The 112,925-nt window shown below is 66.9% G+C and carries 105 protein-coding genes and 1 tRNA gene (1 of these 106 running past the window's edge); 63 read left to right on the top strand and 43 right to left on the bottom strand.

All coding sequences use genetic code 11. The annotated features are described in order from the left end of the window. Positions 1–788 carry the 3' portion of a lactonase family protein gene (locus tag HWX87_RS28800; protein ID WP_176050430.1) on the top strand. 457 nt of this gene lie to the left of the window's left edge, so only the last 788 of its 1,245 coding nucleotides appear in the window; the start codon falls outside the window, past its left edge; the stop codon is at positions 786–788. Between the two features lie 112 nt (positions 789–900). On the opposite strand, the gene HWX87_RS28795 is transcribed toward HWX87_RS28800, so the two are convergent. Both HWX87_RS28795 and HWX87_RS28790 read right to left on the bottom strand, forming a co-directional pair. Then, positions 901–5,307: a DNA translocase FtsK gene (locus HWX87_RS28795; protein ID WP_279612981.1), complete on the bottom strand. Its 4,407-nt coding sequence runs from the start codon at positions 5,305–5,307 to the stop codon at positions 901–903. A gap of 177 nt (positions 5,308–5,484) precedes the next feature. Beyond that, entirely contained in the window at positions 5,485–6,030 is a 546-nt protein-coding gene (locus tag HWX87_RS28790; protein WP_176050429.1) for an META domain-containing protein, read from the bottom strand. A gap of 213 nt (positions 6,031–6,243) precedes the next feature. On the opposite strand from HWX87_RS28790, the gene purT reads away from it, so the two are divergent. The 4 genes from purT (at position 6,244) to HWX87_RS28770 (ending at position 10,090) form a co-directional block, all read left to right on the top strand. Next, entirely contained in the window at positions 6,244–7,458 is a 1,215-nt protein-coding gene (gene purT, locus HWX87_RS28785; protein ID WP_176050428.1) for a formate-dependent phosphoribosylglycinamide formyltransferase, read from the top strand. A gap of 18 nt (positions 7,459–7,476) precedes the next feature. Beyond that, a complete protein-coding gene (locus HWX87_RS28780; protein ID WP_027786814.1) occupies positions 7,477–7,662 on the top strand; it encodes a DUF6726 family protein in 186 nt (61 codons plus the stop codon). A gap of 85 nt (positions 7,663–7,747) precedes the next feature. Beyond that, positions 7,748–8,128 carry an MliC family protein gene (locus HWX87_RS28775; RefSeq protein ID WP_176050427.1) on the top strand — a complete coding sequence of 127 codons (381 nt, stop codon included), beginning with the start codon at positions 7,748–7,750 and terminating at the stop codon, positions 8,126–8,128. 378 nt (positions 8,129–8,506) lie between these two features. Next, on the top strand, positions 8,507–10,090 hold the full coding sequence (locus HWX87_RS28770; protein ID WP_176050426.1) for a DEAD/DEAH box helicase: 1,584 nt from the start codon (positions 8,507–8,509) through the stop codon (positions 10,088–10,090). 177 nt (positions 10,091–10,267) lie between these two features. On the opposite strand, the gene gluQRS is transcribed toward HWX87_RS28770, so the two are convergent. Then, positions 10,268–11,161, bottom strand: coding sequence for a tRNA glutamyl-Q(34) synthetase GluQRS (gene gluQRS / locus HWX87_RS28765; RefSeq protein ID WP_176050425.1), 894 nt, complete (start codon positions 11,159–11,161; stop codon positions 10,268–10,270). Between the two features lie 19 nt (positions 11,162–11,180). Continuing rightward, positions 11,181–12,035, bottom strand: a complete 855-nt coding sequence (locus HWX87_RS28760) for a sulfurtransferase (RefSeq protein WP_176050424.1) — start codon at positions 12,033–12,035, stop codon at positions 11,181–11,183. A 216-nt stretch (positions 12,036–12,251) separates the two neighbouring features. Here HWX87_RS28760 and dnaE point away from each other — a divergent pair, with 216 nt between their 5' ends. The 3 genes from dnaE to HWX87_RS28745 all read left to right on the top strand — a co-directional run bounded on the left by dnaE (position 12,252) and on the right by HWX87_RS28745 (position 18,513). After that, positions 12,252–15,785: a DNA polymerase III subunit alpha gene (gene dnaE, locus HWX87_RS28755; protein WP_176050423.1), complete on the top strand. Its 3,534-nt coding sequence runs from the start codon at positions 12,252–12,254 to the stop codon at positions 15,783–15,785. Positions 15,786–16,084: 299 nt separating this feature from the next. Further along, on the top strand, positions 16,085–17,170 hold the full coding sequence (locus HWX87_RS28750) for a glycosyltransferase family 9 protein (protein WP_176050483.1): 1,086 nt from the start codon (positions 16,085–16,087) through the stop codon (positions 17,168–17,170). A gap of 164 nt (positions 17,171–17,334) precedes the next feature. Continuing rightward, on the top strand, positions 17,335–18,513 hold the full coding sequence (locus HWX87_RS28745) for a glycosyltransferase family 9 protein (RefSeq protein ID WP_176050422.1): 1,179 nt from the start codon (positions 17,335–17,337) through the stop codon (positions 18,511–18,513). A gap of 137 nt (positions 18,514–18,650) precedes the next feature. On the opposite strand, the gene HWX87_RS28740 is transcribed toward HWX87_RS28745, so the two are convergent. The 3 genes from HWX87_RS28740 to HWX87_RS28730 all read right to left on the bottom strand — a co-directional run bounded on the left by HWX87_RS28740 (position 18,651) and on the right by HWX87_RS28730 (position 21,795). Then, entirely contained in the window at positions 18,651–19,931 is a 1,281-nt protein-coding gene (locus HWX87_RS28740; protein WP_176050421.1) for an O-antigen ligase family protein, read from the bottom strand. A gap of 136 nt (positions 19,932–20,067) precedes the next feature. Next, positions 20,068–20,910 (bottom strand): glycosyltransferase, encoded by an 843-nt coding sequence (locus HWX87_RS28735; protein ID WP_176050420.1) that lies wholly within the window; start codon positions 20,908–20,910, stop codon positions 20,068–20,070. Positions 20,911–21,042: 132 nt separating this feature from the next. Beyond that, positions 21,043–21,795 carry a glycosyltransferase family 2 protein gene (locus tag HWX87_RS28730; RefSeq protein WP_176050419.1) on the bottom strand — a complete coding sequence of 251 codons (753 nt, stop codon included), beginning with the start codon at positions 21,793–21,795 and terminating at the stop codon, positions 21,043–21,045. 225 nt (positions 21,796–22,020) lie between these two features. Here HWX87_RS28730 and msbA point away from each other — a divergent pair, with 225 nt between their 5' ends. Together msbA and HWX87_RS28720 are read left to right on the top strand one after the other, a co-directional pair. Further along, positions 22,021–23,772 (top strand): lipid A export permease/ATP-binding protein MsbA, encoded by a 1,752-nt coding sequence (gene msbA, locus HWX87_RS28725; protein WP_244137783.1) that lies wholly within the window; start codon positions 22,021–22,023, stop codon positions 23,770–23,772. Between the two features lie 94 nt (positions 23,773–23,866). After that, a complete protein-coding gene (locus HWX87_RS28720; protein ID WP_176050417.1) occupies positions 23,867–24,247 on the top strand; it encodes an RcnB family protein in 381 nt (126 codons plus the stop codon). 64 nt (positions 24,248–24,311) lie between these two features. On the opposite strand, the gene HWX87_RS28715 is transcribed toward HWX87_RS28720, so the two are convergent. From HWX87_RS28715 to upp, 14 genes are all read right to left on the bottom strand, one after another. Then, complete coding sequence (locus tag HWX87_RS28715) at positions 24,312–24,878, bottom strand: FUSC family protein (RefSeq protein ID WP_176050416.1); 567 nt, start codon at positions 24,876–24,878, stop codon at positions 24,312–24,314. 41 nt (positions 24,879–24,919) lie between these two features. Beyond that, positions 24,920–26,182, bottom strand: a complete 1,263-nt coding sequence (locus HWX87_RS28710) for an MFS transporter (RefSeq protein WP_176050415.1) — start codon at positions 26,180–26,182, stop codon at positions 24,920–24,922. Next, positions 26,179–27,141, bottom strand: coding sequence for a PRC-barrel domain-containing protein (locus HWX87_RS28705; protein WP_176050414.1), 963 nt, complete (start codon positions 27,139–27,141; stop codon positions 26,179–26,181). Before HWX87_RS28705 ends, HWX87_RS28710 begins: the two co-directional genes overlap by 4 nt. Positions 27,142–27,401: 260 nt before the next feature. Further along, positions 27,402–28,556, bottom strand: coding sequence for a collagen-like triple helix repeat-containing protein (locus HWX87_RS28700; RefSeq protein ID WP_176050413.1), 1,155 nt, complete (start codon positions 28,554–28,556; stop codon positions 27,402–27,404). Positions 28,557–29,033: 477 nt separating this feature from the next. Further along, a complete protein-coding gene (locus HWX87_RS28695; RefSeq protein WP_176050412.1) occupies positions 29,034–29,369 on the bottom strand; it encodes a 50S ribosome-binding protein YggL in 336 nt (111 codons plus the stop codon). A 127-nt stretch (positions 29,370–29,496) separates the two neighbouring features. Beyond that, a complete protein-coding gene (gene rng, locus HWX87_RS28690; RefSeq protein ID WP_176050411.1) occupies positions 29,497–30,966 on the bottom strand; it encodes a ribonuclease G in 1,470 nt (489 codons plus the stop codon). Between the two features lie 8 nt (positions 30,967–30,974). Next, on the bottom strand, positions 30,975–31,607 hold the full coding sequence (locus HWX87_RS28685) for a Maf family protein (protein ID WP_176050410.1): 633 nt from the start codon (positions 31,605–31,607) through the stop codon (positions 30,975–30,977). Positions 31,608–31,658: 51 nt separating this feature from the next. After that, positions 31,659–32,129, bottom strand: coding sequence for a 23S rRNA (pseudouridine(1915)-N(3))-methyltransferase RlmH (gene rlmH, locus HWX87_RS28680; RefSeq protein ID WP_006484265.1), 471 nt, complete (start codon positions 32,127–32,129; stop codon positions 31,659–31,661). A gap of 18 nt (positions 32,130–32,147) precedes the next feature. Next, positions 32,148–32,597 (bottom strand): ribosome silencing factor, encoded by a 450-nt coding sequence (gene rsfS / locus HWX87_RS28675; RefSeq protein ID WP_176050409.1) that lies wholly within the window; start codon positions 32,595–32,597, stop codon positions 32,148–32,150. A 4-nt stretch (positions 32,598–32,601) separates the two neighbouring features. Next, positions 32,602–33,327 (bottom strand): nicotinate-nucleotide adenylyltransferase, encoded by a 726-nt coding sequence (locus HWX87_RS28670; protein ID WP_244137782.1) that lies wholly within the window; start codon positions 33,325–33,327, stop codon positions 32,602–32,604. Between the two features lie 14 nt (positions 33,328–33,341). After that, entirely contained in the window at positions 33,342–34,265 is a 924-nt protein-coding gene (gene hemF / locus HWX87_RS28665; RefSeq protein ID WP_176050408.1) for an oxygen-dependent coproporphyrinogen oxidase, read from the bottom strand. A 302-nt stretch (positions 34,266–34,567) separates the two neighbouring features. Continuing rightward, positions 34,568–35,848, bottom strand: coding sequence for a phosphoribosylamine--glycine ligase (gene purD, locus HWX87_RS28660; protein ID WP_176050407.1), 1,281 nt, complete (start codon positions 35,846–35,848; stop codon positions 34,568–34,570). Between the two features lie 104 nt (positions 35,849–35,952). Further along, complete coding sequence (locus tag HWX87_RS28655) at positions 35,953–36,681, bottom strand: YebC/PmpR family DNA-binding transcriptional regulator (protein WP_176050406.1); 729 nt, start codon at positions 36,679–36,681, stop codon at positions 35,953–35,955. Positions 36,682–36,898: 217 nt separating this feature from the next. Continuing rightward, positions 36,899–37,549: a uracil phosphoribosyltransferase gene (gene upp, locus HWX87_RS28650; protein WP_006478229.1), complete on the bottom strand. Its 651-nt coding sequence runs from the start codon at positions 37,547–37,549 to the stop codon at positions 36,899–36,901. 207 nt (positions 37,550–37,756) lie between these two features. Here upp and HWX87_RS28645 point away from each other — a divergent pair, with 207 nt between their 5' ends. From HWX87_RS28645 to HWX87_RS28570, 16 genes are all read left to right on the top strand, one after another. Then, positions 37,757–38,536 carry an SDR family oxidoreductase gene (locus HWX87_RS28645; RefSeq protein WP_176050405.1) on the top strand — a complete coding sequence of 260 codons (780 nt, stop codon included), beginning with the start codon at positions 37,757–37,759 and terminating at the stop codon, positions 38,534–38,536. 55 nt (positions 38,537–38,591) lie between these two features. Beyond that, entirely contained in the window at positions 38,592–38,984 is a 393-nt protein-coding gene (locus tag HWX87_RS28640; RefSeq protein WP_059233571.1) for a methylglyoxal synthase, read from the top strand. 177 nt (positions 38,985–39,161) lie between these two features. Further along, a complete protein-coding gene (locus tag HWX87_RS28635) occupies positions 39,162–40,136 on the top strand; it encodes a quinone oxidoreductase (protein WP_176050404.1) in 975 nt (324 codons plus the stop codon). A 300-nt stretch (positions 40,137–40,436) separates the two neighbouring features. After that, positions 40,437–40,529, top strand: coding sequence for a K(+)-transporting ATPase subunit F (gene kdpF, locus HWX87_RS28630; RefSeq protein ID WP_006752209.1), 93 nt, complete (start codon positions 40,437–40,439; stop codon positions 40,527–40,529). Continuing rightward, complete coding sequence (gene kdpA, locus HWX87_RS28625) at positions 40,526–42,331, top strand: potassium-transporting ATPase subunit KdpA (RefSeq protein WP_176050403.1); 1,806 nt, start codon at positions 40,526–40,528, stop codon at positions 42,329–42,331. The genes kdpF and kdpA overlap by 4 nt, the downstream gene beginning before the upstream one ends. A 54-nt stretch (positions 42,332–42,385) precedes the next feature. Next, positions 42,386–44,470, top strand: coding sequence for a potassium-transporting ATPase subunit KdpB (kdpB, locus tag HWX87_RS28620; protein WP_176050402.1), 2,085 nt, complete (start codon positions 42,386–42,388; stop codon positions 44,468–44,470). A gap of 25 nt (positions 44,471–44,495) precedes the next feature. Next, positions 44,496–45,077 (top strand): potassium-transporting ATPase subunit KdpC, encoded by a 582-nt coding sequence (gene kdpC / locus HWX87_RS28615; protein ID WP_176050401.1) that lies wholly within the window; start codon positions 44,496–44,498, stop codon positions 45,075–45,077. A 147-nt stretch (positions 45,078–45,224) separates the two neighbouring features. Further along, positions 45,225–48,080, top strand: a complete 2,856-nt coding sequence (locus HWX87_RS28610) for a DUF4118 domain-containing protein (RefSeq protein WP_176050400.1) — start codon at positions 45,225–45,227, stop codon at positions 48,078–48,080. Then, positions 48,073–48,771, top strand: coding sequence for a two-component system response regulator KdpE (kdpE, locus tag HWX87_RS28605; RefSeq protein ID WP_176050399.1), 699 nt, complete (start codon positions 48,073–48,075; stop codon positions 48,769–48,771). Before HWX87_RS28610 ends, kdpE begins: the two co-directional genes overlap by 8 nt. Positions 48,772–48,929: 158 nt before the next feature. After that, positions 48,930–49,211, top strand: coding sequence for a DUF333 domain-containing protein (locus HWX87_RS28600; RefSeq protein ID WP_175846384.1), 282 nt, complete (start codon positions 48,930–48,932; stop codon positions 49,209–49,211). A 161-nt stretch (positions 49,212–49,372) separates the two neighbouring features. Beyond that, the gene (sugE, locus tag HWX87_RS28595) at positions 49,373–49,693 is read left to right on the top strand and encodes a quaternary ammonium compound efflux SMR transporter SugE (RefSeq protein WP_176050398.1); all 321 of its coding nucleotides are present in this window, start codon (positions 49,373–49,375) and stop codon (positions 49,691–49,693) included. A gap of 240 nt (positions 49,694–49,933) precedes the next feature. Next, entirely contained in the window at positions 49,934–50,551 is a 618-nt protein-coding gene (locus HWX87_RS28590) for a DUF4126 domain-containing protein (RefSeq protein WP_034190778.1), read from the top strand. Further along, complete coding sequence (locus HWX87_RS28585) at positions 50,548–53,163, top strand: FtsX-like permease family protein (protein WP_176050397.1); 2,616 nt, start codon at positions 50,548–50,550, stop codon at positions 53,161–53,163. Before HWX87_RS28590 ends, HWX87_RS28585 begins: the two co-directional genes overlap by 4 nt. Positions 53,164–53,206: 43 nt before the next feature. Continuing rightward, positions 53,207–53,617, top strand: a complete 411-nt coding sequence (locus HWX87_RS28580) for a group II truncated hemoglobin (protein WP_174993815.1) — start codon at positions 53,207–53,209, stop codon at positions 53,615–53,617. 104 nt (positions 53,618–53,721) lie between these two features. Beyond that, on the top strand, positions 53,722–54,453 hold the full coding sequence (locus HWX87_RS28575) for an alanyl-tRNA editing protein (RefSeq protein WP_176050396.1): 732 nt from the start codon (positions 53,722–53,724) through the stop codon (positions 54,451–54,453). After that, entirely contained in the window at positions 54,450–55,067 is a 618-nt protein-coding gene (locus HWX87_RS28570; protein ID WP_176050395.1) for a DUF924 family protein, read from the top strand. The genes HWX87_RS28575 and HWX87_RS28570 overlap by 4 nt, the downstream gene beginning before the upstream one ends. A 151-nt stretch (positions 55,068–55,218) precedes the next feature. Here the strand turns inward: HWX87_RS28570 and HWX87_RS28565 are convergent, their stop codons facing one another. The 11 genes from HWX87_RS28565 to HWX87_RS28515 all read right to left on the bottom strand — a co-directional run bounded on the left by HWX87_RS28565 (position 55,219) and on the right by HWX87_RS28515 (position 64,710). Further along, positions 55,219–57,105: a glycosyl transferase gene (locus HWX87_RS28565; RefSeq protein WP_176050394.1), complete on the bottom strand. Its 1,887-nt coding sequence runs from the start codon at positions 57,103–57,105 to the stop codon at positions 55,219–55,221. A gap of 229 nt (positions 57,106–57,334) precedes the next feature. Then, positions 57,335–58,096 carry an SDR family oxidoreductase gene (locus HWX87_RS28560; RefSeq protein ID WP_176050393.1) on the bottom strand — a complete coding sequence of 254 codons (762 nt, stop codon included), beginning with the start codon at positions 58,094–58,096 and terminating at the stop codon, positions 57,335–57,337. A gap of 22 nt (positions 58,097–58,118) precedes the next feature. After that, complete coding sequence (locus HWX87_RS28555) at positions 58,119–58,700, bottom strand: TIGR00730 family Rossman fold protein (RefSeq protein ID WP_176050392.1); 582 nt, start codon at positions 58,698–58,700, stop codon at positions 58,119–58,121. Continuing rightward, positions 58,697–59,455: a TetR/AcrR family transcriptional regulator gene (locus HWX87_RS28550; RefSeq protein WP_176050391.1), complete on the bottom strand. Its 759-nt coding sequence runs from the start codon at positions 59,453–59,455 to the stop codon at positions 58,697–58,699. The genes HWX87_RS28555 and HWX87_RS28550 overlap by 4 nt, the downstream gene beginning before the upstream one ends. 206 nt (positions 59,456–59,661) lie before the next feature. Beyond that, positions 59,662–60,198 carry a diacylglycerol kinase gene (locus HWX87_RS28545; protein WP_085042043.1) on the bottom strand — a complete coding sequence of 179 codons (537 nt, stop codon included), beginning with the start codon at positions 60,196–60,198 and terminating at the stop codon, positions 59,662–59,664. After that, on the bottom strand, positions 60,195–61,229 hold the full coding sequence (locus HWX87_RS28540) for a glycosyltransferase family 1 protein (protein WP_176050390.1): 1,035 nt from the start codon (positions 61,227–61,229) through the stop codon (positions 60,195–60,197). Before HWX87_RS28540 ends, HWX87_RS28545 begins: the two co-directional genes overlap by 4 nt. 30 nt (positions 61,230–61,259) lie before the next feature. Beyond that, positions 61,260–62,198 (bottom strand): UDP-2,3-diacylglucosamine diphosphatase, encoded by a 939-nt coding sequence (locus HWX87_RS28535; protein WP_176050389.1) that lies wholly within the window; start codon positions 62,196–62,198, stop codon positions 61,260–61,262. Positions 62,199–62,423: 225 nt separating this feature from the next. Continuing rightward, positions 62,424–62,930, bottom strand: coding sequence for an RDD family protein (locus HWX87_RS28530; protein WP_176050388.1), 507 nt, complete (start codon positions 62,928–62,930; stop codon positions 62,424–62,426). 6 nt (positions 62,931–62,936) lie between these two features. Beyond that, positions 62,937–63,698 (bottom strand): DUF3106 domain-containing protein, encoded by a 762-nt coding sequence (locus tag HWX87_RS28525; RefSeq protein WP_176050387.1) that lies wholly within the window; start codon positions 63,696–63,698, stop codon positions 62,937–62,939. Between the two features lie 26 nt (positions 63,699–63,724). Further along, positions 63,725–64,150, bottom strand: coding sequence for a DUF3619 family protein (locus HWX87_RS28520; protein WP_176050386.1), 426 nt, complete (start codon positions 64,148–64,150; stop codon positions 63,725–63,727). Continuing rightward, positions 64,147–64,710 carry an RNA polymerase sigma factor gene (locus tag HWX87_RS28515; protein WP_128844254.1) on the bottom strand — a complete coding sequence of 188 codons (564 nt, stop codon included), beginning with the start codon at positions 64,708–64,710 and terminating at the stop codon, positions 64,147–64,149. Before HWX87_RS28515 ends, HWX87_RS28520 begins: the two co-directional genes overlap by 4 nt. 355 nt (positions 64,711–65,065) lie before the next feature. On the opposite strand from HWX87_RS28515, the gene HWX87_RS28510 reads away from it, so the two are divergent. The 6 genes from HWX87_RS28510 (at position 65,066) to HWX87_RS28485 (ending at position 72,063) form a co-directional block, all read left to right on the top strand. Continuing rightward, a complete protein-coding gene (locus HWX87_RS28510; protein WP_175885963.1) occupies positions 65,066–66,829 on the top strand; it encodes an acetolactate synthase 3 catalytic subunit in 1,764 nt (587 codons plus the stop codon). A 111-nt stretch (positions 66,830–66,940) separates the two neighbouring features. After that, the gene (gene ilvN / locus HWX87_RS28505; protein ID WP_006398781.1) at positions 66,941–67,432 is read left to right on the top strand and encodes an acetolactate synthase small subunit; all 492 of its coding nucleotides are present in this window, start codon (positions 66,941–66,943) and stop codon (positions 67,430–67,432) included. 94 nt (positions 67,433–67,526) lie between these two features. Next, positions 67,527–68,543, top strand: a complete 1,017-nt coding sequence (gene ilvC, locus HWX87_RS28500; protein ID WP_034190794.1) for a ketol-acid reductoisomerase — start codon at positions 67,527–67,529, stop codon at positions 68,541–68,543. A gap of 127 nt (positions 68,544–68,670) precedes the next feature. Continuing rightward, the gene (locus tag HWX87_RS28495) at positions 68,671–69,315 is read left to right on the top strand and encodes a phosphatidylserine decarboxylase (RefSeq protein ID WP_031401923.1); all 645 of its coding nucleotides are present in this window, start codon (positions 68,671–68,673) and stop codon (positions 69,313–69,315) included. Positions 69,316–69,330: 15 nt separating this feature from the next. Beyond that, entirely contained in the window at positions 69,331–70,203 is an 873-nt protein-coding gene (pssA, locus tag HWX87_RS28490; RefSeq protein WP_176050385.1) for a CDP-diacylglycerol--serine O-phosphatidyltransferase, read from the top strand. 315 nt (positions 70,204–70,518) lie between these two features. Continuing rightward, positions 70,519–72,063 (top strand): 2-isopropylmalate synthase, encoded by a 1,545-nt coding sequence (locus tag HWX87_RS28485; RefSeq protein WP_176050384.1) that lies wholly within the window; start codon positions 70,519–70,521, stop codon positions 72,061–72,063. A gap of 72 nt (positions 72,064–72,135) precedes the next feature. Here HWX87_RS28485 and HWX87_RS28480 read toward each other — a convergent pair whose 3' ends face one another. From HWX87_RS28480 to HWX87_RS28470, 3 genes are all read right to left on the bottom strand, one after another. Continuing rightward, a complete protein-coding gene (locus tag HWX87_RS28480; protein ID WP_176050383.1) occupies positions 72,136–73,686 on the bottom strand; it encodes a SulP family inorganic anion transporter in 1,551 nt (516 codons plus the stop codon). A 39-nt stretch (positions 73,687–73,725) separates the two neighbouring features. Then, complete coding sequence (locus HWX87_RS28475; RefSeq protein ID WP_176050382.1) at positions 73,726–74,367, bottom strand: carbonic anhydrase; 642 nt, start codon at positions 74,365–74,367, stop codon at positions 73,726–73,728. Positions 74,368–74,749: 382 nt separating this feature from the next. Beyond that, complete coding sequence (locus tag HWX87_RS28470) at positions 74,750–75,262, bottom strand: hypothetical protein (RefSeq protein ID WP_176050381.1); 513 nt, start codon at positions 75,260–75,262, stop codon at positions 74,750–74,752. 169 nt (positions 75,263–75,431) lie between these two features. On the opposite strand from HWX87_RS28470, the gene HWX87_RS28465 reads away from it, so the two are divergent. From HWX87_RS28465 to HWX87_RS28330, 28 genes are all read left to right on the top strand, one after another. Then, positions 75,432–76,691 (top strand): branched-chain amino acid ABC transporter substrate-binding protein, encoded by a 1,260-nt coding sequence (locus HWX87_RS28465; RefSeq protein ID WP_176050380.1) that lies wholly within the window; start codon positions 75,432–75,434, stop codon positions 76,689–76,691. Positions 76,692–76,798: 107 nt separating this feature from the next. Further along, entirely contained in the window at positions 76,799–77,068 is a 270-nt protein-coding gene (rpsO, locus tag HWX87_RS28460; protein WP_176050379.1) for a 30S ribosomal protein S15, read from the top strand. A gap of 289 nt (positions 77,069–77,357) precedes the next feature. Continuing rightward, complete coding sequence (gene pnp / locus HWX87_RS28455; RefSeq protein WP_176050378.1) at positions 77,358–79,505, top strand: polyribonucleotide nucleotidyltransferase; 2,148 nt, start codon at positions 77,358–77,360, stop codon at positions 79,503–79,505. Between the two features lie 148 nt (positions 79,506–79,653). Next, on the top strand, positions 79,654–80,673 hold the full coding sequence (locus HWX87_RS28450; RefSeq protein ID WP_176050377.1) for an NAD(P)H-quinone oxidoreductase: 1,020 nt from the start codon (positions 79,654–79,656) through the stop codon (positions 80,671–80,673). 130 nt (positions 80,674–80,803) lie between these two features. Next, positions 80,804–81,559, top strand: coding sequence for a triose-phosphate isomerase (tpiA, locus tag HWX87_RS28445; RefSeq protein ID WP_176050376.1), 756 nt, complete (start codon positions 80,804–80,806; stop codon positions 81,557–81,559). Positions 81,560–81,631: 72 nt separating this feature from the next. Then, entirely contained in the window at positions 81,632–82,012 is a 381-nt protein-coding gene (secG, locus tag HWX87_RS28440) for a preprotein translocase subunit SecG (protein WP_042977371.1), read from the top strand. Between the two features lie 110 nt (positions 82,013–82,122). Beyond that, positions 82,123–82,207, top strand: a tRNA-Leu gene (locus tag HWX87_RS28435). Positions 82,208–82,360: 153 nt separating this feature from the next. Beyond that, positions 82,361–82,720 carry an NADH-quinone oxidoreductase subunit A gene (locus HWX87_RS28430; RefSeq protein WP_006398798.1) on the top strand — a complete coding sequence of 120 codons (360 nt, stop codon included), beginning with the start codon at positions 82,361–82,363 and terminating at the stop codon, positions 82,718–82,720. Positions 82,721–82,782: 62 nt separating this feature from the next. After that, positions 82,783–83,262, top strand: a complete 480-nt coding sequence (locus HWX87_RS28425; protein WP_006398799.1) for an NADH-quinone oxidoreductase subunit B — start codon at positions 82,783–82,785, stop codon at positions 83,260–83,262. Between the two features lie 21 nt (positions 83,263–83,283). Then, a complete protein-coding gene (locus HWX87_RS28420; RefSeq protein ID WP_176050375.1) occupies positions 83,284–83,886 on the top strand; it encodes an NADH-quinone oxidoreductase subunit C in 603 nt (200 codons plus the stop codon). A 9-nt stretch (positions 83,887–83,895) separates the two neighbouring features. Then, positions 83,896–85,149: an NADH-quinone oxidoreductase subunit D gene (locus HWX87_RS28415; RefSeq protein WP_006478265.1), complete on the top strand. Its 1,254-nt coding sequence runs from the start codon at positions 83,896–83,898 to the stop codon at positions 85,147–85,149. Between the two features lie 172 nt (positions 85,150–85,321). Further along, entirely contained in the window at positions 85,322–85,807 is a 486-nt protein-coding gene (nuoE, locus tag HWX87_RS28410; RefSeq protein ID WP_006756903.1) for an NADH-quinone oxidoreductase subunit NuoE, read from the top strand. Next, positions 85,804–87,114 carry an NADH-quinone oxidoreductase subunit NuoF gene (gene nuoF / locus HWX87_RS28405; protein ID WP_176050374.1) on the top strand — a complete coding sequence of 437 codons (1,311 nt, stop codon included), beginning with the start codon at positions 85,804–85,806 and terminating at the stop codon, positions 87,112–87,114. Before nuoE ends, nuoF begins: the two co-directional genes overlap by 4 nt. An 82-nt stretch (positions 87,115–87,196) precedes the next feature. After that, positions 87,197–89,527: an NADH-quinone oxidoreductase subunit NuoG gene (gene nuoG / locus HWX87_RS28400; RefSeq protein ID WP_176050373.1), complete on the top strand. Its 2,331-nt coding sequence runs from the start codon at positions 87,197–87,199 to the stop codon at positions 89,525–89,527. Then, a complete protein-coding gene (nuoH, locus tag HWX87_RS28395) occupies positions 89,528–90,595 on the top strand; it encodes an NADH-quinone oxidoreductase subunit NuoH (protein WP_034190807.1) in 1,068 nt (355 codons plus the stop codon). A 10-nt stretch (positions 90,596–90,605) separates the two neighbouring features. Continuing rightward, on the top strand, positions 90,606–91,094 hold the full coding sequence (gene nuoI / locus HWX87_RS28390) for an NADH-quinone oxidoreductase subunit NuoI (RefSeq protein ID WP_176050372.1): 489 nt from the start codon (positions 90,606–90,608) through the stop codon (positions 91,092–91,094). A gap of 112 nt (positions 91,095–91,206) precedes the next feature. Next, on the top strand, positions 91,207–91,857 hold the full coding sequence (locus HWX87_RS28385) for an NADH-quinone oxidoreductase subunit J (protein ID WP_059233606.1): 651 nt from the start codon (positions 91,207–91,209) through the stop codon (positions 91,855–91,857). An 18-nt stretch (positions 91,858–91,875) separates the two neighbouring features. Beyond that, on the top strand, positions 91,876–92,181 hold the full coding sequence (gene nuoK, locus HWX87_RS28380; RefSeq protein ID WP_006478272.1) for an NADH-quinone oxidoreductase subunit NuoK: 306 nt from the start codon (positions 91,876–91,878) through the stop codon (positions 92,179–92,181). 17 nt (positions 92,182–92,198) lie between these two features. After that, complete coding sequence (gene nuoL / locus HWX87_RS28375) at positions 92,199–94,253, top strand: NADH-quinone oxidoreductase subunit L (protein WP_175999397.1); 2,055 nt, start codon at positions 92,199–92,201, stop codon at positions 94,251–94,253. A 16-nt stretch (positions 94,254–94,269) separates the two neighbouring features. After that, positions 94,270–95,760 (top strand): NADH-quinone oxidoreductase subunit M, encoded by a 1,491-nt coding sequence (locus HWX87_RS28370; protein ID WP_069747468.1) that lies wholly within the window; start codon positions 94,270–94,272, stop codon positions 95,758–95,760. Between the two features lie 36 nt (positions 95,761–95,796). Then, positions 95,797–97,251, top strand: a complete 1,455-nt coding sequence (nuoN, locus tag HWX87_RS28365) for an NADH-quinone oxidoreductase subunit NuoN (RefSeq protein WP_176050481.1) — start codon at positions 95,797–95,799, stop codon at positions 97,249–97,251. Further along, on the top strand, positions 97,251–97,547 hold the full coding sequence (locus HWX87_RS28360) for a DUF2818 family protein (protein ID WP_047898602.1): 297 nt from the start codon (positions 97,251–97,253) through the stop codon (positions 97,545–97,547). Before nuoN ends, HWX87_RS28360 begins: the two co-directional genes overlap by 1 nt. 41 nt (positions 97,548–97,588) lie before the next feature. Continuing rightward, on the top strand, positions 97,589–98,179 hold the full coding sequence (locus HWX87_RS28355; protein ID WP_124453087.1) for an NUDIX hydrolase: 591 nt from the start codon (positions 97,589–97,591) through the stop codon (positions 98,177–98,179). Between the two features lie 136 nt (positions 98,180–98,315). Beyond that, on the top strand, positions 98,316–98,738 hold the full coding sequence (locus HWX87_RS28350; protein ID WP_043188814.1) for a DUF1178 family protein: 423 nt from the start codon (positions 98,316–98,318) through the stop codon (positions 98,736–98,738). 105 nt (positions 98,739–98,843) lie between these two features. Continuing rightward, positions 98,844–100,040 carry an acyl-CoA dehydrogenase family protein gene (locus HWX87_RS28345; protein WP_176050371.1) on the top strand — a complete coding sequence of 399 codons (1,197 nt, stop codon included), beginning with the start codon at positions 98,844–98,846 and terminating at the stop codon, positions 100,038–100,040. Between the two features lie 19 nt (positions 100,041–100,059). After that, entirely contained in the window at positions 100,060–101,193 is a 1,134-nt protein-coding gene (locus tag HWX87_RS28340) for an acyl-CoA dehydrogenase family protein (protein WP_176050370.1), read from the top strand. 38 nt (positions 101,194–101,231) lie between these two features. After that, positions 101,232–101,693 (top strand): MaoC family dehydratase, encoded by a 462-nt coding sequence (locus HWX87_RS28335; RefSeq protein WP_176050369.1) that lies wholly within the window; start codon positions 101,232–101,234, stop codon positions 101,691–101,693. After that, positions 101,690–102,166 (top strand): MaoC family dehydratase, encoded by a 477-nt coding sequence (locus HWX87_RS28330; RefSeq protein WP_176050368.1) that lies wholly within the window; start codon positions 101,690–101,692, stop codon positions 102,164–102,166. The genes HWX87_RS28335 and HWX87_RS28330 overlap by 4 nt, the downstream gene beginning before the upstream one ends. Positions 102,167–102,218: 52 nt before the next feature. On the opposite strand, the gene HWX87_RS28325 is transcribed toward HWX87_RS28330, so the two are convergent. Together HWX87_RS28325 and HWX87_RS28320 are read right to left on the bottom strand one after the other, a co-directional pair. Continuing rightward, positions 102,219–102,911 (bottom strand): glutathione binding-like protein, encoded by a 693-nt coding sequence (locus tag HWX87_RS28325; RefSeq protein ID WP_176050367.1) that lies wholly within the window; start codon positions 102,909–102,911, stop codon positions 102,219–102,221. Positions 102,912–103,151: 240 nt separating this feature from the next. Then, positions 103,152–103,943, bottom strand: coding sequence for an enoyl-CoA hydratase (locus HWX87_RS28320; protein WP_176050366.1), 792 nt, complete (start codon positions 103,941–103,943; stop codon positions 103,152–103,154). A 202-nt stretch (positions 103,944–104,145) separates the two neighbouring features. Between HWX87_RS28320 and HWX87_RS28315 the strand changes: the two genes are divergently transcribed. After that, entirely contained in the window at positions 104,146–104,802 is a 657-nt protein-coding gene (locus HWX87_RS28315; RefSeq protein WP_176050365.1) for a glutathione S-transferase, read from the top strand. A gap of 42 nt (positions 104,803–104,844) precedes the next feature. On the opposite strand, the gene HWX87_RS28310 is transcribed toward HWX87_RS28315, so the two are convergent. Next, positions 104,845–106,017 (bottom strand): pyridoxal phosphate-dependent aminotransferase, encoded by a 1,173-nt coding sequence (locus tag HWX87_RS28310; protein WP_176050364.1) that lies wholly within the window; start codon positions 106,015–106,017, stop codon positions 104,845–104,847. Between the two features lie 33 nt (positions 106,018–106,050). Beyond that, a complete protein-coding gene (locus HWX87_RS28305; protein WP_176050363.1) occupies positions 106,051–106,548 on the bottom strand; it encodes a putative toxin-antitoxin system toxin component, PIN family in 498 nt (165 codons plus the stop codon). 57 nt (positions 106,549–106,605) lie between these two features. Here HWX87_RS28305 and yaaA point away from each other — a divergent pair, with 57 nt between their 5' ends. Next, entirely contained in the window at positions 106,606–107,388 is a 783-nt protein-coding gene (gene yaaA / locus HWX87_RS28300) for a peroxide stress protein YaaA (RefSeq protein ID WP_176050362.1), read from the top strand. 88 nt (positions 107,389–107,476) lie between these two features. Continuing rightward, on the top strand, positions 107,477–108,631 hold the full coding sequence (locus HWX87_RS28295; protein ID WP_176050361.1) for a carboxypeptidase family protein: 1,155 nt from the start codon (positions 107,477–107,479) through the stop codon (positions 108,629–108,631). Positions 108,632–108,713: 82 nt separating this feature from the next. Here the strand turns inward: HWX87_RS28295 and HWX87_RS28290 are convergent, their stop codons facing one another. The 4 genes from HWX87_RS28290 to HWX87_RS28275 form a co-directional block, all read right to left on the bottom strand. After that, positions 108,714–109,361: a hypothetical protein gene (locus tag HWX87_RS28290; RefSeq protein ID WP_176050480.1), complete on the bottom strand. Its 648-nt coding sequence runs from the start codon at positions 109,359–109,361 to the stop codon at positions 108,714–108,716. Between the two features lie 140 nt (positions 109,362–109,501). Further along, on the bottom strand, positions 109,502–110,176 hold the full coding sequence (locus HWX87_RS28285; RefSeq protein WP_176050360.1) for an energy-coupling factor ABC transporter permease: 675 nt from the start codon (positions 110,174–110,176) through the stop codon (positions 109,502–109,504). A gap of 75 nt (positions 110,177–110,251) precedes the next feature. Beyond that, entirely contained in the window at positions 110,252–111,088 is an 837-nt protein-coding gene (locus HWX87_RS28280) for a response regulator transcription factor (protein WP_176050359.1), read from the bottom strand. A 210-nt stretch (positions 111,089–111,298) separates the two neighbouring features. Then, entirely contained in the window at positions 111,299–112,516 is a 1,218-nt protein-coding gene (locus HWX87_RS28275) for a DUF2863 family protein (protein WP_176050358.1), read from the bottom strand. Between the last annotated feature and the right edge of the window lie 409 nt (positions 112,517–112,925).

The following is a 112,925-nucleotide window of genomic DNA, read 5'->3' as shown; positions in this document are numbered from 1 at the left end:
CGGACGGCAAGACCCTCGTGACGGCCAACTACTCGGTCGCGAAGGATCCGGGCGGCAGCTTCGCGGTGTTTCCGCTGCGCGACGACGGCGCGGTCGGCCCGTCCGTGCTGACCGTGCACCACGAAGGCACGGGGCCCGTGAAGGGCCGCCAGGATGGCGCGCACGTGCACTCGACGGTGTTTTCGCCGGACGGCCGCTACCTGTTCGTGCAGGATCTCGGCGCGGACAAGATCTACGGCTACCGCTACACGGTGGACGGCAGCCGCGGGCTGATCAGCCCGACCGACACGCGCTACACGCCGGTGAAGGCCGGCTCGGGCCCGCGTCACATGGTGTTCGGCGCCGACGGCCGGTTCGCGTACGTGACGAGCGAGCTCAACGCGTCGGTCGAGGTGTTCGGCTATCACGACGGCAAGCTGACGCCGGTCGAGACGGTGTCGATGACGGCGCCGGGCTTCAAGGGCAAGGTCGGCGGCGGCGCGATCCATTTGTCGCCGGACGGCCGCTTCCTGTACGTGAGCAACCGCGGCGACGCGAACGATCTCGTGATCTACGCGGTCGACAAGGCCGACGGCCGGCTGAAGCAGGTCGGCCGCCAGTCGAGCCTCGGCAAGACGCCGCGCGAGTTCCTGATCGATCCGACCGGCAAGTGGCTGATCGTCGGCAACCAGGACAGCGACTCGTTCTACGTGTTCAGCCGCGATGTCGAAACGGGGCAGCTCGGCGCGAATCCGCAGAAGGTCGTGGTCGGCAAGCCGGTCGATTTCAAGCTGGTGCCGGTGCAGTAAATGCGCAAGCCGTAAATGAAAAGGGCGCTGCCGATGCAGCGCCCTTTTTTTCGGAGCGGCCGGTTTCCCGGTGCGCCCGTATCGATCGACGGCGGCCGTCCGGCCGCCGCGTTCAGTCGGCCGCGGCCGGCACGAGCACCTCGCGGCTGCCGTTGATGCCCATCGCCGACACGAGCCCGGCTGCTTCCATCTGCTCGACGAGGCGTGCCGCGCGGTTGTAGCCGATGCGCAGCTGCCGCTGCACCGACGAGATCGACGCGCGCCGCGTGCGCACGACGAACGCGACGGCTTCGTCGTACAGCGGATCGGCTTCCGCGTCCGGCGCTTCGCCGAACAGGTCCTGCGTCGCGCCGTCGGCGGCCGGGCCGTCGAGGATGCCTTCCTCGTACTGCGGCTCGCCGAACTGCTTCAGGTACTCGACGATCCGGTGCACTTCCTCGTCGGCGACGAACGCGCCGTGCACGCGCTGCGGATAACCGGTGCCCGGCGGCAGGAACAGCATGTCGCCCATCCCGAGCAGCGACTCGGCGCCCATCTGGTCGAGGATCGTGCGCGAGTCGATCTTCGACGACACCTGGAACGCGACACGCGTCGGGATGTTCGCCTTGATCAGGCCCGTGATCACGTCGACGGACGGACGCTGCGTCGCGAGGATCAGGTGGATGCCGGCCGCGCGCGCCTTCTGCGCGAGGCGCGCGATCAGCTCTTCGATCTTCTTGCCGGCGACCATCATCAGGTCGGCCAGCTCGTCGATCACGACGACGATCAGCGGCAGCTTCGACAGCGGCTCGGGATCCTCGGGCGTCAGCGAGAACGGGTTGCCGATCTTCTTTTCCTTCGCTTCAGCATCGCGGATCTTCTGGTTGAAGCCCGCGAGATTGCGCACGCCGACGGCCGACATCAGCCGGTAGCGCTTCTCCATTTCGCCGACGCACCAGTTCAGCGCGTTCGCCGCGAGCTTCATGTCGGTGACGACCGGCGCGAGCAGGTGCGGGATGCCTTCGTAGACCGACAGCTCCAGCATCTTCGGGTCGATCATGATGAGCCGCACGTCTTCCGGCGTCGCCTTGTACAGCAGCGACAGGATCATTGCGTTGATCGCGACCGACTTGCCCGAGCCCGTCGTGCCGGCGACGAGCATGTGCGGCGCCTTCGCGAGATCGGTGACGATCGGGTGGCCCGTGATGTCCTTGCCCATCGCGATGGTCAGCTGCGACTGCGAATGCTCATACTCGCGTGAGGCGAGGATTTCCGACAGGCGGATCATCTGGCGCTTCGCGTTCGGCAGTTCGAGGCCCATGCAGGTCTTGCCGGGAATCGTCTCGACGACGCGGACCGACGTGAGGCCGAGGCCGCGCGACAGGTCCTTCATCAGCCCGACGATCTGGCTGCCGCGCACGCCGAGCGCGGGCTCGATCTCGAAGCGCGTGATCACGGGGCCGGCCGATGCGCCGACGACCGTGACCGGCACCTTGAATTCCTGCAGGCGCTGCTCGATCACCTGGGCCGTCTGCGCGAGGTGTTCCTCGGTGATGGTTTCGACGTCGCCGGACGCGGGCTCGAGCAGGTCGAGCGTCGGCAGTTCGACGCTGAACGACGCGGGCGCGTGGAATTCGAACGCGTTCGGGCGCGGCTGGCGCACCGGGGTGTCGGGGGCTGTGGTGTCGGCTGCGGCCGGCTCGGCCGTCACGGCGGCGGTTGCGGCGGGCAGCGGGGCTGCCGGGAGCGTCGGCGGGGTAGCGATCGTCGCCGGCATCGACAGGTTCGTGCCAGGGACGCTGGCTGCCGGTTGCGGTGCCGCGGACACGTCGCTCGACACGGACCAGCTTGCCGACGATGCGGCAGGGGCGGGCGGTGCCGTAAACGTCGTGAAGTCGGCTGCGGCCGGTGTGGAAACGATCGACGGAGCCTGCGTCGCGGCCGTCGCGCCGATGGATGCCGGCGATCCGGTCGCAGCGGAAGCGGCGGGCGGCACGGGCTGGCTGGTTACCGGCTGCGGTGCGATCGCGCCGAATGCCGGGCCGGTCGACGAAGTTGCCGTGTTGGCCTGGTGCGTCGGTGCCGGCGCGGAAGGTTGCGCCGCAAGCGGGGCGGACGTGAAATTTACGGATGCCGGTGCTGCGGGCGCTTGCGCGGTCAACGCCGACGCGCTGGTCGTCGACGGTATCGCGGCGGGTGCCGCGGTTGTCTCAGGCGTCGCTGCGCGGGCGAGCGAACCGTCAGTCATGCCCGTGACACCGATTGGCGCTGCCGGCGTGACGGAGGCACCTGTCGATGCCGATGCGGCCGGTTGCGACGGCGAAGCCGATACCGTGCCGGTTACGCCGGCCGGTGACGTTGCGGCGGTGACGGGCGCAACACTCGAAGCGAAAGCAGGTGCCGGTGCAGTCGCGCCGAGGGCCGTGCCGACGACCGGCGACACGGCAGCGGCCGAGGCCGCCGGCGCTGCGGCAAACGGTTGAATCGCCGGCGATTTCGGCAATTCCGCAGAAGCGGCCACCGGTGTCGTTGCAGGTTGCGCCGCCGGCGTCCAATGCGTGACGGGCGTGCTGCCTTCAGCGATGTCCGACAGCGGTGCCCAACGCTCCGCCGCGGCCGGCTTGGCGGCCTCCGGTGCGGGGCTCGATGCGGGCAGTGCCGACGTCGCCGCAACCGGCGTTGCCTCGAAAACGGCGTGCGCCGACGTTCCGGCGATCGACGAAGAGGGGAGGGCAGCGAACGGTGCGATGCCACCGGCGGGCTTTACGTCGGCGTGCGCGCCATCGATGCTCGGCGGCACGTAGGCCGATGCAGGGCGATCGATTGCCGGGGCGCCGGTATCGACGAGTGCTGCCGGATTGCGTGCGGGAACCTCGTCAACTGCTGCTTCGCCTGCCTGTTGCGCGAAGGCGGCGTGGGCCGGCTCCGATACCGTTGCGTCTGCCGGCGATTCCGCGATCGGGTTTCCGGCCGATACGTCGAACGCGGAAACCGGCGGGCTGCCAAGGTCTTCCCACGGCGCGAGATCGACGGGGGCGTCGAACGACGGCGCGGGCGCGATCCCGTGTGCGGATGCGGCGGGCGCATCGCCGACGTGGCGGATATCGTCGTCGGCTTGATGCGAAAACGCGGCTTCGTCGATGCCGGTGCCGGCGTTCGACTGTGCGTGCGGTGCGGCGTCGTCGAACGCCGGGGTGGCCCAGTCGGCAACTGTCGCGTGGATGCCGGGCTCCGCCGGCATGAACGCATCCAGCACGATCGGCGCGCTGTCGTCGAATGCGGGCGCGGCAACCTGTTCGACCGGAACACCGGCGTCATGGGCCGCGATGCCGTGAGCCGTGGAGACGAACGCGTTCGACACGGCCGCGGCTGCCGGCGCGGCGACGCTGCCTGCTGTCGCGGCCATCCCGGCCACGGCTGCGGCAGCCGTCATTGCCTGCGTCGCATCGGCCGACTCCGCACCACCCAGCGTTGCCCATTGGGCGGTGCTGGCCTCGATCGAGCGCAGCGTGTCGTGAACGCTCGGCGCCGGCGTGATCGGTGCGGCGGGCTTTTCCGTCCACGCATAGAGCGGCGCACGCGCCGGCGTTGGCGGCGCCGGACGGCGTCGTGCCGCGTCTGGCGACACGCCGGCGGCGGTCGTTGCCGTGACCGGGCGTACCGGCGGGCGCTGCGGCTGCGCGGCGGCCGGGCGCGGCGTGACCGTCGCACGCGGCGGCGTCTGCTTCAGCGCAGCGGTGGCCGGACGCGCAGCAGTCGGCCGCGGCCGGACGGGTTCGAAGCCGACAGGAAGCGGGGCTGGATCGGGGCGCGGCATTTGCGAGTTTGCCGCCGCGCGCGCGAGGCTCGCGGTGCTGCCGGTCGTGGGCGGCGGCATCGCGCTGGTCGGGATCGGCGCGGGGGGCGCCACCGGCGTGCGCTGCGGCGTGGTCGGCTTCAGCCAGCCCGACGGCGCGACGGGTTCCGCATGCGGACGCGGCGGCGTCTTGCTGCGCGGCTTCGGCCGCGCCTGCGGGTCGGGTTTCCACAGCGTCGGACGCGAATACCGGCCGTTCTGGCGCGGCGCCATCGAGTTGACGGTATGCGCGGTGGTCGGCTGCACGATGTCGTCGTCACGATGCAGCGCGCTGCGCGGCAGGTCGGCGATTCCGCGGGCGTCGTCGTCGCCGCCGTCGCGCGACAGCTTGACGCCGAACGACGTGTCGACCCACGCGGCGAACTGCCGCCAGCCGATGCCGGTCAGCCAGGGCAACCCGGCGAAGAACAGGACGACCATCGCGACCGGCGTGCCGATCGGACCGAGTACGTGTGCGAAGCCTGCCGAGAACGCATGACCGAGCGCGTTCGTGTCGGGGCCCGACAGCGGGCTCGTCAGCGTGCAGCTTGCAACGAATACCGCGGCGAAGCCGAGCCACAGGCGGATCGAGCCGCGGCCGGCGAGCCCGCCGCCGCCGGGCAGCATCGCCTGCACGAGACGCCAGAAGAGAAGGAGGAACCAGACGGCGGAGATGCCGAACCAGCCGAAGACAACCGTGTGCATGCTTTGAAACAGGAGTGGGGAGGGGCGCGCGAGGCGCGACCCGCCGAGTTTAACCGGCCGGCGAACAAGATTCTCGGGCGGCGTGAATTCGTTTCACGCCGTGCGGCATGTGCGTTCGGCACACGCGCGCGACACGCGGCGCGAAGGCGGTCGGCCGGCCTTCGCGTGCATGATGCATCAGGGGCTCCGGTGCGTGAAAGTGAGCGTTGCGCCGGCGTTGGTCACGATCTGCAATTGCTGCGGCTCGCGCATCTGCACGCCGGTCTTGTCGACGTGCGCGAGCGCGTCGAGGTACGCGTGCTCGAGCTGGCCGCCGAGCGAATTCGGGCAGGCCATCCGCGTGCCGGCAAGCGGCCCGAAGCTCAGCAGGCCGTTCTTGATGGCGTAGGTGCCCATGTAGCGATTGCAGCCCGAGAACCCGCTGGCGCGCCGGATGCCCGATTCGGTCGACAGCGCGAGCTTGATCGGCTCGCCGTTGTCGCCGTGCGGGATCGCGCGCTGCGTGCCGTCGGCATTCGTCCAGCTGGTGAGTTCCCAGCTCGTGTCGTCGAGCAGCTGGACGGCGGCCGGGTTGTACGGATCGGGTGCGGCGGCGGCGGAATCGGGATGGGTCGGCATCGCACAGGCGGCGAGAAGCGTGGCAAGCGTCAACGCGCAGAGCGGCGCGCGCAACGGGCGAAGCAGGCCGGTGCGTGCGCGTGCGGCGGCGGACAGGTGGGACATGAGCCTCGTTCCTCATCGGATTCTGATCAAGGCGTAAGAGTAACGCACCCGCGCCGCGGCAGGCGAGCCGACACTTCGCGCATGAAAACGTTCGCAGCCCGTCTACGTGCCGTGCGCGGTCGGGTGCCGGCGCGTCCAAACGCCCCAAACCGGCATCATCGAGCGTGTTAACATCTGAGCCGTTTTCGTCCTCCACCAGAAGCGGGAAATCACATGCAGATCGGTCAGCGGCTCGGTACGCCGCTCTCACCCTCGGCCACGCGCGTCATGCTGCTCGGCGCCGGCGAGCTCGGCAAGGAAGTCATCATCGCGTTGCAGCGTCTCGGTGTCGAAGTCATCGCGGTCGACCGCTATCCGGATGCGCCGGGCCATCAGGTCGCGCATCGCGCGCACGTGATCGACATGACGGATGCCGCCGCGCTGCGTGCGATCGTCGAAGCCGAGCGTCCGCACCTGATCGTGCCGGAGATCGAGGCGATCGCCACCGACGCGCTCGCGGCGATCGAGGCGGCCGGTCTTGCCGAGGTGATCCCGACCGCGCGTGCGACCCAGCTCACGATGAACCGCGAAGGGATCCGCCGGCTCGCGGCCGAGGAACTCGGCCTGCCGACGTCGCCGTATGCGTTCGCGGATTCGTTCGAGGCTTTCAGCGCGGCGGTCGCGAAGATCGGCATGCCGTGCGTCGTGAAGCCGGTGATGTCTTCGTCGGGCAAGGGACAGTCGGTGGTGAAGACCGACGCCGACGTGAAGGCCGCGTGGGACTACGCGATGGCGGGCGGGCGGGTGAACCATGGCCGCGTGATCGTCGAGGGCTTCATCGATTTCGACTACGAGATCACGCAGCTGACCGTGCGCGCGATCGATCCGGCGACGCTCGCCACGCGCACCTACTTCTGCGAGCCGGTCGGCCACGTGCAGGTCGCGGGCGACTACGTCGAATCGTGGCAGCCGCAGCCGATGAGCGCCGCGGCGCTCGAGAAGTCGCGCGAGATCGCGCACAAGGTCACCGAGGCGCTCGGCGGGCGCGGGCTGTTCGGCGTCGAGCTGTTCGTGCGTGGCGATGACGTGTGGTTCTCGGAAGTGAGCCCGCGGCCCCACGATACGGGCCTCGTCACGCTCGCGTCGCAGCGCCAGTCGGAGTTCGAGCTGCACGCGCGCGCGATTCTCGGGCTGCCGGTTGATCCGGCGCTCGGGACGCCGGCCGCGTCGGCCGTGATCTACGGCGGGCTCGACGAGCGCGGGATCGCGTTCGAAGGCGTGCGCGACGCGCTTGCCGTGCCGGGCGCCGACCTGCGCCTGTTCGGCAAGCCGGAAAGTTTTGCGAAGCGGCGCATGGGCGTCGCGCTGGCGACCGGCGCGACCGTCGACGAAGCCCGTGAACGCGCGAAGCGCGCCGCCGCGGCCGTCCGGCCCGTATCGGCCCGCTGACGGAACGAGGAGAGGACGATGACGCCGAGGTGGCTGCGTATCGGAAAGCTGGGCGCCGCGCTGGCGCTTGTCGCGAGTCTCGCGGGTTGCGGCGTCGCGGCCGCGCCGTGCCGGGTCGCATCGGCCGGGCTCAAGATCGTGCCGCTCGTCGGCCATCTCGCGGCGGCGCCGACCGACGCGTGCGCCGACGTCATCGATCCCTGATCCCGACGACCGGCTCGATTGCCTGCCAACAATAATTGCGCGCCCCGCGAGGGCGCGTTTCCACCCGTCTCGTGAGAGGACCTGCATGATTCGCCAAACCCTCGCCGCACTTGCGCTTGCCGGCACTGCCGTTTCCGTCGCGCACGCCGCGCAACTGACCGTCGAAGAGATCGACGCCGATTCGCGCCAGCAAGCCGTCTACCAGTGCGCGAACCAGAAGCAGCCCGTGCGCGTGTCGTACTGGCTCGCGGGCAACGGCCAGAGCTTCGCGCTCGTGCCGGTCAACGGGAAGCAGATGCTGTTCGTCGACACCGTATCGGGGTCGGGCGCACGCTACCAGGCCGGCCGCTATACATGGTGGACGAAGGGCAAGGAAGCGACGCTGCGCGACGAGATCGCCGACCAGAAGGCGCCGCCGCTGCTGGGAGACTGCGTGCAGGTCGAGAAGAAAAAGAAGAAGGGCTGAGCGCCGGACGCGATCGCGGCTCGTACGCGCGCGGATTGACCGGTTGCCGGGCCTGACCGCCCGGCAGGCGGCGGATGTCCGGATACGATAATCCGCGATCGGACCCCTGATATTGCTTGCCGGGCGATGGATAGCCCGATCGGGCCGTCCATCGCCCGCACGGGCCCGTACCGGCCCGCCGCGCGAACCGCCGGTGCGGCCGTTCGCTGCGTTGTCACGGACAGATGGCCGCGCAGTGCTACAATACGGCCCTTTCCGCCGGCATTCGCGCCGAACGGAGTCCGCACGGCCTGGCGTCCAGCGTTCGAATTGAACCGGTCCCAAGCGCCAGAGCGGCGCCGCGCGGCGCGCCGCGGCTCCGTCTATTTCCGAATTGTGATGAGCGCAGGCCCGGCTGGCCTGACGCACGATGTCCCCGCCGCGCCTTTTGAGCGAAACGCCACCATGTCCGATTCTGTCGCCAAGCCCGTCGACGCAACCTTCGACCAATTCGGCCTTGCCGCCGATATCCTGAAAGCCATTGTGGAGCAGGGCTATACGACGCCGACGCCGATTCAGGCGCAGGCCATTCCGGTCGTGCTCGCCGGCCGCGACGTCATGGGCGCCGCGCAAACGGGTACCGGCAAGACCGCGAGCTTCTCGCTGCCGATCATCCAGCGCCTGCTGCCGCAGGCCAACACGAGCGCGTCACCGGCGCGCCACCCCGTGCGTGCGCTGATCCTCACGCCGACCCGCGAACTCGCCGACCAGGTCGCCGCGAACGTGCACGCGTATGCGAAGCACACGCCGCTGCGCAGTGCGGTCGTGTTCGGCGGCGTCGACATGAACCCGCAGTCGGCGGAGCTGCGCCGCGGCGTCGAGATCCTGATCGCGACGCCGGGCCGCCTGCTCGACCACGTGCAGCAGAAGACCGCGAACCTCGGCCAGGTGCAGATCCTCGTGCTCGACGAAGCCGACCGGATGCTCGACATGGGCTTCCTGCCCGATCTGCAGCGCATCCTGAACCTGCTGCCGAAGGACCGTCAGACGCTGCTGTTTTCGGCCACGTTCTCGGGCGAAATCAAGAAGCTCGCATCGACCTATCTGCGCAATCCGCAGACGATCGAGGTCGCGCGCAGCAACTCGACGAACGCGAACGTCACGCAGATCGTCTACGACGTCGCCGAAGGCGACAAGCAGGCGGCCGTCGTGCAGCTGCTGCGCGACCGCGGCCTGAAGCAGGTGATCGTGTTCTGCAACAGCAAGATCGGCGCGAGCCGCCTGGCGCGCAATCTCGAGCGCGACGGTGTCGTCGCGTCGGCGATTCACGGCGACAAGACGCAGATCGAGCGGATGCAGGCCCTCGACGCGTTCAAGCGCGGCGAGATCGAGGCGCTGGTCGCGACCGACGTGGCCGCGCGCGGCCTCGACATCGCCGAGCTGCCGGCCGTGATCAACTTCGACCTGCCGTTCAGCGCGGAAGATTACGTGCACCGGATCGGCCGTACCGGCCGCGCAGGGGCGACGGGCGACGCGCTGTCGCTGTGCAGCCCGAACGAGCGCAAGCAGCTTGCCGATATCGAGAAGCTGATCAAGCGTCCGCTCGAAATGCAGACGCTCACGCTCGACAAGCCGGCACGCCAGCGTCACGACGACCGTGGCGGCGAGCGCGGTGGTGACCGTGGCGGCGATCGCCACAGCGAACGCGGCGGTGAACGAGGCGGTGAACGAGGCGGCCGTCGCGAACGCGACGAGCATCGCGGTGCGTCGGGACACCGGTCGGCCGGTGCCGAGCGTGGTGGTCGTCCCCGTCGCCACGAAGCGCCGGTCGACGATTTCTTCCTGAAGCCGTACGAGCCGTCGGCGCCGGCGAAGCAGGCGGACGACGCACAGCACGCGCAGCAGCCCGAAAAGAAAGGGCCGAAGCGTCAGGTTGCGGCGCTGCTCGGCGGGTTCGGGATGCCGCGCAAGCCGTCGGCGTAAGGCTGGCGGAAAGGCGGGGCGGCGTGCGAGCGCTGCCGGACAAGCGGGTACATGCGATGAGCATGTGCCCGTTTTTCATTTGGGGTTGGGGACGGGGCGTGATGCGGTGAGCGATGCAACCGGCGCGAGCTCGGCCGCGATTGCCGTAATTGCCGCGAAACCGGCTTGCTGCGCGCGTCAGCCGGCTTGCGGGCCGAAGCGGCGCGCCCACGCCGCCGTCGCGGCCGCGTAGAACGCATCCGGCGTCGCGCCGGGCAGCGCGCCGTTGGGCGCGAGGCCCAGATGCGCGGCGGCGGCCCGCAGCGCCGGCAGCGGATCATCGCGCTCGAGCGCGGTCGCACCCGTCTGCTTGCTGAGTTTCTCGCCGTTTGCATCGACGACGACCGGCACGTGCAGATACCGTGGCGTCGGCACGCCGAGGCAGTGTTGCAGATGGATCTGGCGGGCGGTCGAATCGAGCAGGTCTGCGCCGCGCACGACATGCGTGATGCGTGCATCGGCGTCGTCGACGACGACCGCGAGCTGATAGGCCCATTGGCCGTCCGCGCGCTTCAGCACGAAATCGCCGACTTCGGTCGCGAGGTTCTGCGATTGCGTGTGCTGCCAGCGGTCGTCGAACCTGATGATCGCGTCGCTGCCGTCGGGCACGCGCAGCCGCCACGCGCGTGCGGGCTTGCCGTGCAGGCCGGTGCGGCACGTGCCCGGATACGCGAGCGTCGTGTGGCGCTCATGCGCGGCGCGCAGCGAATCGGCGATTTCCTTGCGCGTGCAGCCGCACGGATAGACGCGCCCCGCCGCGACGAGCCGCTCGAGCGCGGCCGTGTAGGCCGCATCGCGCGTGCTTTGCCACACGGGCGGTTCATCGGGCGTCATGCCGAAATGCGCGAGCGTCGCGAGGATGTCGTCTGCCGCGCCGGGTACCGTGCGCGGGCCGTCGAGATCCTCGATGCGCACGAGCCACGTGCCGCCGTGCGCACGCGCGTCGAGCCAGCTCGCGAGTGCGCCGACCAGCGAGCCGAAGTGCAGCGGGCCGGTCGGCGACGGCGCGAAGCGGCCGCGATAGCCGTTCATCGGGACGCGGGGCGCGCGCTTACGCGGCGCTGGCTGCCTGCGCGCAGGCGGGGCACGACTTGCCGGGCACGTAGCTCGGCGATTGTTGCGCGTCCGGCGTGACGACCGCGCGGCACGCGAAGCACGTGACGTTCTCGGTGGGCTGGAGTTGCGGGTTCAGCGCGGTGCGGTAGTCGAACACGAAGCAGTCGCCGTGGTAGTGCGCGCCGCCGACTTCCTCGAAGTACTTCAGGATCCCGCCTTCCAGCTGGTACACGTTCTCGATGCCGATTTCCTTCATGTGGATCGCGGCCTTCTCGCAGCGGATGCCGCCCGTGCAGAACGACACGACCGTCTTGCCTTCGAGGTCGGCGCGGTTCGCGTCGATCACTTCCGGGAATTCGCTGAACTTGTCGATCCGGTAGTCGAGCGCGGCGTCGAACGTGCCGACGTCGACTTCGAACGCGTTGCGCGTGTCGAGCATCACGACCGGGCGGCCCGTGTCGTCGTGGCCGCGGTCGAGCCACGTCTTCAGCGTGCGGGCGTCGACGAACGGCGCGCGGCCGAGTTCCGGCTTGATCGCGGGCTTCTTCATCGTGATGATCTCGCGCTTCAGGCGCACGAGCATGCGGCGGAACGGCTGCGAATCGGACAGGCTTTCCTTGAACTGCAGCGTCGCGAACTTGCCTTCGAACAGCGGATCGTGGCGGAGGTACGCGATGAACGCGTCGGCGGCTTCGCGCGTGCCGGCGATGAACAGGTTGATGCCTTCCGGTGCGAGCAGGATCGTGCCGCGCAGGTCGAGTTCGTTGCAGCGGGCGGTGACGAGCGGGCGCCATTGCTCGTTCGCGTCGAGCGACACGAAGTGGTAGGCGGCGAGGTTGACGATGGTCATGATGGTCCGACGGGAAAACGGCCGCACGGCGGCCCGCAAAAAAGGGTGCGAAGCCGGGGCGTTGATTCGAAAAACCGTATTATCCCGCAAACCGCGCGCGCATCGGCATCCGGCCGTCTGGCCAGCCGCGCGACGCGTCGCCGCGTGCATCGGCCGAACGGCCAGCGCGGGCATTTTTTGGGCAGCCTGCGCGGCGAGGCGGCTACAATAGCGCCCATGTCAGATCCCCGCTTCGTCCATCTTCGCGTTCACTCCGAATTCTCGATTGCCGACGGCATCGTGCGCATTGACGACATCGTCAAGGCGGCGGCCGCAGACGGTCAGGGCGCGCTCGCGCTCACCGATCTCGGCAACGCATTCGGCCTCGTCCGTTTCTACCAGGAAGCCCGCGGCAAGGGCATCAAGCCGATCGCCGGCTGCGACGTCTGGATCGCCAATCCCGACGATCGCGACAAGCCGTCGCGGCTGCTGCTGCTCGTCAAGGACAAGGTCGGCTACCTGAATCTCTGCGAGCTGCTGTCGAAGGCATGGCTCACGAACCAGTACCGCGGCCGCGCGGAGCTCGACGCGGGCTGGCTCGACGGCGAGCTCTCGCAGGGGCTGCTCGCGCTGTCGGGCGCGCAGCAGGGCGATATCGGGCTCGCGCTGGCCGCGGGCAACGAGGAAGCCGCGCGCCGTCATGCCGAGCGCTGGGCGAAGGTGTTTCCGGGCGGCTTCTACATCGAGCTGCAGCGTTACGGCCAGCCGGGCGCCGAGGCGTACATCCAGCAGGCCGCGACGCTCGCCGCGGCGCTGAAGCTGCCGGTCGTCGCGACGCACCCGACGCAGTTCATGACCGACGACGATTTCACCGCGCACGAGGCGCGCGTGTGTATCTCGGAAGGCGACATCCTCGCGAATCCGCGGCGCCAGAGGCGTTTCACGACCGACCAGTATTTCCGCACGCAGGACGACATGGCCGCGCTGTTCGCCGACCTGCCGTCGGCGATCGCGAACACGGTCGAGATCGCGAAGCGCTGCAACCTGAAGCTCGAGCTCGGCAAGCCGAAACTGCCGCTGTTCCCGACGCCGGACGGCATGTCGCTCGACGACTACCTGGTCCAGCTGTCGAAGGAAGGGCTCGAGACCCGTCTCGTGCAGCTGTATCCGGCCGAAGCCGAACGCGACGCGCAGCGCGACACGTACTACAAACGCCTCGAATTCGAGTGCGGGACCATCACGAAGATGGGCTTCCCCGGCTACTTCCTGATCGTCGCGGACTTCATCAACTGGGCGAAGAACAACGGCGTGCCGGTCGGCCCGGGCCGCGGCTCGGGCGCCGGTTCGCTGGTCGCGTACGCACTCGGCATTACCGATCTCGATCCGCTGCGCTACAACCTGCTGTTCGAGCGCTTCCTGAACCCGGAACGCGTGTCGATGCCCGACTTCGACATCGACTTCTGCCAGCACGGCCGCGATCGCGTGATCCAGTACGTGAAGGAAAAATACGGCGCGGACGCCGTGTCGCAGATCGCCACCTTCGGCACGATGGCCGCGAAGGCGGCCGTGCGCGACATCGGCCGCGTGCTCGACGTCGGTTACATGTTCACCGATGGCATCGCGAAGCTGATCCCGTTCAAGCCGGGCAAGCACGTGACGATCGCCGACGCGATGAAGGAAGAGCCGCAGCTTCAGGAGCGTTACGACCACGAGGACGAAGTGCACCAGCTGCTCGATCTCGCGCAGCGCGTCGAGGGCCTCACGCGTAACGTCGGGATGCACGCGGGCGGCGTGCTGATTGCGCCCGGCAAGCTGACCGATTTTTGCCCGCTGTACACGCAGGGCGACGAAGGCGGTGTCGTCAGCCAGTACGACAAGGACGACGTCGAAGCCGTCGGCCTCGTGAAGTTCGACTTTCTGGGTCTGACGACGCTGACGATCCTCGACTGGGCCGAGCGCTACATTCGCCGCCTCGATCCGTCGAAGGCCGACTGGTCGCTCGCGCAGGTGCCGCTCGACGATCCGGCGTCGTTCCAGATCCTGAAGAAGGCCAACACGGTCGCGGTGTTCCAGCTGGAAAGCCGCGGGATGCAGGGCATGCTGAAGGATGCGCAGCCCGACCGCTTCGAGGACATCATCGCGCTCGTGTCGTTGTACCGTCCGGGCCCGATGGACCTGATCCCGAGCTTCTGCGCACGGAAGCATGGCCGTGAGAAGGTCGACTATCCGGATCCGCGCGTCGAACCCGTCCTGAAAGAGACCTACGGCATCATGGTCTATCAGGAGCAGGTGATGCAGATGGCGCAGATCATCGGCGGCTACTCGCTCGGCGGCGCCGACTTGCTGCGTCGCGCGATGGGCAAGAAGAAGCCCGAGGAGATGGCCAAGCACCGCGAGATCTTCGCCGAGGGCGCGGCGACGAACGGCCTCACGCGCGAGAAGTCCGACGAGATCTTCGACCTGATGGAGAAGTTCGCGGGCTACGGCTTCAACAAGTCGCACGCGGCCGCGTACGCACTGCTCGCGTATCACACCGCGTGGCTGAAGGCGCACCATCCGGCCGAATTCATGGCGGCCAACATGACGCTCGCGATGGACGACACCGACAAGGTGAAGATCCTGTACGACGATTGTGTCGTGAACAACCTCGCCGTGCTGCCGCCCGACATCAACCAGTCGCACTACCGCTTCGAGCCGGTCGCCGAAGCCGACGGCAAGCGCTCGCGCACGATCCGCTACGGCCTCGGCGCGGTGAAGGGCAGCGGCCAGAACGCGATCGAGGAAATCCTGCGCGCCCGCGAGGAAAAGGCGTTCACCGACCTGTTCGACTTCTGCGAACGGATCGACCGCCGCGTCGTCAACCGTCGCACGGTCGAGGCGCTGATCCGCGCCGGCGCGTTCGACTCGCTGAACGCGAACCGTGCGCAGCTGATCGCGTCGGTGCCGCTCGCGATGGAAGCGGCCGACCAGGCCGAGGCAAACGCGATGCAGGCCGGCCTGTTCGACATGGGCGCCGAGTCGCCGCACGCGCATGCGCTCGTCGACGAACCCGCATGGGACGACAAGCGCCGCCTGCAGGAAGAAAAGGGCGCGCTCGGTTTCTACCTGTCCGGCCACCTGTTCGACGCCTATCGCGACGAAGTGCGCCGCTTCGTGCGGCAGAAGGTCGGCGACCTGAAGGAAGGGCGCGACAAGCTCGTCGCGGGCATCATCGCGTCGCTGCGCACGCAGATGACCCAACGCGGCAAGATGCTGATCGCGCTGCTCGACGACGGGTCGGGCCAGTGCGAGATCACGATCTTCAACGAACAGTTCGAGGCCAACAAGGCGCTGTTCAAGGAAGACGAACTGCTGATCGTGCAGGGGCAGGCGCGCAACGACGCGTTCACGGGCGGCATTCGCTTCACGACCGATACGGTGATGGATCTCGAGCGCGCACGCAGTCGTTATGCGCAAGCCGTGCGGCTGACGATGAACGGCAACGCCGACGCCGTTGCGTTGCGCCGTGTGCTCGAGCCGCACGTGTCGAAGGACGATCCGGCGGCCGCGACCGCGGTCGAAGCGCCGGCGCCGCGCGGCGGCGGGCGCGATGGCGGCCGGCGTCCGCAGGCGCCGCTGCCGAACGGGCTCGCGGTCCAGGTCCATTACAGCAACGCACGGGCGCAAGGCGAAATGCGTCTGGGCGACGCGTGGCGCGTGAAGCCGAGCGACGTGCTGCTCGCGGAACTGCGCGCGGCGTTCGACGGCAGCGTCGTCGAAATCACGTACTGATCGCGCCCCGTTTCGACGGCTGTCGCGACAGGCGGCCCGTCGCATCGCCATCGTGCGGTGCGGCGGGCCGTTTTTACATCTGAGGGTAATCGGGTCTTGGGCTGGTCATCCGAACGCTATACAATCCGCCGCTAGCCGCATGGTCGCGGCGCCTGCCGCGGGTTCGCGCGGTGAACGGCGCCGTTGTCGTGCGCATAAACGGGGGCGGATCTACGCAACGCGCGACGCGATCGCCCCGGATCAGGATGCCGTGGAACGGCTTGTCGCGACGATAAAAAACTGACTGTCACCACATGACCATGGCCAATGGGAACCCGACGCAGCGGATCCTCGTGATCCGGATTGATTTTCTGGGCGACATGCTGTGTACGACAGCGTTTCTCGGTGCGTTGAAGGAGCGTTGGCCCGGCGCGGAACTCCATGTGGTCGCGAACCGCTACAACGCGGCCGCGCTGGCCGGTAACCCGGACGTGCACGCAATCCACACCTACGTGTACAGCCGTCAGTGCGAGCGCAATGACCGCCCCGGGAGGATGCGCGCATTCTTCGACCGGCTGCGGCTCGTGCGCCGCCTGCGTCGCATGCGGTTCGACCTCGTGATCGTGCCGAACGGCGGCATGCATCGCAGCAGCATGCAGTTCGCGCGTCAGCTGCGCGCGAAGGATTGCCGCTGGCACGACGCCGACACCGAATTCGACGACCGCAAGCCCGAGCATGTCGCGCAGCGGCAAATGTGCCACGAGGCGCTGTCGGGTTTTCGGCTCGTGCCGGAACTCGGCCGTGCGGATCTCGACCGTCTCGAACTGTCGGTTCATCCCGATCGCGCGCTGCAGGACACGTGGTATAGCCTGCTCGGCGCGCACACGAAGCCGCGGGTCGGGCTGTTCGTGTCGAACAAGGCGGTCGAGCGCCGCTGGCCCGCAGACCGTTGGCGCGACCTCGGCGTGCGGCTTGCGCCGTTCGCCGACGTGATCGTGTTTCGCGATCCGGCGATCGGCAAGTGTGCCGAGGACGACGCGTGGCGCGACGTGAATGCGCGGCACGTGGCACCGTCGTCGGTCGCCGAGCTGGTCGCCGCCGCGAGCCTGCTCGACGTGATCGTGTCGGCCGACAGCGCGCCCGTGCATCTCGCCTCGGCGCTCGGTGTGCCGGTCGCCGCGCTGTTCGAGGACCGTCCCGAGAAATACCTGCGCTGGCACCCGCTCGGCGTGCCGCACGTGATCCTGCGCGCCGGCGCGACCGTCGACGCGATCGGCGTCGACGCGGTCGATCGGGCAGTGCGCCATCTGCTGCCGCAGGCCGGCCATCGCGACGAACCGGTGGCCGCTGCGGGACATATGCAGTTGGCTGCGGCCGAACCCGCGATCAGGACGATCGCCTCGTAGCCGGGCGCACCCCGCACGGCGCAGACGTCGGCGCGGCCCGCTGGCGGGGCCGCATCAGGGCCGCTTTGGGACAGCATGCACGGCCGGTGCGCCACGCCGCGCCGGCTGCGGCAAAATCCTGTACATTGCCAGCCTTGTTCAGCCAGCTAGACAGATCGATCGCCGTGGCCCTGTTTTCTTCTGCCCGCCCGCCCAGAACCATCCTCGTTGCCGCGCCGCGCCGGATCGGCGACGTGTTGCTGACGACGCCGCTCGTGCGTTCGCTGAAGGCCCGCTGGCCGGATGCACAGATCGACATGCTGGTGTTTCGCGGCACCGAGGGCGTGCTCGAGCACAATCCCGACGTGCGCCGCGTGATCGTCGTCGCGCAGCGTGCGGGATTCCGCGAGCGGCTGCGCGACGCGTTGTCGATGTGGCGCCGCTACGATCTCGCGTGCGCGGCGCTGAGTTCCGACCGGCCGCGTTTCTACAGCTGGTTCGCCGGCCGCAAGCGGGTTGGCCTCGTCGATCCGAATCGCGTCACGTGGCTCACGCGAATGATGCTGAACGGGATCGCGATCAATCATCACGAATCCGCGCATACGGTCGTCAGCACGCTCGCACTTGCCCCGGTGATCGGCATCGAACCGGTGTCCGAGGTCGTTGCGCCCGGCATCGGCGACGATCCCGCGCGACGCGCCCGCTTCGACGCGTGGCTCGCCGAGTCGCCGGCGATCCGCGATGGCAAACCACTGGTCGTCCTGCATCCGTATCCGATGTTCCGCTACAAGCAGTGGCGGCTCGACGGCTGGGTCGAGATGATCGACTGGCTGCGCAAGCACGGCTTCGCGGTCGCGCTGTCGGGCGGCCCGGCCGACAGCGAGCGCGAGTATGCGGAGCAGGTCGCCGCCGAAGCGGGCGGCGACGTGCTGAACCTGGTCGGCCGGCTGACGTTCGGCGAGAGCGCGGAGCTCGTGCGGCGCGCGCGGCTCTTCATCGGGCCCGACACCGGCGCGACGCACGTCGCGGCCGCGACGGGCACCGACACGATCGCGCTGTTCGGCCCGTCCGACCCCGTGCGTTGGGGGCCGTGGCCGCAACACTGGCCCGCGACCGAGAATCCCTGGCCATTGCGTGGCTCGGGGCGGCACGGGAACGTGTGGCTGCTGCAGGGGGAGGGCGATTGCGTGCCGTGCCGGCACGAAGGCTGCGAGCGCAAGGTCGACAGCCGCAGCGACTGCCTCGTCAATCTCGGTACGCAGCGCGTGAAGGCCGCGGCGGCCGACATGCTCGGGTTGAATCCGCCGGGGGCGGCGGATGCCGTCGTCGACACGTCGCGATTGCATCGCGCCGGGTCCGACTGAGAATTGACGGGCGGGAGGCGCGTGTTTTTGCTTCGTTGCAGGCGGCGCGCGGCGAACCGCGCGGCTCGCAGGCTTTGACGGCGGGGGCCTCCGTTGCCGCCGAAGCCGGCCGGCAGCGGAGCGGAGGCTGTCGTGCGTTACGTGCTGCGCCGGATCGCCGACGTTTCGCGCGGCAGCGCTTCGCTGCGTTCGCCGCAACCGAGCAGGATGCCGGCCAGCAGCACGATCAGGTGCCCTTCGGCGAAATCGAGCAGCAGCGAGTTCGCGAGACTGCCGATCGCGAAGATCGTGAGCCACCCGAGCAGCAAATGCCGCGAACGCGGATCGAGCGTGCGGCTGCCGCGCGCGATCTGCACGATCAGGTTGATGAACAGCAGCAGGCCGACCGAGCCGAGCTGCACGGCCATCAGCAGGTATTCGTTGTGCGGGTTCGACGTGAGCTGGCCTTCGGCCGCCGTCTTGCCGGCGGAGAGCTTCTGGAACTCGACCTCGAGGCCGCCCGCGCCGTAGCCGATCACGGGGCGCTGGCGGAACAGCTCGAGCCCCCTCTTGTACCATTCGAGGCGCAACCCGGACGACGTGACGGCATCGCTCTGTCGATATTGCTGCACTTCCGTCACGACCCCTGCGAGCCGGCCGTTGTGAACCGTACACGCTGCGATGACGAGTGCAATGCCGGACAGGACGAGCGCGCCGGCGGCCAGCCCGGCGCGCAGGGCCGACTGCCGACGCAGCAACAGCACGAAACGCACGGCGACGACGAGCATCAGCAGCAGCGCGATGACCTGCCCCGTGCGTCCCTGCAGCATCACGAACACGTTGACGAGCGCCCACGCGGCGACAACCGTATAGGCAATGCGCGACAGCGCCGTGCGGGCCGCCAGCGCGAGATCGGCGGCCTGGTAGAACAGCAGCGCGCCGAACATGCCTGCGGCGATGTGGTTCTTGAACACCCACGCGCGCGACACCGGCAGCGCGGATGCATGCGCGGGCCCGATCGCGGTCAGCCCGAGATAGTTGGTCGTCGACAGCAACAGGATGACGCACAGCGTGCCGAACCAGCAGCGCTGCACGATCGGCGCCCAGTTCGAATGACGGAACGCGAGCACGGCAAACGGCAGCAACAGCAGCTTGTCGTACTTCGCGACCCAGTTCCACGCCTTGTCGTGCGGCGCGATCGTATACGTGACGCTGATGGCCAGCACCGCGAGGATCAGCAGCGCCGCGAGCGAGGCCGGATCGGTGACGAACGAGCGCAGGTCGCGCCAGAACTCGGGCGAGATCACGAGCGAGACGGCGAACAGCCCGCAGAACACGTTGGTCAGCGCGGTCGAGACGGGCACCATGCAGAGCGCGGCGACGGCGAATGCACGTGCGGCGGTCAGGCGCCGCGAGGCGGGAGCGGAAAACGAAAGCATCGGAACCTGTCGAATGGACGAACGCGGCTTGCGGGCATCTGGCTGCACGTCGCCGCGCGTCCCGGCGGGAGATTCGGGACGAACCGCGAAGTATACGCGAAGCAGGACAGGATTCCGTGTCGTTTTCGGGGTTCGATCAGCTGAAGGCGCGCTTGATCCGCGAACGCAGCAGCGCGCGCTTCAGGCGGCCTTCCACCGCCGGCGTTTCGAGCGCGATTTGCGTGCCGGCCGGCTGGCCGCGATGCAGGTAGTAGCGGTCGAACGTCGCCTGGGTCATGCCCCATTTGTTGAGAAACTGACGGCGGCCGTCGTTCTTGACGATCTTGCCCGTGCTCTTCTGCTGGAAGTGGTAGACGAGGCTGTCGCCGACGCCGAGGAAGATCCGGCAGCCGGCGTCCCAGAATTTCATCGAGAAGTCGTTGTCGCTGCTCATGCCGGGCGACAGCTCGCTGCTGTAGCCGCCGATGCGGTTCCACCAGTCGCGGTGCACGAGCGTCGGCGGCCAGGTCGAGCCGAGCCAGTCCGCGCGGGCGAGCTTCGGCGTCGCCGCGACGAGGCCCGCCGCGTCGAACTGCTCGGCGTCCCGCCCGAAATTGCTGACGACGACGCAAGGGTTGCGCGTGTCGACCGGCTCGACCATCGTGCCCGACAGCATGAAGAGGTCGGTCGGCATCTGCTCGATACGGCGCACGAGCGCGTTGTCCCAGCCGGGGCAGCAGAACATGTCGTCGTTCATGTAGACGACGTAGTCGCGCGTCGCGCGCGCGGCGGCCAGGTTCACCGCGTGGCAGATGCCGATGTTGGCCGGCGACGCGGTGTGTTCGATGCCCTCGCTGCGCACCCAGTCGAGCGTGCCGTCCGAGCCGTCGTTCACGTGCACGATGATCTGGTGGTCATAGGCGGAATGGCGGCGCAGGCTGTCGACGACGAGCTTGAGGTACGGCAGGTTGTTCCAGGTCGGAATGATGATGGAGAACATGGCGGTCGGAGTCGGTGGTCGTCGTGGCGGGCGGCGCGTGGCGCCGCCTCTCGGGCGGGCACGCGCGGCGCGGGCAGCCCGGCATTGTAACGCCGGGCCGCCCGCGCGCCGGCGGTGCGCGGGGGCGGGCGTTCAGCGCGCGGTTTCGTGGCCGAGCTTCAGGAAGCGGTAATACACGGTTTCCGCGTTGAATACGGCGATCATGAAGCCGGCGCGACCGTCGAGGAACCCGCGCCGCAGCACGTAGGTCCGCACGAACGCCCAGGTGCCGCGTGCGAGTGCCTTGCCGAAGCCGCCGCGCTGGCCGGCCGCGCGGCGCTGGCGCGCGCCGGCCGTCGAGTACGCGTCGAGCTTGCGCACGACGGTTTCGAAGTCCTCGTACGAATAGTGCATCAGCTTGCCGGCCAGGCGCTGCGCGGCGCCGTCGAACACGAGGCGCTCGTGCACGAGGTCGTCCGAGAAACGCGCGGTGCCGCGCCGGAACAGGCGCGGCACCCAGTCCGGATACCAGCCGCTGTGACGGATCCACTGGCCGCAGAAGCTCGACAGCCGGTCGACCGCATAGACCTGCGCGGCCGGCGCGCGGATCGTGTCGCGGATCGACTGCGCGAGCTCCGGCGTGACGACTTCGTCGGTATCGAGGGACAGGATCCAGTCGGTGCCGAGCGCGTCGAGCGCGCGGTTCTTCTGCGGGCCGAAGCCCGGCCAGTCGCGCTCGACGATCACGCGCGCGCCGTGCGCCTGCGCGATCGCGACGGTATCGTCGGTGCTGCCGCCGTCGATGACGACGACATCGTCGGCGAACGACAGCGCATCGAGGCACTGCGCGAGCCGCGCGGACGCGTTGAGGGCGATGAGGGCGACGCCGAGGGTGGGTTCAGCCATGAAATCGTCGGAAAGGCGGAGAAAACGGTGAGCGGCAGTATACCCGCGGCCCGGCCGCCGGCCGCATCGGCCACGCCCGTGCCGGCGGGGGCGGTGCGGCTATAATGTTGAGCCCTTTTAGGCACCCGCCCGACAGGGGCGAACTCCCGGGCGGCCACGCGCCGGGCGCCGCATCGCGGCTCAAGAAGGATTGCCTTGGAAACCCAGAACACACTTCGCAAACCGATGGACGGCACCGGCACCTCGCCGGTCACGGTCCTCAAGCGCCTGTGGCCGTACATCCGGCCGCTGATCGGCATCGTGGTGCTCGCCGTGATGACGATGGGCGTCGTCGCGGCCACCGAAGCCGGTATCCCGGCGCTGCTCAAGCCGCTGCTCGACCACGGCTTCGGCGCGCATGGCAGCGACAGCGCGAAATGGTACGTGCCGATCGCGGTGATCGGCCTGGCGCTCGTGCGCGGCGTGTCGCAGTACACGTCGAATTACCTGCTCAACTACGTATCGAACCGCATCCTGCTGCAACTGCGGCTCGAGATGTTCCAGCGGATGCTCCACACCAGCGCGTCGTTCTTCCAGCGCGAAACCGCGAGCACGGTGATCAACGCGATCGTGTTCGAGGTCAACCAGATCCTGTCGGTGCTGACCGGCGTGATGGTCACGCTCGTGCGCGATTCGCTGACGGTGATCTTCCTGCTCGGCTACCTGTTCTACCTGAACTGGCGGCTCACGCTGATCGTCGCGGTGATCCTGCCGGGCATCGGCTGGCTCGTCAGCAAGATCAACCGCCGCCTGCGCCGCCTGAACCGAGAACACCAGACGCTCACCAACGAGCTGTCGTACATCGTCGAGGAGACGGTCGGCGGCTACAAGGTCGTCAAGGTGCACAACGGCGAAGCGTACGAGATGGACCGCTTCACGCAGATGAGCAAGCGCCTGCGCGGTTACGCGATGCGCATGACGGTTTCCGGCGGCCTCGCTCAGCCGCTCACGCAGTTCCTCGCGTCGATCGCGCTCGCGGTCGTGATCACGATCGCGGTCGTGCAGTCGTCGAACGACCAGACGACGGTCGGCGGCTTCGTCGCGTTCGTCACGTCGATGCTGCTGGTGATCTCGCCGCTCAAGCACCTGATCGACGTCAACCAGCCGCTGCAGCGCGGGATGACGGCCGCGGAGCTGATCTTCGGGCTGATCGACGAGCCGGCCGAACCGCAAGGCGGCGGCCGGCCGCTGCCGCAAGCGCGCGGCGAGATCGAATTCCGCAACGTGTCGTTCGACTACGGCGCGGCCGAGCGGCCGACGCTCGACCGCATCTCGTTCAAGGTCGCGCCGGGTGAAATGATCGCGCTGGCCGGCCCGTCCGGCAGCGGCAAGACGACGCTCGTGAACCTGCTGCCGCGCTTCTTCGACCCGACCGACGGTGCGATCCTGGTCGACGGCGTACCGGTTCCCGACTACGACCTCCATGCGCTGCGCGGCCAGATGGCGATGGTCAGCCAGGACGTCGTGCTGTTCAACGACACGATCGCCGCGAACGTCGCGTACGGGCAGACGCCCGACCGCGCGCGCGTGCAGGCCGCGCTCGAGGCGGCCAACCTCGCCGATGCGGTCGCCGCGATGCCCGACGGGCTCGACACGCTCGTCGGCGGCAACGGGATGCGATTGTCCGGCGGCCAGCGCCAGCGGCTCGCGATCGCGCGCGCGATCTACAAGGACGCGCCGATCCTGATCCTCGACGAAGCGACGTCGGCGCTCGACTCGGAATCGGAGCGCCACGTGCAGGCGGCGCTCGAACGGCTGATGGAAGGCCGCACGACGCTCGTGATCGCGCACCGGCTATCGACGATCGAGCGCGCGGACCGCATCCTCGTGCTCGAGGCCGGCAAGATCGTCGAGGAGGGCAGCCACGACGAACTGCTGCGCCACGGCGGCCTCTACGCGCACCTGCACCGGATCCAGTACCAGCAGCAGGCGGCGTAACACGCGGTCATGCGGCCGCGCAATGCCGTGTGCTAGTCTTCATCGGGTAGTTCGAGTGGTTTCGTTCGACGTGACAACACGGAGGGAAAGCACGATGAAGAAGATGCACGGAATGATGCTGGCCGCGGTGATCGCGGCGGGTTTCGCCGCGCCGGCCGCGATGGCGCAGGACCACGACAACCACAACGACCAGGGCGGCCACGGCATGCAGCGCGGCCACGGCCCGAAACACATGCCGCCCGGCCAGATGCGTCATGAGGACGACGTGCCGCCGCGCTGGGCCGACCAGCCGCGCCGCGAGTGGCACAAGGGCGACAGGCTTCCCCCCGAGTTCCGCGATCGCCAGTACGTGATCGACGACTGGCGCGGCTATCACCTGAGCCCGCCGCCGCGCGGCTATCAGTGGGTGGGCGTCGGCGGAGATCACCTGCTGGTGCAGATCGGCTCCGGCATCGTGCTGCGGCTCGGCGACTGACCTTGCCGGTCACCCGGCACGTATCGCGATGCCGCGATGCGCGCCGGGCAGCCGGTTCGCCGCGTCACTTGGCTTCCGCGTGGCGGAACCAGCGCCGCTCGATTCTCGACATCACCCAGCACACGCCAAGCGCACATACGGTGCCGAGCGTCACTTCGCCAAGCCGAATCAGCGGCACGTCCCACAGCGGGCCGTTGCCCGGAAACAGCAGCACGATCGTCGCGGTCACGCCGCCGAGCCGTGCCGCGCTGCCGACATTCAGGCACCAGCAGCAGACGATCACGACCGCGACCGTGATCGCATACGTGACGAGGCGATCGCCGCCGACCGCCGCCCCCGCGAAGCCGAGCACGCCGCCGACCATTGCGCCGATGAACTGGTCGCGCGACAGCGACATCGTGTCCGAGTAGTTGTGCTGCGTGACGGCGATCGCGGTGATCGCCGCCCACACGGCCTGCTCGGAGTGCAACGCGCGGCCGATCGCATACGCGAGGCACGCGCCGCAGACGGCCTGGAGCGCCATCAGCCCGCCTTGCGCGAGCCGTTCGTTGAATGACAGCCCCTTGAACAGATCGAAGATCGACTGCTGGATCTGCTGGCGGGCTTCGTTGAGTGTCCTGATCGTATCCATCGTGAGTCGGCCAAGAAGCGGGTAACGGCGGTGCGCCGCGTTCAGTGCGCCTGTTCGGGCGAGGCGGCAGCCGGTTCGTCGGCCGCCGTGTCGCCGTTCCCGACGCGCGTTTCGGGCATCACGAGCCAGACCAGCAGCACCGCGAGCGCACCGGCACCGGCGAGCCCGAAGAAGCTGACCGCGTTGCCGAAGTGATCGGCGACGTAGCCGGCCGCGGCCGTGCTGAGCGTCGCGCCGATCCCGGCCGCGAGCCCGAACAGCCCGATGCACAGGTTGTAGCGGCCCTTGCCGCCCGCGACGTCGGCCGCGATCAGCGGCAGCATCACGCCGAACACGGCCGCGCTGATGCCGTCGAGCATCTGGACGGGCACGAGCAGGTACGGGCTGCTCACGCCGGCGAACAGCAGCGCGCGCACCGGTAGCGCGGAGAAACCGAGCAGCAGGATCGGCCGGCGCCCCCAGCGTTGCGCGGAGCGGCCGACCCAAGGCGACAGCATCGCGACGATCGCCTGCGGCACGATGATGCACGCGGCGATCACGAGCTGCACGTTTTCCCCCATCCCGGCCGTGACTTCACCGGCCGCGAGGTTCAGCATCGCCGCGTTCGACAGGTGGAACAGCACGACGCACGCCGCGAAGATCAGCATCCGGCGGTCGCGCAGCAGTTCGAGCAGCGTTTCGCGTTCGCCGGCTTCGTCGTGGTGCTCGTCCGGCTTCGACGACTGCGGGATCACTTCGTGAGTCGGCTGGATCATCGCGAGCGCGAACAGCGCGGGCAGCGCCAGCACGGCGGTCAGCCAGAACACCGCGCGCGCGGAGAAGTATTCGCCGGTGAGCCCCATCAGGCCTGCCGCGACCGCACTGCCGATCGACGCCCAGCGCGCATTGCGGCCGAGCCGGTCGCCGAGGTCGGCGCGGCCGACCAGCGAGAACGAGATCGCCGCCATCGCGGGCACGAGCATGCAACTCGCGAAGCCGTGGAACACCTCGGCGGCGATCACCGGCACGATGGTCGGGCTCGACGCGAGCAGCACCGCCGACAGGATGATGGCCGCGATCGCCCAGGCGGCCGCGCCTTTCTTGTTCTTCAGCGCGTCGACGGCCGCGCCGCCCGGCACCTGGCTGACCATCGCGCTGATCGTGCCGATCGACAGCACCATGCCGATCTCGCCTTGCGTCCATTTGTGCGATGCGAGGTAGGACGCGATGAACGGGCCGAACCCGGTCTGAACGTTTGCAACGAAGAAGTTGAGCCAGTCGAGGGACCGCAGACTGCGAGCGGTGACGGAATGCTTGATCGTCATCGGGTGGCACTCGCAGATGAAGCCGGGGTCGGGGTAACGGGCGGGAACACCGCGACGACCGGCTTGTCGGCCGCGTAGGGCGGCGATGCCTTGATCTGTGCGTCGCTCAGGTCCAGCTGCGGGTGCAGTGCCTTGTCGCGCGTGACGAAGCGCAGCGCGCCCCAGCTCGCGGCGATCGAACGGCGGTCGGTATTGACGAGGCCGCCGAGGTCGAGCACGACAGCCTGCGGCTGCGCGGCGCGGTCGATCAGCACGTCGACGATGCGGCCGATCTTCGTGCCGTTCGGGCGCTCGACGTCGCTGTCGAGCATCGGCAGCCGTGTCGCGGGCGAGGCCGCGGCCGAGCCCGACAGCGGCACGGCCTTCGGCCGCGCGGCCGGCGGCAGGTCGCCCGACGGCACGTCGAGCACGATCGGCTCCTGTTTGCCGCCCGGCGTGAAGCGGAACACGTTCCACGGGAAGATGACCTTGCGGTCGCCGACGCCCATGAAACCCTGCAGGTTGACGATCATCTCGCGCGGCTTGCCGCTCGCGTCGGTCACCATGTCGACTGCGCGGCCGATCACCTTGCCGTTGCGGCGCGCGACCTCGCTGTCGAGCAGCGCATGGATCTGGGTACGGTCGAGCGGGCGCGTCGCGACGATCGGCGCGGGCGGAGGCGGTGGCGGCGTCGGTGTTTCGGGGCGCTGCACGGGCTTCGGCCGCGTCACTTCGCGGTGCGGCTTCTTCGGCGCTTCCGGTGCCTCTGGTTGCGTCGGCGCCGGCACGGGCGGCATCGTCAGCGGCTCGCCGGCGGTTTCCTCGACGGGCTCGACGAGCGCCTCGCTGATCGGCGCGGGCGGGTTCTGGACCGGCAGCAGCCCGCAGCCGGACAGCAACGCGACGGCGGCGAGGATCAGGAAGACCGTCGAGGACGGCAACGACTTGCGGGATGCGGGAAACGGGAGTCCGCCGCTCATTGACACTCACTCCATGGGTCGGGGGCGGCCCGAGGGCACGCGGCTGGCGATGGATGGCGGGTGCGGGCGGCGCACCACGCGAGGTGAGATTTTAACGTGTCTTGCTTTCAGGACCGATTTCGATGGCCTGTTGCAGGCGGACTGTGGGGAAAAGGTAGGGATCGGAGGGGGCGCGGGCGAAGAGGCGCGGGCCGAGGCGGCGGCTGCGGCTGCGGCGCCCGATCGTCGGCGACGATGCGGGCGCCGTGCCTGCGTGCGGCTTATTTGACCAGCGAGCCGAGCGTCGTCGTGACCGGAGCGAGCACGCCGCCACCCGTCTTCGAGAGCGCGCCGGTGCCGGTGCCGCCCGTCAAGCCCGCGACGGGCGAGCCGCCGGCCGCGCCCGATACGGCGCCCGTCACGGTGCCGACGGCCGACGTGAGCGCGCCTGCCGGGCTGCTGCCGCCCGTCGCGCCGCCGAGTGCTCCCGTCGACAGGAGCCCGGTGACCGGCGCGAGCGGATTCGTTGCGGCACCGCCGCCGCCGAGCAGCGTCGTGCCGGCCGTGGCCACGGTGTTGCCGGTTGCCGTCACCACGTTGCCGACGCCGGTCGTGACCGGATTGCCGCCGCTCTTCGCGATCGTCGAGCCGGCGTTCGCGACACCGTTGCCGACCGTCGTCACGAGGTTCGTGAGCGGCGCGCCGAGCGGCGTGCTCGCTGCGACGGTCTGCGTGACCGACCCGACCGTCGTCGTGATCGACGTGATCGCCGAACTGGCGGCGCCCGTGACCTGTGCGACAGGGCCGGTCGACAGTTGCGTGCCGAGCGTCGCGCCGCCGCCCGCGATCGTATTGCCGAGCGTCGTGATCGCGCCGCCGACGGGCGACGTCACGGGGGCGAGCGGGGCCAGTGCCGAGCCGCTGGCGCCCAGGCTCGACACGACCCCGCCGGTCGCGGCGACCGCGTCGCCGAGGTTCGTGACCACGCCGCCCGTGCTCGCGACCGTCGTGCCGACCGGATTCGACGACGCGCCGAGCTGGCCGAGCCCCGATCCGAGGCCGGTGCCGAGCGTCGTGACGGCCGCGCCGGCGTCCTGCACGACGGTGCCGAGCCCCTGGGTGGTCGCCGCGTTCGTGCCGGGCAGCGACTGGCCCGCGATCACCGTGCCGACGCCCGAGACGGTGCCGCCCGCGGCCGTCACGACGTTGCTCGACGCCGCGGTCGTCTGGCCGACCGCATTCGCCGACGTGCCGCCGGAGCCGTTGCCCGTGCCGCCGGTCGTCGCGGTCGTGTCGCCCGACCCCGATCCGCCGCCGCCGGTGCCCTGGCTCAGCGAACCGGAGCCGCCGCAGGCGGACAGCGACATCAGCGCCGCAACGCCCGCCGCGATCATGATCATTCGGAGTCCTGCTTGATGGATGGTCGGCGTAGTCATGTCGTCCTCGTCTTGTCTCGTTCGATGGATCGGGTCAGGCGGCCGTCGCGTGCGTCGACGTGTCGTCGCTGCGAACGGGAAGCGGCGGGCGCATGGTTGGTTGTCTCCCTGATTGCCTGTCGCCGTGTCGCCGTGTCGCCGTGTCGCATTTCGCCCGTACCGGAATCCGGCGCACCTGTCGGGCGAGCGATTCGCATTCTTTCGTATTGCTTGCCGATCGCGCCGTAAAACACCGGATTCCTGGCGATCAGAGTAGGTCCGCCGGTGCCAGACGTCTTTTAATGATCGTTAAATTGAAGTAAGCGTCCGATTCAATGCGGAAATCGGGGTAATTACGGTCGACGCGGCGTGAATCGTATGAGTCGGTGCCGGTGAGGCGGAGGGGAGTGGGGGGGCGGGAGAGGCGCCGCGCCGGCCTGACCCGCCGTCATGGCGGGCAGGTGCGGGCGCTGTGTGAAACAAGGTGAAGCGGGAAAGTCAGGCGTCCGGATACCACGCGTCGGTGAATTCGCTGACCTTGACGTCCGTCAGTTCCGGACGGGCGGCCAGCCACCCGCGTACGAGTTCGCGATCGGCGTCGGTCGTCGTGCCGCGCGGTGCGCCGGAGATCACGTAGGCGCCGATGCCTTCGTCCGCGGATGCGACGGTCAGCAGCCCGTTCGCCTCGACGAAGTCGATGAACGCGTCGATCAGTTCGCCGCGCGCGAGGTCGGTCATTTCGTTGCGGTAATGCGCGGTGGCATTGAACGCGAGTTCCTGGAATTCGCCGATGTGGAGTTTCTTGCGCTGGCGGCGGTTGTGGCCTTGGCTCATGGTGTGTGGTGAATGCAAAAAGGGGTAAATGAAAATACGGCGGCGGGCGCTGGCGCGGCATGCGCGAACTGCCCGGGCGCCGTATCCGGGCGCCGCGCGGCGATGCCGGCGGCGGTTGGGCGGACCGTTACATCAGCACGATATCGTACTGCTCCTGACTCAAATTCGACTCGACCTGCAGCGACACCGGCTTGCCGATGAAGTCGATCAGCATCGCGAGATGCTGCGACTCTTCGTCGAGGAACAGGTCGATCACCTGCTGCGCGGCGATCACGCGGAATTCGCGCGGGTTGAACTGCCGCGACTCGCGCAGGATCTCGCGCAGGATGTCGTAGCACACGGTGCGCGACGTCTTCACCTGGCCCTTGCCCTGGCAGGTCGGGCACGGCTCGCACAGCACGTGCGCGAGCGATTCGCGCGTGCGCTTGCGCGTCATCTCGACGAGCCCGAGCTGCGAGAAACCGTTGACCGTCACGCGCGTGCGGTCGCGCGACAGCGCCTTCTTCAACTCGGACAGCACCGCGTCGCGATGCTCGGCGTTCTCCATGTCGATGAAGTCGATGATGATGATCCCGCCGAGGTTGCGCAGCCGCAGCTGCCGCGCGATCGTGTGCGCGGCCTCGAGGTTGGTCTTGAAGATCGTGTCGTCGAAATTGCGCGCGCCGACGTAGCCGCCCGTGTTCACGTCGATCGTCGTCATCGCCTCGGTCTGGTCGATCATCAGGTAACCGCCCGACTTCAGGTCGACGCGGCGCGACAGCGCGCGCTGGATCTCCGTCTCGATGTTGTACAGGTCGAACAGCGGCCGCTCGCCGGTGTAGTGGTGCACTTTCGGGCTCACGGCCGGCGTGAACTCGCCCGCGAATTCCGCGAGGCGCTGGTACGTCTCGCGCGAATCGACCTGGATGCGCGTCGTGTCGTCGTTCGCGAAATCGCGCAGCACGCGCTGCGCGAGATCGAGATCCTGATACAGCAGGCTCGTCGCCGGCAGGCGCTGCGCCTGTCCGACGATCGTCGCCCAGGTCTTGCGCAGGTACGTGACGTCGCCTGCCAGTTCGTCGGAGGTCGCATCCTCGGCGATCGTGCGCACGATGTAGCCGCCTTTCTCGTCCGGCGGGATCACGGCCGTCAGGCGCGCACGCACGGCCTCGCGTTCGGCTTCGCTCTCGATCTTCTGCGAGATGCCGATATGCGGCTCCTGCGGCAGGTAGACGAGCGTGCGGCCCGCGATACTGACCTGCGTCGACAGCCGCGCGCCCTTCGTGCCGATCGGATCCTTGATCACCTGGACCATCAGCGTCTGGCCCTCGAACACGATCTTCTCGATCGGCTGGTGCGGCGCGCCCGACTGCGGCTCGCCCGCGAGGCGCGGATGCCAGATGTCGGCGACGTGCAGGAATGCCGCACGCTCGAGACCGATGTCGATGAACGCCGACTGCATGCCGGGCAGCACGCGCACGACCTTGCCGAGATAGATGTTGCCGACCCGCCCGCGCGACAGCGTGCGCTCGACGTGAAGCTCCTGCACCGAGCCTTGCTGGACGAGTGCGACCCGCGTTTCCTGCGGCGTGAGGTTGATCAGGATTTCTTCGTTCATGGTGGGATTCAGAAGGCGACACGCGCGGCGCGCAACAGCGCCGCGGTCTCAAAAAGGGGCAGACCCATGATACCTGAATGGGAACCGTCGATTCGCTCGATGAATTCTGCCGCGCGCCCCTGGATCGCGTACGCGCCGGCTTTGCCGAACGGCTCGCCGGTTTCGACGTAGCGGGCGTAGGCGTCGCGCGATGCGGGCGCGAAGCGCACCGACGAGCGCGACAGCGCGGGCGGCAGCAGTTCGCCGCCGGCATCGATCACGGCGACGGCGGTCAGCACCGCATGTTCGCGGCCGGCGAGGCGCGTGAGCATCGCGAGCGCGTCGCCGGCGTCGGCCGGCTTGCCGAGGATCGCGCCGTCGATCGTCACGGTCGTGTCGGCGACCAGCACCGGCGCGGCCGGCTTGCCGCTCGCGACGAGGCGCGCACGCGCGGCTTCGGCCTTCGCGACGGTCACGCGCCGCACGTACGCATCGGCGGCTTCGCCGGGCACTTCCGCTTCGAGCGCTTCGGCATCCTCATCGGGGCGCGGCAGCAGCAGTTCGAAGCGCACGCCGATCTGCTGCAGCAGCTCCTGGCGGCGCGGGCTTTGCGAAGCGAGGTAAAGGGTCGGGAAAAGCGCGGGGGACGTGCTGGACGGCATGGTGTCGTTATCTCGTTGAGCGCGCGCGGCGCGCGTCTCGAGGACGACACGTCATGCGCGGTGGTAGGGGTGATTCTGCGTGATGCTCCACGCCCGGTAAAGCTGTTCGGCGAGCAGCACGCGCACCATCCCGTGCGGCAGGGTCATGCTCGAGATGCGCAGCAGCACGTCGGCGCGCGCTTTCAGCTCCGGATCGAGCCCGTCGGCGCCGCCGATCACGAACGCGACGTCGCGGCCGTCCTGCTGCCAGCCAGGCAGTGCCTGGGCGAGCTGCATCGTGGTCCAGTCGCGGCCGCGCTCGTCGAGCGCGACGAGGCGCGCGCCCTTCGGCAGCGCCGCCTCGATCTTCTGCCGCTCGGCTGCCATCACGCTTTCGGCGCTGCGGCCGCCCGAACGCAGTTCGGGCTTGATCTCGCGCAACTCGATGCGCAGTTCCGGCGGCATCCGCTTCGTGTATTCGTCGAAGCCGGATGCGATCCAGCCCGGCATCTTGTGGCCGACCGCAAGGATGAAAAGCTTCATCGGAAGAGGCGTGACGGCTTAACGGCGGCGGGCGGCCGTCTTGCGTGCCGGGCGTGCGGGCGCGGCTTCCTCGTCTTCCTCTTCGTCTTCGCTGGCCGTTGCAAAGCCGTTCGGGCCCTTGCCGCCGCCGAGCTTCATCCGCACCGGCTTGTCGCCCCAGATTTCCTCGAGGTTGTAGTACTGGCGCAGGGCCGGCTGCAGGATGTGCACGACCGCGTCGCCGCAGTCGACCAGCACCCATTCACCGGTGTCTTCGCCTTCGGAGCTGACGATGTCGCCGCCGGCTTCCTTGACCTTGTCGCGCACGCTCGATGCGAGGGCCTTGGTCTGGCGGTTGGACGTGCCCGATGCGACGACCACGCGGTCGAACAGTTCGGTCAGGTGGCTGGTGTTGAACACCTTGATGTCTTGCGCCTTGACGTCTTCGAGGGCGTCGACGATCACGCGCTGCAGTTTGCGAATATCCATGGATTCAGGAATGGTAGAGGCGATGTTGAAGAATATAGGCCCATACGGCGGCCGGCACATGTTCGGCCGACGCATCGGGCATTTGCGCATGGCGCGCGATGCATTCGCGCAGGTGTGCGCGGATGTCGGTCGCGGCAATGTCGAACGAAAGGGTCGTATCGATCAGCAGGTGGCCAGCCGGCGTGGCCTTGAGCACGTCGGCGCCAGCCTGCCGCGCGGTGATTTCCTGCGCAACCTCCGGCGGCGCCGTGCCCAGGTCGAAACCCGGGCGCGTCGACACGCAGATGTGCGCGTGGTCGAACAGCTCGCGCCAGTCGCGCCACGTGTCGAGCCGCACGAGCTGGTCGGCGCCGATCAGCATCGACAGCGACGCATCCGGGCCGATTCGCTCGCGCCAGCGCGCGAGCGTCTCGACCGTGTACGTCGGGCCGGTGTGCTCGATCTCGTCGGTGGCGACGGTTACGGTCACGCCCGGCAGGGACAGCGAGCCGGCGGCCGCGCGCGTCATCGCGAGCCGGTGCTCGGCGGCCGACACGTCACGCTTCTGGTACGGCTGCCCGGCGGGCAGCAGCACGAGTTCGGTCAGGCCGAGCAGCTCGGCGAACCGGCGCGCGAGCGCGAGATGGCCGTCGTGGATCGGGTCGAAAGTGCCGCCCAGCAAGCCGATACGACGCGGCAGCGGGGCGGGGCGGGCGGTGGTGTCCAGAAACGCGTCCTTTCCTTGGGGCAGCGGGGCGCGCGGGCTCAGACCCAGTCGCGCGGCACGATGAAGTCGGTGTACAGGCGCGCTTCAGGCGTGCCCGGCTCGGGCTGCCAGTTGTAGCGCCAGTTCGCGGCCGGCGGCATCGACATCAGGATCGACTCGGTCCGGCCGCCGCTTTGCAGGCCGAACAGCGTGCCGCGGTCGAACACGAGGTTGAATTCGACGTAACGGCCGCGGCGATACGCCTGGAAGTCGCGCTCGCGCTCGCCGTACGGCAACTCGGCGCGGCGCTCGACGATCGGCAGGTAGGCCTGCAGGAACGCGTCGCCGACGCTTTGCATCATGTCAAACGAGCGTTCGAAACCGGGCTCGGAGAAATCGTCGAAGAAGATCCCGCCGATGCCGCGCATTTCGTTGCGGTGCTTCAGGAAGAAATACTCGTCGCACCATTTCTTGAAGCGCGGGTAGAGCTCGGCGCCGAACGGGTCGAGCGCATCCTTGCAGGTCTGGTGGAAATGCCGCGCGTCGTCCTCGAAACCGTAAACGGGTGTCAGATCCATGCCGCCGCCGAACCAGAACACGGGCTCCTCGCCCGGTTTCGTCGCGATCAGCATCCGCACGTTCATGTGGACGGTCGGGCAGTACGGATTGCGCGGGTGCAGCACGAGCGACACGCCGAGCGCCTCGAAGCCGCGGCCCGCGAGCTGCGGGCGTGCCGCGCTCGCCGACGGCGGCAGCGCATCGCCCGCGACGTCGGAAAAGCCGATCCCCGCGCGTTCGAACACGCGGCCGCCTTCGAGAATCCGCGTGCAGCCGCCGCCGCGCAGGCGTTCGGCCGGCCCGCGCTGCCACGTGTCGGTCGCGAGCGGCGTGCCGTCGAGCGCGCCGAGCGCGTCGGCGATGCGTGTCTGCAGGCCCTGGAGGTACGTGCGCACGCGCGCTACGTCGTAGGTCGAATCGGTCATGTCTGGACTGGGTGCCCTCGCCCGAAGCGGGGGCCGTAAAAAAGGCATCTGCCGGGCATTCTATCGAACCCCGGCAGAGGGGCCTGTTCCCGCTAATGACGGGCTTGCGAACGTGCCTTGCCGGTCGTCGTGCAAGGCGCGAGGAGCGCCGTTTGGCCGAGCCAAACAAGCGACGAGCAACGCCGCAATGCGGCCGGCGAGGCACGTTCCCGAAACCAACAAAAATTCCATCCTGGGGCTGGCCGCCAGAAGGGCCCGTTATTGACGGGAACAGGCCCCTCGCGGCGCGCCCGAAGCGATCGTCACACGCTCTTGCGGTTGAGCGCGCGGAAGCCGATGTCGCGGCGGTACTGCATGCCTTCGAAATTGATCTGGTTGATCGTGTCGTAGGCATGCTGCTGCGCTTCGCGCACCGAATCGGCCAGGCCGACCACGCACAGCACGCGGCCGCCGGACGTCGTCAGCTTGTCGCCGTCGCCGAGCGTCGTGCCCGCATGGAACGTCACGGCCTGTTCGGTCTCGGCCGGGATCCCGTTGATGCGGTCGCCCTTGCGCGGCGCGTCCGGATAGCCGTGCGCGGCCAGCACGACGCCGAGCGCGGTGCGGCGGTCCCAGTCCAGCTCGACCGTGTCGAGCGTGCCCGCGATCGCCTGCTCGACGACCTTCGAGAAATCGCTCTTCAGGCGCGCCATGATCGGCTGCGTTTCCGGGTCGCCCATCCGGCAGTTGAACTCGAGCGTGCGCGGATTGCCTTCCTTGTCGATCATCAGGCCCGCGTACAGGAAGCCCGTGAAGCGGATGCCGTCCTTTTCCATGCCACGCACGGTCGGCATGATGATCTCGCGCATCACGCGTGCGTGCATCTGCGGCGTGACGATCGGCGCGGGCGAATACGCGCCCATGCCGCCGGTGTTCGGGCCGCGGTCTTCGTCGAGCAGGCGCTTGTGGTCCTGGCTCGAAGCCAGTGCCAGTGCGTGCTTGCCGTCGACCATCACGATGAAGCTCGCTTCCTCGCCGTCGAGGAATTCCTCGATCACGACGCGCGCGCCGGCGTCGCCGAGCTTGTTGCCCGACAGCATCATGTCGACCGCTGCATGCGCCTCTTCGAGCGTCATCGCGACGACGACGCCCTTGCCGGCCGCGAGGCCGTCGGCCTTCACGACGATCGGCGCACCCTTCGCGTCGATGTACGCATGGGCGGCGGCTACGTCGGAGAACGTTTCGTACTCGGCGGTCGGGATGCCGTGGCGCTTCATGAACGCCTTCGCGAAATCCTTCGAGCTTTCGAGCTGCGCGGCTTCGCGGGTCGGGCCGAATACCTTCAGGCCGCGTGCGCGGAACAGGTTGACGATGCCGGCCGCGAGCGGTGCTTCCGGCCCGACGAGCGTGAACGCGACGCCTTCGCTTTCCGCGAAATCGGCGAGTTCGTCGAGCGACGTGATATCGACGTTCTTCAGACGCTCGTCCTGCGCCGTGCCGCCATTGCCGGGCGCGACGTAGACCATCTGGACGCGCGGCGACTGCGCGAGCTTCCACGCCAGCGCATGTTCGCGGCCGCCGGAACCGACGACGAGTAGTTTCATGGGATTCCCCGCAGACTAGAAAACAGGGCGGCCGGCACGCTCAGGCGCGCCGGCCGCGGTATCGGTCGGGCCGCCGCCGCGACAGGCGCACGGCGGCCGGCATCTCATTCCTCGATGATGACGGCGTTCGTATACACGTCCTGCACGTCGTCGAGGTTCTCGAGCGCGTCCAGGAGCTTCTGCATCTTCGCTGCGTCGTCGCCGGTGAATTCGACTTCGTTCTGCGGCTTCATCGTCACTTCGGCGAGTTCGGCCTTGAAGCCGGCGGCTTCGAGCGCGTCCTTCACCGCCGAGAATGCCTGCCAGTCGCACAGCACTTCGATCGAGCCGTCGTCGTTCGTGTTCACGTCGTTCGCACCGGCTTCGAGCGCGGCTTCCATCAGCGCGTCTTCCGACGTGCCGGGCGCGAACAGGAACTGGCCGACGTGATCGAACATGAACGCGACCGAGCCGTCGGTACCCATGTTGCCGCCGAACTTCGAGAATGCGTGGCGAACTTCCGCGACCGTACGCGTGCGGTTGTCGGTCAGCGTGTCGACGATGATCGCCGCGCCGCTGATGCCGTAGCCTTCGTAACGGATTTCTTCGTAGTTCGCGCCGTCCGCGCCGCCGACGCCGCGATCGATCGCGCGCTTGACGTTGTCCTTCGGCATGTTCGCGTCGGCTGCCTTGTCGACCGCGAGACGCAGGCGCGGGTTCGAGTTGACATCGCCGCCGCCGAGGCGCGCCGCGACCTGGATTTCCTTGATCAGGCGGGTCCAGATCTTGCCGCGCTTCGCGTCGGCCGCTGCCTTCTTATGCTTGATGTTGGCCCATTTCGAATGACCAGCCATACCTTTCTCCGTGCCCGGGCGCGCAGCGCGGGCGATTGTTTCAATGTGTCGTTGAGTCGGCGGCCGTGTCGGCGGGCATGAAGCCGCGGGGCCGCGCGTATCGAGTGGAGCGTGATTTTATCACGCGGCGACCGCCGGTTCGGGGCCGCCGCGCATGGCCGAACGGCCGGGCAGGCCGCAGCAGGCCGGGCCGCGCGCCGCGCGGCCGCGCAGGCACTCAGTTCTTGGTGCCGAACAGGCGGTCGCCCGCGTCGCCGAGGCCCGGCACGATGTACGCGTGTTCGTTCAGGTGCGAATCGAGCGACGCGACGAACAGCTTCACGTCGGGGTGCGCGTCCTGGAACACCTGGACGCCCTCGGGCGCGGCGACCAGCGCGACGAACATGATGTTCGCGGCCGGCACGTTGCGGCGCTTGAGCACGTCGACCGCGTGCACGGCCGAATAGCCGGTCGCGACCATCGGGTCGCACAGGATGAAGATGCGGTCTTCCAGGTCAGGCAGGCGCACCAGGTATTCGACCGGGCGGTGGTCCTCGGCGCGGTACACGCCGATGTGGCCGACCCGCGCGGACGGCACCAGGTCGAGCAGGCCGTCCGACATCCCGATGCCCGCGCGCAGCACGGGCACGATCGCGAGCTTCTTGCCCGCGATCACGGGCGCGTCGACCGCCACCAGCGGGGTTTCGACCCGCTTGGTCGTGATCGGCAGGTTGCGGGTGATCTCGTAGCCCATCAGCAGCGTGATTTCGCGCAGCAGCTCGCGGAACGTACGCGTCGACGTGTCCTTGTCGCGCATGTGCGTGAGCTTGTGCTGGATCAGCGGGTGATCGGTGATGAAGAGATTCGGGAAACGGCTGTCCTGTTTCATGACGGGGGCGCCTTGGCGGCAAAAGGGGATCGGGGCGGCGGCGGGCGCAAGCCGGCTGCCGCTTATGGCCGCAATTTTACCAAGGCGCGCCGCATGATCCGGATATTATCGACGTCTCACGACAATCCGCGCGCCGCGCACGCCCGTTCGCCCGCCCACCGGCGCGGCGGGGCCGTCCCGGCGCGCGTCGCCACCAGGGAGTCGACGATGGATCTCGGTATCGAAGGAAAGACCGCGCTCGTATGCGCAGCAAGCAAGGGTCTCGGGCGCGGCTGCGCGGAAGCGCTGGCCGCCGAGGGCGTGAACCTCGTGATCGTCGCGCGCACGCGCGACACGCTCGAGGAAACCGCGGAGGAGATCCGCGCCGGCGCGAACGTGTCGGTCACCGCGGTCGCTTGCGACATCACGACGCCGGACGGGCGCGCGGCCGCGCTCGCCGCGTGCCCGCAGCCGGACATTCTCGTGACGAATGCCGGCGGCCCGCCGCCCGGCGACTTCCGCGACTTCTCGCACGACGACTGGATCCGCGCGCTCGAGTCGAACATGCTGACGCCGATCGAGCTGATCCGCGCGACCATCGACGGGATGATCGGGCGCCGCTTCGGCCGGATCGTCAACATCACCAGTTCGGCCGTGAAGTCGCCGATCGACGTGCTCGCGCTGTCGAACGGCGCGCGCTCGGGGCTGACCGGCTTCGTCGCGGGGCTGTCGCGCAAGGTCGCCGGCCAGGGCGTGACGATCAACAACCTGCTGCCGGGGCTGTTCGACACCGACCGGATCGCGACGACGCTCGCCGCATCGGCGAAGGCGCAGGGCGTGACGGTCGACGAAATGCGCGTGCGGCGCGCAAACGACATCCCGGCGGGCCGCCTCGGCACGCGCGCCGAATTCGGCGCAGCCTGCGCGTTCCTGTGCAGCGTGCACGCCGGCTACATCACCGGCCAGAACTGGCTGCTCGACGGCGGCGCGTATCCGGGTACGTTCTGACCCGCGCCTTTCGATTCACGATCACGACAACAACCGAACGACGAAGGAACTGGAGATGAGCAAACCCCGCATCGCATTGATTGCGCACGACGCGAAGAAGGACGAGATCGTCGCGCTCGCGGGCGAATACCGCGCGACGCTCGCGCAATGCCGGCTGGTCGGGACGGGCACGACGGGCGGCCGTATTGCAGCCGCGCACGGGCTGGAGGTCGAGCGCAAGCTGTCGGGGCCGCTGGGCGGCGACCTGCAGATCGGCGCGGAACTGGCCGAAGGCCGCGTCGACATCGTCGTGTTCCTGCGCGATCCGATGACCGCGCAGCCGCACGACCCCGACATCACCGCGCTCGTGCGCGCGTGCGACGTGCACGACGTGCCGGTTGCGACCAACGTCGCCACCGCGCGGATGCTGCTCGACGATCTGGCGCGCAACATGCAGGACGTTTGCTAGGCACGCGCCGCGCCCGATTGCCCCTGCTCGCGGCAGGGCCATGCACGGACGGCGGCGACGCGCGAGAATCGTGCGTCGCGATACGCGTCCGCCGCCCGGTTCCCGCATGAATCGGCCGGCCCGCGCATCGGCGACCCGGAATTTTTCCTGACCGATTGACAGACGAGGAGCGAAACGATGCCGAAAGCAATCCGATACGACCAGCCGGGCGGCCCGGACGTGATGAAGTGGGTCGATGTCGAGGTCGGCGAGCCGAAGGCGGGCGAGGTCCGCATCCGGCAGCACGCGGTCGGGCTCAACTACATCGACGTGTATTTCCGCACGGGCCTTTATCCGCAACCGCTGCCCGGCGGTCTCGGGATGGAGGCGGCGGGCGAGGTGACGGCCGTCGGCGACGGCGTGACCGCGCTCAAGATCGGCGACCGCGTGGCGTATGTCGGGCAACCGCCGGGCGCGTATGCGCAGGAGCGCGTGATGCCGGCCGAGCGGCTCGTGAAGCTGCCCGACGGCATCAGCTACGACGACGCGGCGTCGGTGATGCTGCAGGGCCTGACCGCGCACTACCTGCTGCGCCGCACCTACCCGGTGAAGGCCGGCGACACGATCCTGATCCACGCGGCGGCCGGCGGCGTCGGCCTGCTCGTGTGCCAGTGGGCAAAGGCGCTCGGCGCGACGGTGATCGGGACGGTCGGTTCCGACGAAAAGGCCGAACTCGCGAAGGCGCACGGCTGCGATCACCCGATCGTCTACACGCGCGAGAACTTCACGCAGCGCGTGAAGGAGATCACGAACGGTGCGGGCGTGCCGGTCGTCTACGATTCGATCGGCAAGGACACCTACATCGGCTCGCTCGACTGCCTCGCGCCGCTCGGCTACTTCGTCAGCTTCGGCAACGCGTCGGGCCCGTTGCCGCCGATCGACTCGAAGGAGTTCTCGTCGCGCGGCTCGCTGTTCTTCACGCGGCCGACGCTGTTCTCGTACATCGCGAAGCGCGCCGATCTCGAAGCCGCGGCCGCCGAGCTGTTCGACGTGATCCTGTCGGGCAAGGTGAAGACCAGCATCAACCAGCGTTATCCGCTCGCGGAAGTCGGCCGCGCGCATGCGGATCTCGAAGCGCGCAAGACCACCGGCTCGACGATCCTCGTTCCCTGACCTGCCTCCCCGTGCCGGCGCCATGCCGGCACGCGCCCTTGCGGACGGCGCCGCGGCGCCGTCCGTCCCGCCTCCCGGTTTGTCCCCGTCGCGCGTTTACACGGTTTTTATATCCGCCCCGATACCTTTGACCCGTCCTTTACGTGCATTCCCATAAGGTTCTAGTCGTCTCACTTCGATGACGGAGAACACAAAAATGGATGGGGTATTTATCGGCGCCCTGGTGCTTTTCACCGCGCTGATCCTCGGTTTGATCGCCGGTTGCGAGAAGCTCGTGCAATACGGCCGCGGGGGGCGAGCATGACCTGGATGCTTTGGCTGGCGGGCGCCTCGACGGCCCTGCTGTTCGCGTATCTCGTCTTTGCGCTGCTGCGCGCGGAGGACATCGAATGAACGCGAACAACCTGATGCAATCGCTGTTGTTCATCGTCGTACTGCTGGCGGCGGCCGTTCCGGTCGCCCGTTACCTGACGGCCGTGATGGACGGCAGCTCGCGCGTCGTGCGCGTGTTCGGGCCGCTCGAGCGCGTGCTGTACCGCATCGCCGGCGTCGACGCCGGCAGCGAGATGAACTGGAAGCAGTACGCGCTCGCGACGATCGCGTTCAACGCGCTCGGCGCATTGTTCCTCTATGGCCTGCTGCGCCTGCAGGGCTTCCTGCCCGGCAACCCGCAGCAATTCGGCGCGATGACGGTCGACGGCGCATTCAATACGGCCGTCAGCTTCGTCACCAACACGAACTGGCAGGATTACACGCCCGAACAGACCGTCAGCTACCTGGCGCAGACGCTCGGCTTCACCGTGCAGAACTTCCTGTCGGCTGCGACCGGCATCGTCGTCGTGATCGCGCTGATCCGCGGCTTCGCGCGTCACACCGCGCAGACGATCGGCAACTTCTGGGTCGACCTCACGCGCGTGACGATGTACGTGCTCGTGCCGATGTCGATGATCATCGCCGCGCTGCTGATGAGCCAGGGCGTGATCCAGAACATGAAGTCGTACGAGGACGTGCCGGTGCTGCAGACGAGCACCTATGCGGCGCCGAAGCTCGACGCGCAGGGCAACCCGGTGAAGGACGACAAGGGCAACGCGGTGACGGTGCCGACCCCGCTCACGAAGCAGACGCTCGCGATGGGCCCGGTCGCGTCGCAGGAAGCGATCAAGATGCTCGGCACCAACGGCGGCGGCTTCTTCAACGCGAACTCCGCGCACCCGTACGAGAACCCGACGCCGTTCGCGAACTTCCTGCAGATCTTCTCGATCCTGATCATCCCGGCCGCGCTGTGTCTCGTGTTCGGCCGCATGATCGGCGACCGCCGGCAGGGCATCGCCGTGCTCGCCGCGATGACGGTCGCGTTCGCGGTCGCGGTCGGCATCGAGGTGAGCGCCGAGCAGGGCGGCAACCCGACGCTCGCCGCGCTGCACGTCGACCAGTCGACGAGCGCGCTGCAGCCGGGCGGCAACATGGAAGGCAAGGAAACGCGCTTCGGCATCGCGCAGACCGGCATCTTCACGGTCGCGACGACGGCCGCGTCATGCGGCGCGGTCGACACGATGCACGATTCGCTGACGCCGCTCGGCGGTCTCGTGCCGATGCTGCTGATGCAGCTCGGCGAGGTGATCTTCGGCGGGGTCGGCTCGGGTCTCTACGGGATGCTCGTGTTCGCGCTGCTCGCGGTGTTCGTCGCCGGCCTGATGATCGGCCGCACGCCGGAATACGTCGGCAAGAAGATCGAAGCGTACGAGATGAAGATGGTGTCGATCGTCGTGCTGCTCACGCCGCTGCTGGTGCTGGTCGGCACGTCGATCGCCGTGCTCGCCGATGCGGGCAAGGCCGGCATCGCGAACCCGGGGCCGCACGGCTTCTCGGAAATCCTGTACGCGTTCAGCTCGGCCGCCAACAACAACGGCAGCGCGTTCGCGGGCCTGACGGTCGGCACGCCGTTCTACAACTGGATGACCGCGATCGCGATGTGGTTCGGCCGTTTCGGCACGATCGTGCCGGTGCTGGCGATCGCCGGTTCGCTGGCCGCGAAGAAGCGCATCGCGGTGACGAGCGGCACGCTGCCGACGCACGGTCCGCTGTTCGTCGTGCTGCTGCTCGGCACCGTGCTGCTGGTGGGCGCGCTGACCTACGTGCCGGCGCTTGCGCTCGGCCCGGGCGTCGAGCACCTGATGATGTGGCTGGGCGCGTAACGCGCGCCCGCATGGCGACACATTGAAAAGACTGAAGAGATTGAAGAGATCGCAATGACTCAACATTCCGCAACACGGTCCATGTTCGATCCGGCGCTGCTGCGCCCGGCGATCGTGGACTCGTTCAAGAAACTCACGCCGCGCACGCAGTTCCGCAATCCGGTGATGTTCTGCGTGTACGTCGGCAGCATCCTGACCACGATTCTGTGGATCGCGGCGCTCGCCGGCCAGGCCGAGGCGCCCGCGGGCTTCATCCTCGCGATCGCGCTGTGGCTGTGGTTCACGGTGCTGTTCGCGAACTTCGCCGAAGCGCTCGCCGAAGGGCGCTCGAAGGCGCAGGCTGCATCGCTGCGCAGCGCGAAGAAGGACGTGATGGCGAAGAAGCTCAACGAGCCGCATCCGAAGTCGCCGATCCGCATCACGACCGCGAGCGACCTGCGTAAGGGCGATGTCGTGCTCGTCGAGTCCGGCGACGTGATCCCGGCCGACGGCGAGGTCATCGACGGTGTCGCGTCCGTCGACGAATCGGCGATCACCGGCGAATCTGCGCCGGTGATCCGCGAATCGGGCGGCGACTTCTCGTCGGTGACGGGCGGCACGCGCGTGCTGTCCGACTGGATCGTCGTCAAGGTCACCGCGAACCCGGGCGAGGCGTTCCTCGACCGGATGATCGCGATGGTCGAAGGCGCGAAGCGCAAGAAGACGCCGAACGAGATCGCGCTGACGATCCTGCTGGTCGCGCTGACGATCGTGATGCTGCTGGCCACCGCAACGCTGCTGCCGTTCTCGATGTTCTCGGTCGAAGCGATGAAGGCCGGCCACGTCGTGACGATCACCGCGCTCGTCGCGCTGCTCGTGTGCCTGATCCCGACGACGATCGGCGGCCTGCTGTCCGCGATCGGCGTGGCCGGGATGAGCCGGATGATGCAGGCGAACGTGATCGCGACGTCGGGCCGCGCGGTGGAAGCGGCCGGCGACGTCGACGTGCTGCTGCTCGACAAGACCGGCACGATCACGCTCGGCAACCGCCAGGCATCGATGTTCGTGCCGGCGCCGGGCGTGACCGAGGAAGCGCTGGCCGATGCCGCGCAACTGTCGTCGCTCGCCGACGAAACGCCGGAAGGCCGCAGCATCGTCGTGCTCGCGAAGGAGCGCTTCAACATTCGCCAGCGCGACATGGCGCAGCTGCATGCGACGTTCCTCGGCTTTTCCGCGCAGACGCGGATGAGCGGCGTCGACTTGCCCGGCCGCGAAATCCGCAAGGGCGCGGCCGATGCGATCCGCCGCTACGTCGAGACGCATGGCAGCCGTTTCCCGGAAGAAGTGCGTCGCGCGGTCGACGAGGTGGCGCGCCGCGGCAGCACGCCGCTCGTCGTGGCCGACCTGCATGAAGGGGCGGCGCGCGTGCTCGGCGTGATCGAGCTGAAGGACATCGTGAAGGGCGGCATCAAGGAGCGCTTCGCGGAGCTGCGCAAGATGGGCATCAAGACCGTGATGGTGACGGGCGACAACCGGCTGACGGCCGCGGCGATCGCGGCGGAAGCGGGCGTCGACGACTTCCTCGCGGAAGCGACGCCGGAAACCAAGCTCGCGACGATCCGCGAGCACCAGGCGGCAGGCCGTCTGGTTGCGATGACGGGCGACGGTACGAACGACGCGCCGGCGCTCGCGCAGGCCGACGTCGCCGTGGCGATGAATACGGGGACGCAGGCCGCGAAGGAAGCCGGCAACATGGTCGACCTCGACTCGAACCCGACAAAGCTGATCGAGATCGTCGAGATCGGCAAGCAGATGCTGATGACGCGCGGCTCGCTGACGACGTTCTCGATCGCGAACGACATCGCGAAGTACTTCGCGATCATCCCGGCCGCGTTCGTGACGACGTACCCGCAGCTGCGCGTGCTCGACATCATGCACCTGACGTCGCCGGCGTCCGCGATCCTGTCGGCGGTGATCTTCAACGCGCTGATCATCGTCGCGCTGATCCCGCTCGCGCTGAAGGGCGTCACGTACCGGCCGCTCGGCGCGGCCTCGCTGCTGCGCCGCAACCTGCTGGTGTACGGCCTCGGTGGCGTGCTGCTGCCGTTCCCGTTCATCAAGCTGATCGACATGACGCTCGCCGCACTCGGCTGGGCCTGAGCCGGCCGCATTTGAAGGAAACATCATGAAATCGTTGATTCGCCCGCTCGTCGTGCTGTTTGTCGTCCTGACCACCGTGACGGGGCTCGCTTACCCGGCCGTGATGACCGTGTTCGGCCAGGCCGTGTTCCCGTCGCAGGCAAACGGCAGCCTGATCGAGAAGGACGGCAAGGCGGTCGGCTCCGCGCTGATCGGCCAGCAGTTCGACGCGCCGAAGTACTTCTGGGGCCGGCTGTCGGCCACCGCGCCGATGCCGTACAACGCAAGCGGCTCCGGCGGCTCGAACCTCGGCCCGCTGAACCCGTCGCTCGCCGACCAGGTGAAGGGGCGCATCGCCGCGCTGCGCGACGCCGGCACCGACATGTCGAAGCCCGTGCCGGCCGACCTCGTGACGGCGTCGGCGAGCGGTCTCGATCCGGAGATCACGCCGGCCGCCGCCGCATACCAGGTCGAGCGCATCGCGAAGGCGCGCAACCTGGCGCCGGACGCGGTCGCGCAGCTCGTCGCCGCGAACACGACGGGCCGCCAGTTCGGCGTGCTCGGCGAGCCGCGCGTGAACGTGCTGAAGCTGAACCTCGCGCTCGACGCGGCGCAGGCCGCGCACTGAGTGCGTGACGACCGGCGTCCGGCGCGGCATGATCCGCGCCGGACGCGTTCATTCCCGACGGCGCATGCGCCGTCTTTGCCTTTTGCGGCGATTTGGAACAACAATGCTCGTACTCGCGCGCATCCGGGCGCTCCGCCTTCCTGACGCATGAACCGTCCAGATCCAGACCAACTCCTCGACAAGCTGCAACGAGACGAAGAAAAGCAGCGGCGCGGCCAGCTCAAGATCTTTTTCGGCGCATCGGCCGGGGTCGGCAAGACCTACGCGATGCTGCAGGCCGCGCGCCAGCGCCTGCAGGAAGGCGTCGACGTCGTCATCGGCATCGTCGAGACCCACGGCCGCAGCGAGACCGCCGCGCTGCTCGACGGCCTCGACGTGCTGCCGCTCGCGCGCATCGACTATCGCGGCCGCACGCTCGCCGAATTCGATCTCGACGGCGCGCTCGCGCGTGAGCCGCAACTGATCCTCGTCGACGAACTCGCGCATTCGAACGTGCAGGGCGCGCGGCACCTGAAGCGCTGGCAGGACGTCTACGAACTGCTCGACGCGGGCATCGACGTCTATACGACCGTCAACGTCCAGCACCTCGAAAGCCTGAACGACGTGGTCGGCGCGATCACCGGCATCCGCGTGTGGGAGACCGTGCCCGACCGCGTGTTCGACGCGGCCGACGAAGTCACGCTCGTCGACCTGCCGGCCGAGGAGCTGCTCGAGCGGATGCGCGACGGCAAGGTCTATCTCGCGCAGCAGGCCGAGCGCGCGGTGCGCAATTTCTTCCGCAAGGGCAACCTGATCGCGCTGCGCGAACTCGCGCTGCGGCGCACGGCCGATCGCGTCGACGCGCAGATGCGCGAGTACCGCGCTGATCGCTCGATCCAGCGCATCTGGCAGGCGCGCGAGCGGCTGCTCGTGTGCGTCGGTCCCGGCGCCGAAGCGCCGACGCTCGTGCGCGCGGCCGCGCGGCTCGCCGCGAGCCTGAAGGCCGACTGGCTCGCCGTGTACGTGGAGACGCCGCGCCTGCAGCGGCTGCCCGATGCGCGGCGGCAACGCACGCTCGATGCGCTGAAGCTCGCGGCTGAACTCGGCGCGGAAACGGCCACGCTCGCCGGCGCCGACGCGGTCGCTGCGCTGATCGGCTACGCGAAGGTGCGCAACGTGTCGAAGATCGTCGCGGGCGGCTCGCCGAAGGCCGGGCTCATGCGCCGCCTCGCGCGGCCGTTCGGCGAGCAGCTCGCCGAACGCGCCGGCGACGTCGACCTGATGCTGATCCGTGCGTCCGCGAGCGACGAAGCGCGCGCCGCGCCGCTCGATGCGCGTGCGCGCGACTGGCGCGATGCGTTCGCGCAGTTCGGCACGCACCGTTCGCCGCCGCGGCACTACGCGTACGCGGCCGCGATCTGCGCGGCGATCACGGTCGTCGCGAGCCTCGTGTCCGAGCGGCTCGACCTCACGAACCTCGTGATGCTGTACCTGCTCGGCGTCGTGTTCTCGGCCGTGCGGCTCGGGCGCGGCCCGGGCGTGCTGCAGTCGTTCCTGTCGGTGGCGGCGTTCGATTACTTCTTCGTGCCGCCGCGCATGTCGTTCTCGGTGAGCGACACGCAATACCTGCTGACCTTCTTCGGAATGCTGCTGACGTCGCTCGTGATCAGCCACCTGACGTCGACGCTGACGCGCCAGGCGAGCGTCGCGCAGCGCCGCGAGCGCCGCACCGGCGCGATCTACGCGATGGCGCGCGAGCTCGGCGCGGCGCTGACGACCGAGCAGATCGTCGAGATCGGCAGCCGCCACGTGGGCGAGGTGTTCCGCGCGCGCGTCGCGTTCCTGCTGCCCGACAGCGCGGACAAGGTGCGCCAGAAGATCGAGGAGCCCGATGCGGCCGTCACGCTGACGGGCGCCGATCTCGACAGCGACGTCGGCCAGTGGGTGTACGACCAGCAGAAGCCGGCCGGCCGCGGCACCGACACGTTGCCCGCGACGGCCGCGCTGTACCTGCCGCTGAAGGCGCCGATGCGCACCCGCGGCGTGCTCGCGGTCGCGTCGCGCGAGCCGCGCGAGCTCGAGGTGCCCGAGCAGCAGCGGATGCTCGATGCGTTCGCCGCGCAGATCGCGCTCGCGCTCGAACGCGTGCACTACGTCGAGATCGCGCGCGATGCCCTCGTCAACATGGAGTCCGAGCGGCTGCGCAACTCGCTGCTGTCGGCGATCTCGCACGACCTGCGCACGCCGCTGACGACGATCGTCGGCTTCTCGTCGATGCTCGCGAACGGGCGCGCGGCCGCGCAGGGCGGAGACGCCGTGGCGGCCGAGCGGTTCGCGCAGCGCGAGGGCGAACTCGTCGACGCGATTCACGACGAGGCGCTGCGCATGACGGGCATCGTCACGAACCTGCTCGACATGGCACGGCTGCAGGCCGGCAGCCTGCAGCTCAAGCGCCAGTGGTCGCTGCTCGAGGAAACCGTCGGCGCCGCGCTCGCCGCGTGCAAGCGCGTGCTCGCGCGTCATCCGGCGCGCGTCGCGCTGCCGGCCGACCTGCCGCTGTTGCAGATGGACGCGGTGCTGATGGAGCGCCTGTTCACCAACCTGTTCGAGAACGCGGCGAAGTACACGCCGCCCGATACGCCGATCGACATCGGCGCGGAGCGTGTGACCGACGACGGGCTGCCCTACGGGAACCCGTTCGTGCGCGTGCATGTCGACGATCACGGCCCGGGCCTGCCGGCCGGCATGGAAACGCGCATCTTCGACAAGTTCACGCGCGGCGAGAAGGAATCGGCGACGCCGGGCATCGGGCTCGGCCTCGCGATTTGCCGCGCGATCGTCGAGGCGCACGGCGGTAAAATCGGCGCGCTCAACCGCACCGCGCCCGACGGCCACGTGACGGGCGCGCGCTTCTGGTTCACGCTGCCGGTCGAGACGCCGCCGGCAGCACCTGCCGTGCCCGACGACGAATCCGATGTGCCGGGCGCATCGTCCCCATCCGAGCCATTGCCAGACCATGAGTGAACCCAGCCTGACCGTCGTCCTGATCGAGGACGAAAAGCAGATCCGCCGTTTCGTGCGCGCCGCGCTCGAAGAGGAGGACATCGCGGTGTTCGAGGCCGAGACGGGCAAGCAGGGGCTGATCGACGCGGCGACGCGCAAGCCCGACCTCGTGATCGTCGACCTCGGCCTGCCCGACACCGACGGCCTCGACGTGATCCGCGAACTGCGCGGCTGGTCCGAGGTGCCGGTGATCGTGCTGTCCGCGCGTACGCAGGAAGAGGAGAAGGTCGCCGCGCTCGACGCGGGCGCCGACGACTACCTGACCAAGCCGTTCGGCGTGTCCGAACTGCGCGCGCGGATTCGCGCGCAACTGCGCCGGCGCAACCAGGGCGGCGCGAACGAATCGCCGAAGGTGACTTTCGGCGCCGTGACCGTCGATCTCGCGCTGCGCCAGGTGTGGCGCGACGGCGAGATCGTGCACCTGACGCCGCTCGAATACCGGCTGCTCGCGACGCTCGTGCGGCACGCGGGGCGCGTGCTTACGCATCGCCAGCTGCTGCGTGACGTGTGGGGGCCGTCGCACGTCGAAAGCCATCACTACCTGCGCATCTACATGGCGCACCTGCGCCAGAAGCTCGAACTCGACCCCGCGCAGCCCGAGTACATCGTCACCGAGACGGGCGTCGGCTACCGGCTCGTCGGCGCCGCGTGACGGCGCGGGCCGGGTGGCAGCGGTGTCCCTGAGCAGGACGTCGCGCGCCGGCAGGGTTGCGCCGGCGCGACAGTCTCGCGGCCTGCGCCGGCCTTGCACACCGCTCGCTCATTCCCCGTTATCCTGACCGTTCCGCGAACAAAAACGAGGAGCGTGCAATGTCCGTCCGTCTGGTCGTCATCTGTGCGCTGGCGCTCGCTGCGCCCGGCGCGTTCGCCCAACCGCTGCCGCCCGGGCAGCAGCCGCCCGCCCAGGCGGCGATGGCCAATCCCGCGTCGGTCAACTGCGAGAAGCTCGGCGGCCGCCATGTCGTCCGCAGCCTGCCGCGCGGGCAGGTCGGGATGTGCATGTTCAAGGATGGCCGCGTGTGCGAGGAGTGGGCGCTGTACCGCGACGATCGCTGCGTCGGCGGCGTCGCGCCGAAGCGCGTGTCGAACTGACCGAACCGACCGGGCCCGGCCGATCGCGCCCTCGATCGGCCGCCGGCCTGCCCGCAGCCGGCGCGTCCGTAAGCAACTTGTTATACTCGGCGCCGCCCGGGGACGACCCCGGGTCATTCGCTTCAACGGGGACGGCCCCATCCGATACGGAGTACGTCGAGATGGCGTGGGTATGGTTGTTGATTGCCGGTTTGCTGGAGGTGGCCTGGGCGGCCGGCCTGAAGTCGTCGGACGGCTTCACGAAGCTCGGTCCGTCGGTGTTTACGATCGTGACGGCGCTGGCCAGCTTCGGGCTGCTCGCGGTCGCGATGCGCCAGTTGCCGCTCGGTACCGCATACGCGGTGTGGACGGGCATCGGCGCGATCGGCGCGTTCGTGTTCGGCATCGTGATGATGGGCGAGGCGCTGACTGCCGCGCGCGTGGCGAGCGCCGCGCTGATCGTCGCGGGGCTGATCGGCCTCAAGCTGTCGTCGGCTGCCTGACGCCGGCATCCGGGCGCCCGCGTCCGGGCGTCGACATCCGGGCGCGCGTGCGCCCGTGATGTCGCGCTGCGGAATTGCGCCGGTCACCCGGATAGCCTGTCTATAATGGAACGCATTCGGGCCTGAATACCGTCGTGCTTCTCGCGGCACACGGTGCCGGTCGCCACGCGCCGCGCGGCCGGTCTGTCCGACCCGATCCGATCAATCGGCAAATCGCACGGAAAGTGCAAGGAGAGGGCGATGATCGAAGCCATTTCGCTCGGCGCGGGGCTCGCGTGGGCGAGCGGGCTGCGCCTGTACCTGACGGTGCTGATCGCCGGCGTGCTGGCGCGGGTCGGCTGGCTCCATCTGCCCGATACGCTGGCTGTCCTGATGTCGCCGTGGGTCATCGGCGCGGCGGCCGTGCTCACCCTCACCGAATTCCTGGCCGACAAGATCCCCGCGTTCGACTCGCTGTGGGATGCCGTGCATACCTTCATCCGTATCCCCGCCGGCGCCGTACTGGCAGCCGGTGCGCTCGGCCATGCCGATCCGACCGTGCTCGCGGTCGCGGGGCTCGCCGGCGGCTCGCTGGCCGGTGCCGCGCACGTCGCGAAGGCCGGTACGCGCGCACTGATCAACCTCTCTCCCGAACCGATTTCGAACTGGGTCGCATCGTCGACCGAGGACGGCCTCGTCGTCGGCGGGCTCGTGCTGGCGTTCTTCGTTCCGCTTGCGTTCCTCGTGCTGCTCGCCGCGTTCATCGCGGCGTCGGCGTGGGCGCTGCCGCGCCTGTGGCGCGGCGTGTCGGGCGGCTTTCGCGGGATGGCGAACCACATGGTGTCGCGGCTCAACTCGATCGGGGGGAAGCGCGATTGAAGGGGCGGCAACACGCGGCGCAGCCGCCGGCCGGGCAACCCGGCCATGAGGTACCCGCGCATGCCGGTCGCTTCGGCCTGGGCGACCTGATCCGCCAGGCCGCACGCATGACCGTGCGCGACTGGCGCGCGGGCGAGCTGACGCTGCTCGTCCTCGCACTGGTGCTCGCGGTCGCGGCGCTGACGAGTGTCGGCTTCCTCGCCGACCGGCTGCGCCAGGGGCTTGAGCGCGACGCGCGCCAGATGCTCGGCGCCGATTTCGTCGTGCGCGCCGATCGCCCCGTCGATCCGTCGTTCGACCAGGAGGCCCGCACGCTCGGCCTGCGTACCGCGACGACCGCCATTTTCCCGAGCATGATCGCGTCGGCCTCGGGCGGGCAGGCGGCCGAGGCCGCACCGTCGCGCCTCGCGGCCGTGAAGGCCGTATCGCCGGGGTATCCGCTGCGCGGCGCGGTGGACATCGTGCCGGCCGGCGCCACCGCCGCGCAGAAGGCGGCCGCGATTCCCGCGCCTGGTACCGTGTGGGCCGATCCGGCGCTGCTCGACGCGCTGCACCTCAAGGCGGGCGATACCGTGCGCGTCGGCCTGCGCACGTTCACGGTCGCCGCGTCGATTTCCCGCGAGCTCGATCGCGGCTTTTCGTTCGTCAACTTTTCGCCGCGGCTGATGATGCGCGCGGACGACCTCGCCGCGACGGGGCTCACGGGCTACGGCAGCCGCGTCACCTACCGGCTGCTGGTCGCCGGAGATGCACCGGCCGTCGCGCGCTTCGAAGCGTATGCGCACCAGCGCGTCGACGGCGGGAAACTGCGCGGCGTCGGGCTCGAGTCGTTGCAGGAAGGCCAGCCGCAGGTGCGGCAGACGCTGGATCGCGCGCGCCACTTCCTGACGCTCGTCGCGCTGCTGACCGCGCTGCTCGCGGCGGTCGCGATCGCGATGGCCGCGCAGCGCTACATGCGGCGCCATCTCGACGGCTGCGCGACGATGCGCTGCCTCGGCGTGAGCCGCCGCACGCTCGGCGCGCTGTTCGCACTCGAATTCGCCGGAATCGGCATCGTCTCGGGCGCCGCGGGCGCGGTGCTCGGCTACGGCGGCCACTGGGCGTTGCTGGCCGCAATCGGCAACCTGATCGACGTTGCACTGCCGCCGCCCACGCTGTGGCCGGCGCTGATCGGCATGGGCGCCGCGCTCGTGCTGCTGCTTGGCTTCGCGCTGCCGCCGCTCGTGCCGCTCACGCGCGTGCCGCCGGTGCGCGTGCTGCGACGCGAGTGGGGCGAGGCATCGCGCACCGCGTGGGCCGCATATGCGATCGGCGTCGTGCTGTTCGCGGGGCTGCTGATCGTCGCGGCCGGCAACCTGAAGCTCGGCCTGATCGTCGCGGGTGGCTTCGCCGGCGCGCTGGTCGGCTTCGCGCTGATCGCGCGGCTCGTGCTGTTCGCGGCCGCCCGTGCGGTACGCAACGCGCGCGTGGCCGCCGGCGTCGGCTGGCGCTACGCGCTCGCGTCGCTGCACCGGCGCGGCACGGCCAGCGCGCTGCAGATCACCGCGCTCGCGCTCGGCCTGATGTGCCTGCTGCTGATCGCGATCACGCGCAACGATCTCGTCGCGGGCTGGCGGCAGTCGACGCCGCCCGATGCGCCGAACCAGTTCCTGATCGACATCCAGCCCGACCAGCGCGACGATGTCGCGGCCTATCTGGCTGCGCACGGCGTGCGCGACGCGGTGCCCGCGCCGATGGTGCGCGGCCGCCTCGTCGCGATCAACGGCATGCCGGTGAATCCGGACGCGTATCCGTCCGACGAGGCGCGCCGGCTCGTCGACCGGGAGTTCAACCTGTCGTATACGACCGAATTGCCGTCCGACAACCGGATCGTCGAAGGCGACTGGTTCGGCACGGCGGCCACGCCGCAGATCTCGATCGAGGCCGGCCTTGCGAAGACGCTGAACGTGAAGCCGGGCGACACGCTGCGCTTCGACGTGACGGGCCTGACGGTCGACGCGCCGGTCACGAGCGTGCGCAAGCTCGACTGGGGCTCGTTCCGCGTCAACTTCTTCGTGCTGATGCCGCCGCCGGTGCTGAAGGATTTCCCGGCCGTCTACCTGACGAGCTTCCACTTGCCGGCCTCGAACGCCGCGCTGCTCGATCCGCTGATCGCGCGCTATCCGAACCTGACCGCGATCGACGTCGCGCCGATCCTCGCGCAGTTGCAGCGGATGATGCTGCAGGTGGTCGGCGCGGTGCAGTTCCTGTTCGTGTTCACGCTCGCGGCCGGCGTGCTCGTGCTGTACACGGCGCTCGCCGGCTCGCGCGACGAGCGCGTGCGCGAGGCCGCGCTGCTGCGCGCGCTCGGCGCGTCGCGCGCACAGGTCAATGCGGTACAGCGCGCGGAATTCGTCGTGGTCGGTACGTTGGCCGGCGCGCTGGCGTCGGCGGGCGCGATCGCGGTCGGCTGGGTACTCGCGTCGCGCGTGTTCGACTTCCAGCTCGCCGTCGATCCGTGGCTCGTGCCGGCCGGCATCGCGGCCGGCGTCGCGTGCGCCGGTGCGGCCGGCTGGCTGAGCCTGCATAATGTGTTGCGGCGCCCCGCGCTGCAGTCGCTGCGCGACGCATGAGCGTCGCCGGCGGCCCCGAATATCCCGTTTTCCGACTATCCGTATGACCGATGTGAATGACGATGCGCCGTCGCAGCCGACGGCGTTCGAGCTCGTGGGCGGCGAAGCCCGCGTGCGCGAAATGGTGGACCGCTTCTACGACCTGATGGACCTCGAGCCCGAGTTCGCGGAAATTCGCGCGCTGCATCCGCAGTCGCTCGATGGCTCGCGCGACAAGCTGTTCTGGTTCCTGTGCGGCTGGCTCGGCGGTCCTGACCACTACATCAGCCGGTTCGGCCACCCGCGGCTGCGCGCACGGCACCTGCCGTTCCCGATCGCGTCGGTCGAGCGCGACCAGTGGCTGCGCTGCATGGCGTGGGCGATGGAGGATGTCGGGCTGCCCGAGCCGCTGCGCGAGCGGCTGATGCATTCGTTCTACGACACGGCCGACTGGATGCGCAACCGGCCCGGTTGATCGACCGGTACGCCGCCGCCCGCGCGCCGGACGATCTGCGTCTGGGCGCGCGCGCAGCGTGGCGCGACACTGGTCGTTTCTCCCATCGATACGAGGCTCGCCCGATGACGACACAAGCGCTGTTTCGCGAAGACGCGTACCTCACACAATGCGACGCGATTGTCCAGGCCGTCGGCGACGACGGCATCCGGCTCGACCGCACGGTGTTCTATCCGCTTGGCGGCGGCCAGGCCGGCGACTCCGGCACGCTGACGCTGCCCGACGGCAGTGCGATCACGATCGCCGATACGCGCAAGGCAAAATTCGACGGCGCGACCCCTGACGATGCCGTGCACGTGCCGGCGCCGGGGCAGGAGGCAAGCGTCGCAGCGCTCGCGCCCGGCACGCGCGTGGTCGCGCGGATCGACTGGCTGCGCCGCTACCGGCACATGCGCCTGCATACGGCCGCGCACCTGATGTGCTCGGTGCTGCCGTATGGGGTTGACGGCTGCAGCGTGACGGCCGACTACGTGCGGCTCGATTTCGCGACGTCCGATTCGATCGACCGCGACGACGTCGAGCGGCGTCTCGCAGGCCTTGTTGCCGGCGCGCATCCGGTTACGACCGAATGGATCACCGATGACGAGATGGCCGAGCGGCCCGAACTCGTGCGCACGATGAGCGTGAAGCCGCCAATGGGCCTCGGCCGCGTGCGGCTGTTGCGTATCGAAAATGTCGACCTGCAGCCGTGCGGCGGCACGCATGTGCGCAACACGTCGGAAATCGGCGAGCTGCGGGTCGCGAAACTGGAAAAGAAGAGTGCGCGTACACGGCGCCTCGTACTGGAGTTTGCATGACGATCGACACCGGCAAGGCCGGCGCAGCGGCGCTGGATCCGCAAGCGCGGGAGATTCTGGATTTCTGGTTCGGCGAGCCGGGCTCGGCCGAATTCGGGCAGGAGCGCAAGGTGTGGTTCAACGGCGGCGCGGCGTTCGACGACGTGCTGCGCACGCGCTACGGCACGTTGCTCGACGCTGCCTGCGACGGCGCCTGCGATCGCTGGGCCGACTCGCCGTCGGGTGCGCTGGCGTTGATCGTCGTGCTGGACCAGTTCTCGCGCAACATCCATCGCGGCACGCCGCGCGCGTTTGCCGCCGATCCGAAGGCGCTCGCGCTCGCGCGCCGTGTCGTCGCGGCCGGCTGGGACGTGCAGTTGCCGAGCGGGCATCACCGCGCGTTCGCGTATCTGCCGTTCGAGCACGACGAATCGGTCGAGAGCCAAAGTGAAGCCGTGCGCCTGTGCGCGGGCATTCGCGACGAGGCCGGTTGCGAGAGTTATCACCGTTTCGCGCTGCTGCACGCGGCCGTCGTCGAGCGCTTCGGCCGCTTTCCGCACCGGAACGCGATTCTCGGTCGCGCATCGACCGACGAGGAGACCGCATTTCTTCGCGAGCCCGGTTCGTCGTTCTGAAGATCCGGGGGAAGTGGTGTAAAGAGGGCGGGGGCGAGCCCGCGGATTGACGCGGGTGTCTCAAGGGCGGGTATCGCGCAAAGGGTGCGCACCGGCCGGCCGGACGCGCATGACCTTTGCCAGGGATGGCGGCGCACCGCGCCGTCGTGCGTTACTGCAGATGCTGTTCGGGCGTACGGACGTACACGCGCAGCAGTTCCTCGTTGTCGCCCGGGCGGGCGCCCGTCCAGAACAGTTTCCATTCGCTGCCGGGTGCCGGATCGACCGCGCGCACGCCCTGGACGATCATCCACGTGCAGCGCGTCGACTTTGCGTCGTCGATCGGCGTGTGCTGGATGCCCGAGAAGTAGTACAGCATCGGCGCTTCCGATTCGCCGAGCCCGTGCAGGCTCGCCATGCAGTCGCCGTCGTTCCATTCGAGCGCGAGATGCGCGTTCAGGTCGTCGAATACCGAGCGGTAGCTCTTCGCAACGTCGAGCCACGGCAGCAGCAGCGTGTAGATGAGCCCCCACGCGACGAGCGCGCCGGCGCCCCACGACAGCGCACCGCGCCACAGGCCGGTCGTGCGCAGCTTCGGCAGCAGCGTCAGCCAGCCGACCGTCAGCGCGAGCGCGCCGATCACGAGCGCGGGCTGGATCGGCATCGTCCAGTCGAGCGGCAGCCAGCGGCCGAGCAGCGCGAGATCCGCGCGCGACGCGGCCGGATCGGCCATCACGGCCCAGATTGCCCACGCGAGCGCGACCGTCGTGCCGAACAGCACGCGGCTGAAGTAATCCCACGCGAGATGCAGCCGGCGCGGCAGGCGTTCGATTGCCTGCGCGGCGACCAGCGCGAGCGGCGCGAAGAACGGCAGGATGTAGAGCTGGCGCGACGTCGCGGACACTTGCAGCACCGTGAGCCCGATGCCGGTGAACAGCACGGGCAGCGCGATGCGCGGCATGCGCCAGTCGCGCCATGCACCGCGTGCGAGGGCGACGATCGCGAGCGGCGCGACCGGGAAGCCGACGAGCAGGAACGCGCGCAGGATGAAGAACGGCTTGTCGTTTTCCGCGCCGAGTTCGGGGACGGAGAAGCCGAAGAACCGGCCGACGTTGTTATCCCAGAACCACGTCATGAACAGCGTTTCGGAGCGCAGGAACAGTGCGGTCGGCCAGATCAGCGCGAACGGCGCGAACACGAGCGCGGCGATGCCGAGCGCGCGCGCGAACGAGCGGGTGCGGCAGGCCGGGTAGAGCACCAGCGTGCAGACGAGCGTGGCCGCGAATACGAGCGGCACGAACAGCCCCTTCGTCATCAGCGCGATGCCGACGCCCGCGCCGAAGATCGGCGCGGCCCAGCGGCCCGACGGCCGCACCGGCAACCCGTGGCGCATCTGCTGCGCGCGCGCGACGTGCTGCATCACCAGTTCGAGCAGCCCGCAGAAGCCCATCGCCGTACCGGCGAACAGGGCGACGTCGGTCATCATGTCGTGCACGTGCTTGATGACGACGAGCGTGCCCGCGCTCAGCACGACCGGCCCGATCACGCGCAGGTCGAACCAGCTGTCCGCACGGCTGGCGACGCGCGCCGCGCGCGCGATGAAACCGAATGCGAGCGCGGCGAACAGCGCGCTCGCGAGCCGCGCCGCGTCGTGCAGCGGCATCACGCGCTGCAGCAGCCACGCGAGGCTGGTCGCGACCCATGCGTAAAGCGGCGGCTTCTCCATGAACGGCAGGCCGGCATTGGTCGGCACGACGAAGTCGCCGGTCTCGAGCATGTGCTGGATGATGCCGAACGTGTAGGTTTCGTCCTGTTTCCACGGATCGTGGCCGAGCACGCCCGGCAGCGCGTACGCGCAGACCAGGACGGCGACGAACAGCCAGGCCCGCCAGCCGAGCAGGACCGAGCGGTCGCGCGTGGCGCGGGTTGCGACGGTCGATGCCACGACGGGCGTGCCGACGGCATCGAGTGTCGCTGCGGTGTCGGCAGTCGAGCGGGTGTGCTGGGCCGGCGCGGGCACAGACGTGCGTCGCCGGCTGGGCGCTGCGGTTCCAGGCATGGAAAAGATCTCGGGTCGAGTCGAGCGGGTCCGCGACTTGGGCAGGACCGATAAGGGCCACATCGGGGTGGCGCAGGCCAGACGTTTACGACGCCTGTCTGATTGCCCGCTAGTAGAGCACGGAACTATTACGGATGTTTACTGAAACCGTCACGAAATTGTGGAGATTTGTGGTGTCGTGACGACAGGTCGTTTCCGGCGGCGCTTCGGGCGCGCCGCTCGGGCGGAATTACCGGCCGCCGCCGACGTCGAGCAGGGCGCCCGTCGTGTAGGACGCCGCGTCGCCAAGCAGCCAGACGACCGCTTCGGCGATCTCCTGCGCTTCGCCCGCGCGGCCGAGCGGCGTTTGCGCGCCGAGGCGGGCCGCCCGGCCCGGCTGGCCGCCGCTGGCGTGAATGTCGGTCTCGATCAGGCCGGGGCGTACCGCGTTGACGCGTACGCCGTGCGGGCCGAGTTCCTTCGCCAGGCCGATCGTCAACGAATCGACCGCGCCTTTCGACCCCGCATAGTCGACGTATTCGTTCGGCGAGCCGAGCCGCGAGGCGATCGACGACACGTTGACGATCGCGCCGCCGCGGCCGCCACGGTCGGTGGACAGCCGGCGCGCGGCTTCGCGTGCGCACAGGTAGGCGCCGAGCACGTTGGTGTCGAACATGCGCTGCAGCCGGTCGACCGGCATGTCGGCGAGCGGCATCGATGGCGCGACGATGCCGGCGTTGTTGACGAGCGCATCGAGGCGTCCGAACGCGGCCGTGACGGTGTCGAACATCGCGATGACGTCCGCCTCGTTCGCGACATCGCCCGCGACGATGCATGCGCGGCCGCCCGCGTCGCGGACAGCCTGCGCGGTGAGTTCGGCTGCCGCCGCGTCGCGCGCGTAATTGATGCCGACGTCCCAGCCGCGTTCGGCCGCGAGCACGGCGGTCGCGCGGCCGATACCACGGCTCGCGCCGGTGATGAGGACGGCCTTGCGATCGGACGGTGCGGTCATTGCGTGCGGTTTCCGGTGACGGTTACTTCGCTGCGTCGGGTGCCCACTTGTCGCGGGCGGGCGGCTGGTAGCGGCGCAGTCGCTCGAGCAGTTCGACGGGTTCGGATTCGACGCACAGCGCGTCGAAATAGGCCGGGCGCATGAAGCCTTCGTCGACCGTATGGCGCAGCAGCGCGATCAACGGATCGTAGAACGAATCGATGTTGTAGACCGCGACGGGCTTGCGGTGATAGCCGAGCTGCGCCCACGTGTAGACCTCGAAGAGCTCTTCGAGCGTGCCGGCGCCGCCGGGCATCGCGACGAACGCGTCGGAGAGGTCGGCCATCATTTTCTTGCGGTGGTGCATGTCGGGCACGACGTGCAGTTCCGACAGCCCTGTGTGGCCGACTTCCTTGTCGACGAGCAATTCGGGGATCACGCCCACCGCCCGGCCACCGGCCGCCATCACCTCGTCGGCGATCACGCCCATCAGGCCGACGCGGCCGCCGCCGTAGACGAGCGTGAGGCCCGCATCGACGAGCGCGCGGCCGAACGCGCGTGCGGCATCGGCATAGACGGGCCGCACGCCGGACGACGAGCCGCAGTACACACACACTGCCTTCATTGCTTGGCATCCTTGGCGGGGGCCTGCCCGGTGATGACGGGGCTGTCTGCCGGGCGCGGCGAGCCGTCGCGCGGCGGCAGGTAGTCGGTGAACTGGCGCTTCGGCAGCTTGCCCGAGACCAGATCGTCGAACAGCTGGCGCGAACGGCCGCGCAGGTACGGCGCCATCACGGAGATCACGTGCATGCTGACCTGGTGCAGTTCCTCGCGGATCGCGTCCTGATCGTTGTATTTGCGCGGATGCATCACGTACTGATACGACAGCCAGTACGTCGAGATCACGGCCATGTTGGTCGCGATGACTTCGATCTCGGCAGGCGTCGCGACCATTTCCGCGTCGGACACGAGCAGCTCGCACATGTCGCGCGCGAAGCGCACCTTGTGGCTGATGATCTGCTTGAAGTGCGTCTCGAGCGTGCGATTGCGCGCGAGCAGGTCGTTGAGGTCGCGATACAGGAACCGGTAAGTCCACATGAAATCGGCCATGTACTGCAGGTACGACCAGGTTTCGTCGATCGTCGGACGGTGATCTTCGGGGAAACGCAGCCGCCGTTCGATCTGCTGCTCGAACTGCGCGAAGATGCTGTTGATGATGTCGTCCTTGTTGCGGAAATGGTAGTACAGGTTGCCTGGACTGATTTCCATTTCCTCGGCGATCGTCGTGGTCGTGACGTTCGGCTCGCCGATCTCGTTGAAGAGTTTCAACGACAACTCGAGAATCCGTTCGCGGGTGCGGCGGGGAGGTTTCGCTTCCATGTCGTCCGGCCCTGTGTGTGCCGGACTGGCGGGCGCTGCAATCGATGCTGCGTGATTCGTCCGGCGCGGGTTGCTGTTCTATGTCTAGCGGACGATTATAAACCGGGGTTTCGCCACATCGGGCGCATTTCGTGTTCGCGGCCCCGCACCGCGCATGGTGCAGCGCCGCACGCGGGCGGTGCGCGGCGCGTGCGCCCGGTACCTGTCTAGAAGCCGAGCCAGTGCGCGACGACCGGGCCGAGCACGAAGCCCCACGTCGTCACGCATGCGAACAGTGCGACCGTCACGGCCGCGCTGCCGAGGTCCTTCGCGCGCTTGGAAAGTTCGTGGCGCTCGAGCGAGATGCGGTCGATCGCGGCCTCGACGCTCGAGTTCAGCAGCTCGACGATCAGCACGAGCAGCACCGAGCCGATCAGCAGCGCGCGCGACGCGGCGGGCACCGGTGCGAACGCACCGATCGGGAGCATCAATGCGGCGAGCGTGAGCTCCTGGCGAAACGCGCTTTCCTCGCGGATCGCGACGCGAAAGCCGTTCAGCGAATGCTTGAGGGCGTACCACGCGCGCGTGATGCCGCGGTGGCGCTTGTACGGGTTCGGCGGCAGCGGCGACAACTGGTCGTCGGGGCCGAGCGGCTCGTGCGCGTGCACGTCCGCTTCGGCATGCGGCTCTTCCTCGTCGAACGGGCGGTGCCGTTGCGGCGTGGAGGCAGGGGGCGGGGTCTTGTCGTTCAGGTCTCGTTTCAAACGGCGGCACCTTCGGCTGGCGAGTACGCGGTCTTCGGCAGCGGCTTCAGATGCGACGCGAACTGCTCGGACGCCGCGCGCCACGAGAAGCGTTCGGCCCATGCGCGCGCGGTCGTGCGTTCGATCTTCAGCGCTTCGAGGCAGGCTTCCTGCAGGTCCTCGTGCATCGAACCCGCGTCACCGCCGCTGAGCACGTCGATCGGTCCCGTGACGGGATACGCTGCCACCGGCGTGCCGCAGGCGAGCGCTTCGAGCAGCACGAGGCCGAACGTGTCGGTGCGACTCGGAAACACGAACACGTCGGCCGCAGCATACACCTTTGCCAGCTCGGCCTGTGACAGCACGCCGAGATAGTTCGCCTCCGGATAGCGCGACTTCAGCTCCGCGAGCGCGGGGCCTTCGCCCGCGACCCACTTCGAGCCGGGCAGGTCGAGGCGCAGGAACGCCTCGACGTTCTTTTCGATCGCGACGCGGCCCACGTACAGGAAGATCGGCCGCGCCGTGTTGAGCACCTTCGACTCCATCGGCCGGAACACCTCGAGGTCGACGCCACGGGTCCACAGCACGACGTTCGTGAAGCCGAATTTTTCGAGGTCCTGCTTGACGACCGGCGTCGGCGCCATCACCGCGAGCGACGGGCCGTGGAACCAGTGCAGGAAGCGGTAGGTCGCCGCCAGCGGGATACCGAAGCGCGCCTGCACGTATTCCGGGAAGCGCGTGTGGTACGCGGTCGTGTACGGCAGCTTGCGCGAGCGCGCGTAGCGCCGCGCGGCGAGGCCGAGCGGGCCTTCGGTCGCGATGTGCAGCGCATCGGGTGCGAACGCATCGATCCGCGCGCGCAGCTTGCGGTACGGCAGGATCGACAGGCGGATCTCGGGGTAGGTCGGGCAGGGCACCGTGCGGAATTCCAGCGGCGTCAGCAGTTCGACGCGGTGGCCGAGCGCCGTGAGCTCACGCGACGTGCTCTTCAGCGTGCGCACGACGCCGTTGACCTGCGGTTCCCACGCGTCGGTGACGATCATGATCTTCATCGCGGCTTGTGTCCTGTAAGTAGGGTTGTGTCAGGCAGTGGCCTTGGCCTTGCGCGACGAGGTCTCCGACGGTGCGGTGCGCATCACCGTCCAGTAGACGATCTTCAGTTCGCCTTCCATCGTTTCGACGAGTGCGGACAGGCTTTCGACCCAGTCGCCGTCGTTGCAGTACAGCACGCCGTCGATGTCGCGGATCTCCGCCTTGTGGATGTGGCCGCACACGACGCCGTCGCAGCCGCGGCGGCGCGCCTCGTCGGTCATCACGGTCTCGAACTGGGAGATGAAGTTGACCGCGTTCTTGACCTGGTGCTTCAGGTACTGCGACAGCGACCAGTACTGGAAGCCGAGCCGGCTGCGGATCCGGTTGAACCAGCGGTTCAGCACGAGGATCAGCGTGTACAGCGTGTCGCCGAGGTACGCGAGCCATTTCGCGTGCTGGATCACGCCGTCGAACAGGTCGCCGTGCACGATCCACAAACGTTTGCCCGCGAGCGTCGTGTGGAACGCCTCGCCGCGCACCTGGATGTCGCCGAACGCGAGGTCGCAGAACTGCCGCGCGCCTTCGTCGTGGTTGCCGGGGATGTAGATGACCTGCGTGCCCTTGCGCGCCTTGCGCAGGATCTTCTGCACGACGTCGTTGTGCGCCTGCGGCCAGTACCAGCCCTTCTTCAGCTGCCAGCCGTCGATGATGTCGCCCACGAGGTACAGGTATTCCGAATCGTTGTGGCGCAGGAAGTCGAGCAGGTACGGCGCCTGGCAGCCGCTCGAGCCGAGGTGGATGTCGGACAGCCAGATGGTGCGGTAGCGATGGGTGGACGGGTCGGGATCGTTGTGCTGCGTGGAATGCGCGGCAGGCGGTTCTTGCGACGCCAGGTCATCGGTTGCAGCCGAGCCGGACAGGAAGGCGGTGGCGGCGCGTGCGCCGATAGGGTGACGGAACAGGGAGGTCGCGGACGTTTTCTGGCCCATGCATGACTCGCGCCGGTTGACATTACCGGCATTCCGCCATGCGGGCGTGACTGTGCCGTGACAGTCACGAGACGTTCTTATTACGACCGCTGTAGGGTGTTTAGCAGTGAATCACGGAGCGTTGTGTAACCTGCCGCACGGAACGGGCGACGGTTGTCCGGCAAGGCCGTCGGGCCGGGCGACGGAAGGTCCGGCGGGCAGTATTCCTCTGGCGAATGCGGCGCGTCAGCGCGGTATCGCGACGACGCGCGTGCGCGCGATCCGGTCGTGCGGGAACTGGCGGCCGGCATGCAGCCGGGCGGCGCCGGCCCAGATGACGATCCAGGCGGCCGTGAGCGCGAGCGTGACGGGCACCGACAGGCCGAGGAGCGGATGCAGCGCGAGCGGCGGCAGGAACCACAGCCAGCCGAGCGCATAGCGCACGAGCGCGTGACTGGCGCTCAGCGGCCGGCCGCTCGACGATTCGAGGCGCAGCCGCCAGGTCTTCATCGGCAGCGTCTGGCCGCCGTGCGTCCAGAACCACACGAAGTACGCGCCGACGACGAGCGCGATCCAGGCGGCGAGCAGGTTGTGATGGACGAGGCCGTTGCGTTGTTGCGTCGCGAGGCTGAATGCGAGCCCCGCGAAGAACACGACGCCGAACAGCAGCACGCCTTCGTAAAGCAGCGCGGCGAGGCGCCGCCGTACGGACGGCGCGGCGGCCGGGATCTCGGGTGCGCGGGCGTTCGCCACGGCCGCTCAGGAGCCCTTGAACAGCGACGGTGCGTCGGCGGGCGACACCGGTGCCACCGCGGCCGGTGCGGACGCGGTGCCGGCCGTCGACGACGCCGGTACCGGCTGTGCGGCGGCGCCGGCCGAGGCGGGCGCCGGTGCGGCGGCCGCGCCGCTTGCCGGATGTTCGTGTGAATTGACGAGGCGGCGGACGTCACGGTCGGCGACGGTCGGCGGTGCGCTGACGACGCTCGGCTTGCGGCGGCGCTCGGCGGCCGCGAGACGTTCCTTCTGTTCCTCGGGGAGCTGCTGGTAGGCCTTCCATGCGCGCTCGCGCGCCTGCGCGGACAGCTCCTTCGCGCTCTGGTAGTTCTCGCGCGCAACGCGGCGCTGCTCGGGCGTCATCTTCGCCCATTCGGCCATCCGGTCCTGCAGGCGCTTCTGGTCATCGGGCGACAACTTCGCGAAACGCGATGCGATCTTCAGCCATTTCCGCTTGCGGGCGTCACTGAAGCCGTCCCATTGGTCGGCGAACGGCGCGAGGGCGGCATGCTGGGCCGGCGTGAGGCGCGCCCACGACAGCGGGCCGGTGGCGGCCGGCAGCGGCAGGGGCAGCGACGGGAGTTCGGTGGTCGGCCCGGTCGCGGCCGAAGCGGGCGCAGCAGGGCTGGTGGCCGCGACGGTGGTCGTCGCGGGGGCCGGGTGGAATCGGGAATACGTGGCGACGTAGGAAACGGCGATCGCAATCACGCATCCGAAAAATACGGCCAGGCCGCGCTTCTGACTCACCCGTGCGATCCCCTCGTTATTGTCTGTTAGTGAGCGCGCGAAAGATACGCGTTGAACCCGTGATCGAGATACGCGTTGAGCGGCAGGTCGTCGCTGAGCATCGCCGCGTCGATGTCGGCGAGTTCGGCGGTGCGCTGCATGTCTTCCCAGTAGGCGATGCCGACGAGCCCCGCGAGCAGCAGCGCCAGCGGCCACGCGCGCAGCAGGCGGCGCGTGAGCGACGCCTGCGGGCGGTTCGCGGGCGCCGTGCCGTACGCACCGGCCGCGCCGGCGAAGGCCGGCACGAACACCGGCGCGGTCGCGGCTTCGGGCTTCTTGCGCGCGAGCGCAGCCCGGCGGGCGGCGGCCAGACGGTCGGTGGTCGCGGCAGGCAGGGCGGTCGCGCGCTCGTCAAGCGCGCGGCGCACCTTCAGCGCGAATTCGTGTTCTCGGTTTTCGGGAGCGGAGCTCATAGCGTGATTCCTTTGGCCTTGAGCGCGTGTGCCAGGGTGTGAGTGGCGCGAGAGCAGTGCGTTTTCACACTGCCTTCGGAGCACCCCATTGCGGCGGCAGTCTCGGCGACATCCATATCTTCCCAATAACGCATCAGGAACGCTTCCCGTTGACGCGCCGGAAGCTTCTGGATTTCTTCGTCGATCAGGGCCAGAACCTGCTCTCTTTCGAGGCGGTGCTCGCTGCTCTCGACGCCCGCGTTGTCGTCCGCGGATTCGAGTGTTTCGAGCGGGTCGAAGTCGTCGTCGTCGGTATTGTTCAGCGACGAGAACAGCGTGACCCAGGTGTTGCGGACTTTCTGCCGACGAAACCAGTCGTGGATCGTGTTTTGCAGGATCCGCTGAAAAAGCAGCGGCAATTCTGCCGCCGGCCGGTCGCCGTACTTTTCCGCAAGCTTGATCATCGCGTCCTGCACGATGTCGAGCGACGCATCGTCGTCACGCACGGCGTACGCAGCCTGCTTGAACGCGCGCCTTTCGACGCCCGCCAGAAAGTCGGCGAGTTCCTTGTCTGATGCCATTCCGTGAAGGTATGCGCTGCGGGCCGCTGCGTGGTGTAAAAGGTCGAAAAATTTCGTAAAACCCGCGGATGCTATCAAATTTTCGTGCCGCTTGGGACCGGATTGGGCACCGTACGTTGCGCGCGAGCCGCGGTGGCGGGGCGCCGGGCGGCGTGCATGATGCGGTGCGGGATATTTTGCTTGACGACCCAATCACGACCCGCTATCGTCAACGATTCGCAACATGAAGTGATGGTCTCATTTGAGGCTGGCCCAAGAAGCCCGCCCTTCAAACTGGACGCGCCGCTTGAACCCGAGCCACAAGCCCGGCAGAGAGCACCCGATCAATTTTTTGCCGAAAATTCGAAAGGTCAAAATGAACATGCCCAGCGCGGAATTCTCCACGTCGGAACCCCTTTCCCCTCCCGATAGCGACTCCATCGGCGGCACCGTGCTGATGAAGGCACTCGCCGACGAAAACGTCGAATTCATCTGGGGCTACCCCGGCGGCTCGGTTCTCTACATCTACGACGAGCTGTACAAGCAAGACAAGATTCAGCACGTGCTGGTGCGCCACGAACAGGCGGCCGTGCACGCAGCCGATGCGTATGCGCGTTCCACCGGCAATGTCGGCGTCTGTCTCGTGACGTCGGGCCCCGGTGTCACCAACGCGGTGACCGGCATCGCAACGGCCTACATGGATTCGATCCCGATGGTCGTGATCAGCGGCCAGGTGCCGACTGCTGCGATTGGCCAGGACGCTTTCCAGGAATGCGACACCGTCGGCATCACGCGTCCGTGCGTGAAGCACAACTTCCTCGTGAAGGACGTGCGCGACCTCGCGGAAACCGTCAAGAAGGCGTTCTACATCGCCCGTACCGGCCGTCCGGGCCCGGTGCTGATCGACATCCCGAAGGACATCTCGAAGACGCCGTGCCAGTACGAGCCCGTCAAGAGCGTGTCGCTGCGTTCGTACAACCCCGTCACGAAGGGCCATTCGGGCCAGATCCGCAAGGCCGTGTCGCTGCTGTTGACGGCAAAGCGCCCGTACATCTACACGGGTGGCGGCATCATCCTCGCCGACGCGTCGCGTGAGCTGAACCAGTTCGCGGACCTGCTCGGCTACCCGGTCACGAACACGCTGATGGGCCTCGGCGGCTATCGCGCGTCGGACAAGAAATTCCTCGGCATGCTCGGCATGCACGGCACCTACGAAGCGAACATGGCGATGCAGCACTGCGACGTGCTGATCGCGATCGGTGCCCGCTTCGACGACCGCGTGATCGGCGACCCGGCGCACTTCGCGTCGCGTCCGCGCAAGATCATCCACATCGACATCGACCCGTCGTCGATCTCGAAGCGCGTGAAGGTCGACATCCCGATCGTCGGCGACGTGAAGGAAGTGCTGAAGGAGCTCATCGAGCAACTGCAGACGGCCGAGCATGGCCCCGACACCGAGGCGCTCGCGCAATGGTGGAAGGACATCGAGGGCTGGCGCGCGAAGGACTGCCTGAAGTTCGACCGCGAGAGCGAGATCATCAAGCCGCAGTATGTGGTGGAGAAGGCGTGGGAGCTGACGGACGGCAATGCGTTCGTGTGCTCGGACGTCGGCCAGCACCAGATGTGGGCCGCGCAGTTCTACCGATTCAACAAGCCGCGTCGCTGGATCAACTCCGGCGGCCTCGGCACGATGGGCTTCGGCCTGCCGGCAGCGATGGGCGTCAAGATGGCGCACCCGGACGACGACGTGCTGTGCATCACGGGCGAAGGCTCGATCCAGATGTGCATCCAGGAACTGTCGACCTGCCTGCAGTACGACACGCCCGTGAAGATCATTTCGCTGAACAACCGCTATCTCGGCATGGTTCGCCAGTGGCAGCAGATCGAATACAGCAAGCGCTATTCGCATTCGTACATGGATGCGCTGCCCGATTTCGTGAAGCTCGCCGAAGCGTACGGCCATGTCGGCATGCGGATCGAAAAGACCTCGGATGTGGAGCCGGCGCTGAAGGAAGCGCTGCGCCTGAAGGACCGCACCGTGTTTCTCGACTTCCAGACCGATCCGACCGAAAACGTCTGGCCGATGGTCCAGGCCGGCAAGGGCATCACCGAGATGCTGCTCGGATCGGAAGATCTGTAACGGCGCGACGCGCGCTTGGGCCGAAGCGGCCGCCTTCACGAAGGGCGGTGCGGCACGCGGCGGCGCGCGGCGCGAGTGAATCGACACGGACACATTCTGGAAGAAGCGAACATGAGACACATCATTTCCGTCCTGCTGGAGAACGAACCGGGCGCGCTGTCGCGCGTGGTCGGTCTGTTTTCCGCACGCGGCTACAACATCGAAACCTTGACGGTGGCGCCGACCGAAGACCAATCGCTGTCGCGGCTCACCATCGTTTCCATTGGCTCCGACGACGTGATCGAACAGATCACGAAGCATCTGAACCGCCTGATCGAGGTGGTGAAAGTGGTGGACCTGACCGACGGTGCACACATCGAACGCGAGCTGATGCTGATCAAGGTACGTGCAGTGGGCAAGGAGCGCGAAGAAATGAAGCGGATGTCGGACATTTTCCGCGGCCGCATCATCGACGTGACCGAAAAGACCTACACGATCGAATTGACGGGCGCGAGCGACAAGCTCGACGCATTCATCCAGGGGCTGGACGCGGGCGCGATCCTAGAGACCGTGCGCACCGGCAGCTCCGGCATCGGACGCGGCGAGCGCATCCTGAAGGTGTGATGCCCAATGGCACGCCGGGTGCGCCGTCATGTCCCGGCCCGCAGTACTCCATCCGAACGAATTGTTGAATTTTTGAATTAGCGAAGGAACCATCATGAACGTTTTCTACGACAAAGACGCTGACCTCTCCCTCATCAAGGGCAAGCAAGTCACGATCATCGGCTACGGCTCGCAAGGCCATGCACACGCGCTGAACCTGAAGGAAAGCGGCGTGAACGTGACGGTCGGCCTGCGCAAGGACGGCGCGTCGTGGAGCAAGGCTGAAAACGCCGGCCTGTCGGTCAAGGAAGTCGCGGAAGCGGTGAAGGGCGCAGACGTCGTCATGATGCTGCTGCCGGACGAGCAGATCGCCGACGTGTACGCGAAGGAAGTGCACGCGAACATCAAGCAAGGCGCAGCGCTGGCATTCGCACACGGCTTCAACGTCCACTACGGCCAGGTGATCCCGCGCGCCGACCTCGACGTGATCATGATCGCGCCGAAGGCACCGGGCCACACCGTGCGCGGCACGTACTCGCAAGGTGGCGGCGTGCCGCACCTGATCGCGGTTGCGCAGAACAAGTCGGGCGCGGCACGCGACATCGCGCTGTCGTACGCGGCAGCGAACGGCGGCGGCCGTGCCGGTATCATCGAGACGAACTTCCGTGAAGAGACCGAAACCGACCTGTTCGGCGAGCAGGCCGTGCTGTGCGGCGGTACCGTCGAGCTGATCAAGGCCGGCTTCGAGACGCTGGTCGAAGCAGGCTACGCGCCGGAAATGGCGTACTTCGAGTGCCTGCACGAACTGAAGCTGATCGTCGACCTGATCTACGAAGGCGGCATCGCGAACATGAACTACTCGATCTCGAACAACGCCGAGTACGGCGAGTACGTGACGGGCCCGCGCGTCGTCACGGAAGAGACGAAGAAGGCGATGAAGCAGTGCCTGACCGACATCCAGACGGGCGAATACGCGAAGAGCTTCATTCTCGAGAACAAGGCAGGCGCACCGACGCTGCAGTCGCGCCGTCGCCTGACGGCCGAGCACCAGATCGAACAGGTCGGTGCGAAGCTGCGTGCGATGATGCCGTGGATCGCGAAGAACAAGCTCGTCGACCAGACGAAGAACTAAGCACCGCGTGCTGTTCCGGCCCTTCGAGTGGAGGGTCGGTATCAAAAAGCCGTCCGAAGGCAGCAGTGCCCCGGGCGGCTTTTGCTATCCTACGGGCTTTGCAATTCACCGAACACAGAACGAATCCATGAACTATCCTCATCCGATCATCGCGCGCGAAGGCTGGCCGTTCATCGCGATTGCTGCCGTCATCGCGCTGTTGATCCACGCCGTCGGGGGCTTCGGCTTCGCGTGGCCGTTCTGGCTGCTGCTCGTCTTCGTCGTCCAGTTCTTCCGCGATCCGCAGCGCCCGATCCCCGCGCAGCCGAATGCGGTGCTGTGCCCGGCAGACGGCCGCATCGTCGCGGTCGAGACCGCACAAGACCCGTACGCGAACCGTGAAGCGCTGAAGATCAGCGTGTTCATGAATGTATTCAATGTCCATTCGCAGCGTTCGCCGGTCGATGGCGCGATCACCAAGGTCGAGTACTTCCCGGGCGCGTTCCTGAACGCGGCGATCGACAAGGCGTCGACCGAGAACGAGCGCAATGCGGTCGTGATCCAGACGGCGAGCGGCAAGACCGTCACCGCCGTACAGATCGCAGGCCTCGTCGCCCGCCGGATCCTCTGCTACGTCCGTGCCGGCGAGCCGCTGTCGCGTGGCCAGCGCTACGGTTTCATCCGCTTCGGTTCGCGCGTCGACGTGTACCTGCCGCTCGGCAGCCGCGCGAAGGTGTCGATCGGCGAGAAGGTCTACGCGTCGTCGACGATCCTCGCCGAGCTCGAGCAGTAAGCGGCGGGGCGCACGATGGCCGCATTCAAACCGCGTCGGCCGCGTAACGGCTCCGGCCAGACGCCACGTCCGTTTCGCCGCAACAAGATAATGGCGCCCGATCAGGCGCCGCTCGAGAGCCGCCGCGCCGCGCGTCAGCGGTTCCTGAAAACGCGCGGCATCTACCTGCTCCCGAACGCGTTCACGACTGCCGCGTTGTTCTGCGGCTTCTTCGCGGTCGTGCAGGCGATGAACGTGCGCTTCGAGATCGCCGCGATCGCGATTTTCGTCGCGATGGTGCTCGACGGGATGGACGGGCGCGTCGCGCGCATGACGCATACGCAGAGCGCGTTCGGCGAGCAGTTCGACAGCCTGTCGGACATGGTGTCGTTCGGCGTCGCGCCGGCGCTCGTGATGTACGAGTGGGTGCTGAAGGATCTCGGCCGCTGGGGCTGGCTCGCCGCGTTCGTCTACTGCTCGGGCGCCGCGCTGCGTCTCGCGCGCTTCAACACGAACATCGGTGTGGTCGACAAGCGTTTCTTCCAGGGGCTGCCGAGCCCGGCCGCCGCCGCGCTGATCGCGGGCTTCGTGTGGCTCGCGACCGACAACCGCGTGCCGATGAAGCTTGGCTGGCTGCCGTGGGTCGCGTTCGTGCTGACGATCTACGCGGGCGTGACGATGGTGTCGAACGCGCCGTTCTACAGCGGCAAGGCGCTCGACGTGCGGCACCGCGTGCCGTTCGCGGCGATCCTGCTGGTCGTCGTCGCGTTCGTGCTCGTGTCGTCCGATCCGCCGCTGATGCTGTTCTGCCTGTTCGTGCTGTACGGGCTGTCCGGCTATGTGTTCTGGGCCTACATGGCCATCCGCGGGCGCGCGAATCCGGCGCGCTCGTCGCAGCGCGATCACTGACGCGCGATCGACCCGGAAACGGCGGCCTCGAGGCCGCCGTTTTCATTTGCCCCTTTTTCGAGCCGGGCTGCCGGAATCACCCGGGCGGCGTCCGATTGCGCGGCCAACGGAATGTCGCTATAGTCTTCGGCATGACTGCATTTCCCTGCCTCTCCCTCCTTCTAGCCGGTGCGCCGCTACGCGCGCTAGCGTCGGCGCGCCTGCCGCGCTGACCGTTCTCGCCCCCCCGTCAAGCTTCGTCTGTTGTTGAGCGTCGCCAGCGGTGGCGCGATCTCATTACGTTTGACTTCCGTATAAAGAGCCCTGGAGCCCCCCATGACAGACAAGCTGATCATTTTCGATACGACGTTGCGTGACGGCGAACAATCGCCCGGCGCGTCGATGACGAAGGAAGAGAAAATCCGCATCGCGAAGCATCTCGAGCGGATGAAGGTCGACGTGATCGAAGCCGGCTTCGCGGCCAGCTCGAACGGCGACTTCGATGCGATTCACACGATCGCCGGTCTCGTGAAGGACAGCACGATCTGCTCGCTGGCCCGCGCCAACGACAAGGACATCCAGCGCGCGGCCGACGCGCTGAAGCCGGCCAACAGCTTCCGGATCCATACGTTCATCGCGACGTCGCCGCTGCACATGGAGAAGAAGCTGCGGATGACGCCCGACCAGGTGTTCGAGCAGGCGCGCCTCGCGGTGCGTTTCGCGCGCAAGTTCACCGACAACGTCGAATTCTCGCCGGAAGACGGCAGCCGCTCCGATCTGGATTTTCTCTGCCGCGTGCTGGAAGCCGTGATCGCAGAGGGTGCGACGACGATCAACATCGCCGACACCGTCGGCTATGGCGTGCCGGAGCTTTACGGCAACCTCGTGAAGACGCTGCGCGAACGCATTCCGAACTCGGACAAGGCGATTTTCTCGGTGCACTGCCATAACGACCTCGGGATGGCCGTCGCGAACTCGCTCGCCGGCGTGAAGATCGGCGGCGCGCGTCAGATCGAGTGCACGATCAACGGTCTCGGCGAGCGCGCAGGCAACACGTCGCTCGAGGAAATCGTGATGGCCGTGAAGACGCGCAAGGACTATTTCGGCCTCGACGTCGGCATCGACACGACGCAGATCGTGCCGACGTCGAAGCTCGTGTCGCAGATCACCGGTTTCGTCGTGCAGCCGAACAAGGCCGTGGTCGGCGCGAACGCGTTCGCGCATGCGTCGGGCATTCACCAGGACGGCGTGCTGAAGGCGCGCGACACCTACGAGATCATGCGCGCGGAAGACGTGGGCTGGAGCGCGAACAAGATCGTGCTCGGCAAGCTGTCGGGCCGCAACGCGTTCAAGCAGCGCCTGCAGGAACTCGGCGTGTCGCTCGACAGCGAATCCGAACTGAACGCCGCGTTCATGCGCTTCAAGGATCTGGCCGACCGCAAGGCCGAGATCTTCGACGAAGACATCATCGCGATCGTGTCCGAAGAGTCGGCGCTCGCGCACGAGCACGAACACTTCAAGTTCGTGTCGCTGTCGCAGCGCTCGGAAACGGGCGAGCAGCCGCAGGCAAAGATCGTGTTCGCGGTCGAAGGCAAGGAAGTGACCGGCGAGGCACGCGGCAACGGGCCGGTCGACGCGACGTTCAATGCGATCGAGGGTGAAGTCGGCAGCGGTTCCGAGTTGCTGCTGTACTCCGTGAACGCCATCACGACCGGTACGCAGGCGCAGGGCGAAGTCACCGTCCGTCTGTCGAAGAGCGGGCGGATCGTCAACGGCGTCGGCACCGATCCGGACATCGTCGCCGCGTCGGCGAAGGCGTACATCTCCGCGCTGAACAAGCTGCATTCGAAGGACGACAAGCTCAACCCGCAGCGCTCGTAAGCGCCGCGCGCTGCGCATCTCCCGAACGCCCCGTGCGGCCCTGCGCCGCCGGGGCGTTTTTTCATCTGCCGATCATTCGGCAGCCGGTGCGCGGAACAGCCAGCGGCGCGCAGCGGGGCGTGTCGCCGGGCTGCGCCGGCGGAACTCGACGGCGATTCCGCGCCGTGGCGCATCGGCGACGAACGCGTCGAGCAGTTCGAGCACGTCGTGATCGATGTAGTCGGCGCGCGTCGCGTCGATGATCACCGCCGCGTGGTCCGGAATGTGCCGCAGGTGGTGCTTGACCTGAACCTTGCCGAGGAACGACACGTCCTTGCGGAACGACAGCAGGTAGTGGTCGTCGTGCTGGGCGAGCGTGACGGGGCTCTTCAGGTTCGCGACGGCGACGGCCAGTACGCTGCACGCGAGGCCGAGCGCGATGCCGAACAGCAGGTCGACCGCGAGCACGCCGATGATCGTCGCCGCGAACGGCACGAACGCGGCCGGCCCTTGCTTCATCACCGAACGGAACAGCGCCGGCTTCGCGAGCTTGAAGCCCGTATGGATCAGGATCGCGGCCAGGCTCGCGAGCGGGATCAGGTTGATGAGGCCGGTGAGTGCGAACACGCTCGCGAGCAGCAGCATCCCGTGGACGATGGCCGACATCCGGCTTTGCGCCCCCGCGTTGACGTTCACCGAGCTGCGTACGATCACCGACGTGATCGGCAGCCCGCCGACCGCGCCCGCGACGAGATTGCCGACGCCCTGGGCCTTCAGCTCGCGGTCGGGCTGCGTCGGCCGGCGCTTCGGGTCGATCTGCTCGACCGCTTCGAGGCTCAGCAGCGTCTCGAGGCTCGCAACGACCGCGAGTGTGATCGCGACGCGCCACACGTCCGGATTGACGAGCTGCGCGAAGTTCGGGCCGAGCTCCGCATGCTTGAGCGATGCCGCGAACGCCGCGAACGATCCGAGCTCGGGTAGCGTCACGCGATGGGCGGCGCCCGGCGCAACGGCCGGCGCGACGAAGCCCAGCACGAGCGTCGCGCCGATCCCGAGCACGACGACCGCGAGCGGCGCCGGTACCGAGCGCACCAGCGCGAAGCGGCGCAGCGCAGGCGTGTCCCACGCGATCAGCAGTCCGAGCGACGCGAGCGCAATCGCCGTGGCGGCCCACGCGACCGGCAGGCCCGGCCAGTTCGCAAACGATTGCGCGGCCGAGCCGCCGATACCGAACGCGAACGGAATCTGCTTCACGATCAGCAGCAGGCCGATCGCGGCGAGCATGCCCTTGATGACGGGCGACGGTACGTAGGCGGCGAAGCGGCCGGCGCGCAGCATCCCGAACCCGAATTGCAGCACGCCGGACAGCAGCACCGCGAGCAGGAACGCGGAAAAGCTGCCGAGTTGGGCGATCCCTTCGACGACGATCACGACGAGGCCCGCGGCCGGCCCGCTGACGGACAGCGACGACCCGCTCAGCAGCGCGACGACGATGCCGCCGACGATGCCGGACACGAGCCCGGCGAACGGCTCGACGCCGGAGGCGTTGGCGATGCCGAGACATAGCGGCAGCGCGACGAGGAAAACGACGATGCCGGCGACGATGTCGCGCGGCAGGGTGGACAGGCGCTCGTTCAGTTTCATGGTTGGGGCGATTTCATTGGCGTAAGGGCGGGGGATGAATCAGCCGAGCGCGGCGGCGGTCGTGGCCAGCGCAGGTTCGACGTCGACGGGCGGTGTCGCGTAGCCCGAATCGAGCTCCAGCAGGCGGCCGTCGGCGAGCGAGAAGATCCAGCCGTGCACGAGCGGCGGCCGTTCGCGGCCGCGCACGATCGGCGATGCGCGGAGCAGCCGCACCTGTTCGAGCACGTTCAGTTCGGCGAGGCGATCGGCGGCGGCCGTGTCGTCGAGCCCGTCGAGCGTGTCGCGATGGCGGCGTGCGAGCGCGCAGAGCGGCGCGATGCGGCGCGCGACGTGCGGCAGGTCGGCCGGCGGCGGCAGCAGCGACGCGCGCACGCCGCCACAGCCGTAGTGCCCGCACACGATCACGTGGTCGACCTTCAGCACGCGCACCGCGTACTCGAGCACGCTGGCGGAATTGTCGTCGTCGGGATGGAACAGGTTCGCGATGTTGCGATGAACGAACAGTTCGCCGGGCGCGCAGTGCGTGATGGTTTCGGCCGGCACGCGGCTGTCGGCGCAACCGATCCACAGCACGCGCGGGTTCTGGCCGCGCGCAAGCGCGTCGAAGAAACCGGGTGTGTGTTCACGCGTCTCGCGGGCCCAGGCAATGTTGGCAACCAGCATGCTCTTGGGGCGATTCATGAGGACTCCTTTCTGATAAAGGCAAATAAATATCGCCGAAATGACGCAATTGCAATCTTTCTAAATTGAAAGGTTTGGTTTCGACTGATATTAGGGGTATGCCCTAGCACTCCGGGTGCATTGAAACAAATTGTTTCAAATTGATTTGGCGTAGTGCATTGCATGCACCAACCCAACGCATGACATGCATCGGGCATGCCTGTTTCGGCGCAATGGCCCGCATGACGGGGCGTTCAGCGGATTGCCATCGGAATGTCATCGATCGGAAAAGTTTTCCGCTATATTCCCGGAATTAAATAAGGCAGCGGAAAAAAGGAAATGGCCATTTACGCAATAATTCGTGAATGGCCATTGTGAGAATTGCGCGTAAATGCGCAATCGGTCAGAACAGGTTGCGGCGATCGGGATCGTGCAGCGGGTCCGGGGTTTTCTGCGTGATGCGCAGGATGCCCTGCGGATCGAAATAGAAGCTGTACATCATGTACCAGACGTTGTCCTCGAGATACCGGTACGTCCACACCTCGCGCTTCATCAGCGGGAAGTAGGACGTCTCGACGGGGCGTCCGAAATTGACGAGCACGTCGGTCTTCGTCCACTTGCCGATTTCCGCACGATAGAACTCGCTCGGCTGCAGTACCTGGCGCACGTTGACGATCTTGTGGGCCGCGTCGACGTCGGCCGCGATCGTGATCTCGCCCATCGGCTGGGTCGGCCACATCAGCCGTTTGCCGCCGCCGGGCAAGTCGTAGATCTCGCGCGGCGGGCCCATGCGCGCGACGATCGCCGACTCGTCCTGGCCGGCCTGGTATTGCTGCCACGGTTGCGCGCAACCGGCGAGCAGTGCGGCGGCACAGGCGACCAGCACCGGCAGGCGCGCGGGAATGCGAATGCGCATGGGATCCTCCAGAACACGGAAACAGGTCCCGTTGTATCACGGACGGCGCGCGACGGTGCATCGCGCGGAAAAAATCGGTGCGGATCGCCGGCATGGCCACGCTTGCGGGCGGCGGGTGCGCCGGCCTATGATCCGCGCTTCTCGGGCAGATTGAAGGGCAGGTGGGCCGATGCAGGGGTGGAAGCGGTGCGCGCTCGCGTTGAGCGCAGGGTGGATGCTGGTGTCGTCCGCGTTTGCCGGCGGCGAGCCGGTGCGGATCGCGCTGATCGAAGGGATGTCGGGCCCGTTCGCGAACGCCGGCGCGGCCGTCGAGCGCAACCTGCGCTTCGGCGTCGAGCAGGTCAACGCGGCGGGCGGCGTGAAGCTGCGTGACGGCGCGCACCCGCTCGAACTCGTCGTGCTCGACAGCAAGGGGAGCCCGGAGGAGGCGCTCGTGCAACTGCGCGTGGCTGCGGACCGCCATATCGGCTTCGTTGCGCAGGGTAACAGTTCGGCCGTCGCGGCCGCGCTCGTCGCGGCGCTCGACAAGCTGAACGCGCGCGATCCGGACAACCGGATGCTGTTCCTGAACTATTCGGCCGACGATCCGGCGCTGACCGGCGCTCGCTGCAGCTTCTGGCATTTCCGCTTCGACGCGCACGCGGGCATGCGGATGGCCGCGCTCGCGGACGTGATGGCGCGCGACCGCGCGCTGCGCAAGGTCTATCTGCTGAACCAGGACTACAGCTTCGGCCACGACGTCAGCACGCTTGCGCGTCAGGCGCTGGCCGCGCGGCGCCCGGACGTGGCGATCGCCGGCGACGAATTTCACCCGATCGGTCGGATCAAGGATTTCGCGCCGTATATCGCGAAGATCCGGGCCAGCGGCGCGGACGCCGTCGTGACCGGCAACTGGGGCAACGACCTGACGCTGCTCGTGAAGGCGGCGCGCGAGCAGGGGCTGAACGCGAAGTTCTATACGTTCTACGGCAACAGCCTCGGCGCGCCGGCGGCCCTCGGCGATGCCGGTGTCGGGCGCGTCGTGGCGGTGGCCGACTGGCACCCGAACGCGGGCGGCGCGAAGTCGGACGCGTTCTACCGCGCGTTCCGAACCCGTTTCCCGGCCGCGCAGGACGACTATCCGGTGCGGCGGATGAGCCTGATGATCGAGATGCTGGCCGCGGCGATGAACCGCGCGGGCTCGGCCGACCCCGTCGCGGTTGCGCGGGCGCTCGAGGGCCTGTCGTTCGACGACGGCTTCCATGCGTCGCGGATGCGCGCGCAGGATCATCAGCTGATCCAGCCCCTTTACGTGATGGAAATGGACAAGGCCGGCACGCCGGGCGTGCGCTTCGACAACGAGGGGTCGGGGTACGGCTTCCGGACGGTGCTGGCGGTGCCGGCACTGCGCACGGAGATGCCGTCGACGTGTTCGATGACGCGTCCGTGACAGGGGGCGGTAAGAACGGCGCGGAGTTGTGCTACAATGCGCGCCGGTTGTAAGTCACGGCACGGCCATTCTTCCGTGTCCGCCTGTTCAGTTAGAAAGGAAATCACATGTCTGTTGCAGATATCAAGAAGTCGGAAGTCGTTGCTCAGTTCGCCCGCGGTACCAATGACACGGGGTCGCCCGAAGTCCAGGTCGCACTGCTGACCGCACGTATCGTCGAACTGACGGGTCACTTCAAGTCCCACGCGAAGGATCACCACAGCCGCCGCGGCCTGCTGCGCATGGTGAGCCGCCGCCGCAAGCTGCTCGACTACCTCAAGGGCAAGGATGCCGACCGTTACCGCGCACTGATCGAGAAGCTGGGTCTGCGTAAGTAATCGAGGCGATTGCCGCCAGCAAGATGCCTGTGTCAGTCCGCTGATACAGGCATTTTGTTTTTGCGCGGTGCGTAGCGTCACGCGCATCGCAGGCTGTCCGGCACTTCGTGCGGGGCAGCCGCAACGACTGATACCGGGGCAGGATTTGTGTCATTCCAGCGCGTCGCTGCACGAGCGCCGCGCTGGAATGGCATAAAAAACACACCTTGCTCCGGGTGATTCTGTCGGGACGCCGCTGTGCCGGATGGCCGGCGCGGCGAATGAAATGCATGAATTCAAAGGAGCAACCATGTCCATGTTCAACAAGGTCGTGAAGGAATTCCAGTGGGGCCAGCACAAGGTGCGCCTCGAAACCGGTGAAGTCGCTCGCCAGGCGAGCGGTGCGGTGATCGTCGACGTCGAAGATACCGTCGTGCTGGCAACCGTCGTCGGCGCGAAGTCGGCGAAGCCGGGCCAGGACTTCTTCCCGCTGACCGTCGACTACCTCGAGAAGACCTACTCGGCCGGCAAGATCCCGGGCGGCTTCTTCCGCCGCGAAGGCCGTCCGTCGGAGCATGAGACGTTGACGTCGCGCCTGATCGACCGTCCGCTGCGTCCGCTGTTCCCGGAAGGCTTCTACAACGAAGTCCAGGTCGTGATCCACGTGCTGTCCGTGAACCCGGAAATCCCGGCGGACATCCCCGCGCTGATCGGCGCATCGGCTGCGCTCGCCGTGTCGGGCCTGCCGTTCAACGGCCCGGTCGGTGCCGCGCGCGTTGCCTACATCGACAACGCCTACGTGCTGAACCCGACGCGTGACCAGATCAAGGCATCGAGCCTCGACCTCGTCGTCGCGGGTACGGAGCGCGCGGTGCTGATGGTCGAATCGGAAGCCGACCAGCTGTCGGAAGAAGTGATGCTGGGCGCGGTCGTGTTCGGTCACGAGCAGATGCAAGTCGCGATCGACGCGATCCACGAACTGGTGCGCGAAGGCGGCAAGCCCGAGTGGGACTGGCAGCCGGCGCCGAAGAACGAGGCGCTGATTGCGCGTGTGACGGACCTGGCGCAGAACGACCTGCTCGCCGCTTATCAGCTCCGTGACAAGCAGGCTCGCTCGACGAAGCTGAAGGAAGTCTACTCGGCGACCTCGGCGAAGCTCGAGGAAGACGCGCAGGCAGCCGGTACGGCAGCGGCCGACAAGGCCACCGTCGGCAACGTCCTGTTCGACATCGAAGCAAAGATCGTCCGTTCGCAGATCCTGAACGGCGAGCCGCGTATCGACGGCCGCGACACGCGCACCGTGCGCCCGATCGAGATCCGCACCGGCGTGCTGCCGCGTACCCACGGCTCGGCGCTGTTCACGCGCGGCGAGACGCAGGCGCTGGTCGTCGCGACGCTCGGCACGAAGGGTGACGAGCAGATCATCGACGCGCTCGAAGGCGAGTACCGCGAGCGCTTCATGCTCCACTACAACATGCCCCCGTTCGCAACCGGCGAAACGGGCCGCGTCGGCTCGCCGAAGCGCCGCGAAATCGGCCACGGCCGCCTCGCGAAGCGCGCGCTGGTCAAGTGCCTGCCGAGCGCCGACGAATTCGGCTACTCGATCCGCGTTGTGTCGGAAATTACCGAGTCGAACGGTTCGTCGTCGATGGCATCGGTGTGCGGCGGCTGCCTCGCGCTGATGGACGCAGGCGTGCCGATGAAGGCGCACGTCGCGGGTATCGCGATGGGCCTGATCCTCGAAGGCAACAAGTTCGCGGTGCTGACCGACATCCTCGGCGACGAAGATCACCTCGGCGACATGGACTTCAAGGTGGCCGGCACGGAACAAGGCGTGACGGCGCTGCAGATGGACATCAAGATCCAGGGCATCACGAAGGAAATCATGCAGGTCGCGCTCGCGCAGGCGAAGGAAGGCCGCATGCACATCCTCGGCAAGATGACGTCGGCGGTCGCGGGTGCGAACACGCAACTGTCGGAATTCGCGCCGCGCATGATCACGGTCAAGATCAACCCGGAAAAGATCCGCGACGTGATCGGCAAGGGCGGTTCGGTGATCCGCGCGCTGACGGAAGAAACGGGCACGACCATCGACATCTCGGATGACGGCGTCGTGACGATCGCGAGCACGAGCAGCGAAGGCATGGCCGAAGCGAAGAAGCGCATCGAGCAAATCACGGCTGAAATCGAAGTCGGCCAGGTGTACGAAGGCACGGTGCTCAAGCTGCTCGATTTCGGCGCGATCGTGAACCTGCTGCCGGGCAAGGATGGCCTGCTGCACATCTCGGAAATCGTCAACGAGCGTGTGAAGGACATCAACGACTACCTGAAGGAAGGCCAGCAAGTGAAGGTCAAGGTCATCCAGACGGACGAAAAGGGTCGCGTGCGTCTGTCGGCGAAGGCGCTGCTGAATGAAGCAGCGGCAGCGTCGCAGTCGGACACGCCGCCGCAGCAGTAAGCGGACAGGCGGACCAACGGCCGGCAGTGCGAAAGCGTGCCGGCCGTTTTTTCTGTAGCATCGTTGTGCGGCGCAGCAGCGCCGGCGAGGCGTCCGTGCCGCGTGCCCGGGCGCGCCATCCGATTCCGATCCTGGAGCCTCCCTCACCATGAAAGCCATCGAAATCACCGAATTCGGCGCCCCCGACGTGTTGAAGCTTGCGGAGCGTCCGCGCCCCGAACCGAAGCGTGGCGAGGTGCTGATCAAGGTGGCGGCTTCCGGTGTGAACCGGCCCGACGTGTTCCAGCGCAAGGGCGCTTATGCGCCGCCGCCGGGTGCGTCGGACCTGCCGGGCCTCGAGGTGGCGGGCGAGATCGTCGGCGGTGACCTGTCCGATGCCGCACTGAACCCGTTCGGCCTGAAGCTGGGCGATCGCGTGTGCGCGTTGCTCGCGGGCGGCGGTTATGCCGAATATGCGGTTGCACCGCTGCCGCAGTGTCTGCCGGTGCCCGACGGGCTCACCGATATCGAGGCTGCGTCGCTGCCCGAAACGTTCTTCACCGTGTGGAGCAATGTGTTCGACCGTGCGCAGCTAGGCGCGGGCGAGGGCGGCGAGCAGGAGACGCTGCTCGTGCAGGGCGGCTCGAGCGGTATCGGCGTGACGGCCATCCAGATCGCGCACGCGCTCGGCTTTCGCGTGTTCGCGACGGCCGGCACCGCCGACAAGTGCCGCGCGTGCGAGGCGCTCGGCGCCGAACGCGCGATCAACTACAAGACCGAAGATTTCGTCGAGGTCGTGAAGTCGCTGACGCACGATCGCGGCGTCGACGTGATCCTCGACATGGTGGCGGGCTCGTACGTGCCGCGCGAGCTGTCCGCGCTCGCGGACGGCGGCCGTCTCGTGCTGATTGCGCTGCTCGGTGGCGCGAAGGCCGACGTCAACCTGAGCGAGATTCTGCGCCGCCGGCTGACCATCACGGGTTCGACGCTGCGCCCGCGCCCGGTCGAGTTCAAGGCGCGCATCGCCGCGCAACTGAAGGCGCGCGTGTGGCCGCTGATCGCCGACGGGCGCATCAAGCCGGTGATCTATCGCGTGTTGCCGGCCGCGGATGCCGCGCAGGCGCATGCGCTGATGGAAAGCAGCGAGCACACCGGCAAGATCGTCCTCGATTGGGGTACGACCGCCTGATGGCCCGTGTGGCGGGGCTTGACATGCGCGGTTTGACCGGTTCAAGCCGTGCGCAGTAAAATCGCGGGTTTGCTTCGCCAGATCAAACCTGACGGCCGGTTTCCGGCGCGTCGATGACGAGACAGACACGATGTCGAAACAGAGAACTAAGCGGGTGATCGGCAACTGGAAGATGCACGGCCGGCTGGCCGGCAACCAGGCGTTGCTGAACGAAGTGGTGCAGGGCGCGGGCGCGGTGGCGGCCGAAACGTCGGTCGGCGTGTGCGTGCCGTTCCCGTATCTCGCGCAGGTTCACGCGCAGCTCGACGGCGGCCGTGTCGCCTGGGGTGCGCAGGACGTGTCCGCGCACGAGCAGGGCGCGTTCACCGGCGAAGTGGCGGCGGCGATGGTCGCGGAGTTCGGCGCACGCTATGCGATCGTCGGTCACTCGGAGCGCCGCGCGTATCACGGCGAAAGCAACGAGACGGTCGCGGCGAAGACTCAACGCGCACTCGCAGCCGGCCTCACGCCGGTCGTGTGCGTCGGCGAGACGCTCGACGAGCGCGAGTCGGGTGCGACCGAGCAGGTTGTCGGTGCGCAGCTCGACGCGGTGCTGGCCGTGCTGACGGCCGACGAGGCCGTGTGCATCGTCGTCGCGTACGAGCCGGTCTGGGCGATCGGCACGGGCAAGAGCGCGACGTCGGCGCAGGCACAGGACGTGCATGCGTTCCTGCGCGCGCGCCTCGCGGCGAAGGGTGCGGCGGACGTATCCGTGCTGTACGGCGGCAGCGTGAAGCCGGACAACGCGGAAGAACTGTTCGCGCAGCCGGACATCGACGGCGGCCTGATCGGCGGCGCGTCGCTGAAGGCGGAAGATTTCCTGGCGATCTGCCGGGCCGCGCGATAAGCGGTCCGAGATCGAATTGAACCATGACGGCGGCCGGACGGTCCGGTCGCCCGATCCAATCGGGTGGGTGTGATGCTGTTATTCAAGACGCTGATTATTGTGGTGCAGGTGCTGTCTGCACTCGGTGTGATTGGTCTCGTGCTGCTGCAGCACGGCAAGGGTGCCGACATGGGCGCTGCGTTCGGCAGTGGCGCGTCGGGCAGCCTGTTCGGTGCAACGGGCTCGGCGAACTTCCTGTCGCGCACGACGGGCATTCTCGCGACGATCTTTTTCGTCGCGACGCTCGCGCTGACGTACCTCGGTTCGTACAAGTCGACACCGTCGGCCGGCGTGCTCGGCACGGCCGCGACTGCGCCGGCATCGGCACCTGCAGCATCGGCACCGGCAGTCGCGGCATCCGCCGCCGTTGCGGGTTCGGCTGCAAGCGCGCCGGGCCAGGATGTCCCGAAATAAAAAGTTAAATTTTTTGTGTTTGTGCGTTGAACAAATCTGGAACTCGGGTTAGAATTTAATTCTTGAAGCGATTCGCGGGAACAAGCAGCACAACCCGAGTTGCATGCAGTGCCGACGTGGTGAAATTGGTAGACACGCTATCTTGAGGGGGTAGTGGCGAAAGCTGTGCGAGTTCGAGTCTCGCCGTCGGCACCAAAGTTACTCAATGCCAGCCGCTTCTAGTGGCTGGCATTTTTCATTTCTGGGGTGTGCTTGCGGTTGTCTTGCGATCGCCTGCACTCCGAAATGATTCCTTCCGCCGGAAGTGGTATTCTCCGGACGCTCAGAACCAACCGATAGAGGATTGCCTTGAACCTCGCAGCCTATTACCCCGTCTTGTTGTTCCTCCTCGTGGGCACTGGTTTAGGTATAGCGCTGGTCAGCATCGGCAAGCTCCTTGGTCCCAACAAGCCGGACGTCGAGAAGAACGCACCGTACGAGTGCGGCTTCGAAGCCTTTGAAGACGCCCGGATGAAATTCGACGTCCGGTATTATCTCGTCGCCATCCTGTTCATCATCTTCGATCTCGAAACCGCATTCCTGTTTCCGTGGGGCGTCGCGCTCCGGGACATCGGCTGGCCGGGTTTCATCGCAATGATGATTTTTCTGCTCGAATTCCTGCTGGGCTTTGCCTATATCTGGAAGAAGGGCGGGCTCGACTGGGAGTGATGGGTTAATCGCCGGTTTGCATGGGCGGCCACGCTCGGTCGCTCGTCTGGAGTGGAAAGCAAATGAGTATCGAAGGGGTCTTGAAGGAAGGGTTTGTCACCACGACGGCTGACAAGCTGATCAACTGGACGCGTACCGGCTCGCTGTGGCCGATGACGTTCGGGCTCGCGTGTTGCGCCGTCGAGATGATGCATGCGGGCGCGGCCCGTTATGACCTGGACCGGTTCGGTGTCGTGTTCCGTCCGAGTCCGCGTCAGTCGGACGTGATGATCGTCGCCGGCACGCTCTGCAACAAGATGGCGCCCGCGCTGCGCCGCGTGTACGACCAGATGGCCGAGCCGCGCTGGGTGATCTCGATGGGATCGTGCGCGAACGGCGGTGGTTACTACCACTACTCGTATTCGGTGGTCCGCGGCTGCGACCGGATCGTGCCCGTCGACGTCTACGTGCCGGGCTGTCCGCCCACGGCCGAGGCGCTGGTCTACGGCGTGATCCAGCTTCAGGCGAAGATCCGCCGCACCAATACCATCGCCCGTCAATAAAGCCCCGAGCGTCCCCTCAATATGGCAAGCAAAATCGAGACCCTCAAGGCAAACCTCGAAGCCGCGCTCGGCGCGCGCGTGGTGAGCCTCACCGAAGCGATCGGTGAACTGACGCTCGTCGTGAAGGCGAGCGATTACCTCGAAGTCGCAAAGATGCTGCGCGACGATCCGAAGCTCCGTTTCGAGCAGCTGATCGACCTCTGCGGCGTCGACTACCAGACCTTCGGCGACGGCGCCCACGACGGCCCGCGCTTCGCGGCCGTGTCGCACCTGCTGTCGGTCACGAACAACTGGCGCCTGCGCCTGCGCGCATTCGCACCGGACGACGACCTGCCGATCGTGGCATCGCTGGTCGACATCTGGACCTCCGCGAACTGGTACGAGCGCGAAGCGTTCGACCTGTACGGCATCGTGTTCGAAGGCCACCCCGACCTGCGCCGCATCCTCACCGACTACGGCTTCATCGGCCACCCGTTCCGCAAGGACTTCCCGGTGTCGGGCTATGTCGAAATGCGTTACGACCCGGAAGAGAAGCGGGTCGTGTACCAGCCGGTGACGATCGAGCCGCGCGAAATCACGCCGCGCGTGATCCGCGAGGATCGCTATGGCGGTCTGAAACATTAAGGGGGCGTCATGGCAGAAATCAAGAACTACACGCTCAACTTCGGCCCGCAGCACCCGGCAGCGCACGGCGTGCTGCGCCTCGTGCTCGAGCTCGACGGCGAAGTCATCCAGCGCGCCGATCCGCACATCGGTCTGCTGCACCGCGCGACGGAAAAGCTCGCGGAATCCAAAACCTTCATCCAGTCCGTGCCGTACATGGACCGTCTCGACTACGTGTCGATGATGGTCAACGAGCACGGCTACGTGCTCGCGATCGAAAAGCTGCTCGGCATCGAAGTGCCGGAGCGCGCGCAGTACATCCGCGTGCTGTTCGACGAGATCACGCGCGTGCTGAACCACCTGATGTGGATCGGCGCGCACGCACTCGACGTCGGCGCGATGGCCGTGTTCCTGTACGCCTTCCGCGAACGCGAAGACCTGATGGACGTGTACGAAGCGGTGTCCGGCGCCCGGATGCACGCGGCGTACTACCGTCCGGGTGGCGTCTATCGCGATCTGCCTGACGCAATGCCGCAATACAAGGCGTCGAAGATTCGCAACGAGAAGGCGCTCGCGAAGATGAACGAAGCGCGCAGCGGCTCGGTGCTCGACTTCATCGACGACTTCTTCACGCGCTTCCCGAAGTGCGTCGACGAATACGAAACGCTGCTCACCGACAACCGGATCTGGAAGCAGCGTCTGGTCGGGATCGGCGTGGTCAGCCCGGAACGTGCGCTGCAGATGGGCCTGACGGGCCCGATGCTGCGCGGCTCGGGTATCGCGTGGGATCTGCGCAAGAAGCAGCCGTACGAAGTGTACGATCGCATGGATTTCGACGTGCCGGTCGGCGTGAACGGCGATTGCTACGACCGCTATCTGGTGCGCGTCGAAGAAATGCGCCAGTCGATCCGCATCGCGAAACAGTGTATTGAGTGGCTCCGCAAGAATCCGGGCCCGGTGATGACGGACAATCACAAGGTTGCACCGCCGTCGCGCGTCGGCATGAAGACCAACATGGAAGACTTGATTCACCACTTCAAGCTCTTCACCGAAGGTTTCCATGTGCCGGAAGGCGAAGCGTACGCGGCGGTCGAGCATCCGAAGGGTGAGTTCGGCATCTACCTCGTGTCGGACGGTGCCAACAAGCCGTATCGCCTCAAGATTCGCGCGCCGGGTTTCGCTCACCTGGCGTCGCTCGACGAAATGGCGCGCGGTCACATGATCGCCGACGCCGTCACGATCATCGGTACGCAGGACATCGTGTTCGGCGAGATCGATCGCTAATGGTTGCGCCGTCCGCACGAGCGGGCGGCGAGCAGTAAGTCACATGCGATGCGCGTTGAACCGGCGCGGCTTCGCAAGCTGTCAACAGAGTGAGCGCCAGGTCTGCCGTCCATGCACCCCAGTGTGCGGCAGGTTGTTCGTTCGGTAGGAATTGAAAGAGTCGTGTCTGAAAATGATCTCAGCTGAAGGCCTGAAGGAAATCGATCGAGCGTTGACGAAGTATCCCGCCGATCAGAAACAGTCCGCCGTGATGTCGGCGTTGGCCGTTGCTCAGGAAGAGCACGGCTGGCTGTCGCCCGAACTGATGCAGTTCGTCGCGGACTATCTCGGCATGCCGGCTGTTGCCGTGCAGGAAGTCGCGACGTTCTACACGATGTACGAGCTCAACCCGGTCGGCAAGCACAAGATCACGCTCTGTACGAACCTGCCGTGCCAGCTTGGCCCGCACGGTGGCGCGGAAGCGACTGCCGACTACCTGAAACAGAAGCTCGGCATCGGCTTCGGCGAGACCACGCCCGACGGCAAGTTCACGCTGAAGGAAGGCGAATGCATGGGCTCGTGCGGCGATGCGCCGGTGCTGCTGGTGAACAATCACAGAATGTGCAGCTTCATGAGCCGCGAGAAGATCGACCAGCTGCTTGAGGAGCTCTCGAAATGACGTCCCTCCACGACCGTCACATCAAACCGCTGATCCTCGCTGGTCTGAACGGCGAGAACTGGCATCTCGAAGACTACGTTGCGCGCGGCGGCTACAAGCAGCTGCGCCGCATTCTCGAAGAAAAGATTCCGCCCGAGCAGGTGATCGCCGACGTGAAGGCGTCGGGCCTGCGCGGCCGTGGCGGTGCGGGCTTCCCGACCGGCCTGAAGTGGAGCTTCATGCCGCGCCAGTTCCCGGGGCAGAAGTATCTCGTCTGCAACTCGGACGAAGGCGAGCCGGGCACGTTCAAGGATCGCGACATCCTGCGCTGGAACCCGCACGCGCTGATCGAAGGCATGGCCATCGGCGCGTACGCGATGGGCATCACCGTCGGCTACAACTACATCCACGGCGAAATCTTCGAAGTGTATCGACGCTTCGAAGCCGCGCTCGATGAAGCGCGCGCAGCCGGGTTCCTCGGCGACCACATCATGGGCTCGGAATTCTCGTTCGAGCTGCACGCGCACCACGGTTACGGCGCGTACATCTGTGGTGAGGAAACGGCGCTGCTCGAGTCGCTCGAAGGCAAGAAGGGCCAGCCGCGCTTCAAGCCGCCGTTCCCGGCGAGCTTCGGCGTGTACGGCAAGCCGACCACGATCAACAACACCGAGACGTTTGCCGCGGTGCCGTTCCTGCTGTCCATCGGGCCGCAGAATTACCTCGAGATCGGCAAGCCGAACAACGGCGGCACGAAGATTTTCTCGGTATCGGGCGACGTCGAGCGTCCGGGCAACTACGAAGTGCCGCTCGGCACGCCGTTCGCGACGCTGATGGAGCTCGCCGGCGGGATGCGCGGCGGCAAGAAGATCAAGGCCGTGATTCCGGGCGGTTCGTCGGCGCCGGTGATCCCGGGCGACATCATGATGCAGACGGATCTCGACTACGATTCGATCGCGAAGGCCGGCTCGATGCTCGGTTCCGGCGCGGTGATCGTGATGGACGAGACGCGTTGCATGGTGCGCTCGCTGCTGCGCCTGTCGTACTTCTATTACGAGGAATCGTGCGGCCAGTGCACGCCGTGCCGTGAAGGCACCGGCTGGCTGTATCGCGTCGTGAACCGTATCGAGCACGGCGAAGGGCGCCAGGAAGATCTGGACCTGCTGAACTCGGTTGCCGAGAACATCATGGGCCGCACGATCTGTGCACTCGGCGATGCGGCGGCGATGCCGGTACGCGGGATGCTCAAGCACTACTGGGACGAATTCGCGTACCACGTCGAGCACAAGCACTGCATGGTCGGCGGCCACGCGCACGCGGCGGCGGCCTGAAGCGAACCCGGTTGCGGAATTTGAGCGCACGGTCGGGCGAAGGCGCGAACGGGCGGAAATAGGTTAAGGACCATTCACCATCATGGTTGAACTTGAAATAGACGGCAAGAAGGTCGAGGTGCCCGAAGGCAGCATGGTGATCCAGGCTGCGCACAAGGCGGATACGTACATTCCTCACTTCTGCTATCACAAGAAACTGTCGGTCGCGGCCAACTGCCGGATGTGTCTCGTCGAAGTCGAGAAGATGCCGAAGGCCGTGCCTGCCTGCGCGACCCCCGTGTCGGCCGGCATGATCGTCCACACGCAATCCGACAAGGCCGTGAAGGCGCAGCAGTCGGTGATGGAATTCCTCCTCATCAATCACCCGCTCGATTGCCCGATCTGCGATCAGGGCGGCGAATGCCAGCTGCAGGATCTGGCGGTCGGCTACGGCAAGTCGTCGTCGCGCTACTCGGAAGAAAAGCGCGTGGTGTTCCACAAGAACGTGGGCCCGCTGATCTCGATGGAAGAAATGTCGCGCTGCATCCACTGCACGCGCTGCGTCCGCTTCGGCCAGGAAATCGCCGGCGTGATGGAGTTCGGCATGCTGGGCCGCGGCGAGCACTCGGAAATCACGACGTTCGTCGGCAAGACGGTCGATTCCGAAATGTCGGGCAACATGATCGACCTGTGCCCGGTCGGCGCGCTGACCAGCAAGCCGTTCCGCTACAGCGCCCGTACGTGGGAACTGTCGCGTCGCAAGTCGGTGAGCCCGCACGATTCCGTCGGCGCGAACCTCGTCGTGCAGGTGAAGAACAACCGCGTGATGCGCGTGCTGCCGTTCGAGAACGAAGCGATCAACGAATGCTGGATCTCGGACAAGGACCGCTTCTCGTATGAAGGCCTCAACAGCGAAGAGCGCCTGACGAAGCCGATGCTGAAGCAGGGCGGCCAGTGGATCGAAACCGACTGGCAGACCGCGCTCGAATACGTCGCGAAGGGCCTGAAGGGCATCGCCGCGGATCACGGCGCGAACGCGCTGGCGATGCTCGCGAGCGCGCACAGCACCGCTGAAGAACTGTTCCTCGTGAAGCAGCTCGCCAACGAACTGAAGACGCCGAACGTCGACTTCCGTCTGCGCCAGCAGGATTTCTCGGCGCCGGTCCAGGGCGCACCGTGGCTCGGCATGCCGATCGCCGACCTGTCGAACGTGGACGCCGCGTTCGTCGTCGGGTCGTTCCTGCGCCGCGACCACCCGCTGTTCGCCTCGCGCCTGCGTCAGGCCGCGAAGAACGGCGCGAAGCTGCATTTCCTGCACGCGACCGGTGACGACGCACTGATCCCGACCGCACAACGCATCGTGGCGGCACCGTCGGCATGGCTCGACGAACTGGCCGGCATCGCCGCGGCCGTCGCGCAACTGCGCGGCGTCGCGCTGCCGGACGCGCTGGCAGGCGTCACCGCATCGCCGGCCGCGCAGGCTGTCGCACAGTCGCTCGCGAACGGCGAACGCCGCGCGGTGCTGCTCGGCAACGTTGCGGTCCGCCATCCGGAATTCGCGAAGCTGCATGCCGTAGCCAAGTGGATCGCCGACAACACCGGCGCCACGTTCGGCTTCCTGACGGAAGCGGCGAACACGGTCGGCGCGCACGTCGTCGGCGCACTGCCGGGCGAAGGCGGCCTGAACGCACGCGAAGCGTTCGCACAGCCGCGCAAGGGCTACGTGCTGCTGAACGTCGAACCGGAATTCGACACCGCTGATCCGGCACAGGCACTGGCCGCGTTGAACCAGGCGGAAATGGTCGTCGTGATGTCGCCGTTCAAGCACGGCCTCGACTACGCCGACGTGCTGCTGCCGGTCGCACCGTTCACGGAAACGGCCGGCACGTACGTGAACGCCGAAGGCACCGTGCAGAGCTTCACCGGCGTCGTGCGCCCGCTCGGCGACACGCGTCCGGGCTGGAAGGTCCTGCGCGTGCTCGGCAGCCTGCTCGGCCTGCCGAACTTCGAATACGAGACCGCGGAGGAAGTGCGTCTCGCGGCGCTCGGCGACGCCGGCGTCGCAGGGCGCCTGTCGAACCAGACGTCGGTCGCGCCGGTGCGCGCCGCCGCGAACGCCGCGAATGGCGGTTTCGAGCGCCTGGCCGATGTGCCGATCTATCACGCCGACGCGCTCGTGCGCCGCGCAGGTGCGCTGCACCTGACGGTCGCTGCGAAGGCGGCGAATGCCGCAGCCCTGCCGGCCGCGCTGTTCGACAAGCTGGGCTTGAAGGAAGGCGACGCCGTGCGCGTGCGCCAGGGCGAGCGTGCGGTGCAGTTGCCGGCCATGCGCGACGCGAATCTTGCGGAGACGGTCGTTCGCGTGTCGGCGGCAACGCCTGCCGGCGCAGCGCTCGGCAGCCTGTCCGGTGAACTGGTGGTGGAGAAGGCGTAAATGAGCTTGTTCGATACGATCAACGCGGGCGGGGCCGAGCTTCTCGGCTTCGCATGGCCGACGGTGTGGGCAGTCGTGCGCATCCTCGTCGTCTCCGTCGTCATCCTGCTGTGCGTCGCGTACCTGATTCTGTGGGAACGCAAGCTGATCGGCTGGATGCACGTGCGTCTCGGCCCGAACCGCGTCGGCCCCGGCGGCCTGCTGCAGCCGATCGCCGACGTGCTGAAGCTGCTGCTGAAGGAAGTCATTCAGCCGAGCGCCGCTAGCCGCTGGCTGTACCTGATCGCGCCGGTCATGACCGTCGTGCCGGCGTTCGCCGTGTGGGCCGTGATCCCGTTCCAGGCGGAAGCCGTTCTCGCGAACGTGAACGCAGGCCTGCTGTACGCGATGGCGATTTCGTCGATCGGCGTGTACGCGGTGATTCTCGCGGGCTGGGCATCGAACTCGAAGTACGCGTTCCTCGGCGCGATGCGCGCCGCGGCACAGATGGTGTCGTACGAAATCTCGATGGGCTTCGCGCTGGTGCTGGTGCTGATGACGGCCGGCAGCCTGAACCTGTCGGAAATCGTCGGTTCGCAACAGCACGGCTTCTTCGCAGGCCACGGCGTGAACTTCCTGTCGTGGAACTGGCTGCCGCTGCTGCCGGCGTTCGTCGTGTACTTCATCTCGGGCATCGCCGAAACGAACCGCCACCCGTTCGACGTGGTGGAAGGGGAGTCGGAGATCGTCGCGGGTCACATGATCGATTACTCGGGCATGGCGTTCGCGCTGTTCTTCCTCGCCGAGTACATCAACATGATCGTGATCTCGGCGCTGGCTGCGACGCTGTTCCTCGGCGGCTGGGACGCACCGTTCGAATTCCTGTCGTTCATCCCGGGCATCTTCTGGCTGGTGCTGAAGGTCTTCGCACTGCTGTCGGTGTTCATCTGGGTCCGTGCGACGTTCCCGCGCTACCGTTACGACCAGATCATGCGTCTGGGCTGGAAGGTCTTCCTGCCCGTCACGGTGATCTGGGTGGTCGTGGTCGGCTGCTGGATGATGTCGCCGCTGAACATCTGGGTGAAGTAAGGACGAAATCATGACGGCTATCCAACACTTCTTTAAGACTTTCTTCCTGACCGAGCTGCTGAAGGGGCTCGCGCTGACCGGTCGTTACACGTTCAAGCGCAAGGTCACCGTGCAGTTCCCGGAAGAGAAGACCCCGATCTCGCCGCGTTTCCGCGGGCTGCATGCGCTGCGCCGCTACGAAAACGGCGAAGAGCGCTGCATCGCGTGCAAGCTGTGCGAGGCCGTGTGCCCCGCGATGGCGATCACGATCGAATCGGAAACGCGCGCGGACAACACGCGCCGCACGACGCGCTACGACATCGACCTGACGAAGTGCATCTTCTGCGGTTTCTGCGAAGAGAGCTGCCCGGTCGATTCGATCGTCGAGACGCAGATTCTCGAGTACCACGGCGAAAAGCGCGGCGACCTGTATTTCACGAAGGATATGTTGCTCGCAGTGGGCGATCGCTACGAGAAGGACATCGCCGCGGCGAAGGCCGCCGACGCGCCGTATCGTTGATTGTGTTTGCAGTGCCGGCCCGAAGCCAGGGCCGAGCCGCCGCGACGGGTGCGGCACGCGAGAGCGTCCCGCAAGCCGCGCCTGACTATGGCCTAACGATGAACCGGTAATCATGGAATTCACGACCGTACTGTTCTACATCTTCGCGCTGCTCCTGGTGGTATCAGGGCTGAAGGTGATCACTTCGCGCAACCCGGTGGCGTCTGCGCTTTTCCTTGTGCTGGCGTTCTTCAACGCCGCCGCGATCTGGATGCTGCTGGAAGCGGAATTCCTCGCGATCCTGCTGGTGCTGGTCTACGTGGGCGCCGTGATGGTGCTGTTCCTGTTCGTCGTGATGATGCTGGACATCAACATCGACTACCTGCGCCGCGACTTCAAGCGCTTCGTACCGATGGCGACCGTGGTCGGCGCGATCATCGTGATCGAGACCGCGCTGATCCTGTGGCGCGGCTACGGCGACACGCACACGGTGCACGCGATGGCGACGGGCGAAATGGCCAACTGGTCGAACACGCGCCTGATCGGCAAGGTCATCTACACCGACTACATCTTCGCGTTTGAAATCGCCGGCCTCGTGCTGCTGGTCGCGATCATTGCCGCAATCGGGCTGACCGAGCGCAAGGGCAAGGACAGCAAGCGCCAGCGCGTGTCGGATCAGGTCAAGGTGCAACGTAACGACCGCGTGCGCCTCGTGAAGATGGAAGCGGAAAAGCCGCAGCCGGAAGCGGCGCAGAGCGAAGCCGGTTCGGGCACCAACGGCTAAGCGGAGGAAAAGAAAATCATGCTGACTCTTGCTCACTACCTTGTGCTCGGCGCGATCCTGTTTGCGATCGCGATCGTCGGGATCTTCCTGAACCGCCGCAACGTCATCATCATCCTGATGTCGATCGAACTGATGCTGCTGGCGGTGAACACCAACTTCGTCGCGTTCTCGCATTACCTTGGCGATGTGCACGGCCAGATCTTCGTGTTCTTCGTGCTGACCGTCGCTGCAGCAGAAGCCGCGATCGGTCTCGCGATTCTGGTGACCCTGTTCCGTAAGCTCGACACGATCAATGTCGAGGATCTCGATCAGCTCAAAGGTTAATTTCAGGCAACGCTGTTATGTCAACGACACTCAATGAAAACCTGCTGCTGGCGATTCCGCTCGCTCCGCTGGCCGGCTCGCTGATTGCGGGGCTGTTCGGGAACGCAGTCGGGCGCAAGGGCGCACACCGGATCACGATCCTCGGCGTAATGATCGCGTTCCTCCTGTCGGCGAAAGTCTTCTTCGACGTGATGGGCGGCGCAAGCTTCAACGCGACCGTCTACGAATGGATGAACGTCGGTTCGCTGAAACTCGAGGTCGGCTTCCTCGTCGATTCGCTGACCGCGATGATGATGGTCGTCGTGACCTTCGTCTCGCTGATGGTGCACATCTACACGATCGGCTACATGGCGGAAGAAGACGGCTACCAGCGCTTCTTCTCGTACATCTCGCTGTTCACGTTCTCGATGCTGATGCTCGTGATGAGCAACAACTTCCTGCAGCTGTTCTTCGGCTGGGAAGCGGTGGGTCTGGTGTCGTACCTGCTGATCGGCTTCTACTTCACGCGTGAGAGCGCGATCTACGCGAACATGAAGGCGTTCCTCGTGAACCGAGTGGGCGACTTCGGCTTCCTGCTCGGTATCGGCCTGCTGCTCGCGTTCGCCGGCTCGATGAACTACGGCGAAGTGTTCGCGAAGCGCGCAGAGCTCGCGAGCCTGCACTTCCCGGGCACCGACTGGGGCCTGCTGACCGTTGCCTGTATCTGCCTGTTCATCGGCGCGATGGGCAAGTCGGCACAGTTCCCGCTGCACGTGTGGCTGCCGGACTCGATGGAAGGCCCGACCCCGATCTCGGCGCTGATTCACGCGGCGACGATGGTGACGGCCGGCATCTTCATGGTGTCGCGCATGTCGCCGCTGTTCGAGCTGTCGGACACCGCGCTGTCGTTCGTCACGGTGATCGGCGCGATCACGGCGCTCTTCATGGGCTTCCTCGGCATCATCCAGAACGACATCAAGCGGGTGGTCGCCTATTCGACGCTGTCGCAGCTCGGCTACATGACGGTCGCGCTCGGCGTGTCCGCGTACCCGGTCGCGTTGTTCCACCTGATGACGCACGCGTTCTTCAAGGCGCTGCTGTTCCTCGGCGCCGGCTCGGTCATCATGGGCATGCACCACGACCAGGACATCCGCAACATGGGCGGCCTGCGCAAGTACATGCCGATCACGTGGATCACGTCGCTCGTCGGCTCGCTCGCGCTGATCGGCACGCCGTTCTTCTCGGGCTTCTACTCGAAGGACTCGATCATCGACGCGGTGAAGCTGTCGCACCTGCCGGGTTCGGGCTTCGCGTACTTCGCGGTCGTCGCGAGCGTGTTCGTCACGGCGCTGTATTCGTTCCGCATGTACTTCCTGGTGTTCCACGGCGAAGAGCGCTTCCGCAAGCCGAAGCATCCGGAATCGCCGATGGGCATGGCGGCCGCGCACGGCCACGATGACCACGGCCATGGCCACGGTCATGACGACCACGCGCACGAGCCGCACGAGACCCCGTGGGTCGTGTGGGTGCCGCTGGTCCTGCTGGCGATCCCGTCGGTGATCATCGGTGCGATCGCGGTCGGCCCGATGCTGTTCGGCGACTTCTTCCAGCACGGCGTCGCATTCGACAAGGTGATCTTCATCGGCGAAAACCACCCGGCGCTGGCCGAGATGGCCGAGGAATTTCACGGCTGGGTGGGCATGGGCCTGCACTCGGTGTCGGGCCTGCCGGTCTGGCTCGCGCTCGCCGGTGTCGTCGTCGCCTGGTTCCTGTACCTGAAGCGTCCGGATCTGCCGGCCTCGATCCGCCGCGCGTTCGGCCCGATCTACACGCTGCTGGACAACAAGTACTACATGGACAAGATCAACGAAGTGGTGTTCGCCCGTGGTTCGGTGGCGATCGGCCGCGGCCTGTGGAAGGAAGGTGACGTCGTGGTGATCGACGGCCTCGTCAACGGCAGCGCCCGGTTCATCGGCTGGTTCGCCAGCGTGATCCGCTTCCTCCAATCCGGTTACATCTATCACTACGCGTTCGCCATGATCATCGGCATGCTGGGGCTCCTGACCCTGTTTGTAACGCTCGGCGGCAAATAAGGCGGGGGACAACTTAATGCACGCTTTTCCGATTCTCAGTACCGCGATCTGGCTGCCGATCGTTTTCGGCCTCCTCGTGCTTGCGGTGGGTAACGACAAAAATCCGGGGACGGCCCGCTGGGTCGCGCTGATCGGCTCGCTGCTCGGTCTCGCGGTCACGATCCCGCTGATCACGGGCTTCGATTCGAGCACGGCTGCGCTGCAGTTCGTCGAGAAGTCGACCTGGATCGAACGCTTCGACATCGCGTATCACCTCGGCGTCGACGGCATCTCGATGTGGTTCGTCGTGCTGACCGCGCTGATCACGGTGATCGTCGTGATCGCCGCGTGGGAAGTGATTACCGAGAACGTCGCGCAGTACCTCGCGGCCTTCCTGATCCTGTCCGGGATCATGATCGGCGTGTTCTCGTCGGCCGACGGCCTGCTGTTCTACGTGTTCTTCGAAGCGACCCTGATCCCGATGTACATCATCATCGGCGTGTGGGGTGGCCCGAACCGCGTGTATGCGGCGTTCAAGTTCTTCCTGTACACGCTGGCCGGCTCGCTGCTGATGCTGGTCGCACTGATTTACCTGTACACGGAAACGCACTCGTTCGACCTCGCGACGTGGCAGAACGCGAAGATCGCGATGACGCCGCAGATCCTGCTGTTCATCGCGTTCTTCCTCGCGTTCGCGGTGAAGGTGCCGATGTGGCCGGTGCACACGTGGTTGCCGGACGCGCACGTGGAAGCGCCGACGGGCGGCTCGGTCGTGCTGGCGGCGATCATGCTGAAGCTCGGCGCATACGGTTTCTTGCGCTTCTCGCTGCCGATCACGCCTGACGCGAGCCACTTCCTGGCACCGGTCGTGATCACGCTGTCGCTGATCGCGGTGATCTACATCGGCCTCGTCGCGATGGTGCAGGCCGACATGAAGAAGCTGGTCGCGTATTCGTCGATCGCGCACATGGGCTTCGTCACGCTCGGCTTCTTCATCTTCAACCAGCTCGGCGTCGAAGGCGCGATCATCCAGATGATCTCGCACGGCTTCGTGTCGGGCGCGATGTTCCTCTGCATCGGCGTGCTGTACGACCGCGTGCACTCGCGCCAGATCGCCGATTACGGTGGCGTCGTCAACGTGATGCCGAAGTTCGCGGCATTCGCGATGCTGTTCTCGATGGCCAACTGCGGCCTGCCGGGTACGTCGGGTTTCGTCGGCGAGTTCATGGTGATTCTCGCGGCCGTCCAGTACAACTTCTGGATCGCATTCGGCGCGGCATTCACGCTGATCCTCGGTGCTGCCTACACGCTGTGGATGTACAAGCGCGTGTACTTCGGCGCGGTGGCGAACGATCACGTCGCCAAGCTGAAGGACATCGGCCGTCGCGAATTCCTGATGCTGGCCGTGCTCGCCGCGTTCACGCTGCTGATGGGCCTGTACCCGAAGCCTTTCACGGACGTGATGCACGTTTCCGTGGAAAACCTCCTCTCCCACGTCGCGCAGTCGAAGCTGCCGCTGGCCCAGTAATCGCGAGCGGAGGAACTCTAGATCATGAACGCTCCTATGAATGTCCTGTTGCCTGACGCGCTGGTGATGGCCGCCATCGTCGTCGCATGGCTGAACGACACCTTTACCGGTGCTTCCGGCCGTCGCCTGACCTATCTGATCGCGGTTGTTTCGTCGGTCGTCGCCGGCGTGTGGTTCGCGGTGCAGGCACTCGACCCGCAGCAGTACTACTTCTTCTCGAAGATGGTCGTCGTCGACTCGTTCGCGAGCATGATGAAGGCTGTCGTGTCGTTCGGTTTCGCGGTTTCGCTCGTCTATTCGCGCAAGTACCTCGAAGATCGCGACATGTTCCGCGGCGACGTGTTCCTGCTCGGCATGTTCTCGCTGCTCGGCCAGCTGGTCATGGTGTCGGGCAACAACTTCCTGACGCTGTACCTCGGTCTCGAACTGATGTCGCTGTCGCTGTACGCAGTCATCGCGCTGCGCCGCGACGCCGCACAGTCGAGCGAAGCTGCGATGAAGTACTACGTGCTGGGCGCGCTTGCGTCGGGCTTCGTGCTGTACGGCATCTCGATGCTTTACGGCGCGACCGGCTCGCTCGAGCTGGGCGAGGTGTACAAGGCGGTCGGCGGCAATACCGACGCAGCCGTGCTGATGTTCGGCGTGGTCTTCATCGTCGCCGGTATCGCGTTCAAGCTCGGCGCCGTGCCGTTCCACATGTGGGTGCCGGACGTCTACCAGGGCGCACCGACCGCGATGACGCTGTTCGTCGGCGGCGGCCCGAAGGTTGCCGCATTCGCGTGGGGTCTGCGCTTCCTGGTGATGGGCCTGCTGCCGCTCGCACAGAACTGGCAGACCGCGCTCGTGATCCTCGCCGCGCTGTCGCTGATCGTCGGCAACATCACCGGTATCGTCCAGCGCAACATCAAGCGGATGCTCGCGTATTCGGCGATCTCGAACATGGGCTTCGTGCTGCTCGGTCTGCTCGCGGGCATCGTGAAGGGCGACGCAGCGGCACCGGCGAACGCCTACAGCTCGGCGATGTTCTACGCGATCGTCTACCTGATCACGACGCTCGGCTCGTTCGGCGTGGTGATGCTGCTCGCACGCCGCGATTTCGAAGCCGATACGATCGACGACTTCAAGGGCCTCAACAAGCGCAGCCCGGTGTTCGCGTTCGTGATGATGGTCATGATGTTCTCGCTGGCCGGCATTCCGCCGACCGTTGGTTTCTACGCGAAGCTGGCCGTGCTCGAGGCGACCGTCAACGCGGGCCTCACGTGGCTGGCCGTGCTGGCCGTGATCACGTCGCTGTTCGGCGCGTTCTTCTACCTGCGCATCGTGAAGCTGATGTACTTCGATGCACCGCAGGATTCGACGCCGATCTCGGGTGATTTCTGCAAGCGCACGATCCTCGTGCTGAACGGCCTGGCGGTCGTCGTGCTCGGCCTGATCCCGAGCCCGCTGCTGACGGCCTGCCTGCAGGCAATCCGTCACACGCTGCCGCTGTAATGTCGGCAGCCGGCTGGTTTATCGTGCTGTTGGCGCTCGTGTGCGCCAACCTGCCGTTCCTGAACCAACGCCTCTTCGCCGTCGTGCCGTTCGGCGCGGCGAAGAAGAGTGCGTGGGTGCGGATCGGCGAGCTGATCGTGCTGTATTTCATCGTCGGCGCGCTCGGCTTCTGGCTCGAGTCGCGCGCCGGCAACCGCTTCGAACAAGGCTGGCAGTTCTACGCGATCACGTTCAGTCTCTTCATCGTGTTCGCGTTCCCCGGCTTCACGTTCCAGTATCTCGTCAAACGACGCTGACGGCTTCGGCCGTCGCGTGCTCATTCCTCCGGAGCCCGCCGATGGCCGAACTACCCAATCACGACGCCGCACTGACCGAAACCTGCCTCGAGAGCGAGGCGATTTTCGAAGGCTCGTTCCTCAAGCTCAAGCGCGATACCGTCCGCCTGCCGGACGGCAAGAAGGCCACGCGCGAATACGTCCAGCATCCGGGCGCGGTGATGGTGATCCCGCTGTTCGACGACGGCCGCGTGCTGATGGAAAGCCAGTATCGCTACCCGATCGGCAAGGTGATGGCCGAATTCCCGGCCGGCAAGCTCGATCCGAACGAAGGCGCGCTCGCGTGCGCCGTGCGCGAACTGCGCGAGGAAACGGGTTATACGGCACGCGAATACGTGTTCCTGGCCCGCATTCACCCGATCATTTCCTATTCGACCGAATTCATCGACCTGTACCTTGCGCGCGGGCTGACGGCCGGCGAGCGCAAGCTCGACGAAGGCGAATTCCTCGAAACCTTTACGGCGACGCAAGCCGACCTGCAGGAATGGGTGCGCACCGGCCAGATCACCGATGTGAAGACGATCATCGGCACGATGTGGCTCGACAAGGTGCTGTCCGGCACCTGGCCGCTCGGGCCGGTCGTGACGCCCTGAGCGTGGCGTCAGCGGCGGGTGGGGCGCCGCGTTACAATCCGGTGACGCGGTGCGTTCGCGCCGCGCGATCGGGATTTAGCACGATCGTTCACAAAAGCGCTTTTTGCGCTACACTCGCCACACGCCCTGATTCAGCATGAAGGTCCTCGATTTACAGTGCCCGCACGGTCATCGGTTCGAAGGCTGGTTCGCTTCCGCCGATGAATTCGAAGCGCAGTTGTCCCGCAAGCTGGTCGAATGTCCGGTGTGCGGGACGACCGAGGTCAACCGTCTGCCGTCGGCGCCGCGCCTGAACCTGTCGGGTGCGACGCAGGCCCAGCCGGCCGATCCGCGTGCGCTGCAGGCGCAGGTGATGCGCGCACTGCGCGAGGTGCTGGAGAAGACCGAGAACGTGGGCGAGCGCTTCGCCGAGGAAGCGCGGCGCATTCATTACAACGAGGCGCCCGCACGCAGCATTCGTGGCGTCACGACGCCCGAAGACGCGCAATCCCTGGCTGAAGAAGGCATCGACGTGATGCCGCTGCCGATTCCCGCCGCGCTGAAAGAACCGCTGCAATGACGTACGCAGTGGGTCCTTTGCCGGGCCGGACGGCCGCGGCGAGCGTCTGCATGGGACCGGAGTAACCGCTAAAGCGCTAACTCCGGTCGACAGGAGACACTGCGCATGGATCTGGATTATTCCCCCGCCGACGACGCATTCCGCGTTGACGTCCGCGCCTGGCTCGAGGCCAACCTGCCTCACGCACTGCGCGCCAAAGTACTCGATCACAAACGACTCGAGCGCGAGGATTTCGCGAGCTGGCACCGGATTCTCGGCCAGCGCGGCTGGTCTGCGCCCGCCTGGCCCGTCGAATACGGCGGCCCGGGCTGGAACGCGACGCAGCGGCATATCTGGGACGAGGAGTGCGCGCGGATCGGTGCGCCGACCGTGCTGCCGTTTGGCGTATCGATGGTCGCGCCGGTGCTGATGAAGTACGGCAGCGAAGCACAGAAACGCCACTATCTGCCGCGCATACTCGACGGTTCCGACTGGTGGTGCCAGGGTTACTCGGAGCCCGGATCGGGATCCGACCTCGCCTCGTTGCGCACGCGCGCCGAGCGCCACGGCGACCACTATGTCGTCAACGGCCAGAAGACCTGGACGACGCTCGGCCAGTACGCCGACATGATGTTCTGCCTCGTGCGCACCGATCCGGCCGCGAAGAAGCAGGAGGGTATCTCGTTCCTGCTGATCGACATGAAGACGCCCGGCATCACGGTGCGACCCATCGTCATGCTCGACGAGGACCGGGAGGTCAACGAAGTGTTCTTCGAGGACGTGAAGGTGCCGGTCGAGAACCTCGTCGGCGACGAGAACCGCGGCTGGACTTATGCGAAATACCTGCTCGGCCATGAACGGACCGGCATCGCGCGCGTCGGTGCGTCGAAGCGCGAACTCGCATTCCTGAAGCGCGTGGCGTCGAACCAGCGCAAGAACGGCAAGCCGTTGCTCGCCGATCCGGTGTTCGCCGCGAAGGTCGCGGCGCTCGAAGTCGAGCTGATGGCGCTCGAGGTGACGGTGCTGCGCGTCGTCAGCCGCGAGACGAGCGGCAAGGGGCCCGGCCCCGAGGCATCGATGCTGAAGATCAAGGGCACCGAGGTGCAGCAGGCGCTCACCGAACTGATGGTCGACGCGATCGGCCCGCTCGCCGCGCCATTCGACGTGCCGTTCCTCGACGGCGAGCGCGAGCACAGCATCGCGGGCGACGACGATGCGGCGCCGCTCGCCGCGTACTACTTCAATTACCGGAAGACATCGATCTACGGCGGTTCGAACGAGATCCAGAAGAACATCATCGCGCAGATGATTCTGGGGCTGTGATCAGGGAACGGAGACAACCATGGATTTCAGCTTTACCGATGAGCAGCAGCAGTTCGCCGGCGCGCTGCGCCGTTATCTCGGCGAGCGATACGGCTTCGACGCGCGCCAGGCGATCGTGCGCAGCGACACGGGCGTGTCGGACACGCAATGGGGCGCGTTCACGGAACTGGGGCTGACCGCGCTGCCCGTGCCGGACGCACAGGGCGGCTTCGGCGGCGGCCCCGTCGACATGCTGGTCGTGATGCAGGAGCTCGGCCGTGCGCTCGTGATCGAGCCGTACTGGGCCACGGCGGTCGGCGTCGAGGCATTGCGTATCGCCGGCTCCGGCGCGGGCGAGGATGCGGCGCTGCTGGAGGCCGTCGCACAGGGGCAGAAACGGCTGGCGGTTGCGTTCCATGAACCGCATGCGCGCTACGACCTGTACGAACTCGACACGCACGCGCACGAACAGGGCGGCACGTACCGGCTGACCGGCACCAAGTCGGTCGTACAGCACGGCGCACAGGCGCATGCGTGGATCGTGCCTGCGCGCGTCGATGGTGGCGGCATCGGCCTTTTCGTCGTCGAACGCGATGCGGCGAACGCGAAGGTGGCCGACTACCGGACGATCGACGGCCAGCGTGCCGCGACGATCGAATTCAACGAAACGCCGGCCCGATTGCTGACGGGCGGGGCGCGCGACGCGGCGGCGCTCGAGCAGATTGCCGATTACGCGACGTTCCTGCTGTGCGCGGAAGCGGTCGGCGCGCTCGACGAACTGAATCGTGCGACGGTCGAATATACGAAGACACGCGAGCAGTTCGGCGTGCCGATCGCGCGTTTCCAGGCGCTGCAGCACCGGATGGTCGACATGCTGATCCATGCGGAGCAGGCGCGTTCGCTGACCTATCTGGCGGCGGTGCGCTATGCGAGCGGCGACGCCGATGCGCGGCGCAAGGCCGTATCGGCCGCGAAGGCGCGTGTCGGTGCGGCCGCACGCTTCGTCGGCCAGCAGGCCGTCCAGTTGCACGGTGGCATGGGCGTGACCAACGAGGTCGCCGCCGCGCATTTGTTCAAGCGGCTGACGATCATCGAGACGACGCTCGGCGACACCGATCATCATCTTGCGCGCATCGCGGCGCTGCCCGATTTCGCGCAGACCGACGCGGCATGACGGCGACGCGCGAGCGCGCCAGACAAGGAGACTTGCAAGTGGGTATCAGTTACGAAGACCTGGTGGTCGGCAGCACCACCGAAGTGGGCCGCTACACGTTCGAGCCCGACGACATCAAGGCGTTCGCGAAACGCTATGACCCGCAGCCGTTCCACCTCGACGAGGAAGCCGGGAAGGCATCGCATTTCGGCGGGCTTGTCGCGAGCGGCTGGCATACGTGCTCGGTGTTCATGAGCCTGCTCATCAAGAAGCTCGGGCCGGATTCGACCAGCATGGGCTCGCCGGGCATCGACTCGATCCGCTGGCTCAAGCCGGTGCGGGCCGGCGACACGATCACGATGTACCAGAAGGTCCACGACAAGCGCGTGTCGGAGAGCAAGCCCGACCGCGGCATCGTGTCGACGGAGTGGGTCGGCACGAACGAAGCCGGCGAGACGGTGATCAGCGTGCACACGAAGGTGCTCTTCGGGCTCCGCCATCCGGGAGGAACGAACGCATGACCGACGTGACCTTGCCGCTGATCGCGTCGGCGTCGGCGCTGCAGGCGCGGGTCGGCGCGGAGCCGCTCGCGAGCGGCTGGATCGCGATCGACCAGCCTCGTGTCGACGGGTTCGCCGATGCGACCGGCGATCATCAATGGATCCACGTCGATCCCGAACGCGCGCGACGCGAGTCGCCGTTCGGCGGGCCGATCGCGCACGGGTTCCTGACGCTGTCGCTGATTCCCGCGTTGATGACCGATGCGATGCGCTTCGAGCAGAAGATGGGGGTGAACTACGGACTGAATCGCGTGCGATTCCTGAAGCCGGTGCCGGTCGGTGCACGCGTGCGCGCGCTGTTTGCGGTGAAGGAAACCGCCGACGCCGCGCAGGGCGGCGTGCAGGTGACGTGGTCGGTGTCGATCCAGGCCGAGCGTCCCGATGCGCCGCTGCTGGTGTGCGCGGCGGAGTTCATCACGCTGCATTACTTCTGAGGCGCGGGGCGGCGCGCACGGATGCCGCCCCGTCTGTCACGTCACGTGCGTGTCAGTGCTTCGCGTATTGCGTCGCGCCGAACAACACTTCGCGTGCCTTGTCGTCCTGCAGTGCCTTGCGCATCGACGCGAGCACTTCGACGCCGCGCTGCACGGCCGGTCGCGCGGCGATCGCGTCAAACCAGCGCTTCACGTTCGGCAACTCGTCGAGCACGATGCCCTGGTTCTGCCACGAGCGCGTCCACGGGAACGTCGCAATGTCTGCGATCGTGTACGCGTCGCCCGCGAGGTATTCGGATTCGCCGAGGCGCTTGTCCATCACGTTGTACAGGCGCTTCGCTTCGTTCGTGTAGCGGTTGACCGCGTACTCGATCTTCTCCGGCGCATACAGGCGGAAGTGATGCGCCTGTCCGAGCATCGGACCGACACCGCCCATCTGGAACATCAGCCACTCGAGCGTCGCATAGCGCGCGGCCGGATCGGTCGGCAGGAACTTGCCGGTCTTCTCCGCGAGATAGATCAGGATCGCGCCCGATTCGAACAGTGAGATCGGCTTGCCGCCGGGGCCGTCCGGATCAACGATGGCCGGGATCTTGTTGTTCGGGCTGATCTTCAGGAAGTCGGGCTCGAACTGGTCGCCAGCGCCGATATCGACCGGATGTACACGGTATGCGAGGCCCGTTTCCTCGAGCATGATGTGCACCTTGTGGCCGTTCGGGGTCGCCCAGCTATAGACGTCGATCATCGTCAACTCCTTGGTTGCATGCGCGAAAGCGACGCCGGGAGCGCCGCGACAGGCGGTCATTAGAGCATGGATCGACGCGGGCTGCTGGCGACGGAAACGTGCCCGCGGATACGTGTGCGCGGGCGACGTGGAGCGCGTCGCCGACGTTGTGTGCGACGTGTGTCAGGGCATTTTTTGCGCGGTTTCGATCGCCTTGGCGACAGGGCGCCGCCGCGGCATGTCGAGAGCGGACGGAGCGGATCAGCGCTTGTAGCGCGGCTGGCGTTTCTCGAGAAATGCGGTGATGCCTTCGAGCCCGTCCGCATGATGCAGCGACGCGACGAAATGATCGCGCTCGGTGCCGAGATGCGGTTCGAGCGGTTGCGTCGTCGCATCGTCGAGCAGCGACTTGATGCGCGTGAGCGCATTCGGCGAGATGCCGGCGAGTGCGTCGGCCCAGGCGAGCGCGTCGGTCAGTGCCGCGCCGGGCACGGCGAGCCGGTTCACGACGCCGAGCGCATGCAGGCGCTCGGCGGTGATCGGCTTGCCTTCGAACAGGATCTCGGCCGCCGTCGCGCGCGGCAGTGCGCGCGCGAGGAACCACGAACCGCCGCCGTCCGGCGTGAGCCCCACGCGCGCATACGACATCACGAATTTGGCGTCGTGCGCGGCGACGACGAGATCGCACGCGAGCGCGAGCGAGAAGCCCGCGCCGGCCGCGGCGCCTTCGACGGCTGCGATCACCGGTTTCGTCGAGGCGCGGATCGCCGCGACCCATGCGGCGAGCTGGTCGATGCTGTCGGCCTGGTAGGACGGATCTTTCGAACGGTTCTCGAGTAACCGGTTCAGGTTGCCGCCTGCACAGAAGAAGCGATCGGCGCCCGTCAGTACGACTGCGCGAATCGCGGGATCGCGATCGGCGGTGGCAATCGCTTCGATGCCGGCCGCGTACATGTCGGGATGCAGCGCATTGCGCGCACCGGGATTGGACAGCGTGAGGACGAGCGTCGAATCGCTCTCGGGCGGACGCGAGGCCAGCAGTTCAGCACTCATGCGAGCGTGTCTCCATCGGATGGCGTGGCGGCGACGCCGCGCATGTTGCGCGGACAGGCGGAACGGCTGCCGCAGCGGATGTAATGTTGTCGTGACGAACGCAAAACTTGCTTTAGACTAGCACGAACGTGCTTTTCAGCGCGATGAATCCCGATGCGGCCGCCACCGTCGCGGCTGCGCTTCAGCAAGGAAGGAGACTCCGATGCTACAGCTGTGCGGTATTCCGTTGTCCAACTATTACAACAAGGTGAAGTTCGTGCTGCTCGAGCACGACATCCCGTTCGAGGAGTCGGTGTGCGGTTTGCCGATCAGCGATCCGGCCCAGCTCGTCGATTCGCCGCTCGGCAAGATCCCGTTCCTGAAGACCGAAGAAGGCGCGCTGTTCGAGTCGCAGGTGATCATCGAATACCTGGCCGCGCGCTATCCCGAGAAAGGCATTTTCCCGGCGAGTCCGTTCGCGGCCGCGAAGGTGCGCGAACTGGTCGAGACGCTCGAGCTGTATCTCGAATGGATGGCGCGCGAGGTCTATACGGAAGCGTTTTTCGGCGGCAAGGTCAGCGACGGGATGAAGGCGCACGTCGAGAAGCGCCTGCCGCGCGCGATCGATGCGTTCAAGCAGATGACGCAGTTTTCGCCGTATGTGTTCGGCGCTTCGTTCGGCCTCGCGGACATCGCCGCGTGGGTTCATCTGCCGGTCATCGGGATGGCGACGAAGGCCATATTCGGACGCGATTTCCTGCTCGACGCCGGCATCGACTGGAAGGCGCACGCGAAGCAGGTCGGTGATCGTCCGGCCGCGCAACGCGTGGCCGCCGAGCGCAAGGCGTACATCGAAGCGACGAGCGTCGCGCGCTCGTAAGCGCGGTTTCCGCCGGGCGGCGAGTGGCCGCCCGTGCGGACCTTACAGGCAGGCGAGTCGTTCGAGCGCGGACGCGAGCGTGCTTTCCTGCTTCGCGAAGCAGAAGCGTACGACGCCCGATTCGTGCGGCTCGTGATAGAACGCCGACACCGGAATGGCAGCCACGCCGATCTCCGACGTGAGCCACTTCGAGAATTCCGCTTCGGGCAGGTCGCTGATCGCCGAGTAATCGACGCACTGGAAGTACGTGCCCGGGCACGGCAGCAGCTTGAAGCGCGTGCGCTCGAGGCCGGCACGGAAGAAGTCGCGCTTCTTCTGGTAGAAGCCGGGCAGCGACAGGTACGGCGCCGGGTCGCGCAGGTAGTCGGCGAGCCCGATCTGCATCGGTGTGTTCACCGTGAATACGTTGAACTGGTGGACCTTGCGGAATTCCGCGGTCAGCGCGGCAGGCGCCGCGACGTAGCCGACCTTCCAGCCCGTCACGTGATAGGTCTTGCCGAAGCTCGACACGATGAAGCTGCGTGCGGCGAGTTCCGGGTAGCGCGCAACGCTTTCGTGGCGCGCACCGTCGTAGACCATGTGTTCGTACACTTCGTCCGACAGGATCAGCACGTTGGTGCCGCGCACGATGTCCTCGAGCTTGCGCATGTCCGCCTCGCGCCACACGGTACCCGTCGGGTTGTGCGGCGTGTTGATCAGGATCATCCGCGTCTTCGGCGTGATCGCGGCCGCGAGACGGTCGAACGGGATCGTGTAGTCGGGCGCCTCGAGCGTGACGAATACAGGCGTGCCACCGGCGAGTTCGATCGACGGCAGGTAGCTGTCGTAGGTCGGTTCGATGACGATCACTTCGTCGCCCGGATGCACCGCGCACAGGATCGCCGTCAGCAGCGCCTGCGTCGCGCCGGCCGTCACGGTGATCTCGGTGGCGGGATCGTAGCGCCGGCCGTAGACCTGCGCGATCTTGTCGGCGATCGCGTCGCGCAGCGGCGCGACGCCGGCCATCGGCGGATACTGGTTGTGCCCGTTGCGCATCGCGGCCGCGACCGCGTCGACGATACGCGGATCGCAATCGAAATCCGGGAAGCCCTGGCCGAGGTTCACCGCGCCTTTTTCGGCGGCAAGCGTGCTCATGACCGTGAAGATCGTCGTGCCGACGTTCGGCAGGCGCGAGGGGAAAACGGGAGTCGTTGGCATGTCTGAAGGAGCGTTCATCGATACGGTCGAATTCGGGTGGTGCGGCGTAGGTCAGGCCGGCGTGGTTGTCGTGGCCGGCACGGCGTCGAGCGCGCAGGCCTCGGTAAACGGCGCGGGCTGCGCGATCCGGAAGCCGAAGTCGCGTGCGGTGCGCTTCGCGAGCTTCAGCAGCGCGCGGTCTTTCGACACGAGCCACTCGGCCTGAGCGGCGCGGGCGAGTTCGAGAAACTTCTGGTCGTCGCGGTCCTTGCACTTCGGCAGCGGCGGCGCGTCGGGGTCGACGGGCGGCGGCTCGACGAGGCTTGCGAGGCGGGCAACGGTTGCGAGTGCGGCTGCCTTGTCGATGGCACGCGACTGGAACTGCGGATAGTCGAGCACGTATTCGAGCTCGGTCAGGCAGCGGCCGTCGATCACGGCGGCAAGCGTGCCGCGTTCCAGCGCAGCCCGGATCGGGCGCGTAGCGGGGTCGTCGAATACGAGGATGTCGATCCAGACGTTCGAGTCGAGCACGACGCGGTGTGCGGCATGCGGGGCGAGAGAGCGGGTCATTCGTTACAATCGGTGGTTTTCGTCTGACCGCAAGGCACGGCGTGCCAGCGAGCCTCTATGATAATCGTTCTCTCTCCAGCCAAATCCCTCGACTACGATACGCCCGCGCACGTCCAGTCTTACACGAAGCCTGCATTCGTCGACGACGCGTCCGAGCTGATCGACGGCCTGCGCAAACTGTCGCCGCAGGACATCGCGACGCTGATGGATATTTCCGATCCGCTCGCGCGCCTGAATTTCCAGCGCTACGCCGACTGGTCGCGAACCTTTACGCCGGCCAATGCCAAGCAGGCCGTGCTTGCGTTCAACGGCGACGTATATGAAGGATTCGACGCCAAATCGATGTCGTCGGCCGATCTCGACTATGCACAGCAGCACGTGCGCGTGCTGTCGGGCCTGTACGGGCTGCTGCGTCCGCTCGACCTGCTGCAGCCGTACCGGCTCGAGATGGGCACGCGCTTTGCGAACGCGCGCGGCAAGGATCTGTATGCGTTCTGGGGCGATCGCATCACGCGGGCGCTGAACGAGCAGCTCGAGACGCGCAGCGGCGCGGCACGTGTGCTGGTCAACTGCGCGTCGACCGAATACTTCAAGTCGGTCAAGCCGAAGCTGCTGGCCGCGCCCGTCATCACGCCGGTGTTCGAGGACTGGAAGGGCGGCCGCTACAAGATCATCAGCTTCCACGCGAAGCGTGCCCGCGGCCTGATGGCGCGTTTCATCGTCGAGAACCGTATTACCGACCCGAAGGCGCTGAAGGATTTCGCGACGGAAGGGTATGCGTTCGACGCGGCTGCGTCGAACGATTCGACTTACGTATATCGCCGGCGAGTCGGCGAGTGACCCAGCCGGCCGTTCACGAGACGGCCGGCGCATGCATGAGGCCGGGCACGCGGTACACCGCGCGCTCCGGTCGACACAGGAGAGACAGATGGCCCTTTCGATCACCAGCAATTTCGACGCAGGCGCAATCGACGTCGTGTCGTGCGACAGCCCCGACGCGATCCGGCTGCGCGTGCGCGGCGACAACCGCTCGGAATTCGCGCAATGGTTTTACTACCGCTTGACGGGCGCGCGTGGCGAGCGGTGCGTGATGACGTTCGAGAACGCGGCCGACTGCGCGTATCCGTCGGGCTGGCGTAACTACCACGCGGTGGCGAGCTACGACCGGGTCGACTGGTTCCGCGTGCCGACGACGTTCGACGGCAAGACGATGACCATCGACCATACGCCGGAGTTCGACAGCATCTATTACGCGTATTTCGAACCGTACTCGGAAGAGCGCCACGCGGCGTTTCTCGGCGCGGTCCAGCAGTTGCCGCAGGCGAGCGTCGTCGAGCTAGGCCGCACGGTCGAAGGCCGTCCGATGTCGCTGCTGACGCTCGGCACGCCGGAAACCGACGACGCGCCGAAGAAGAAGGTGTGGATCATCGCGCGCCAGCATCCGGGCGAGTCGATGGCCGAGTGGTTCGTCGAGGGGCTCGTCAAGCGGCTGGCAGGATGGGGTGACTGGGCCGGCGATCCGGTTGCGCGCAAGCTCTACGATCGCGTGACGTTCCACATCGTCCCGAACATGAACCCGGACGGCAGCGTGCATGGCAACCTGCGCACCAACGCGGCAGGCGCGAACCTGAATCGCGAGTGGATGGCGCCGGATGCCGAACGCAGCCCCGAGGTGCTGGCCGTGCGCGACGCAATCCATGCGATTGGCTGCGACATGTTCTTCGATATTCACGGCGACGAGGATCTGCCGTACGTGTTCGTCGCCGGTTCGGAGATGCTGCCGAGCTTTACCGCGCAGCAGGGCAAGGAACAGACTGCGTTCATCGACGCGTTCAAGGTCGCGAGCCCCGACTTCCAGACCGAGCACGGTTATGCGGCAAGCAAGTACAAGGAAGATGCGCTCAAGCTCGCGTCGAAGTACATCGGCCATCAGTTCGGTTGCCTGTCGCTGACGCTCGAGATGCCGTTCAAGGACAACGCGAACCTGCCCGACGAGCGCGTCGGCTGGAATGGTGAGCGCAGCGCGGCGCTCGGCGCGGCGATGCTGGCCGCGATCCTGGTGCACGTCGACACGTTCGCGTAAGCGTATCGTCGTCGTATGAAAAAAGCCGGGGTATCTCAGGATGCCCCGGCTTTTTTGCGTCTGTCGTTGCCGCTCGGTCGTATCAGGACTTCTTCGCGGTTTTCTTCTTCACGACCTTCTTCTGGCCGCTCGATTTTTTCGTTGCGACGGCCTTCTTGCCGGTACGGCCCGATGCCTTCGCCTTGCCACGGTGCGACTTGCCCTTGAATTTCTTCGTCGACGACGACGAACGTTCGGCGCGCGGCTTCAGCGGCGGAACGGGGTCGTTCCAGCTGAACGCGAGCATTTGCTGGCCGACGTAGCCGCACCGGAATTTCAGCGGCGTCGGGTCGCTGCCGTCGCTGTGAATGCCTTGGCCGTCGACCGTGACGATGTTGTCGACTTTCACGCGCTGCTTGCCCTGGTCGAACGAGTCGTTCCACGGCGTGATCGACGCGTTGCCGCTGTCGAATGCGTTCGGTGCGAAGTCGACGCGGTCGAATGCGGTCGACGTGCTGGCGATGAAGCTGCCGTGCGCCGCACAATCGGCGGCGAGCGGATCGGCATGCATCTCGTTGACAAATTTGTTGATCAGTTCGGAGCGCTGGTCGAGCAGGTCGGCGAATGCCGGTGTGGGAAGCGCAAGCGACAGGCCCGCGATACAGGCTGCCAGCTTGCCGAGCGCCCGGAAAATCCGGAGCGAGGCAGGAGAGCTGTCCATCTGGTTATTGGTGAGGAGCGAATGAGACATCGGGCACGTATAGATGCCCGATGAAGAACAGGAGTTCAATCTTAGCGTAAAAAAGTTGTGCGGCATTAGATGGCGTATTCTGCCGCGCCGCGAAAGGAGCCGACGGTATGCGTTGAAACGTGCGCGCGTCCGGAGGAAATTCAGGCGCGCGGGCCGCCGAGGCGATAGCGCCGGACGTCGAAGGTCGTGACCCACGCAGGGCGATAGACGGCGATGAGTGCCGTCGCCATGCCCGTGAACCACGCTTCGCCGAGCGCGAGCAGTGCGGTGTTCAGCAGATAGCCGGCAGGAATCACGACGGGCACGCCATCCGCGAGCGCGAGTTGGACGCCGGCTGCTGCGGCGGCGACCGCCACGATCGCGATGGCCGGCGACAGGAACCCCTGCCCGGTGATGAACGATGCAAGGTTGTGCGGCAGCCACGCGAGCGCGGCGCGCTGCAGCAACGCCGACACGGCGACAGGCAGCGCACCGTAGATCAGATAGGTCAGGCCAATGCCTTGCCATGGCGCGTCGAAGATGATCGCGGCAACCGCCGTGACGGCGCCCATCGCGATCAGTGCGAGCGTCCAGTCGAACAGTGTGACGAGCAGCGTGGCGCCAAGCAGATGCATGACGATGCCGTCTTCGAGCCAGGCATTCGACGCCCAGAGGACCGAAATCGCGGTGACGAGCGCGAGCCACACGTGCTGGAGCGTGGCGTCCTGCAGGCGCACGAACGGGCGGTTCCAGAGCGCGAGCGCGAGCAGGGCCACGGCGGCGATCCAGCCACCGATGCCAACCCAGAGCGGGAGCGGTGTGAAAAGAAAACCCATGCGTCCATATTACTCGTTGAGCATCAAAGGTGGGAATCCGCACATACCGACCGTCGCAATATCGAGACTGTTCGCCTAGCGCCCGCGCCGGAACCGTGCTGGCGGCTCGGCGGCGATTGGCAGGTCCTGCGCGCCGGCGTTCGCGGCCGGCAACGGGTACGGATGGTCATTCCGTTGTGCGCGCAGCGGAACCGGGCCGCGTTCGCCGATGTTCGGCTTGCGTGCGCGGTTGCGGTTCGCCAGCAGCACCTCGAGATGCGGTGACAGCCAGCCGTTGTAGATTGCGACCGCGGCGGCGCGGTTCGCGGCACCGAGCTGCTGGAAGATACTGGCGAGGTGGATCTTCACGGTGCCTTCGCTGATGCCGAGCGTCCGGGCGATCATCTTGTTCGTGCTGCCCATGTGGACGAAGCGCATGATTTGCGCTTGCCGCGGCGACAGGAGGCCGCTTGGCGGGCGGCGTGCAAGCGATCCGGCAAGCGTCTGGAAATGAGCATCGTGGCGTGCTGCAGCCACGGAGGGCAGCAGGCTGAGCGCGCTCGGCGGAATGTAGTGCCCACCCAGCAGCACGATCTCCAGCGCTCGCACGATCAGATGCGGCAGCGTGGAATGCGGGATCACGCCCGCGACACCATGGTTGAAGAAGCGTTGGACGGCGTCGGGCGGCGCTTCGTCGACCAGCACTGCGGCCGGTGTCGGCGAGCATGCACTGCAGAGCGCCTGAAGCTCGCCGAGCCGGCCGACGTCGAGCCAGTCGATCGCGACGAGGTCGAAGCGCTGGGCACGCAGCAGGCGGCGCGCCTGGAAACTGTCGGGCGCATCGTTGATGCTGGCGTGACGGTCGATCTGCCGCAACAGGGCTTTCAGTCCATCACGCCGCTCGGCGTCTGAATCGAGTATCAGGAACCGCATATTCAATCTCCGTAAGGGTGAGTCATTGATTGCTGTCGGGCATGCGTTGGCCCCGATAGTGACAAAAACCTTACACGATGTCTGCTAGGCTGAAAGGCTTAGGAATTGTCTGAAATTTCGAGCGGAAAACGATCGGACAAGAAAAAAGCCGCTCCGGCGGGAACCGGAGCGGCTTCGGACCGGCAGGCCGTGGAGGCCTGCGGCATCGGGTCAGTGGAAGTGCGGCTGGGCGGGCGATGCGTCTTCCGGCATTTCCGCATGGACGATTTCGCCGAGCGGATCCGCGTAGAGCGGCACGCCGCAGTCGTCGCAGTATTCCGGTTCGAAGCGGCCCGCGTGCCTGCGGACGTCGGTTACGCCGCATTCCTTCAGCAGGCTCACGATTTCCTCGAGCGGCCCTTCCATCGGCGCTTCGCCTTCGAGCGTCGCGTTGTCGATCGACACGTCGCCGTTTTCGCGGCCGTACAGCGGCCATACGACGCCGTAGATCACGTCATTGCTGGCACGCCGCGTGAAGCCGACACGATACTCGTCGATACGGCGTTCGCCGAAGCCGGCGACCACCGCGCGCAACTCCTGCGGCGCCGCACCAAGTGTGTCAAACAGATAACGAATGGCCGTCCGCACCGTGTGCGGACGAATGCGCTCGTCCGCATCGCGGCAGGCCGAGTAGTACGCGTCCGGAAGCAGGCATTCGAATTCGCAGCCGGGCAGGGCGATCGACAGGTTCGGGCCGCCCTGGGCCGTCCACTGTTCGAGGCACTGGCCGCGTTCGATCCTGCTGCCGTTCTCCTCTTCTTGCCAGCGGAACAGCGGCGCGCCGGCAGGCGCGGCGACGACCGCAAGGAGGAAGCGCGGGTCGGCCAGGATAGGCGAAGTTTCGGGCAGGTCGCCGAAGCTCAGCTTCGGCGTGTGCTGGCTGATCGCCGCGTGCGCGAGCTGCTGCGCAAGTCGGTAGGTCTCGACGTGGTGCCGCGGCAACTGGTCGATGCTGTAGAGGAACGGCGCGAGCCCGACGAGCGTGCCGTTCGCGAGGACGTGCGCCTGCAGGTGCGTTCGCAGCGCGTCGGCGACGTCGCCCTTGAGCGGACCCGACGGAATCATGTAGCGCGTCCATGCGAGCACCGGAACCGCGACCAGCAGCGCATCGTACGGTTGGCCGTCGTGCTCGATCACCATCGACTCGCTGTGCGTCTCGGCCATGTCGGCCAGCGCACCGTATGCATCGGGGTGATTCTGCTGAAGATGGTCGAGCGCTGCGTCGAGCGTGGTCTGGTTGCCGTTGCGGACAATCTTGGCGAGCAGCGCATCGAGCTTCGCTTCCCAGAAGCGATCCTCGATGCGGCTGCCCGAGGCGAAGAGCGCAAGCGACAGACCGACCAGTTTGTCGGCATCGGGGGGGAGGCGTTTGGCGATTCGCTGGCGCATATTAAAGACGTATATAGAAAGAGGCGAAGAACCTCACATTCTAGTCCGTTCTTTGCACCATAAGCGGTCTCGTGCCCGGACATGCCTGGCCGGCCGACATGCGGGTTTTGTAAAAAAGTTGCGTCAAACCCCTTGCGCGATTGCCGGGAGCTGCATAGAATCACGCCTCTTTCGCGCTAACGGAAACGCGGCGCGGGAGAGGGAAGCAAAGCTGGTGGTGTGCTGCAGTCTGGAGCGCGCAGCTGGCCTGGAAGTTGAGCCCCGCAGTCGCAACGATGTAGTTAAAAAAGTTGTTGACGAACTGCGAAACACGGTTCATAATCTCGCTTCTCTGCTGCTGAAAACGCAGCGCTGCTGAGAAACACGAAGTTTCTCGCAGAAATGCTCTTTAAAAATTAACAGCCGATAA

The sequence above is a fragment of the Burkholderia sp. BCC1644 genome (assembly GCF_902833225.1).
In the GTDB taxonomy this organism is placed as follows: domain Bacteria; phylum Pseudomonadota; class Gammaproteobacteria; order Burkholderiales; family Burkholderiaceae; genus Burkholderia.
Note: the sequence above shows the minus strand (reverse complement) of the source record. Positions and strands in the feature narration are given on the sequence as shown.

What these genes read in the sequence shown, in the direction of transcription:
- HWX87_RS28740 (WP_176050421.1), bottom strand. Translation starts at nt 19,931, where the DNA reads ATGCTTTCGTTTTCCGCTCCCGCCTCGCGGCGCCTGACCGCCGCACGT.
- HWX87_RS28475 (WP_176050382.1), bottom strand. Translation starts at nt 74,367, where the DNA reads ATGAATCGCCCCAAGAGCATGCTGGTTGCCAACATTGCCTGGGCCCGC.
- HWX87_RS28570 (WP_176050395.1), top strand. Translation starts at nt 54,450, where the DNA reads ATGACGATCGACACCGGCAAGGCCGGCGCAGCGGCGCTGGATCCGCAA.
- HWX87_RS28645 (WP_176050405.1), top strand. Translation starts at nt 37,757, where the DNA reads ATGGATCTCGGTATCGAAGGAAAGACCGCGCTCGTATGCGCAGCAAGC.
- HWX87_RS28325 (WP_176050367.1), bottom strand. Translation starts at nt 102,911, where the DNA reads ATGATCGACGTCTATAGCTGGGCGACCCCGAACGGCCACAAGGTGCAC.
- HWX87_RS28555 (WP_176050392.1), bottom strand. Translation starts at nt 58,700, where the DNA reads ATGAAGGCAGTGTGTGTGTACTGCGGCTCGTCGTCCGGCGTGCGGCCC.
- HWX87_RS28550 (WP_176050391.1), bottom strand. Translation starts at nt 59,455, where the DNA reads ATGGAAGCGAAACCTCCCCGCCGCACCCGCGAACGGATTCTCGAGTTG.
- HWX87_RS28420 (WP_176050375.1), top strand. Translation starts at nt 83,284, where the DNA reads ATGGCAAGCAAAATCGAGACCCTCAAGGCAAACCTCGAAGCCGCGCTC.
- HWX87_RS28310 (WP_176050364.1), bottom strand. Translation starts at nt 106,017, where the DNA reads ATGAACGCTCCTTCAGACATGCCAACGACTCCCGTTTTCCCCTCGCGC.
- HWX87_RS28330 (WP_176050368.1), top strand. Translation starts at nt 101,690, where the DNA reads ATGACCGACGTGACCTTGCCGCTGATCGCGTCGGCGTCGGCGCTGCAG.
- HWX87_RS28770 (WP_176050426.1), top strand. Translation starts at nt 8,507, where the DNA reads ATGAGCGCAGGCCCGGCTGGCCTGACGCACGATGTCCCCGCCGCGCCT.
- HWX87_RS28600 (WP_175846384.1), top strand. Translation starts at nt 48,930, where the DNA reads ATGTCCGTCCGTCTGGTCGTCATCTGTGCGCTGGCGCTCGCTGCGCCC.
- HWX87_RS28465 (WP_176050380.1), top strand. Translation starts at nt 75,432, where the DNA reads ATGCAGGGGTGGAAGCGGTGCGCGCTCGCGTTGAGCGCAGGGTGGATG.
- HWX87_RS28685 (WP_176050410.1), bottom strand. Translation starts at nt 31,607, where the DNA reads ATGCCGTCCAGCACGTCCCCCGCGCTTTTCCCGACCCTTTACCTCGCT.
- HWX87_RS28710 (WP_176050415.1), bottom strand. Translation starts at nt 26,182, where the DNA reads ATGACGATCAAGCATTCCGTCACCGCTCGCAGTCTGCGGTCCCTCGAC.
- HWX87_RS28480 (WP_176050383.1), bottom strand. Translation starts at nt 73,686, where the DNA reads ATGAAACTGAACGAGCGCCTGTCCACCCTGCCGCGCGACATCGTCGCC.
- HWX87_RS28635 (WP_176050404.1), top strand. Translation starts at nt 39,162, where the DNA reads ATGCCGAAAGCAATCCGATACGACCAGCCGGGCGGCCCGGACGTGATG.
- yaaA (WP_176050362.1), top strand. Translation starts at nt 106,606, where the DNA reads ATGATAATCGTTCTCTCTCCAGCCAAATCCCTCGACTACGATACGCCC.
- HWX87_RS28715 (WP_176050416.1), bottom strand. Translation starts at nt 24,878, where the DNA reads ATGGATACGATCAGGACACTCAACGAAGCCCGCCAGCAGATCCAGCAG.
- HWX87_RS28790 (WP_176050429.1), bottom strand. Translation starts at nt 6,030, where the DNA reads ATGTCCCACCTGTCCGCCGCCGCACGCGCACGCACCGGCCTGCTTCGC.
- HWX87_RS28540 (WP_176050390.1), bottom strand. Translation starts at nt 61,229, where the DNA reads ATGAAGATCATGATCGTCACCGACGCGTGGGAACCGCAGGTCAACGGC.
- HWX87_RS28520 (WP_176050386.1), bottom strand. Translation starts at nt 64,150, where the DNA reads ATGAGCTCCGCTCCCGAAAACCGAGAACACGAATTCGCGCTGAAGGTG.
- nuoE (WP_006756903.1), top strand. Translation starts at nt 85,322, where the DNA reads ATGATCTCAGCTGAAGGCCTGAAGGAAATCGATCGAGCGTTGACGAAG.
- purD (WP_176050407.1), bottom strand. Translation starts at nt 35,848, where the DNA reads ATGAAACTACTCGTCGTCGGTTCCGGCGGCCGCGAACATGCGCTGGCG.
- HWX87_RS28795 (WP_279612981.1), bottom strand. Translation starts at nt 5,307, where the DNA reads ATGCACACGGTTGTCTTCGGCTGGTTCGGCATCTCCGCCGTCTGGTTC.
- HWX87_RS28370 (WP_069747468.1), top strand. Translation starts at nt 94,270, where the DNA reads ATGCACGCTTTTCCGATTCTCAGTACCGCGATCTGGCTGCCGATCGTT.
- rng (WP_176050411.1), bottom strand. Translation starts at nt 30,966, where the DNA reads ATGAACGAAGAAATCCTGATCAACCTCACGCCGCAGGAAACGCGGGTC.
- HWX87_RS28705 (WP_176050414.1), bottom strand. Translation starts at nt 27,141, where the DNA reads ATGAGCGGCGGACTCCCGTTTCCCGCATCCCGCAAGTCGTTGCCGTCC.
- HWX87_RS28560 (WP_176050393.1), bottom strand. Translation starts at nt 58,096, where the DNA reads ATGACCGCACCGTCCGATCGCAAGGCCGTCCTCATCACCGGCGCGAGC.
- HWX87_RS28320 (WP_176050366.1), bottom strand. Translation starts at nt 103,943, where the DNA reads ATGAGTGCTGAACTGCTGGCCTCGCGTCCGCCCGAGAGCGATTCGACG.
- nuoL (WP_175999397.1), top strand. Translation starts at nt 92,199, where the DNA reads ATGTCAACGACACTCAATGAAAACCTGCTGCTGGCGATTCCGCTCGCT.
- HWX87_RS28580 (WP_174993815.1), top strand. Translation starts at nt 53,207, where the DNA reads ATGACCGATGTGAATGACGATGCGCCGTCGCAGCCGACGGCGTTCGAG.
- rsfS (WP_176050409.1), bottom strand. Translation starts at nt 32,597, where the DNA reads ATGGATATTCGCAAACTGCAGCGCGTGATCGTCGACGCCCTCGAAGAC.
- rlmH (WP_006484265.1), bottom strand. Translation starts at nt 32,129, where the DNA reads ATGAAGCTTTTCATCCTTGCGGTCGGCCACAAGATGCCGGGCTGGATC.
- HWX87_RS28315 (WP_176050365.1), top strand. Translation starts at nt 104,146, where the DNA reads ATGCTACAGCTGTGCGGTATTCCGTTGTCCAACTATTACAACAAGGTG.
- HWX87_RS28350 (WP_043188814.1), top strand. Translation starts at nt 98,316, where the DNA reads ATGAAGGTCCTCGATTTACAGTGCCCGCACGGTCATCGGTTCGAAGGC.
- HWX87_RS28535 (WP_176050389.1), bottom strand. Translation starts at nt 62,198, where the DNA reads ATGGGCCAGAAAACGTCCGCGACCTCCCTGTTCCGTCACCCTATCGGC.
- purT (WP_176050428.1), top strand. Translation starts at nt 6,244, where the DNA reads ATGCAGATCGGTCAGCGGCTCGGTACGCCGCTCTCACCCTCGGCCACG.
- HWX87_RS28285 (WP_176050360.1), bottom strand. Translation starts at nt 110,176, where the DNA reads ATGGGTTTTCTTTTCACACCGCTCCCGCTCTGGGTTGGCATCGGTGGC.
- HWX87_RS28495 (WP_031401923.1), top strand. Translation starts at nt 68,671, where the DNA reads ATGAACTATCCTCATCCGATCATCGCGCGCGAAGGCTGGCCGTTCATC.
- HWX87_RS28295 (WP_176050361.1), top strand. Translation starts at nt 107,477, where the DNA reads ATGGCCCTTTCGATCACCAGCAATTTCGACGCAGGCGCAATCGACGTC.
- HWX87_RS28695 (WP_176050412.1), bottom strand. Translation starts at nt 29,369, where the DNA reads ATGAGCCAAGGCCACAACCGCCGCCAGCGCAAGAAACTCCACATCGGC.
- ilvC (WP_034190794.1), top strand. Translation starts at nt 67,527, where the DNA reads ATGAACGTTTTCTACGACAAAGACGCTGACCTCTCCCTCATCAAGGGC.
- HWX87_RS28340 (WP_176050370.1), top strand. Translation starts at nt 100,060, where the DNA reads ATGGATTTCAGCTTTACCGATGAGCAGCAGCAGTTCGCCGGCGCGCTG.
- HWX87_RS28415 (WP_006478265.1), top strand. Translation starts at nt 83,896, where the DNA reads ATGGCAGAAATCAAGAACTACACGCTCAACTTCGGCCCGCAGCACCCG.
- pssA (WP_176050385.1), top strand. Translation starts at nt 69,331, where the DNA reads ATGGCCGCATTCAAACCGCGTCGGCCGCGTAACGGCTCCGGCCAGACG.
- HWX87_RS28610 (WP_176050400.1), top strand. Translation starts at nt 45,225, where the DNA reads ATGAACCGTCCAGATCCAGACCAACTCCTCGACAAGCTGCAACGAGAC.
- nuoF (WP_176050374.1), top strand. Translation starts at nt 85,804, where the DNA reads ATGACGTCCCTCCACGACCGTCACATCAAACCGCTGATCCTCGCTGGT.
- HWX87_RS28760 (WP_176050424.1), bottom strand. Translation starts at nt 12,035, where the DNA reads ATGACCATCGTCAACCTCGCCGCCTACCACTTCGTGTCGCTCGACGCG.
- HWX87_RS28720 (WP_176050417.1), top strand. Translation starts at nt 23,867, where the DNA reads ATGAAGAAGATGCACGGAATGATGCTGGCCGCGGTGATCGCGGCGGGT.
- HWX87_RS28590 (WP_034190778.1), top strand. Translation starts at nt 49,934, where the DNA reads ATGATCGAAGCCATTTCGCTCGGCGCGGGGCTCGCGTGGGCGAGCGGG.
- hemF (WP_176050408.1), bottom strand. Translation starts at nt 34,265, where the DNA reads ATGACCGATTCGACCTACGACGTAGCGCGCGTGCGCACGTACCTCCAG.
- kdpE (WP_176050399.1), top strand. Translation starts at nt 48,073, where the DNA reads ATGAGTGAACCCAGCCTGACCGTCGTCCTGATCGAGGACGAAAAGCAG.
- HWX87_RS28780 (WP_027786814.1), top strand. Translation starts at nt 7,477, where the DNA reads ATGACGCCGAGGTGGCTGCGTATCGGAAAGCTGGGCGCCGCGCTGGCG.
- HWX87_RS28735 (WP_176050420.1), bottom strand. Translation starts at nt 20,910, where the DNA reads ATGTTCTCCATCATCATTCCGACCTGGAACAACCTGCCGTACCTCAAG.
- kdpA (WP_176050403.1), top strand. Translation starts at nt 40,526, where the DNA reads ATGAACGCGAACAACCTGATGCAATCGCTGTTGTTCATCGTCGTACTG.
- nuoI (WP_176050372.1), top strand. Translation starts at nt 90,606, where the DNA reads ATGACGGCTATCCAACACTTCTTTAAGACTTTCTTCCTGACCGAGCTG.
- HWX87_RS28640 (WP_059233571.1), top strand. Translation starts at nt 38,592, where the DNA reads ATGAGCAAACCCCGCATCGCATTGATTGCGCACGACGCGAAGAAGGAC.
- HWX87_RS28750 (WP_176050483.1), top strand. Translation starts at nt 16,085, where the DNA reads ATGGCCAATGGGAACCCGACGCAGCGGATCCTCGTGATCCGGATTGAT.
- nuoN (WP_176050481.1), top strand. Translation starts at nt 95,797, where the DNA reads ATGAATGTCCTGTTGCCTGACGCGCTGGTGATGGCCGCCATCGTCGTC.
- ilvN (WP_006398781.1), top strand. Translation starts at nt 66,941, where the DNA reads ATGAGACACATCATTTCCGTCCTGCTGGAGAACGAACCGGGCGCGCTG.
- HWX87_RS28425 (WP_006398799.1), top strand. Translation starts at nt 82,783, where the DNA reads ATGAGTATCGAAGGGGTCTTGAAGGAAGGGTTTGTCACCACGACGGCT.
- HWX87_RS28700 (WP_176050413.1), bottom strand. Translation starts at nt 28,556, where the DNA reads ATGACTACGCCGACCATCCATCAAGCAGGACTCCGAATGATCATGATC.
- HWX87_RS28515 (WP_128844254.1), bottom strand. Translation starts at nt 64,710, where the DNA reads ATGGCATCAGACAAGGAACTCGCCGACTTTCTGGCGGGCGTCGAAAGG.
- kdpC (WP_176050401.1), top strand. Translation starts at nt 44,496, where the DNA reads ATGAAATCGTTGATTCGCCCGCTCGTCGTGCTGTTTGTCGTCCTGACC.
- HWX87_RS28275 (WP_176050358.1), bottom strand. Translation starts at nt 112,516, where the DNA reads ATGCGCCAGCGAATCGCCAAACGCCTCCCCCCCGATGCCGACAAACTG.
- HWX87_RS28280 (WP_176050359.1), bottom strand. Translation starts at nt 111,088, where the DNA reads ATGCGGTTCCTGATACTCGATTCAGACGCCGAGCGGCGTGATGGACTG.
- HWX87_RS28575 (WP_176050396.1), top strand. Translation starts at nt 53,722, where the DNA reads ATGACGACACAAGCGCTGTTTCGCGAAGACGCGTACCTCACACAATGC.
- HWX87_RS28470 (WP_176050381.1), bottom strand. Translation starts at nt 75,262, where the DNA reads ATGCGCATTCGCATTCCCGCGCGCCTGCCGGTGCTGGTCGCCTGTGCC.
- HWX87_RS28510 (WP_175885963.1), top strand. Translation starts at nt 65,066, where the DNA reads ATGAACATGCCCAGCGCGGAATTCTCCACGTCGGAACCCCTTTCCCCT.
- HWX87_RS28655 (WP_176050406.1), bottom strand. Translation starts at nt 36,681, where the DNA reads ATGGCTGGTCATTCGAAATGGGCCAACATCAAGCATAAGAAGGCAGCG.
- nuoK (WP_006478272.1), top strand. Translation starts at nt 91,876, where the DNA reads ATGCTGACTCTTGCTCACTACCTTGTGCTCGGCGCGATCCTGTTTGCG.
- HWX87_RS28450 (WP_176050377.1), top strand. Translation starts at nt 79,654, where the DNA reads ATGAAAGCCATCGAAATCACCGAATTCGGCGCCCCCGACGTGTTGAAG.
- nuoH (WP_034190807.1), top strand. Translation starts at nt 89,528, where the DNA reads ATGAGCTTGTTCGATACGATCAACGCGGGCGGGGCCGAGCTTCTCGGC.
- nuoG (WP_176050373.1), top strand. Translation starts at nt 87,197, where the DNA reads ATGGTTGAACTTGAAATAGACGGCAAGAAGGTCGAGGTGCCCGAAGGC.
- kdpF (WP_006752209.1), top strand. Translation starts at nt 40,437, where the DNA reads ATGACCTGGATGCTTTGGCTGGCGGGCGCCTCGACGGCCCTGCTGTTC.
- msbA (WP_244137783.1), top strand. Translation starts at nt 22,021, where the DNA reads ATGGACGGCACCGGCACCTCGCCGGTCACGGTCCTCAAGCGCCTGTGG.
- HWX87_RS28565 (WP_176050394.1), bottom strand. Translation starts at nt 57,105, where the DNA reads ATGCCTGGAACCGCAGCGCCCAGCCGGCGACGCACGTCTGTGCCCGCG.
- secG (WP_042977371.1), top strand. Translation starts at nt 81,632, where the DNA reads ATGCTGTTATTCAAGACGCTGATTATTGTGGTGCAGGTGCTGTCTGCA.
- HWX87_RS28290 (WP_176050480.1), bottom strand. Translation starts at nt 109,361, where the DNA reads ATGTCTCATTCGCTCCTCACCAATAACCAGATGGACAGCTCTCCTGCC.
- HWX87_RS28355 (WP_124453087.1), top strand. Translation starts at nt 97,589, where the DNA reads ATGGCCGAACTACCCAATCACGACGCCGCACTGACCGAAACCTGCCTC.
- sugE (WP_176050398.1), top strand. Translation starts at nt 49,373, where the DNA reads ATGGCGTGGGTATGGTTGTTGATTGCCGGTTTGCTGGAGGTGGCCTGG.
- tpiA (WP_176050376.1), top strand. Translation starts at nt 80,804, where the DNA reads ATGTCGAAACAGAGAACTAAGCGGGTGATCGGCAACTGGAAGATGCAC.
- gluQRS (WP_176050425.1), bottom strand. Translation starts at nt 11,161, where the DNA reads ATGAACGGCTATCGCGGCCGCTTCGCGCCGTCGCCGACCGGCCCGCTG.
- upp (WP_006478229.1), bottom strand. Translation starts at nt 37,549, where the DNA reads ATGAAACAGGACAGCCGTTTCCCGAATCTCTTCATCACCGATCACCCG.
- HWX87_RS28360 (WP_047898602.1), top strand. Translation starts at nt 97,251, where the DNA reads ATGTCGGCAGCCGGCTGGTTTATCGTGCTGTTGGCGCTCGTGTGCGCC.
- HWX87_RS28775 (WP_176050427.1), top strand. Translation starts at nt 7,748, where the DNA reads ATGATTCGCCAAACCCTCGCCGCACTTGCGCTTGCCGGCACTGCCGTT.
- HWX87_RS28485 (WP_176050384.1), top strand. Translation starts at nt 70,519, where the DNA reads ATGACAGACAAGCTGATCATTTTCGATACGACGTTGCGTGACGGCGAA.
- HWX87_RS28730 (WP_176050419.1), bottom strand. Translation starts at nt 21,795, where the DNA reads ATGGCTGAACCCACCCTCGGCGTCGCCCTCATCGCCCTCAACGCGTCC.
- kdpB (WP_176050402.1), top strand. Translation starts at nt 42,386, where the DNA reads ATGACTCAACATTCCGCAACACGGTCCATGTTCGATCCGGCGCTGCTG.
- pnp (WP_176050378.1), top strand. Translation starts at nt 77,358, where the DNA reads ATGTCCATGTTCAACAAGGTCGTGAAGGAATTCCAGTGGGGCCAGCAC.
- rpsO (WP_176050379.1), top strand. Translation starts at nt 76,799, where the DNA reads ATGTCTGTTGCAGATATCAAGAAGTCGGAAGTCGTTGCTCAGTTCGCC.
- HWX87_RS28345 (WP_176050371.1), top strand. Translation starts at nt 98,844, where the DNA reads ATGGATCTGGATTATTCCCCCGCCGACGACGCATTCCGCGTTGACGTC.
- dnaE (WP_176050423.1), top strand. Translation starts at nt 12,252, where the DNA reads ATGTCAGATCCCCGCTTCGTCCATCTTCGCGTTCACTCCGAATTCTCG.
- HWX87_RS28305 (WP_176050363.1), bottom strand. Translation starts at nt 106,548, where the DNA reads ATGACCCGCTCTCTCGCCCCGCATGCCGCACACCGCGTCGTGCTCGAC.
- HWX87_RS28385 (WP_059233606.1), top strand. Translation starts at nt 91,207, where the DNA reads ATGGAATTCACGACCGTACTGTTCTACATCTTCGCGCTGCTCCTGGTG.